The organism is Glutamicibacter sp. PAEs-4, assembly GCF_051161755.1.
Taxonomy (GTDB): domain Bacteria; phylum Actinomycetota; class Actinomycetes; order Actinomycetales; family Micrococcaceae; genus Glutamicibacter; species Glutamicibacter nicotianae.
The window spans coordinates 3,205,520-3,317,059 of the sequence record NZ_CP195017.1 but is presented as its reverse complement, the minus strand read 5'-3'; the positions used below and the strand labels follow the sequence as shown (position 1 = coordinate 3,317,059).

The following is a 111,540-nucleotide window of genomic DNA, read 5'->3' as shown; positions in this document are numbered from 1 at the left end:
GCGGGCGTACAGTGGAACTACCGGTTCAGCTCGAATTCGCCGTAAAAGGGGATGATTTGCGATGCAGGCTGAGGCTAGATTCAAGATGCCGTTCAATTTCGCCCAGGTGGTGATTGCGGCTTTCGGGGCCATGTCGCTGAGTGTCTTGGCTTATTTTGTTGCCAGGGTCATTGGCGCGTCCATGGAATACTCCGGAGGCTTGTTCCAGAATCTGGATTTCATCCATATCGTGCGCTTCACCGCCCCGCCGATCCTCGTGCTCGGGTTTCTGACCTTCTTGATTGGCCGGGCCAAGCCGGGGTTCTGCCGCATCGCCCAGGTCATCGGCGTTGCAGTCGTGCTGGCCTCAGCGGTGGTGCAGTGGTTCTTCGCCGAGGACTGGGGGACCGCGCTGGCGGTGACCATCATGCACCTGGTGGTCGCGGCATCCTGGTATATCGCGGTGAACTACTCGAACAGGAAGTTCAACGAGATCGCGGAGCTGGAAAACATATAGCCATGCTAAGTGTCGCGGTTCTCACGGGTTATTGAGAGCCGCGGCACAGGCGGTCAGGAATAGAATGGTTGAGAACTTTCAACAATTCTAGGAGTGCCATGACGGCTCAGGGACAGCCCAACAGCCCATTCAATTTCATTCAGGTGATTATCGGTGCGCTGGGTACCAGCTACCTGAACGTCATCATTTTCTTCCTGGCTGGCGCCGCTGGAGCATCCCGCCGGATCGGTCCGAATCCAACCGATGTTGTCGCCTTCGACCACCTGCTTCAGTTCACGTTGATCCCGATCCTGTTCTTCGGCCTGGTGGTATTCCTGATTGGACGGGCAAACAAGGGCATTTGCAAGATCGCGCAGTGGGTCGGCCTGGTTATAGCTGTCGCATCGATCGCCTTCCCGATCATGCACGCAGCGGATGCCGCTACCGCAGTGGGCCTGAGCCTGATCCATATCGTGACCGGCATCGGCTGGTTCTTCTCCGTGCACTACGGCAACAAGAAGCTGCACGTTCCTTCCAAGGACGTAGCAGTGGCTTGAGCCTGATGCGCAAAACCTCGCAGAACGATCAGCAATGATCTGCTCTGCGAGGTTCTTTGCGTTAAACGGATGTGCCCAAGTGTTGCCGTGAGGGCTATACCCGGACTTCCTCGAGCTGCGGATCCTCGTAGGCCTTGCGCATGCGCGGCAGGAACAGCAGGCTCACGGCCGCCGCGAAGCACAGCACGGCGGCGGTAATCCATGCGGCCAGGTAGCTGCCGGTGGTTTCCCGCGACAGCCCCGCGGTCAGCGAACCTGCGCCGGCGCCGATCATGTGGAAGGCGAAGACCCAGCCGAAGACCACGGTTGCCTTGACCGGACCGAAGTATTGGCGGCAGAGCACCACCGTAGGCGGCACCGTGGCCACCCAGTCCAGGCCATAGAAGATGATGAAGATCCACAGCAGCGGTTCGACGGTGGGCCCCATCAGCGAGTGCAGGAACAGCAGCGAGAGGCCGCGCAGCGCGTAGTACACCGCAAGCAGCAGCCACGGGCGTACACGGTCGGTCAGCCACCCGGAGAAGATGGTGCCGAGGATGTCGAATATGCCTACCAGTGCCAGCAGTCCGGACGCGGTGGTGGCCGGCATGCCGTGGTCATGTGCCGCAGGGATGAAGTGTGTTTGCACCAGTCCGTTGGTTGACCAGCCGCAAATCCAGAAGGTCATCGCCAGAACCCAGAAGGCCGGGTAGCGCGAAGCCGAGAACAGGGCCTTGAGCGTCGCGGCGGCCATCGACCCTTGCTGGGGTTCGCCTGCCGGAGCGGCAACGGCTTCGGTTCCGCCGTAGGGAAGCACCCCGGCTTCGGCAGGGGAGTTGGCAAAAGGCCAGCGCAGCAGCGGGATGATCAGCACCGCGAAAACGGCAACCACCAGGGCAGCGATCCGCCATGAATACTGCTCGATGATCACCACGATGCTCGGAAGAAACACCAACTGGCCGGCGGCATTCGCGCCGGAGAAGATGCCCATCACCAGGCCGCGGCGTTCGGAGAACCAGCGGTTGGCCACCACGGAACCGAAAACCAGTGCCATCGCCCCGGTGCCCAGTCCAACCAGCACGCCCCACAGCACCCACAACTGCCAGATTTGGCTGATGAACACCGATAATCCGGCGCCCGAAGCCACCAGCGCCAGAGCAATGGCGGCCACCTTGCGCATGGAATAGCGTTCCAGCAAGGTCGCGGCGAAGGGTGCCGCCAGGCCGTAGACCACCAGGTTGATGGTCACCGCAGTCGACAGCTGGGAGCGGAGCCAGCCGAATTCGGATTCGAGCGGTTCGAAGAACGCTCCGGTGGTGGAGCGGAAAGCTGCCGTGGCAACGAGTGCCAGTGTGGTCACGATGGCGACCAGCCACGCTCGGTGGATCCGCGATGGCTTCCGGGAACTCAATCGCACGCTCCTTATAGACGATGCTTGAAGCATTGCACCGGGGCCAACAGGCGTCGAAGTTCATGACACCCGCGGAACAAATATTGACTCCCCCGGTTGTGGAGAGCCTTGCAATACCGGGACTTGCTGCACTTGCCGAAGCGCAGCGGACGCAGGGTTCGCTATGCGGGGTCGTCGCCTTTGCCGGAGTTCTGGCGCCGGTTGCGAGGACGCCGGTCCTGCGCGGGCAGTGCACCCAGCGCCTGCCGCGGGAAGGTTTTCGGCTTGGACCCGGAGGGCAGCTCATCCTTGCCCAGCGGATCCGCCAGGTCCGTCGGGCCAGCTGATGCGTGGCTTACTGGGCTCGTCTCGGAAGTCTGGGCGGTGACCGGGGCATCGCGGATCACCGGCATCCTGCGTGGAGGCAGCGGGCGTTGGTGGTGCACCAGATAGATCAGCATTGCCAGGGCCTTGTGCATGACCACGATGGTGAAAATCGCCGCTCCGGCATAGCAGCCCCAGGCGACCAGGTGCAGCGTGGTCACGTTCAGGACGTTCAGCTCCAACGTGCCGTTTAGCATCATGACCGCGCCGATTTGCCCGATCACTACGCCGAGCACGGCTAGTGAAATCGCAAACCAGAAGTACACCAGGGCATCGGCACCGGGTTTCTTCACCACAGCCATGTGAACCTCCGTTGGCCAGCTGTCGGCGGTCATTGCTACACACTTTAGTGCATGGCGGAAAACGGGTTATCTGCCCAAGGCGGCCCGGGCTTGGCGCAGCAGCGGTTCGTCGACCATCTGTCCCTCGAAGGCAAACACCCCCGGATTCTCCTTGGCCGCGTCAAGGATCCGCCGTGCACGATCCAGTTCCGCTTCAGTGGGCGCGAACGCCTCGCGGATGACCGGCATCTGGTTGGGGTGGATCGAGGCCTTTGCCGCGAATCCCGAGGCCTTGGCGTCGCGGGACTCTGCGCCCAGGCCTTCCAGGTCGGGGATGTCCAGGTACACGGAATCAACGGCGGCTTTGCCGTGGGTGGCCGCATGCAGCAGCACCTGCGACCGCGCGAACCGCGCCACCTCGCGGTAGCTGCCGTCCTCGCCGCGTGAGGAGGTGCCGCCGAGCGAGGCGATCAGGTCTTCGGCGCCCCACATCAGCGCGACGACATTCGGCGCCTCGGCAATCTGTCCGGCATTGGTGATGCCCTTGGCAGTTTCGCATAGCGCCAGCACGTCGTATCCGGCCAACGCGGACGGATCCTCCGCCGACTCGCACTTGGGCAGCATCACGGTGCGGTAGGCGGTCTGCTCCAGCGCTTCGAAGTCCTTGGCGAAGTGCTCGCTGTCCACCGGGTTCACGCGCACAATCACCCGTTCGGGATCCAGCGGGGTCTCCACCAAGGCTCTGCGGGCAGCGTCCTTGTTCGCGGGGGCCACCGCATCTTCCAGGTCGATGATGACCGCGTCGGCGCGCTGCGCCGCCTTGGCATAGCGCTCGGGCCGATCGGCCGGACAGAACAGCAGGGAAGGGCCCATCAGGAAGCTAGCCATTGGCATTTTCCCCCTTGGCTTCCAGTGAGTCCTGATGCGCTTGCCTGGTCCACATCAGGCAGGTGCGGGTGGCGGTTGCCACGATGTCGCCGTGCTGGTTGCGGCCCGTGTGCGTCATGGACGCCAGCCCCTGGCCGGGGCGCGACTTGGATTCGCGCAGCGCGGTGATCTCGGTTTCGGTGTAGAGCGTATCGCCGTGGAACATCGGGTGCGGGAACTTCACGTCGTTGATGCCCAGCTGCCCCACGATGGTGCCTTCGGTCAGCTGGCCCACCGACTGGCCGATCATGGTGCTCAAGGTCAGCAGCGAGTTGACCAGCGGCTTGCCGAAGGGCTGGGTGGAAGCCCACGCGGCGTCCAGATGCAGGCCCTGGTTGTTCATGGTCATCGTCGTGAAGGCGACGTTGTCCGCTTCGGTCAGGGTGCGTCCGGGCTTGTGCACGTAGGTGGCGCCGAGCTGCAGCTCGTCGAAGTAGAGGCCGCGCTGCTCGACGCGGGTGGGGGTTTTCTCGCTCATGCGTCCTGCTCCTGATGCTTCGCTTCGGTACTCTGCATTGCTTCCACGGTGGCCACGACCTGCTTGGCCTTGACCAGATCCCCGGACTTCAGGCCGGTCATCCGCACGATGCCATCGGCGGGGGATAGGAGCTGGTGTTCCATTTTCATCGCCTCGATGCTCAGCAGCAGCTGGCCGGCGGCGACCTCATCGCCATCGGCAACCTGCACGCTGATCACGGTGCCGGGCATGGGGGATTCGACATGCGGGGACAAGGTCCCGGACTCGATGGCGAGGGTGGCCAGGTGGCGTTCGAGGACTTCTTCGCGGGAAAGCTTGCGCACCGCCGCGGTCCACCCGTCCTCGCACAGCCACAGCGTGCCGTCTTCGGCGAAGGCATGCTGGAGTGCTGTGCGCTGGCCGTTGACGGACAGGGTTCCATCCGGCTCCTGGCGCACAGTGAAATCCTCGCCGCCTACTCGCACCAAGCTGGTATCCTGCTCCCTGAGCAGCGCGGTCTTGCCCTCGGCCGCCTCGGCATCGAAGTACTGGATGCTGGCCCGGCGATGCTGGGCCCGCCAGCCATCACGCAGGCCCCAGGGTGTTTTCGCCGCAGGAATCCGCTGGTCCTCAAGGTGCGCCGCCAGCGCCAGTTCGCGCTCGCTGATCTGGCGGAAGGCGAACTGGTCCAGCTTCCGCTCGATCAGGTTGGTGTCCAGGCGTCCGGCCGCCACATCCTCGTCCGCCAGCAGCAGCCGCAGGTACTCGCTGTTGGCCAGCACGCCCAGCACCACGGTGCCGGCCAGCGCCTGATCCAGCCGGACCAGCGCCTCGGTGCGGTCCTCGCCCCAGGCGATGAGCTTGGAGAGCATCGGGTCGTAGTGGGCGCTGATCTCCAAGCCGTCGCGCAGCGAGGAATCCACGCGGACATTCTCCGGCTCGCTCACGCGCAGCACGGTGCCCACCGAAGGCAGGAAGCCCGAGGACGGGTCCTCGGCGTAGAGCCGGGCCTCGATGGCATGGCCGCACAGCGCCACCTGGTCCTGGGTGAAGTCCAGCGCCTGGCCGGCCGCGATGCGCACCTGCCACTGCACCAGATCCAGTTTTTCCCCGTTGACCCGTACGACTTCCTCGGTGACCGGGTGCTCCACCTGCAGGCGGGTATTCATTTCCATGAAGAAGAACTCGTCGGGGTTCTGGTCGCTGACCAGGAACTCGACGGTGCCCGCGCCGACGTAGCCCACGGACTGCGCGGCGGCTACCGCGGCGGCGCCGATGCGCTCGCGGATCTGCGCGCCGTGCTCCAGGTTCTCGAACAGCGGGGCCGGGGCTTCCTCGATGACCTTCTGGTGGCGGCGCTGCAAGGAGCATTCGCGTTCGCCCAGGTGCACGGTGTTCCCATGCGCGTCGGCCAGGATCTGCACCTCGATATGGCGCGGATTGCGCACCAGCCGCTCGAGGAACAGGGTGTCATCGCCAAACGCGTTGCGCGCGGTGCGCCGGGCGCTGGCCAGCGCCTCGGGCAACTGCGCGGCGGATTCCACCGCGAACATGCCCTTGCCGCCGCCACCGGCCGAGGGCTTGATCAGCAGCGGGAAGCCGACCTCCTTGGCGGCTGCGAGCAGCTGCTCGTCGCCCAGGCCGGGTTCGGCGATGCCGGGAACCACCGGCACCTGGTGGGAGAGCACGTGGTTCTTGGAGCGGATCTTGTCGCCCATCAGGTTGATCGAGTTCACCGGCGGTCCGATGAAGGTGATGCCGGCGGCTTCCAAGGCGCGGGCGAAGTCCACGTTCTCGGAGAGGAACCCGTAGCCCGGGTGGACCGCCTGGGCGCCGGTTTGCCGGCAGGCGGCGATCACCGCGTCGATATCCAGGTAGCTTTCATTGGCCGGGGCCGCGCCGATGCGCACCGCGCGGTCGGCTTCGGACACATGCAGGGCCCCGGCGTCGGCATCGGAGTACACGGCGACGGATTCGATGCCCAGGCGGCGCAGGGTGCGGATGATGCGCACCGCGATTTCCCCGCGGTTGGCAATCAGGACGGTATCAAAGAGCTTGGCAGTCATGGTTCTTTCCTCGCACTACATCCGGAAGAGGCCGAAGCTGGTCTCCGGCAGTGGCTGGCGGGCGCAGACATCCAGGGCCAGGCCGAGCACCCGGCGGGTATCGGCCGGGTCGATGACCCCGTCGTCCCATAGCCTGGCGGTGGAATAGTAGGGGTTGCCCTGGGTTTCGTATTGCTCGCGGATTGGCGCCTTGAACGCTTCCTCTTCCTCATCGCTCCAGTTGCCGCCGGCCGCTTCGATCCCGTCGCGCTTGACCGTGGAGAGCACCGAGGAGGCTTGGGCCCCGCCCATCACCGAGATGCGCGCGTTCGGCCACATCCACAAGAAGCGCGGGGAGTAGGCCCGGCCGCACATCGAGTAGTTGCCGGCGCCGAAGGAGCCGCCGATGATCACGGTCAGCTTGGGAACCCGGGCGGTGGCCACCGCGGTGACCATCTTCGCCCCGTGCTTGGCAATGCCATCGGCCTCGTAGTCGCGGCCCACCATGAACCCCGCGAGGTTCTGCAGGAAGAGCAACGGGATGCCGCGCTGGTCGCACAGCTCGATGAAGTGCGCGCCCTTCATCGCGGATTCCGAGAACAGCACGCCGTTATTGGCGATGATGCCCACCTGGTGGCCATGGATGTGCGCGAAGCCGGTGACCAGGGTGGTGCCGTATTCGGCCTTGAACTCGTGGAACTTGCTGGAATCGACGATGCGGGCGATGACCTCATGCACGTCGTAGGGCGCGTTGACATCCACCGGCACCACGCCGGCCAGTTCGCTACCCGGGTACAGCGGCTCGGCCACCTGCCCCTCGATGCCCCAGGCGGGGGCCGGGTTGGCCGGCAGGGTGGAGACGATATCGCGGATGATCATCAGCGCATGCTCGTCGTTCTCGGCCAGGTGGTCCACCACCCCGGAGGTCTTGGCATGCAACTCGCCGCCGCCCAATTCCTCGGCCGTGACGATTTCCCCGATGGCCGCCTTCACCAGTGGCGGGCCGCCGAGGAAGATGGTGCCCTGGTTGCGCACGATGACCGTCTCGTCGCTCATCGCCGGGACGTAGGCGCCGCCGGCGGTGCAGGAGCCGAGCACCGCTGCCAGCTGCGGGATCTTGGCCGCCGAAAGCTGCGCCTGGTTGTAGAAGATGCGCCCGAAATGCTCGCGGTCGGGGAACACCTCGTCCTGCATCGGCAGGAACGCTCCGCCCGAATCCACCAGGTAGATGCACGGGAGCTTGTTCTCCAGCGCGATTTCCTGGGCGCGCAGGTGTTTCTTGACGGTCATCGGGAAGTAGGTGCCGCCCTTGACCGTGGCGTCATTGGCGATGACCAGGACATGGCGTCCATGCACCAGTCCGATTCCGGCAATCATTCCGGCCCCGGGGCTTGAGCCTTCGTACATGTCCTCGGCGGCCAGCGGCGCGATCTCCAGGAAGGGCGAGCCGTCATCGAGCAGAGCGTCCACCCGCTCGCGGGGCAGCAGCTTGCCGCGATCCACATGCCGCTGCCGGGACTTCTCGGAGCCGCCGCGCGCAGCGCGTTCCAGCCGTTCGTGCAGTTCGGCCAGCAGCGGCGCCTGGTCGGCGGCGTTGCGTTCGAACTGCTCGGGGTTCAGTTGGGAGGAAAGGGTCTTCACGAAGTCAGTCCTTGCTGGTCGGTTCGCTGGCGATTACCTGGGGTACGGGCAGCTGCTGCGGTGGCAGCGGGAATTCGACGGGTACCGCGAGGATGCGCATGGCCAGGGAGATGAAGTTCAGCTGCACCTCGGCCAGCGAGAGCCGGCCGTCCTTGCGATACCAGTGCGAGACACCGGTGCCCATTTCCATCAGGGCCAGGCGGGCAATGCCCAAATCCACGGTGTTGAAACTGCCCTGGCGCTCGCCGGCCTGCAGCGCGTCAGCGAAGAGCTGCTCGTAGGCATCGCGCAGCGCCTGCATCTGCTTGCGGGCGGCGGGCGACAGAGCGCGCATCTCGTATTCGGTGACGCGTGCGGTGCTGGGGTTGGTGGCGGTGAATCCGACATGGAAGGCGACGAGCAAAGCAAGCTGGCGCACCGGATCTGCGCTGCCATCCAGCGCCTGCTTGGCGCCGGAGATCATGGCGGTCAGGCAGTCGTTCATGATGCCCAGCAACAGGTCTTCCTTGCCGCCGACATAGTGGTAGAGGGTGGCCGAGTTCAGCCCCACCGCGCTGCCCAATTCGCGGATGCCCGTGGCAGCGAAGCCGCGCTGGGCAAAGCAGGCTACGGCTGCTTGCTGGACCTTTCCCAATTCCATGAACACCACCCTGTGCCTCAAGAATCAATCGATCGATTGACAGTGTCCATACAACCGAAGAAAAGATGTGGTGTCAATCACAGCCTCCTGTTGCCGGCATATTAAAACTCGCCGAAATATGACGCCTGCTATTCATGAATCAAATGCATAACAATAGACTGCTTGATGTTATTTACTGACAAGCTATAGATAATCCGGCTTTTCAGCTCATCAGACGCCACAGGAAGGCATGATGCCGCAACCCGAATCAGCAACCCCCAAATGCAACGATGCAACCTCGACCGGCCCTTCGCGCCGCGGTCTGCTCGCCGGCGCTTCCGGGTTCCTTGCCCTGGCCGGACTGGCAGCCTGCGCTTCGCCGCAAGCCCCCGACGCGGATCGCGCACATCTGGCCGAACCGCCGCAGACCCCCGACGAAGTGCTGCAGGTGTTGCGCGCCGGAAACCGGCGCTATTGCGCCGGCAAGCCGGAGCACCCCAATCAGGCACTTGACCGGCGCAGCGATCAAGCCGAGCACCAGAGCCCCTTCGCATTGATTCACGGCTGCGTGGATTCCCGCGTCACCCCCGAGCTCCTGTTCGACCAGGGGATTGGAGACCTGTTCGTCACCCGGACAGCCGGTGCCGTGCTCGATGACACCTTGGTGGGCAGCATGGAATTCGCTGTCTCCAGTCCGTATTCGGTACCGCTGCTGGTGATCCTCGGGCACACCGCCTGCGGCGCGGTGACGGGCACGCTGAAGGCGATGGAGAAAGATGCCGGGAACCCGCAGTTGCCCGGGGAGATGGAAGACTTCGCCGCACAGATTGCACCCGTAGCCCGCACAGCAGGAGTCGAGGGATCGGGAAGCGAAGCGGTGGACACGGTGGTGCAGGCCAATGCCCGAGCCGTGGTTGAGCAGCTGCTCGAGCGCTCTGCCATCATCCGCAAGGCGGTGGAAGAACAGCGGACCCGGGTGGTGCCGGCGGTCTACGACCTGGAGACCGGAGAGGTGAGCTGGCTGGAGGGCTGACCATCCGGAGAAATCCAACTCCCGGGCTTATCGGCACGGTGCCGCCATGCAGTCGCAGCGGCACTGGTACTCTCGACGCTGGATGCCATTGCAGCATTCGCCAGTGATCAGTCCGCAGCCAGCTGCGGTGAAAGGCCCCATGACAGCCACCGAACCCAGTGCAAACTCCCGCGCCCGTGCAGCAGTCGCTGCCCTGTTCCTCACCAATGGAGCGCTTTTTGCCAATATGGCGCCGCGTCTTCCCGAGTTGAAGCGGGAACTGGGATTGGACACCGCAAGCTACGGCTTGCTGGTTACGGCGTGGCCCGTCGGGGCGATCCTTGCCGGGTTGGCCGCCGGTGCGCTGGTGCGCCGATTCGGTTCCGCGCAAGTTGCCGTCTTCGGCACGATGGCTACCGGTGCGGCATTGCTCGCCGCCGGCAGCGCCCCGGGGGTGCTCTGGGTGGTGCTGGCTTTCGCCGTGGGCGGTGCCATGGACTCGATTACGGATGTCGGGCAGAATGCGCACGGCTTGGTGGTGCAACGGCGTTATGGGCGTTCGATCTTGAACTCCTTCCACGCCTTGTGGTCTGTCGGAGCGGTGCTTGGCGGCTTGATGGCCGCCGGGGCGATTCAGCTGAACCTGGCGCTGCCGGTGCATTTGGGCATATCGATGGCGCTGTTCGCCGTGGTGGCGCTGATCGCATTGAAATTCTGCCTGCCCCGGTCCGCTGAGCAGGCGGCCATCGAACCCGTTGAGCCGCCGGCTGCCGAGGCCATCCGGACCGCGCGCCCAGCAGGGTCCCGCGGCCGGCTGCTGCTGATGATGAGCGCCTTGGTCTTGATCTCCGTGGCTGGAGTGATGGTCGAGGATGCCGGAAATTCCTGGTCGACACTGTATCTGGGTGAGCTCGGGGCACCAGCGGCACTGGCGGCCAGCGGGTTCATCGCCTTGGTTGGCGCCCAGTTCGTTGGCCGGATCCTCGGCGATGGGATGGTCAACCGCTTTGGCCAGCGCAGCATGGCCCAGTTAGGCGGCGCGCTGATAGCGCTCGGCATGGGCTTGGCTTTGCTGTTCCCCAGTGTGCCGGGCACCTTGCTGGGTTTCGTGGCGGCTGGATTCGGCTCGGCAACTCTGGTCCCGGCGGTGATGGACCAAGCCGACAAGCTGCCGGGCCTGTCCCCGGGAACCGGGTTGAGCATTGTCTCCTGGCTCATGCGATTGGGCTTCTTGCTCTCGCCGCCACTGGTCGGATTCCTTGCCGAGAATGTCGGGTTGCGGCTGGCCCTGCTGGTTTTCCCCATTGCGGGTCTGGTAGTGCTGATTTGCTCGCCGGTGCTGCGCGGAAAGAAATCACCTGAGGACGGGGACGTGCAGTAAAGCGGTCGCGACTAGCGCTCATCTCGAATACCTGCGGATAGGCTTGGAGCATGGAAGATGCGCTGAAGAAGATCAGCTGGCCGGTACGCACCGAGCGGCTGAGCTTGCGCCGGGTGACGCCGGATGATGTGGAAGCGCTCTGGCGCTACCGGCAGCTTGCCGAAGTTACGCAGTGGATCACCGCTGGCCCTGAATCACTGGAAGATTTCCGCGCCATGTTCATTGCGAAGGACTATCCGCTGAAGGACCTGGCGGTGGAACTGGATACCGGCCAGGGGACTGAGCTGATTGGCACGGTCATGCTGAATATCGTCGATGGCTGGGGGCAAAGCGAAATTGCGCAGCACGGCAAGGGCGTTGAAGGCAACCTCGGCTGGAGCTTCGACCCGGCCTACGGCGGCAAAGGCTACGCCACCGAAGCGATCCGTGCTGCCATCGGCCTGTGCTTCGGCCCTCTTGGCTTGCGCCGGATTACTGCCGAATGCTTCGCTGCCAATGAGCCATCGTGGAAATTGATGGAGCGCGTGGGGATGCGCAAGGAATTCTACGGCCGCAAGGACAGCCTGCACCGCAACGGGGAATGGATGGATTCCATGGCCTATGCGCTGTTGGCCGAGGAATGGACGGACTCGACTTCCTGCTGAAGGGGCTCTTCGAGTTTTAGCATGGGAACCTCATCAAAGTTGCCGAGACACAGCAAGACCCCGTGACCACTGACGGTCATGGGGTCTTGCTGTGCACATGGGGTCTTGCTGTGCAGAAGTTGCGCGGGCTCAGTAGTACACCGCCAGCGGGCCGCTGGGGCCCGGAACAACGTTGACCGGAGTCTCGAAAACTTCGCTGAGGATTTCGTCCTGCATGATCTGCGTCGGGGTGCCGAAGTGCACCACCTTGCCCTGCTTCATGGCGCAGATGTAGTCCGCGTAGTGCCCGGCGAAATTGATGTCGTGCAGCACGATCACGATGGTTCGGTTCAGCTCGCGGGCAGCGCGCTGCAGGTGCTGCATCATCACTACCGAGTGCTTCATGTCCAAGTTGTTCAGCGGCTCATCTAGCAGCACCGTGTCGGTGTCCTGAGCCAGAACCATGGCCACGTAGGCGCGCTGGCGCTGGCCGCCGGAAAGCTCATCCAGGTAGCGGGCTTCCAGTTCGCCCAGATCCAGGAAGTCGATGGAGCGCGAGATGATCTCTTCATCGGCCTGGGTCAGCCGGCCCTTGGAGTGCGGGTAGCGGCCGAAGCCCACCAGCTGGCGCACGGTCAGGCGGGTGACGAAGTGGTTCTCCTGTCGCAGGATCGAGACGATCTTGGCCAGGTCCTTGGAATTGGTCTTGGACACGTCGTAGCCGGAGACCTCGATGGAGCCCTGGTCGATGCCCAGCAGGCGCCCGACCATGGTGAGCATGGTGGACTTGCCAGCTCCGTTCGGGCCAACCAGCGCGGTGATCCCGCCGGTGGGGATTTCCAAGCTGACCGGGCCGATGGAGACCGTGGAGCTGTACTGCTTGCTGACGGAATTGAGGGTAATCACAGCCGGCCCTTTCGCAGGATGAAGATCAAGAAGGTAATGCCGCCGACGGCTTCGATGATGATGCCGACCACGCCTTCGGCGTAAAAGACGTTCTTCATGATGAAGTAGGCGCCGGCCAGGACCACGAAGCCGATGAGGAATGACATCGGGTAGATGAAGCGGTGGTCATAGGTGTCGGCCAGCTGGTAGGCCAAGGTGGCCACCAGGAAGCCGAGGAAGGTCAGCGGGCCAACCAGCGCGGTGGTGACCGCCATGAGGATGGAGATGAAGAACAGGGACTTCATGACTTCGCGGCGGTGGTTGATGCCCAGATTGATGGTGGTTTCCTTGCCCAGGGCGAGGATGTTCATCTTCTTGGAGGACAGCACCAGGTAGCCGCCGGCGATCAGCACCAGCGGGATGGCCACCGGCATGTAGCTCATGTCGGCGTTGGCCATCGAGCCGAACAGGCGTGCGGTGAGCACGTCGAATTCGCTCGGGGTCAGCAGGCGCTGCATGAACGTGGCGATGGAACCCAGCCCGGTGCCGATGATGATGCCCACCAGCAGCATGATCTGGATGTTGCCCAGCTTGCCGGACAGCAGCGAGCCGTACAGCGCCACCGACAGGCCCACCATGATCGCCACTTGCAACACGAACTGGCTGACCCCGGTAAAGAAGGTCACGCCGGCCACGCCCAGCACGAAGACCGCGCCGGTCTGCACCACGCGGTACAAGGCTTCGAAGCCCATGATCGATGGGGTGATGATGCGGTTGTTGGTGACCGTCTGGAAGGCGACGGTGGCGATGGCCTGGCAGGCCGCCACGATCACCATGGTCAGGATGTTGCTGGCGCGCAGCTTGGCGATGATCCAGAAGCCGTCGGAGCCGAAGGGCATGGGGTTGTCCCATGCGAGCAGGCCGATGCCGAAGAACAGGGCCAGCCCGATCATGATGGACAGGGTGATCCAGTAGCGCTTGCGGACCTGCTTGGTGGGAAGCGGGCCTGCCGAGCGTCCGGCGTGATGGGTGCCCAAGGCGGGGTGAGTCATGAGATTAGCCAATTTTCCGCTGCCTCAGGAGCAGGAAGATGAAAACGACGGCGCCGAGCACGCCCAGGATCAGCGAGACCGGAACCTCGAACGGCATGATGATGGTGCGGCCTACAAGATCGCAGATCGTGGTGATCGCGATGCCCAGCAGGCAGACCCAGGGCAGGTTGCTGCGCAGGTCGTCGCCGCGGACCATCGAGACGATATTCGGCACGATCAACCCGAGGAATGGCAGATTGCCAATGACCACAGTGACCACGCCGGTGGCGACAGCGATCAGCGCGGTGCCCAGCAGCATCACCTGGCGGTAGTTCAGGCCCACGTTGGTGGCGATTTCCTCGCCCAAACCGGCCACGGTTAAGCGGTCGGCAACGATGTAGATGGCTACTGCCACGATGGCCACGATCCACAGCACCTCGTACTGCCCGCGGATCACTGAGGTGAAGGAGCCGGCCAGCCAGATGCCCATGGACTGCAGCTTGTCGGTGGACAGGGCGAAGAAGGTTGAGAAGGCGCCGACCACGGAGCCGAGCATGATGCCCACGATCGGCACGGTCAGCGAGGCCTTGAGCGAAACCCGCTGCAGGAACAGGAAGAAGATCATGGTGCCAATGAAGGCGAAGGCAATCGCCACGCTCATCTTTGCCAGCAGGGTGGCGGTGGGGAAGAAGACCAGCATGGTCAGCAGGCCAAGGCCAGCCCATTCGGTGGTGCCGGTGGTGGTCGGCTCCACGAAGCGGTTCTGGGTCAGCAGCTGCATGACCAATCCGCTCATGGCCATGGCGGCACCGGCGAGCACCAGTGCGATGGTGCGCGGAATGCGCGTGACGGCGAACATCATCGCGCCGTCGTCCTTGCCGAAGATGTCGTAGACGCCGGTGAACAGCGAGAACGCCAGCAGCACCAGCACCGCGAGGATGCCCAGTGCGAGTTTGCCGGTGAGGACCTTGCTCTTGGTCCGGGCCGGGAGGGTCGTGCTTGTCATAATGCCGCCGTGGAAATATGTGGTGGGAATGCGCCTCTAGTGGCGAAGCCGGAATCCGGCTTCGCCACTAGAGGCCAGGGGAGTTCAAGACGCTTACTTGGCAGCTTCCAAGGCGTCAGCGAAATCATTCAGGAACTCGGTGTAGGTCTGGATGCTCTCGTTGGTGTATGTGTCAGCCGGCATCACGATAACCTGGGCTTCCTTGGCAGCAGTGACGTTCTGCAACGCTTCGGAATTCTCCAGCAGTTCCTTGGCAGGCTGGTAGTCGGCACCATCAGCGGCAACAGCTGCGTCGCGGTCCATGACGATGATCCAGTCAGGGTTCGACTTGGCGATGGCCTCGACCGAAACGTCGTCGCCCTCGTGGTCGGTGGAGGACTCTTCGAGCTCCAGGGCCGGGGTCAGGCCCAGGAAGTCGAACATCGGGCCGACGGTGCGGCCGGTGGTCGGAGCCGAGTAGCCCAGCTCGCCGCCCGAGGCGATCAGGCCCATGACGGTCTCGTCCTTGTTGTAGGCATCGGTTACGCGCTTCTCGGCGGCCTGGAAATCCTCAACGAGCTTCTTGGCCTCGGCCTGCTTGCCGAAGATTTCGCCCAGGGTGGTGACCTGGCGTTCCAGCTCGGTGTTGAATGGCTCGCCTTCGCGTGGGTCGAGGGAAACGATGGTGGCCTCTGGTGCCAGTTCCTTGAACTTCTCGGCGTGCTGGGTGTAGCGCTGGCCGTTGATGATCAGGTCAGGGTCGACGGTGACTACCGATTCCAGGTTTGGTTCCTTATGGCTTCCCAAATCCAGGATCTTCTCGTCCTTGGTGTAGGAGATGGTGTCCGGCATCAGGGACACGGCGCCTGCGGTCAGCTCGATGCCCCAGGAATCGAGGGTCTCGAAGGTGCGGTTATCGGTTGCAACGACAGACTTTGCGGGAACCGTGATGGTCTTCTCGCCTTCGTTGTCGGTGATGGTGACAGTCTTGGCATCGCCGGCCTTGGCCTCGGCAGCGGTATCGGTTGCGGAACCGCAAGCGGTCAGGGACAGCGCGGCGATGCTCAGCAGTGCGGCAGCGCGAAGCTTCATGGAGGACATGTATTCCTTCTTCGAACAGCAACCGGCGTTGGTTGCGCTATTGAGTGATCTCATAATTAGCTTAGCCTTATCTGAGCGAATTAAGCTAAGCCGCCCTTATGTTAGGTAAATCACCCGAATGCCCGAACTACGCGCGGGGCACAGCAGGAAAATTTGGCACTTTCCGAGGTTGCCCCTAGTTGACTGGGCGATTTCCGGGGTAAATAACGACCGTCCACCTTGTTTAATTAGTCCATATTGCTTCGACGGCCGCGTCAGGGAACGTCATGAATTGCACCGGTAACGATTTCCATGACGGAATAAAGGGCATTATTGCCTAATCTTTCCCGCCGCGTATCAGGCGGCCGGGTAGGTAATCCTCAGCTGCGGGCCAATCACGGCGCCAGGGCTCAGCTCAGCGGCCTTGGCCTCGGGTCCATCAATGATATGGAGGACTTCGGCGCCGCGGGCCAAGAGGTAATCGGCAATGATTCGGCGGTGGCAACGCCACCACACCGCTTCGGCGCACATGATCGCAATCTTCTGGCCGACGGCCCGCTCTTGGAGTTGCTGGATTGCGTGGAGGAAATCATCGCCGAGTGCGTGGTCGGCGTAATTATGGAAGCTGCGGTTCCTCCACCACGCGTTGACCTCGAAATCGACGCTCTGGCTCACCGGGCGCCTGCCGGCCAGAGCCTCCTCGCGATGCAGGCCGATTCCTGCCGCTTTCAACGAGGCTTGCAAGGCATCGGAGTTGAACTGCGGGAACTTGCGGGATCCGGCCAGCTTGCGAACGTCCACCACCTGCATGATTCCGTGCTGCATCAGCAGAGCGAGGAAATCCTCAATGGATCTTGTTGAGTGTCCAATGGTGAAAATCCTGGCGGGCAAAGTGCTGGCTCCCTGGAAGAGAATAGGAAACGGGCTAGTGCTGTTCGTGCTTGGCGGAGCTGAGCACCAGTTGTAGCAGCTCCTGGACCTCGGCAGCGCGCGACTGCCAGTAACCGGTATCGAGCCCGAAACCGAGGGACGCTTCATCGGCACGTTTCTTGAAGTAGTCCCGGTGGTCTTCCAAGGCATTGGCCAAATCTGCGAACTGGTCGTTGCTGAGTTCCAAATTCAGGGTTTTATGCTTCATGAGCTTCATCCTCGGTTGAGTGCGAATGCTATAAAGCAGAGAATACGCCGATTGCCAGCAAGAAGGCTGTCAATTGAGCTACCACTCAGGAAGAGGTCGGCGGCGCGGGTAAAGGGAATAGGCTCAAGGCAGGCCTCGTTGTGCCAGATACGAGCATCAACCAGAAGGAGCAATTCATGGCTGAAGGAAATCGAGTAGTACTCATTGGCGGACACGGGAAGGTCGCCCTGCTGGCGGCTCCCAAGCTGGCTGATCGCGGCTACGCGGTCGATTCGCTGATCCGCAACCCCGAGCACGCCGCCGACATCAAGGCAGCAGGTGCCAAGCCGGTGGTCCTCGATATCGAGAGCGCCGAGGTGGACCAGCTGGCGGAAGCCTTCACCGGTGCCAGTGCCATTGTGTTCTCGGCGGGAGCCGGCGGCGGCAACGAGCAGCGCACCCGCGCCGTGGATTACGAGGCGGCAGTGCGATCCATGAAGGCTGCCAAGCAGGCCGGGGTGGACCGTTTCGTGATGGTCTCCTACAGCCGTGCGCTGGTCGACGTGGACAACCTGGACCCGTCCAACTCCTTCTACCCCTATGCCAAGGCCAAGCACGACGCGGATGCCTTCCTGCGCGGCACCGACCTTGACTACACGATCCTGGGCCCGGGCGCGCTGACTTTGGAGCCTGCAAGCAAGCATGTGGTGCTGGCCGACGAGGCGGGGAACCTCAAGGATTCGGACGCTGACGGCGAGAGGATGCAGACCTCCCGCGAGAATGTCGCGGAAGTGATCACCCATGTGGTGGCCAACAATGCGGCACGCCGGACCACGGTGAACTTCTACGACGGCAAGATGCCGATCGTCGAAGCGATCCTCTAGGGTGTGCGGGATAGAGGTCCGCGGCTTCCACTGAGTGGATGCCCGGGCTTCTGCCCGCGGGCAACCGGTGGGATCATGTGACCATGATCCGCAGCGACGGGTCCCTGCTGAAAACCTACAACGAAGAGCGCCAGGACGTAGCGCAGAAGCTCATCGACTACGACAAGGAATGGTCGGCGATGATGTCGCGCAGCCCGGAGGAAATGGAGGGCCCGCACGAGATCGTCGACTTCTTCGTGAATACCGCCAACTTCCCGGGCGGCTTCGACACCAGATACGAGCAGTCCTCGCTGACCGGCGGCACCGAGCACCAGCAGCTGGCCGAAGGCTTCCCGGTGGGCATGCGCTTCAAGTCCGCGCAGGTCTCCCGCGTGTGCGATACCACCACGGTGCACCTGGGGCACCACTTCCGTGCCGATGGGCGCTGGCGGCTCAACGCCTTTGCCGACGAATCGGGGCAGGAGGTTGCCGCGCTCGCCGACTGGCTGGAGCATTCCGCCGATTCGCCAAGCACCGCGTACACCGCTGAGGGCCAAGATATCGACAGCGTTTTCGATGCCAAGGTGATCTACCAGCAGGATTACCACGACGTGGACATCAATAAGGTGCCGCGGCGGTTCCTCCCGAAGGTGGGCCAGGCGCAGATCATGGACTGGGAAAAGGTCTACACGGCGATCGGGCACCAGGACATCTTCACCGAGCGCGGGATCGATCGGGCAGGTGCCCTGGTCGTCGTCCGCCCGGACATGTATGTAGCCCAGGTGCTGCCGCTGGCTGCCCGTGCGGAACTGGCCGAGTTCTTCGCGCAGAACATGGCATCGCCGAAGGTGCCTGAATTCTCCTGATCTTCGCCCGGCTGTGCAGCAGCAGGTTGCCCCGGTGTCCCTAGGGCCCGGGGTAACCTGCTGTCCAGAACATGTCGGGACTTCTTGGCGGCGTGGCGGTTGAAGATGACTGTTGCAGTGCGGGCAGATGCGTCTCCAGCGAGCAGGATGCAGGGGCTACTTCGTGGCAGTGTGCGGCCGGGGGCTGGGAAATGGTCCGAAAATCAAGGGAACCCCGGTGCCGAAGCACCGGGGTTCCCTTTTGTCATCACTCGCACCTTCATGAGGTACTTATTACTCTAGAACGGCTGACTGTGAGCTCGCTGGGCTGGGCCTGCCATTTGGCTTGGCATTCAGCGGCTCGCCAGGCCGGCGGTCGCCGGGACCATCGGAAAGCCGGTTACGGTTTTGGGCCGCGGGGGAGCGTAGGTGCGCACCTTGGAGGTGCTCAGCCCCATCCGGACCAGCGATTCGGCGATGGTTACCGCCGCACGCACGCCATCGACAATCGGCACGCCGGTGGCCAGCCGCACCTGGTCCTCCAGCTCGGCCATGCCGCCGCAGCCCAGGCAGATCACTTCGGCCTTGTCCTGCTCGACCGCTTGGCGGGATTGCTCGACAATGGCCGCCACCGCGCGCTGCGGATCGGATTCCAGTTCCAGCACGCCCAGCCCGCTGGCACGCACCGAGGCGAGCCGGTCGGTCAGGCCAGCCAATTTCAACCGGTCCTCGATCAGCGGCACCGTGCGGTCCAGCGTGGTAACCACCGAATACTTGTGGCCGAGGAATTGGGCGGTGGAGGCGGCGGCTTCGGTGATGTCCACAACCGGGACATCCAGCAGCTCCTGCAGGCCCTCGCGGCCGTGCTCCCCGTAGCCCGCCTGGATGACCGCGTCGAAAGGCTCGGTGTAGCGGACCACCTTGTCCATTACGGCGATGGCGGCCAGATAGCTTTCGAAATTGCCTTCGCAGGAATCGGCCCCGAAGTCCGGGGTCAGCTCGACGATTTCGGTGCCGGGCGAGGCGACCTGCCGGGCGGAATCCCCGATGGCGCGGGTCATGGATTGCGTGGTGTTGACGTTCAGGATCAGAATGCGCATGAGTAGTCCTAGTGGGTTGGTGCCACGGCGATCGGCTCGCCATCGATGTCTGCCAAATCGTGCTGGCGCTTGGCCAGGGCCAGGTAGGCCAGGGCGCCGGCGCCCGAACCCAGGAACCAGGCGAACGGGCCAACAACGTGCAGGGCGGGAACGAAGGCCAGCACCAGTGCGATGACCGAGCTGATCACCAGTGCTCCGACGGCCCGGTAGTTCACGCCGCGGGTGAAGTAGTAGGTGCCATCGGCATCCGAGCGGTACAGGTCCATGACGTTGATCCGGGCTTTGCGGATCAGCCAGTAGTCGGCCATGATGATGCCGAACAGCGGGCCGAGCAGCGCGCCCAGGCCGCCCAGGAAGTAGTTGATGATCTCGGGGGAGTTGTACAGGTTCCAAGGCAGGATGACCAGTCCGATGACACCGGAGATCAGTGCGGCGGCACGGAAGTTCAGCTTCTTCGGGAACAGGTTGGTCAACGCGTAGGTCGGTGCGACGAAATTGGCCATCAGGTTCACCGCGATGGTCAGCACCAGCAGGGCGGCGGAGGCCAGCAGCAGCAGCACGGTGTTCGGGATGGCTCCGACGATATCCGATGGCGAGGTGATGACCTGGCCGTTAATGGAGAACTGCGTGCCGGCGAGCACCACCACGATGGCACCGAAGAACAGCATGTTCAGCGGAATGCCGAAGAAATTGCCCTTGACGATGGCTTTCTTGGAGGATGCGCCGCGGGTGAAGTCGCAGAAATTCAGGACGAAAGTGCCATAGATCGAAACCCACAGGGCGGCCGCACCGAACATCGCGGTCCACATCTCGACGCCGGACTTCGGCTCGCCGGTGCTCATCGACACGTTGAAGCCGGATTCGAACAGCATCCAGATAGCCAGGCCCAGGAAGGTGACCAGGATGACCGGGCCGGCGAAGGCCTCGTACTTGCGGATCATTTCCATGCCGTAGCTGACGATCACCAGCTGCACGGCCCACAGGACCACGAAGCAGATCCAGCCAAGCGTATTCAGCCCCAGGAAGCTGGTCTGCTCCAGGGCCGCGGAGCCCGGCGCCACGGCGATCACCATGACCGAGAGGACCTGGGCGGCCAGGTAGGTCTGGATGCCGAACCAGGCGATGGCCACGGCCCCGCGCAGCAACGCCGGGATCTGGGCGCCGGTGATGCCAAAGGCGATGCGGCTCATCACAGGGAAAGGGACGCCGGTCTTCTCGCCCATGAACCCCGAGAAATTCAGCAGCGCGAAGAGCAGGACCGCTCCGATGCCCAAGGCGCCGAGGATCTGCCAGCCGCTCATGCCCAATGCGAAGAGCCCGATGGCGAAGGTGTAATTGCCCAGCGAGTGCACGTCGTTGGCCCACAGGGTGAAGATGCTGTAGGAGTTCCAGGTGCGTCCCTTGCGGGTGGTTGGTGCCAGGTCCTGGTTGTAGAGCGAAGCGCTCAGTTCGAAGGGATTGACCCGGTCGATCGCGGGCGGGTTTTCCTGCGGTGCGTCCATGGGCACCATTTCAGGGGTCTTTTGCGACATGATGGACATCCTTGTCAAAGGGTCATGAATCCGGGCACGGCGCATCCGGGCGCACTGCAGCAGGGAAAATGACAAATCTGGGGGAAGCGGAACGTTGAGTGCAACGGCCCGTGCCTGCCGTGCGGGGGCGCAAGGCAGCGAGGCGGGCCCGCTTACGGGTAGATCGGCTGTCCGAAATTAGCGTAGAACTCGGCCGGCGAGCCGAGAAGCGGCATGGCCGGGCGTGGTGCCGCGGCGAGCCGCTGCACGCTGTGCGTGAAGCACGATGGATAAAGCATGGCTGCTCCTGAGCTAGGTAGTCACTCCGAGATATGTGCCAGGTGAGTACCCACCACTGTATGTGCTGTATCACATTATCGCAATAGAAGATGATAATTTCGCAGGGTGATATTTCATGGGATTTCCGGAACACTTTATTGATTCCGCAAACCCGCAGGTGGGCGACGCTTTGCCCGGGTTGCGCAGGATCCCGCGACCGCGAGAACGCTGTGAATTCAGGCTTTTGCGTACCTTTTTTACGCAGTGGCAAATTGCCGGGAAACCTGCTTGACAGTGATCGGCGTCTCGTTCTAGAGTTTTCATAAAGCAAAAGCTAACTTCCATAAAGCGGAATTATTGGAAGGCGTTCTTGAAGGGAAATCCAGTGTCCTACACTCTGAACTGCTCGATCCTCCTCACCGAGTTGCCGCTGCTTGAGCGCGCGGATGCCGCCAAGCAGGCAGGTTTCGACAGCGTCGAATTCTGGTGGCCATTCAACGAAGCAGCGCCTTCCGATAAGCAGGTCGACGAATTCGTCGCCTCGCTGGCCAACGCCGGCGTCCAGCTCGACGGACTGAACTTCTTCGCCGGCGACATGCCGGCAGGCGACCGCGGCTTGGTTTCCTGGCTGGGACGCGAAGCCGAATTCAAGGACAACATCGATGCCGTAGTGGCCATCGCCGAAGCAACCGGCTGCAAGGCCTTCAACGCCCTGTACGGCAACCGCATCGAGGGTGCCGACCAGGCGGCCCAGGACGCACTGGCCTTGGAGAACCTGGTGGCCGCGGCCCAGGGCGTGGCCAAGGTGGGCGGCACCGTGCTGATCGAGCCGGTCTCCGGCACCGAAGCCTACCCGCTGAAGACCGCGGCCCAGGCGCTCGCAGTCGTTGACGCCGTCAAGGCCCAGGGCGAAAGCAACATCGCGCTGCTGGCCGACTTCTACCACCTGTCAGTCAACGGCGATGATGTGCCCGCCGTCATCGAGGCGCATGCCAAGGACTTCGGCCACATCCAGATCGCCGACGCGCCAGGCCGCGGAGCTCCGGGCACCGGAAACCTGCCGCTGCTGGACTGGATCGCCCGCTCACGCGAGCTGGGCTACACCGGCAAGGTCGCCCTGGAATACAAGCAGGACGCCGCCACAGCGTTCGACTGGCTGCAGACCGCCAGCAGCAACGCAACCGCCTAGAGAACACCTTTCGCAAAGACTTTTTGGAGAATCACATGTCGCAGAACATCGCATTCATCGGACTGGGAATCATGGGCCTGCCGATGGCAAAGAACTTGGTCAACGCGGGCTACAACGTCACCGGCTACAACCGCAGCGACAAGGCCGGCAATGAGCTGGCTGCCGCCGGCGGAACCAAGGCGGCATCGATCGCGCAGGCCGTGGCCGACGCCGACGTCATCATCACCATGGTCCCGGACTCCCCGGATGTCCAGGACGTCACCCTCGGCGCGGAGGGCGTCTTCGCCAACGCGAAGCCCGGCGCCCTGTGGATCGACAACTCCTCGATCCGCCCGGACGTCGCAGTGCAGCTCTCGGACGCGGCCCGCGAAGCAGGCCTGCGCCCGCTGGATGCCCCGGTCTCCGGCGGCGAAGCAGGAGCCATCGAGGGCGTGCTGTCCATTATGGTCGGCGGCGAGCAGGCGGACTTCGACGCCGCCAAGCCGGTACTGGAAGCAGTGGGCAAGACCATCGTGCTGGTGGGCCCTTCGGGCTCCGGGCAGACGGTCAAGGCTGCCAACCAGCTGATCGTCGCCGCCAACATCCAGGCGCTTTCTGAAGCGGTGCTCTTCCTCGAAGCCTACGGCGTGGACACCGACGCTGCCGTCAAGGTCCTCGGCGGCGGCCTGGCCGGCTCCAAGGTGCTTGACCAGAAGGCCCAGAAGATCCTGGACCGCGAATTCACCCCGGGCTTCCGCCTGGCCCTGCACAACAAGGACATGGGCATCGTGACCTCCGCCGCCCGCGAAGCCGGCGTAGTGCTTCCGCTGGGTGCACTGGTGGCCCAGCTGGTTACCTCCACCGTCGCCTCCGGTGACGGTGCACTGGATCACTCCGGGCTCTTCCGCGGAGTGCAGCGCCTGGCCGGCAAGGTCGAGGCCCCGGTTCCTGCCTAGGGAATACCACCCCAGGGCACACTGACTTCCTGCGGCGGGGAGGCCAAGGTATCTCCGCTTCCTCGGATGCTGGCCGCGCAATTGCGGGCCCGGCCGATGCAGGCCGCTTGATGACACGGCAAGCTGCCAACGCAGGCCCTGCCCGCCGCGCAATGGGCTTTGTTCCAGCTCATTGCCGGCATCCGATGCTCAAGGAAACGGCGTTGTGGTGACTCATGCACCTTCCGCCCCGCCGCAGGTTTCCTTATCTTTCTCCCAAGCTTTCTCCCAAGCAACCCACCTGCACCCTTGCCGGTGCTCCTAAGGACGTGACTGAAATGCCAAAGATGCGCGCAGTAGATGCCATCGTACAGATCCTGCAGAAGGAGGGCGCCACCGAGGCCTTCGGCCTGCCCGGCGCCGCCATCAACCCGCTGTACTCGGCCATGAAGGCCCACGGCGGCATCCGCCACACCCTGCACCGCCACGTCGAGGGCGCCAGCCACGCGGCCGACGGCTACTCGCGGGCCACCGGCAAGATCGGGTTGTGCCTGGGCACCTCGGGCCCGGCCGGCACCGACATGATCACCGGCCTGTACGCCGCGATCGCCGACAGCATCCCGATGCTGTGCATCACCGGGCAGGCACCCACCAGCGTGCTCCACAAGGAGGACTTCCAGGCAGTGGACATCGAGTCCATCGCCAAGCCGGTCACCAAGTACGCCTCCACCATCCTGGAGCCGGGCCTGGTGCCGGGCACCTTCGCCAAGGCCTTCCAGATCATGCGCTCGGGCCGTCCCGGCCCGGCGTTGATCGACCTGCCGATCAACGTGCAGATGGCCGAGATCGACTTCGACATCGACGCCTACGAGCCCTTGGCGCCATCCAAGCCGCAAGCCACACGCGGCCAGGCCGAGAAAATGGTGGATTTGCTGCTCGGCGGCAAGAAGCCGATCATCATCGCCGGCGGCGGAGTGATCAACGCCAACGCGAGCGACAAGCTGGTCGAGCTGGCCGAAGAGCTGAACATCCCGGTCTCCCCGACCCTGATGGGCTGGGGCGCCATCCCTGATGACCACCGACTGCAGTCGGGCATGGTGGGCATCCAGACCCACACCAAGTACGGCAACGCGACCTTCCTGGAATCCGACGTGGTGCTGGGCCTGGGCAACCGCTGGGCCAACCGCCACACCGGCGACCTGGAGACCTACCGTGCCGGGCGCAAGTTCATCCACGTGGACATCGAGCCCACGCAGATCGGCCGTGTCTTCTCCCCGGATCTGGGGATCACCTCGGATGCCGGCGCCGCTATCGATGCCATCCTGGAAGTGGTGCGCGAGCGCAAGGCCGCCGGCACCCTGCCGGACTACTCGGCGTGGGCCGATGAGGCCACCGCCCGCAAGTCCACCGGGCACCGCAAGACGAACTTCGACAACATCCCGATCAAGCCGCAGCGCGTGTACCAGGAGATGAACGCCGCGTTCGGCCAGGACACCACCTACGTGTCCACCATCGGCTTGAGCCAGATCGCCGGCGCGCAGATGCTGCACGTCTACGGCCCGCGCAAGTGGATCAACGCCGGCCAGGCCGGCCCGCTGGGCTGGACCGGACCGGCCGCCCTGGGCGTGGTGCGCGGCAAGCCGGGCGAGAAGGTCGTGGCCCTCTCCGGCGACTACGACTTCCAGTTCATGATCGAGGAACTGGCCGTCGGCGCGCAGTTCAAGCTGCCGTACGTGCACGTGGTGGTCAACAACTCCTACCTGGGCCTGATCCGCCAGTCGCAGCGCGCCTTCGAAATGGATTACCACGTGTCGCTGGGCTTCGATAACATCAACTCCCCGGAAACCAACGGCTACGGCGTGGACCACGTGAAGGTCGCCGAAGGCCTGGGCTGCAAGGCGGTGCGCATCGAGGATCCAAGCCAGCTGGCTGCCGGATTCGCGCAGGCCAATGCGCTGGCCGAAGAGCACCAGGTGCCGGTCGTGGTGGAAGTGATCCTGGAAAAGGTCACCAACATCGCCATGGGCGCGCAGCTGGATGCCGTCAATGAATTCGAAGACCTGGCCCTGGATGCCGCGGATGCGCCCACCGCGTTGGTTCCGCTGGCAACCTCGGCCGCTGTGGGTGCCTGAAAGGGAAGTCGTCGCTGACCTGCACCCCGTAACGTTGGGCGCGAGGCACCGGTTCACCATTTCGGGTGTGCCTCGCGCCACAACAATCCAGGTTCGGCATAGAGCTGCCGAGCACCAAGAAACCTGAGCTATCAACGAGTAGGAACGCCTCATGAGCATCAACGAAGCTGTCGGACGCGCATCGACCCAAGACACTACCGGAACTACCTTTGACCTGGTGCTGCGCGGGCAGCAAGTGTTGGCCGGGCAGGACATCGCGCCGCGCGAAATCGGCGTGCGCGATGGGAAGATTGTCGCCGTTGAGCCCTACGGCACCGGTCTGTCCGGTACCCGCGTGATCGAGGTGGCCGCCGACGAGGTGCTGCTGCCCGGGCTCGTTGATACGCATGTGCACGTGAACGAGCCAGGGCGCACCGAATGGGAAGGCTTCGAATCGGCCACCAAGGCCGCGGCCGCCGGTGGCGTGACCACCATTGTGGATATGCCGCTGAATTCCATCCCGCCCACGGTGAACCTCGAAGCGCTGGAGATCAAGCGCGAGGCCGCTGGCAAGAACGCCTACGTGAATGTCGGCTTCTGGGGCGGCGCCATCCCGGGCAACAAGAAGGACCTGCGCGAGCTGCACGAAGCAGGGGTCTTCGGCTTCAAGTGCTTCCTGCTGCACTCGGGAGTGGACGAGTTCCCGTCCCTGAGCGTTGACGAGATGGAAGAGGACATGGCCGAACTGGCCTCCTTCGACTCGCTGATGATCGTGCACGCCGAGGACGCCGAGATCATCGACAACTCCCCGCAGCCGGTAGGCGGCAAGTACGCCGGATTCCTGGATTCGCGCCCGCGCGATGCCGAGAACACCGCCATCGCCCAGGTGATCGAACGTGCCCGCACCACCGGGGTGCGCGCCCACGTGCTGCACCTGTCCAGCTCAGATGCGCTGGGAATGATTCGCGAGGCGAAAGCCGAGGGCGTGAAGCTCACCGTGGAAACCTGCCCGCACTACCTGACCTTGCTGTCGGAGGACATCCCCGACGGGGCCACCGCTTTCAAGTGCTGCCCGCCGATCCGCGAGAATGACAACCGCGAGCTGCTCTGGAAGGGCCTGGAGGAAGGCGTTATCGACTGCATCGTTTCGGACCACTCGCCATCGACCATCGATCTGAAGGACGTGGAGAACGGCGACTTCGGTGTCGCCTGGGGCGGCGTGGCGTCGCTGCAGCTGGGCCTGCCGCTGATCTGGAGCGAGGCGAAGCAGCGCGGACTGAAGCTGGAACAGGTTGTGCAGTGGATGGGCGTCAACCCGTCCAAGCTCGCCGGCCTGGGCGCCAAGGGCAGCATCGAGGAGGGCAAGGACGCCGACTTCGCGATCTTCGCTCCAGAGGACACCTTCGAGGTGGACGTGCAGAAGCTTCACCACAAGAATCCGATCTCCCCGTACCAGGGCAAGACCCTGCACGGCGTGGTGCGCCGCTCGATCATTGCCGGCAATGACGTGGACTTCCAGACCCCATCCGGCCAGCTGATCCGCCGCGAGCACTAGGCACTGGGAAATGGCTTCGGCATCCTGCAAAAGGGCAGGATGCCGAAGCCTCTTTTGCGGGGAATTCCTAGTCGATCAGGCGCGACGCAACACCGGTGTTTGGCACGTATTCATCGCGTGGTTGCCGGGCGTCCGGGAAGTCCGTAACAAACGCATATCGATTGCCGTGTCCTGGCCCATTCCAACAACGCAGCCCATAGACTGGCAGCCACGTGGGGATGAAGCAGACGCAACTCTAGATACAGGAATTGGGTATGGACACGATTACTGTTGCATCGGTGCTGACCCAGGAAGTCGAGGACCTGTCCTTGGGCGAGGTTGTCCAGGCGTCGGTAGTCCTCGGCCTCGTGGTCTTGGCAGTGTTGCTGGCCTTCGGCATCAAGACCTATGTCCACTGGCGTCGCCAGTTGAAGAACGCCAAGCGTATCGGAGTTGCCCCGCCAGCTGGTTTCACTTGCCCTGGCAGCAAGGGGCATCAGCATCGGGCACCGCGACTGGACGTGCTCTCAACCCTCGGGGATCTGCGTCGGCCGGAAACCTTGAAACGCAGTTTCGAGGATGGCAAATGACGCCAGCGGTCCGGCCTGCCGCAACGCGGTGGTTAGCCAACGGCGGGATTGGCGACGGCCAGTTCATCGTCACGCTGGATGCTGTCCGCGGTTAGGATCTAGGCATGGCAGAAAATTCCGTTCCTGACTTGCCTCCTGTCAATGCTGAAGCCGCCGAGAAGATGTGGTCCGAGTATCTGGGGAGCAAGGGGATTCCGCTGGCTGATGCGCCACATCATGTAGCCGAATCGTTCGGGGATAACCCTGCGCTTGCCGATGAGCTGCTACACGAAATGCTGCACGGAACCAAGCGGGCGACTTCATCTCTGGCTAGCGACTACGCCTATTACAACGAACGCCTCCCGCAGCCTGAAGACCACTGCATCGTTTGCGACGGCGACGGTCAGCCGCGAGCAATCTTGCGCGTGCTGTCCGTCGAGCGCGCATCGTTCTTCGAGGTGGATGCCCAGTTTGCCGCAGCTGAGGGCGAAGGTGATCTCTCGTTGGAATACTGGCGCGCAGAACATGAGAAATTCTGGCGCCGTACGCAAAAATCAATTGGTGTCGATTGGAAACCTGAAGACACGCTCCAACCCGGGGGAGAGCTGGTCCTGGAACGCTTTGAACTTTGCTGGCCAATGGAGCATGCCGACTAGCCGGACCAAGTTCGTCACGCCGGCCTGCGGTGAAGAATGCGCAGGCGTAGGGTGGAAGCAGAGGGTTTCCCTATCGTCGAAACCCGGTCACGAAAGGTTGAACATGTCGATTGCCGTCATCAATGCCCTATCGGTTCCCGGCGAAGCCGGACCGGAACTGGAGAAGCGTTTCGCCGCTCGCAAGCATTCGGTGGATTCTTCGCCGGGCTTCGAGGGGTTCAAGCTGCTGCGTCCGGTCAACGGTGGAGACAAGTACTTCGTGTACACCCAGTGGGCCACCCGCGAGGACTTCGAGAACTGGCGCGCGCAGCGCGCGGATGCGGCGCATGCCGGCAACGATGCCAAGAAGCCGGTGGCCACCGGCGCTGAACTGCTGGAATTCGAGATCGTAGAACTTTAGGCACTCCCGAATCCAGAAACGTCTCGATGCCATTGCGGTATCGGGGCGTTTTCTGCCTCCAGGATCGGCGACTATCTTTTCCACTTTTCCTGGCGCCGTGCGGAATCGGCCAGCAGTGCCACGCCGAGTCCGATGCACAGCAGGGCACCGAGCAGGAAAGTCATGTTGATGCTTTCGGGACTGGCCTCGCCGTTGAGTCCCGGGTGGGTGGCGATGATTGCCGCGGAAATCGCCGTGCCGAAGGAAGAGCCCACGGTACGCAGCACCTGGTTGAAGCTTACGGAGCTGCCCAGTTCCTGGGTCGCCACGCTGCGGGCAATCAATGCCGGCATCGCCGCGTAGCTTGCGCCCATGCCGATGCCGAAGACCAGCATGCTCAGCAAGATCTCCCAGAGCTCCGCATGGAGCAGCCAGAGCATGGTTCCAGCAGCTGCCATGATGATCGCCCCAATGGGAAGCATGACCTGCATGCCAACGCGCTTTGCCAATACCCGAACCGTGCGGTTGGCGGCCAAGCTGCCTACCGAGAGCGGGAAGATCACAAATCCTGCCCAGAAGACCGGGAGGCTCAGCCCGTATCCTGTTGCGGTATCCGCTTGGGCTACCAGTGACGAGACGGACATGGCGATATACAGTGCCGCGCCCAGGGCGATGGCCGAGATATTGGCCAGGAGGACTTCGCCCTGCTTCAGTGTGCGAAGGTTGATCAAAGGGTGGTCCAGGCGGATTTCCACCCGTACCCAAAGGGCCAGCACGATGATTGAAAAAGCGGCCAGTGCGAGGGTGGTCCCAGAGACCCAACCCCATTTGGGTCCCTCGGATATGGTCAGCAGCAGGGAACCGAGCCCCACCGCCAGCAAGCAGGAGCCGGCGAAGTCGAAGGGGTGCTGCTCTGCGCGGCCATCGGGGCCCGAGGGGACGACTTTCCATACAACGAAGATGGTGGCCAGCACGAATACCGCACCAAACCAGAAGGCGAAGGAGTAGTCGAAAATGCCGGCGATGATGCCGGTCAGCGGATAGCCGATGCCGATTCCGGAGGCAACGGTCACCGACAGGGTAGAGATGGTGTTCTGCGCGTGCTCGGGAGGCACGTAGCGCCGGGCAATGGCGATGGTGACAGGGACAATGCCGTAGGACAGGCCCTGGAGCACGCGTCCGGCAAGAAATACCCCGAAGGTTGGCGCGGCCGCCGCCATGACCGAGCCGACGAACATGGTTGCAAGCGAAGCGAGTAGCAGCCGCTTCTTATGCGGTCCATCGCTGAGTCGTCCCATGATGGGTGTTGCCACGGCGCCGGCCAGGAGATTCACGGTGAGCATCCACTGGGCGGTGGCAACGTCGACGTCGAAGCGCTGGGAAATCGAGGGGACCAGCAGCATGCCCAGCGAGGAGACGATGGCAGTGGCGAGCGCGGCAAAGACCAGCGTCGGCACCAGCGGATTTCGGGCGGTTGCGGTGCGATTCATGGGCGGACCGCCGTGTTGATCTTCTTCAGTGCAGGCAAGGCGGCACGGATCAGGGAAATCTCTTCATCGCTCAGGTTCTCGCCGATGGCTTGCATCAACGCCCTCTGGCCCAGCTGGATTTCATGCTCCAGCTTTTGCCGGCCAGCATCGGTGAGCTTGAACCAGAGCTTGCGCCGGTCGGCTTCATCCCGGTGCCGCTCAATCAGCCCGAGGCCTTCCAACTCCTTGGTGGTCAGCGAGATGGCTTGCTGGCTGACCCCGATGGCCTGCCGCATCCGGGCGGCACTTGCCCGGCCTTCGGTGGCCAGGGTGTGCAAAATGCCCAGCTTGCCCGGGGAAATGGACCGGGCTGTGCGTATCAGGCTCAGCAGCGGCGACAACGCTTCATACAACTGCTCTGGAAGGTCTGACGACTCTTGCTCAAATTCCATAGGTACAGAATACAATTAACTTGTACAAGCGTCTTGTGAAACTATTCGTGAGATAGGGTACCGCGTCCTGGGCTCGGGCAAACGCCTTCCAGATCCTGCGCATTAACGAAGGGGTGGCGCGAATGGGGTAGTCGCAAAACAGGGCGGCAAAAAATCCTTGACCCGAGTTCGGGAGGTGCCCTAAGCTTCAAGATAACCTGATATACCAGTCGGATACCAAGGGTTTTTGATGGCCCGGACCTGGCTTCTGCGCGCCTCGACATCCTGCCGAACGGTACAGGGACCACCTGCCACGTGTCCCGAGCGAGGGGAAATCCCATTGATCTCCAACGAAACCGTCATCAGCTATCTTCAGCGGCTTGCCTCTGGCGCCCCGACGCCGGGCGGAGGCGCGGCCGCAGGATTGCATGCGGCGCAGGCCGCGGCCCTGGTCTCGATGGTTGCCGAATTCACCTCCGGGCCGCGGTATGAAGCAGTCCGGGAGCAAGCACAGCAGATTGCCCGGCAGGCCAAGGCGATGATGCGCCAAGGGCTCAGCGCCGCCGAGGAGGACGAACGGCTGTTCGGCGCCTTGGGCGCGGCCTACAAGCTGCCCAAGGACAACGCAGAGCAGAAGTCGCTGCGCAGTGCGGCGATCCAAGACGCCACCATCGCCGCGGCAGAGCCACTGGCGACCACCGTCGAGGCCTCCATTGAGGTGACCAAGCTGGCCCAGCGGCTGCTGCCCATTGGCAACCGCTCGGTTATCAGCGACGTGGCCGCCGCTGCCGAAGCCGCGCGGGCGGCCCTGGCCACCGCGTTGGCCACCTTGGAAATGAACATTGGCGCCATCAACGATATCGCCCAGCGGGACCGGCTGGTGCAGCTGGCCAACCAGGCCAGCGAGGCAATCGCCCGCGCCGAAGAGCTCAGCGCCAGCGCCCGGACGGCGGTGGCCGCGTGACGGCATGGGACCTGTCCGGAGCGCCGGTGGCCGAAGCGATCCGCCAGCGCACCACGGAACTGGTGGGGCGTCTGGCCGGTGCGGGGGTCACCGTCCGTGTCGCGGTCGTGGTGGCCACCGGCAACGAGGCCACCGCCTGGTATGTGCGCTCCATCGAGCGTGCCGCCGCGCAATTGGGGGTGGAATGCCAGGTGGTGGACCTGGCCGGTGCAACGCACCAGCAGCTGGCCGAAACGATCACCGCATTGAACGAGGATGCCTCGGTGCACGGCATCATCTTGCAGACCCCCTTGCCGCCAGCGGTGGATGCGGCGGCGCTGGTGGCGCTGATCGATCCGGCCAAGGATATCGACGGGGCGAACCCGTTAAGCCTGGGACGGCTCAGTGTTGGGCAGCCGGCATTTGCCCCGGCTACCGCGCGCTCGGTCATCGAGATCCTGGAGCACTACCGGATTCCGCTGTCCGGGCAGCATGTCGCAGTGGTAGGGCGCTCCGCGGTAGTGGGCAAGCCGCTGGCCCAGCTGTTGCTGCGCCGTGATGCCACGGTGAGCATCTGCCACTCCAAGACCGCCGATCTGGCACGAATCACCAAGTCCGCCTCGGTGATCGTGATGGCCGTGGGCAAGGCGAACCTGCTCACTGCCAACGAGGCCGGGGAAACTTCCGTGGTGATCGATGTCGGAACCAATGTCAATGCCGAAGGCAAGCTGGTGGGAGACGTCCATGCGGCCTCGGTGCGCCCACTGGTGCGGGCCCTCAGCCCGGTCCCCGGCGGAGTCGGCACGGTCACCACGGCATTGCTGGTGCTTCATGCTGCGCAGGCCGCGGAGGCCAGCTTGCAACTGGACCCGGCGAAAGGAGCGCACATGGCCGGACGCTGGTAGCTGGCTGGCCGGCGTTCCGGGATCCGCGGCAGGCAAGCCAGCGTGCAGCGGGGGCCGGGATGGCGGAACCGCAATTGCCATGGCGAAGCGATTCACGGGCACGGTGCATGCCGGCGGGGAACAAGAACTGGGATCTGCCGCCGGCTGGATGCACCGGTGCCGCCGCCGCATCATCGATAGGAGTGTCGACGATGCGGCGGCTTTCTCGTGCTTGCTGTGTTGAAGGCCCATGCTAGAACGATCTGGCCGCGGCTCCCTTCTCCGGTAGCGGCGGCCAGATGATCAGCAGACTTGCCCGGTCAGGGGAGCGCGACCGCTTGGACGCTGGTTGCAGGCGGCTGCTTGACCCGTGGGAAGCAACTGCCCCGGGAATCATGTCCATGCATCATGGCGGCGCACGGCGGGACCAGGTGCGCCACGGCAGTATGCTTCCAGAACTTGACGCGCAATTCGATGATCAGCGCCGATGCCAGCTGCTCGAACAGGTCGCCCATGGTGCGCCCCGGCGGGGTGGCTCCGACCTTTTTGAGAGCCGCCTGCGGGGTGGTCACATGGAGCATCCGCAGTTGCCCGGTCACCGGGTCGAGCATTGCCACCAGGGCGGCGCGTGAATGGATCGAGACCATTCCCATCGCGTCATTCACCGATTCCGTGGCTCGAGTCATCACGATGGGCATTCCGGGAGCCCACCCATACTGTGACAGGTGCGCTTTGCCCTCGCGCGTCGCGATGAAATCCGCAACTCTGAGAGCCGTTTCAGTTCTGGCAATCCTACCGGCCATTTCAGGTACTTCCCTTTCTTGCGTTGGACACGAAGACAATGAAGTTCGCAGGGATCCGTCCCCCAAGAAGCGGATCCCGTGGCTGGCGGTGGCTGGCTAGATCAGTGCCAGATCCGTGCCGGCGCCCTGTGGGCCGGCATCGGCCGCAGCGGCCGGATCGGCAGATGGCTGCTTCAGCCAATTCATGGCGCCCGGGGAGCCATCCGGTTGCCCGGGCAGGGCTGCCGGAGTTTCCTTGCCGGCAACGGAGAATTGGAGGTTCTGTGTCTCGAACTGCACGCCGAGCGACTTCTCCATTTGCGGAAGCAGCGTGTCATTGACGTAGAGCATCATCATCGGGACCTGCGCTTCGGCCGTTGCGGTGCAAGCGAGATTCACGATGAGCTCGCCAGGGGATCCGGAAATGCTGCAGGCTGCCGAGTGGATGGCATCCTTCTGGCGGCATTGGCGGGTTGCCAGGTCGGCGACCTGCCTTGTCCGGTTATCCCATGCCGGGTGGTGAACCGGACGTGCATCGGAGGGAACTGCCAAGGGATCTTTCATCATCTGCTCCGCTGCTTTGAGGTGTTTCGTAGTAGAATATATTTAGACAAGCTAACTATTAGACAGGCTACATGTTTTTCTGCGATTCAGGCAAACGAAATGATCCACAGCAGCGACGAAAGGCCAATGGAGCCAGCGAGAACTACTGCCGCGTCCGGCGAAAGGGAATCCATGGGCATGGATAAGCCAACCGGCTACTGGTACGGCGAAGGCAAACCGGCACCTGAAGCTGTTCACCTGTTGGAATTGCTGCGCAGGTATGGCCAGGCCGAGCGAAAAATGCGCGCGGAAACCCGCGGGTCCATGGGGATGAATGAAACCGACCTGTCGGCCTTGCGTTTCCTGCTCGGCGCCCATCGAAGGGGAGTGGTGCCTCGGCAACGAGACGTCGCTGACGAACTGGGAATCTCCCACGCGTCGGTCTCGGCGTTGATCGACCGATTATGCCGCGGCGGGTACGCCGCGCGCGTAGCGCATCCCTCCGATCGCAGGTCGGTGGGCATCGTTCCGACGGAATACAGCGATGCGCAGGTCAGGGCAACGCTGCAGGACATGCACGGGAAAATGCTGGAGGCGGTGAGCGCCCTGACGGCAGAGGAGCGGATTGCCGTGGCGAAGTTCTTGGAGGCCATCATCAGCAGCGTCGAGCCCGAGGAGACGCAGCGCGTGGGGCGGCAGGCGACGGACGCGAGCGGGCGCTGAGGCCGTGGCGAGCGCTGGGCGCCAGATGGCAAACGGCCGGGCACCGCTCGATTGAGCGGTGCCCGGCCGGTGCGGGCAGCAATGTGGCGCTAGTTGGCTGCGGTGGCCAGCGACAGGCCGCGCAGCCGTTCCATCTGCGGATCGTACAGCGGATCATCAACCACGGTGGCGGCGATGAGCTGGCCGAAGTACTCGATCGCCACCGCGTCCCCGGTCTGCACCGTGCTCGGCAGCCAGGCGTAGGCAATCGGCTTGCGCACCGTGTAGCCGTAGGCGGCGCTGGTGACGTAGCCGGCGGCCTTGCCGTCCTCGTAGACCGGCTCCTTGCCCAGCACCACGGAGGTGCCGTCGTCAACGGTCAGGCAGCGCAGGCGCTTGGTGGCCGTCGCGGCGCGTTCGGCCAGGGCGGCCTTGCCTACGAAGTCTGCGGTCTTGGCGGCCTTGACCGCAAAGCCCAGTCCGGCCTGCTCGGGTTCGTGCTCGCTGGTCATATCGGTGCCGAAGGAGCGGAAGCCCTTCTCCAAGCGCATGGAGTTGAACGCCGCGCGGCCGCCGGCGATGATGCCGTGCTCCTGCCCGGCCTCGAAGAGCACGTCCCAGAGCTTGGCGCTGACATCCGCTGACGCGTAGAGCTCCCAGCCGAACTCGCCGACATAGGACAGGCGCATCGCGGTAACCGGAATGCCGGCGATGGAGATCTGCTTGGTGCGGAAGTACTTCAGGCCCTCATTGCTCATGTCATCCGCCGACACCTTGGCCATGACCTCGGATGCCAGCGGGCCCCACAAGCCGATGCAGGAAGTGCCGGCGGTGATATCGCGCACCGCTGCCCACTTGCCCGGGTTGGCGGCATTGAACTTCTTCGCCTCGCGGTTCAGGTAGGCGACATCCACATTCGAGTTGATGCCGGCCTGGTAGACCTCGTCGGAGAGCCGGGCCACGGTGATGTCGCTGGTAATGCCGCCGGCGGCATCCAGCAGCAGGGTGTAGCTGACCATGCCCGGGGCACGCAGCATGTTGGCAGTGGTCAAGCCCTGGAGCAGTTCGCCGGCCCCGGGGCCGGTGACCTCCACGCGCTTGAGCGGGGTCATGTCGAACATGGCCACCGCGGTGCGGGTCTTCCAGGCTTCCGCCGCGGCGATCGGCGAATGGAACTTGGCCGACCAGGCATCGCGTTCCGGTCCGGCCCATTCGGCAGGCATTTCGTCGAGCAGCGCCGCATTGGCTTCGTACCAATGCGGGCGCTCCCAGCCGGTGCCTTCCAGGAAGAATGCGCCCAGTTCCTGCTGGCGGGAGTAGAACGGGGAGGTGCGCACGGCGCGCGGCGTGGTGCGCGGTTCCAGCGGGTGGCGGACGTCGTAGATTTCCACGAAGTTCTGCTGCGAGGTCTCGCTGACGTATTCCCTGGTCGTCTGGACGTCCTCGAATCGGTTCAGGTCGCAGTCGCCCAGGTCCGTCGTGGAGGTGCCGGTGGCGATCAGCTCGGCCACGGCCTTGGCGATGCCCGGGGCGTGGGTAACCCACACGGCTTCGGCCACGAAGAAGCCGTCGACCTCGCGGGACTGGCCCACCAGCGAGCCGCCATCCGGGGTAAAGGAGAAGATGCCGTTGAAGCCGCGCTGGATCTCGGTGCTGCGCAGATCCGGCAGCAGTTCCTGGCTGGCCTCCCACTCGGCGGCGAAGTCCTCAGGTGTGAAGTCCAGCGAGGAGGGCATGCGCTCGTGGGTGATGTCCTCTGGCCGGTAGGCCGGCAGGGTATCCAGGTCCACCGGCATCGGGCGGTGGGCGTAGGAGCCGATGCCGATGCGGTCTCCCCACTCGCGGTAGTAGAGGTCGCGGTCCTGGTAGCGCAGGATCGGGTGGCTGGCGCCGGCCGGCAGCTCGTTGACGCCGGCCAGCGATGGCACCGGGGTGCTCCAGACGAACTGGTGGGCCAGCGGCAGCAGCGGGATCGGCGTGCCAACCATCTCGCCGATCTTCGGACCCCAGAAGCCGGCGCAGGAAACCACGATATCGGCCTCGAAGCGCTCGTCGCCGCAGAGCACCGCGGTGACCTTGCCGCCGGATTGCTCGATGCCGGTGACGATGGTGCGGTCGCGGAATTCAACACCGGCGGCCTTGGCGCGTTCCATCACCAGCGCGGTGCCCTTGGCCGCCAGCGCGAGCCCGTCGCCCGGGGTGAACAGCCCGCCCAGGACCTTCTGAGGGTTGAGCATCGGGAACTTCGCCAAGCAGTCGGCCGCGTCGATGACTTCGGCCTGAACGCCATAGGAGCGGTTCCATCCGGCGCGGCGGTGCAGGTCGGCCAGGCGCTCATCGGTGGTGGCGATTTCCAGTCCGCCCACCGGGAGGAAACAGCCGCGCCCGTCGGCACCGACCAAGCTGGTCAGCTTCTTGATGGTGTACTGCGCGAATTCGGTCATGGACTTGGACGGGTTGGACGAGAAGACCAGGCCCGGGGCGTGCGAGGTGGAGCCGCCGGGAAGGCCCAGCGGCCCCTGCTCGATGACCAGGGTATTGGCGTGGCCCAGGGCCGCGAGCTCATCGGCCAGGTTGGCGCCGACGATGCCGGCGCCGATGATGATGATCCGTGGGGAAAGACGGGACATGGGGGACTCCTTTTAAAGGCGTGTGGTGTGGTGGGGCGGAAGGGTGCGTGGCGGCTAGGCGTCGATGACCAGATCCGAGACGGCGGTGGAACAGCAGGGCAGGAACTTGCCTGCCTCGATTTCACGGGCGCGGATGCCGCCCTGGTGGTTCATCTCCACGTCGCCGTCGAGCTTGACAACCTTGCAGGAGCCGCACATGCCTTCCTGGCAGTTGGCGCCGATGCGCACCCCTGCCCGCTGCGCGACGCCCAGGATCCGCTCTTCGGAGCTGATCCGGACATTGAGCGCGGAGCGCAGGAAGGTCATGGTCAGCTCGCCGGTGCCCACGGTGGGGAAGGAACTGGCATCGGCGGCCGGGGAACCGGTGTCCGGCGCAGGCTCCGGGGCCAGCGGCGCGGCGGAATCGACGGCGACCAGCGGCTGGCCGGTAGCCTCGATGGTGCCGGTCTCGTCGTAGTCCGGTTCGTAGATGGCAAGTTCCGGAGGCTGGCTTTCGTAGAACTCTTCCACCGATTCGGCCACCTCCTCGGCGATGCCCTCGGCCAGCGAAATCTCCTGCTGGTATTCCAGCAGCGTCTTGCGGTCCCCGGAGAAGAACTCCATGAATACCGAGGTGTCGTCCACGCCAACCTGCCGCAGCAATTCGGTGGCGGAATTCAGGTAGCCCTCCGGCCCGCAGGCAAAGACCTTCCGTCCGTTGGCATCGGGGGCCACCGCCTCGATCATCTGTGCGGTCAGTCTCCCGGAGAAGCCTTCCCAGTCCGCCGGCTTCTCGCGGTCGCCCAGCGAATAGTAGACCTGGATGCGCGAATCGACCTGCGCGATGTATTCCAGCTCGGGCCAGAAGGCGAAGTCCCCGGGCACCGTTCCGTGGCAGAGCACCACCACATCGGCCTGGCCGGGCAACGAGTGGATGGTGCGCACCATCGACATGATCGGGGTGATCCCGGCGCCGGCGGAAAGGAACAGGTAGCGGGCGCGGCGATCGGAATCCCCCAAATGGAATGCCCCGACCGGGCCGAGCATGTCCAGCACCATGCCCGGGCGCAGGTTCTCATGCGCCCACCGGGACACCAGACCCTTCGGGTCGCGCTTGATCCCGATGCTGAAGGTCCACGGCACGGTCGGAGCGCTGGAGATCGAATAGCTGCGGTCCACCATTTCCGCATCCTCGCCGTGCACCGGGAAGGCGATGTTCAGGTATTGCCCGGCGCGGAACGCCAGCGGGGCGCCATCGAGGCGGCGGAAGACGAAGGTCATCAGCCCGCCGGCCTCCTCGATGGTCTGCACGCATTCGGCGAGGAATTCCTGCGGATGCCACGGGCCCAGGGCGCGGGCGGCGCTCGCCGGGCCTTCCTGCGAGCTGAGCACGCGGTTCCACGGCATTTCCATCCCGCGGATGCGCTGCGCGGCAGCGGTGCCGGCCTGCGTGGTGCCAGTGCTCATGCCAGGTGCTCCAGCACGCGCTGGGTGTACCAGTTGATGAACGCCTCCACCTGGTATTCGCTCTTCATGTACGGGCCTGGCTGGTAGGCGCGGCTGGCCGCGCCCTTCTGGCACAGCTCCACAAACGCCTTGTCCTGCAGGTTGGTCTGCTTCCAGGTGTGGGTCAGCTGCTCCAGGTCGTAGTCGTCGCCTTCCACCGCGTCATCGGCCACCAGCCAGGTGGTGCGCACCAGGGTCTGGTGCTCGTTGATCGGGTAGGCGGCGAAGGTGATCACGTGGTCGGATTGGAAGTGGAACCAGCTGTTGGGCTGCAGGTGCATGGAGCAGCGGCCCAGCCGGAAGTCGCGCAGCTCGCCGAGCAGCTTCTTGGACAGGCGGTGCCCGTCGGCGGAGAAGGATTCGCCGTCGCCGTCCAGCGACTCGCGGGAAATGCGGATGCCCGCCACACGGGTGTCCAGCTGCTCGACGACCTCGTAGGGCAAGCCATAGCGGCGGCAGCGTTCCTCCAGATCCGCCTGGGCCTTCTGGTTGCGCGCCCAGACCTCTTCCAGATGCGGCGGGACGGTCTCATCGCTCAAGCCCCAGGTGGGGAACAGCGAACAGGCCAGCTCCGGGTGCCCATCGCAGTGGTAGCACTCGCGGTTGTTCTCCATCACCAGCTTCCAGTTGCCTTCCTCGATGATGTCCTGCTGATAGGCGACCTTGGTGCGGGAGATATCGTGCGGCGCGAGATAGGGCTCGAAGATTCCGGTGACCTCGTCGAAATCCGCCGGCGGCTCCTGGGCCAGGGACACGAAGACGAGCCCGGCGTGGATCCGTCCGTGGGCGCGCTTGAGCGCGAAGCAGTTCTTGTCGAAGTCGCCTTCGCCCGGGGCCGAGGCGTGGATCAGGTCCCCCTCGGGGGAGTAGGTCCATGAGTGGTAGCCGCAGACCAGGTTGCCGGTGCTGCCCGAGGCGGCGGTCAGCACGCGGGCGCCGCGGTGCCGGCAGACGTTGTGCAGCACGTTGACCCCGCCGTCGTCGGTGCGCAGCACGATCAGCGAGTGCGGGCCGTAGTCCAGGGTCACGTAGTCCCCCGGCTCCGGGATTTCGGCGATGCTCGCGGCGAAAAGCCAGTGGGTTCCGAAGATGGCCTGCATCTCGACGTCGAAGATCGCGCGGTCGGTGTACAGCGGGGCTTCAAGCGAATAGCCCTTGCGCCGGTTCGCGAAGAGCTCGGTGATCTCGGCGAGCCGCTCGTGGCTCATCGATGAAGCAAGTTTTCCGCGCGTGGTGTGCGGCGCGCTGGCCGAAGCGGTCATCTGGTACTCCTAGGGGCAAGACGCGCCAGGCGTCCTCGGGATGTGGATTTTCGGTGAACTTGTGCGGCGAGCCACCTCATGAGTCGAGACTAGGAAGAAACCCCCTGCAAGAAAAGCGCAAGAAATTGGATCAAACCGTGCACAATTAGTGCATGATCGACCCACGCTTCTCCACCCTGCGGGTTTTCTCCTCCACGGGCTCCGTGGCCCGCACCGCGGAACTGACCGGATATTCGCCCTCTGCCGTCTCCGCCCAGCTGCGCGAACTGCAGCGCTCGCTGGGCATCAAGCTGATCGCCAAGGAGGGGCGAGGGGTGCGGCTGACCTCTGCCGGCCAGCAGCTCGTTGCCGGAATCGACTCGATTGTGACGCAGTGGGAGCTGCTGGCCGCCTCGGCGCGGTCCGCGTCGGGCCAGCTGCAGGCGCATTTCGGCCTCGGCGGATTCTCCACCGCGGCCGCGCAGCTGCTTGCCCCGCTGGCCGCGACCCTGCGCTCCACCCGGCCGGAGGTGGAGGTCCAGCTGATCGAGGCGCAGCCTCAGCGCTGCCTGGATCTGCTGCTGGCCGAGCGCATCGACCTTGCGGTGATCGTGGCCAGCCAGGCCCCGGGCGGCGGCGGTGCCAAGGACCGCTTCGAGCAGACCGTGCTGCTCGATGACCCGCTGGATGTGGTGCTGCCCGCGTCGCACCGGCTGGCACAGCGCAAGTCCGTGGCCCTGGAGGATCTGGCCGATGACCCGTGGATCTCCGAATCCGGGCAGTCGGTCTACCGGGCACTGTTCGTCGCGGCCTTCACCTCGCTGGGGGTCACCCCGCACATCGCCCACGAGGCGGTGGAGTGGGAAACCATGATCGCGTTCATCGGCGCGGGCCTGGGCGTGGGGCTGCTGCCGCGCCTGGCGACCCTGGGCGATGCGGAGAACGTGGTGCGCCGGCGGATTTCAGGTGCGGCCAAGCCCTCGCGGCGCATCGTCGCGGTGACCCGCAAGGGCAGCCGCGGTTCGCCGCTGATCGAGGAATCGCTGGAAATTTTGCAGCGCACCGCCGAACGCATCATTTCCCAGCGTTCTGCCGAGGAATTGGACGGGTAGCGGGCGCCGCAAAAGCCTGCCGGAGGGGGAGGGATTTCGAACCGGGCTATTGACATGGATCACGCTCCATGCGCAGACTTGGGCACATCCAATTTGGTATCCAACTGATATTTCAAGGGAGAAGTGCGCCATGGGCAACTTGGCAGTGAGCTATGCCGGAGCCGGCAAGGTCGAATTGATCGACACCCCGTACCCCGAATTCGAATTGAAGGACGGTCCCGGGGTGCACCCGGCGAACGTCGGGCGGCAGGTGCACCACGGGGTCATCCTGCGCACCATCGCCACCAACATCTGCGGCTCGGACCAGCACATGGTCCGCGGCCGAACCACCGCCCCGGAGGGCCTGGTCCTCGGCCACGAGATCACCGGCGAAGTGGTGGAAGTGGGCCGCGACGTGGAGTTCCTCAAGGTGGGCGATGTCGTCTCGGTGCCCTTCAACATCTCCTGCGGCCGCTGCCGCAACTGCAAGACCGGGCAGACCGGCATCTGCCTGAACGTGAATCCCGACCGCCCGGGCTCGGCCTACGGCTACGTGGACATGGGCGGCTGGGTGGGCGGCCAAGCGGAGTACGTGCTGGTGCCCTACGCGGACTGGAACGCACTGAAATTCCCGGACCGCGACCAGGCCATGGAGAAGATCCTGGATCTGGCGATGCTCTCGGACATCTTCCCCACCGGCTACCACGGGGCGATCGGCGCCGGGGTCACCGTCGGCTCCACGGTGTACGTCGCCGGTGCCGGGCCGGTGGGCCTGGCCGCCGCCACCTCGGCCCAGCTGCTGGGGGCTGCCACGGTGATCGTCGGGGATTTGAACGCCGACCGGCTGGCCCAGGCGCGCAGCTTCGGCTGCGAAACCGTGGATGTCTCGCTTGGCGATCCTGCCGGGCAGATCGAGCAGATCCTGGGCGTGCCCGAGGTGGACTGCGGCATCGACGCGGTGGGCTTCGAGGCCCGCGGCCACGGGCATGATGCCGGGAAGGAGCAGCCTGCCACGGTGCTCAATTCGCTGATGGAAATCACCCGTGCCGGCGGCAGCCTGGGCATCCCGGGACTCTACGTCACCGGGGATCCGGGCGCCACCGACGAGGCGGCGAAGGTCGGCTCGCTGTCCATGCGCTTCGGCCTGGGCTTCGCCAAGTCCCACACCTTCGTCACGGGCCAGTGCCCGGTGATGAAATACCACCGCGCGCTGATGCAGGCGATCCTGGCGGACAAGGTCTCGATTGCCAGGAACGTCAACGCCACGGCCATCGGATTGGACCAGGCCCCGCAGGGCTACGCGGCCTTCGACGAGGGCGCCGCGCAGAAGTTCGTGCTCGACCCGCACGGCCTGATCAGCGCCTGACCGGCAGCTGGACCGCTGCCCGCCAGGCCGGCCGGGAACCGTTCCCGGCCCGCCTGGCGGCCTACCGGCCTTGGCCTTGAGCCAGGTCCTCTCGCCGGCCCCGGCGCCATTAACGAGCAACGCCCGGGACCCCGGCTGATTCGGCGCGCCCGCATGCCGTTGTCTGCGTGCCTCCTCTTGCCTTGATTGAAGGAAATCCACATGAAACGCACTGAGCAACCCGTGAACGATCTGGTCAGCGAGCTGCACTCGGCTCGCCGGCGCCGCCCTCGAAGGTATCTAGCTTCCGGCACCGACTACTGGGTCTTCGGCATCGCCGGAGTCCTCGCACTGGCCTTCATCGTCTGGGGCTTCGCCTCGCCCGCCGGACTGGGCTCCGCGGCAGGAAAGGCCTTGGACTGGGTCATCACGAATACCGGCTGGGTCTTCGTGATCGCCGCGACGGTGTTCACCGTCTTCGTGCTGGTGGTCGCGGCCAAGAGCTTCGGACGCATTCCGCTGGGCAAGGACGGGGAGAAACCGCAGTTCAGCACCGTCTCCTGGATCTCGATGATGTTTGCCACCGGCATGGGCATCGGGCTGGTCTTCTACGGGGTGGGCGAGCCGCTGTACTTCTACATGTCCCCGCCGCCGGAAACCGTGGGCGGGCAGACCTCGGCAGCGGTGGGCACCGCCATGGGCACCACGATGTTCCACTGGACGCTGTTCCCCTGGGCGATGTACGCGATTGTCGGGCTGGGCATGGCCTACAGCAGCTTCCGGCTGGGCCGCCCGCAGCTGTTCTCCTCGATGTTCAGCTCGATCTTCGGCGAAAAGGTGGTGCACGGCTGGGGCGGGAAGACGATCAACATCCTTGCCATCCTGGCCACGCTCTTCGGTTCGGCCTGCTCGCTGGGCCTCGGTGCGCTGCAGATCGGCGGCGGGATCCAGTCCGTCGGGCTGCTGCCCTCGGTGGGTTCGGGGATCCTGGTGCTGATCATTGCGGTGCTCACCGCCATGTTCGTGGCCTCGGCTGTGTCCGGAATCGAGCGCGGCATCCAGTGGCTGTCGAATATCAACATGGTGCTTGCGGTGATCCTGGCCCTGGTGGTGTTCATTGGCGGTCCGACGCTGTTCATCCTGAACGTGATCCCCAATGCGGTGGGCTCCTTCATTGCAGACCTGCCGGAAATGGCATCGCGGACCGCTGCCTCCGGCGACGGGGACATGGCCGCCTGGCTGTCTTCCTGGACGATCTTCTACTGGGCATGGTGGGTTTCCTGGACCCCGTTCGTGGGCCTGTTCATCGCGCGGATCTCGCGCGGGCGCAGCATCCGCCAGTTCGTCACCGGCGTGCTGCTGGTTCCTTCCACCGTCACGCTGATCTGGTTCGCGATCTTCGGCGGCGGCGCCATCGGCCTGCAGGAGCGGGCCGAGCGCAACGGGGACATGGGCCAGGCGCTGGCCAGGATGGTGGACGGGGCACCTGACATCGACTTCGACTCGGTGCTCTTCGAGCTGCTCGGCGCGCTGCCGTTCCCCGAATGGTTCTCCATTGCGCTGATGGGGCTGACCGTGGTGCTGATTGCCATCTTCTTCGTTACCGGGGCGGACTCGGCATCGATCGTGATGGGCGCGCTCAGCGAGCGCGGCGCCGAGGACCCGTCGAAGAAATCGGTGGTCTTCTGGGGCGTTTCGGTGGGCGCGGTGGCGGCGGTGATGCTGCTGGCCGGCGGGGACCATCCGGCGGAAGCATTGAACGGGCTGAAGAACATCACGATCGTCTCGGCGCTGCCATTCGTGCTGGTGATGCTGCTGCTCTGCGTGGCGCTGTGGAAGGACCTGAGCCGCGACCCGCTGGTGCTGCGCGGCAAGGTGGCCATGGAGGTGCTGGAGCAGGCAGTGGATGACGGCATCGACCGCCACGAGGGCGAGCAGTTCTGTTTGATGACCAGGGAGAACTCGATTGTCGCAGCCTCGGCGCCGGAAGCCGAAGCAGAAGAGCCGGAAGCACCTGCGGATGAGCCGGCGGACGATGGGCAACAGGCCGAGGTGCGCGAAGCCCGCCAGCACCCCGATGCGGATCTGGAACCCGAGGGTGCCGGACGCTAGCGTGACTGCCGCGTCCCGGAGCTGCGGCTACGGGGCGCGGCGCAGTGCCTGCTCGAAGTGGGCCACATGCTCGGAGACCAGCCGCGAGGCCAGCTCAGCGTCCCCGTCGAGGATGGCGCGCAACAGGGCTGAATGCTCGGAAATGTGCTCGGCGATGGGCGGCATCTGGTCGATGACCAGGCACCAGATCCGGGTCACCAGGTTATCCAGGCGCACCAGGGTTTCCTCCAGGTGCTTGTTGGCCGCGGCCTTGTAGATGAGCCGGTGGATGTGCACATCGAGCAGCAGCAGCGAACGCTGGTCCAGCGCAGGGTCCAAGGCATCGATCTGCTGCAGGTAGCCGGCCAGCTCCTCGCGGATCTGCGGGTCATTGTTGGCCGCCGCATTGCGTGCGGCCAGCGGCTCGAGCACCTGGCGCATCTCGGAGATGTAGTTCAGCTCGTGGAAATCCACTGCCGTGGCGAAGGTGCCGCGACGCGGATAGGACACGACCAGGTGGTCGGTTTCCAAGCGCTTGAGGGCTTCGCGCATCGGGGTGCGCCCTACGCCGAGCTCCTCAGCCAGCTGCGGCTCGTGGATCGGATGGGTCGGCGGAATTTCCAGCAGCACCAGCCGGTCGCGCAGGGCGTTGTAGGCGCGATCGGCCATCGAGCCTTGCTCCGCGGCGGTGCTGGTCAATCCTGTGGGCCTTGGCATATCGCTCTCTTCATTGCTCAAAAATCATTTGCCGACACACAAAGAGTATCGCCCCGGCTCCGAATTGGGCGCTTTTCCCGCGCAAATGCGCCTAATACGCCGTGCCCCGCCGGTCGGCAACAGAACTGAAAACCTGTTTGGAACCCTGCGGAAATACGGCAGGAAAAGTCATTGACGCTGTGCTGGGGCACACATAGTATTGTGATCAGCAACTGATATATCAGAGATTGTCCAAGGGATGCCGGGCATGCCAGCATCCACTTTGAAGGACAGTGCAAGGCGCGGATACCCGGCAGGAAAACCCCTGGCCTGGCGGCCCGGATTCCGCGGGGCAACGCGGGCAAGCGGGCGCATTGCGCGACCGTATTCCTTTCATCTGAAAACCACACGAGCCATGGCGAAGCTATAGCCATCTCGGCGAAACCAAGGAGCGGCATGATGACCGAACCGAACAACAAATACGTCCTGACCCTCACCTGCGCCGAGCGCCCGGGCATCGTGCATGCGGTCACCGGTCTGCTGCTCAAGCACCACGGCGATATCCGGGAGCTGAAGCAGCATGATGACCAGCGTTCGGGAACGCTGTTCATGCGCATCGAGTTCGAAGTCGCCGAGTCGAAGGAAATTGCCGCGGAGGTCGCGGAGCTCGAAGCGAGCCTCGGCCAGCTTGCCGAAGAGCACGAGGCTACCTGGGGGCTGCGCCCGACGGGCCAGAAGAAGCGCGTGGTGGTGATGGTCTCCAAGTTCGGCCACTGCCTTCACGACTTGCTGTTCCGCGCCCGGATGGGGGAGCTGCCGGTGGAGATCGCGGCAGTTGTCTCCAACCACCCCGATCACCGCCAGCAGGTCGAGTGGAACGGGATCCCGTTCTTCCATATTCCGGTCACCGCGGAGACGAAGCCCGAGGCCGAGTCCAAGCTGATGGACCTGGTGGAGCGCTTCGAGGTGGATCTGGTGGTCCTCGCCCGCTACATGCAGGTGCTCTCCGATGACCTCAGTCGCAAGCTCACCGGCCGGGCCATCAACATCCACCACTCATTCCTGCCCTCCTTCAAGGGCGCCAAGCCCTACCACCAGGCGTTCGAGCGCGGCGTGAAGACCGTGGGCGCCACCGCGCACTACGTGAATTCCGAGCTGGACGAGGGCCCGATCATCACCCAGCGGGTCCAGGAAGTGGACCACAGCTTCGAGCCCGAGCATCTGGTGGCCGCCGGCCGCGACACCGAGTGCAAGGCGCTGTCCGACGCGGTGCGCTGGCACTGCGAGGACCGGGTCTTCCTCAGCGGTTCGCGCACCGTCGTGCTGCGCTAGCGGCGGCAATTCCTGGAAGCCAGCCACGTTGCCATCGCGACGTGGCTGGCTTTCTGTGCCAGGAAGTCTTCTTGTGGCCGGCAGACCGGGGACTCAAGCTGACACGTTCTGCTGGTAGACGGCCAGGCCCAGCGATAGGACGGTCAAGGATTGGGCATCATTCAGATCCATGTTCAGCAGGGATTCGAGCAGTCCGAGCCGCTGGTAGAACACCGACCGGGAGAGCTGGCAACGGGTAGCCGCCTGGGATCGGTTGGTCGGTGAAGCCAAATAGGCCTTCAGGACCCTCAGGCATTCGGTGCGCCGGGCAGGATCCAAGGCCAGGATTGGCGCGAGCACCTGCTGCGGCAGGCGCTGCATTGCCGGTTCATGGCGCAGTTCATGGGCAAGCAGTGCCAGTGGATACTCCTCGGCCAGCACAACTGGCTGGTTTGCAGCCAGGGACAGTTCGCATCCGCCGATGGCTTGCCTGATGGAATCTGCCAGCAGGCCGAAGTCATTGACGGCCGCACCCAGATAGAGCGGTCCGTCAAAATATCCGGCCACCTCATCCAGGTGCAAGGTCTGGGGCCAGTCTGGCGGCAGTTTGCCGGGGATAGCGGAGAAGAAGCCGAAGAGCTTGGACGCGGGCGCATTCCGGGCACCGATCACCGGACGCAGATCCTTGCCGATAGTGCGCTCGATCTGCCTGGCTGCTGCTCTCAGGTCGGCGCACGAGGCCAGCGGGATCGCGAAACCACGCAGCTGCCGGTGGCGCACCGGGAACCCGGAGGCTTCGAATTTCCCGGCGAGCAGGTCCGAGTCCGCGTCCTTTCGCAGCATCAGGTCGTCAAGCAGTTCGCAGGCCGTATCGAAAGCCAACGAGGCAGGTTCCTGCTTGCGCAGGAGCTCGGTGCCCAGCGCAATGCCCGCCATTGTCAGTACATGCAGGGATCCTGCCGGATGAGTGGCAGTGTCCGGGGCGATCAAAGAACCGAAATGCCTGCCATGGATCTGCACCGGGATCACTTGGCGTCCAGCATTGCCTGTCATGTGCAAGCTGCGGGAACGGTCTTGCCAGTGCTCGAAGAAGTCCGCGGGCACCGGAACGGCGCTGGCATGGCGCAGCACGTTGTAGCCTGAATCCTCCAGCACCACCGTGGCATTCAGCAGCCTGGCGCAGTCCCGGAGTATGGTTTCGGCCGGAGCGCCGAGCTGCATCAGCGCGGTGAAATGGGCGGTGACCTCGCCGCCGGCCTCGATGCGCCGGGTCTGGGAGGAGAAGAGCAGCTGGTGCAGTGCCTCGGTGATCTCCACAAAAGCCACTGGTTCGTGCAATGCCACCAGCGGGAAGCAATGTTCCTTGCAGGACTGGATGAGCGCCGCCGGAACTGCGGGGCAATGGTTGCCGAGCTCTAGCAGCAGGCCGGCGGATTCCAGCTCGACCAATTCGGCCACGTACTTCTCGAAGCAGGTTTCTGGACCCCACCCGATGCCAGTGGTCAGCACCAGTTCCTGGCCGCGCAGGTAGGTCCTCGGATCCGAGTTCTCCAGCACGTGGACCCAACCAATGTGACGGTTCAATGACGACTGATCGGCAAAGACCTGCGGATTGCCGGCCAGTACTGCGGGCAGCTGGAGCAGCTGTTCCATGGTGGCAATCGACTGCTCCGGACAGTCTGTCCGGACATCGCGTGTTTTCCCGACAAGTGTCACTGTTGATCGGCCTCCAGCTATGCAAAACTGTCAATCACATGGATCTATAGTGATTCGCTTCACACAATACAGAGTGTTTGGCTTTTAGGGGGAATGCGTCGATGTTTGGACTTCCGGCGTTCACGACCATGGTCATCATCGGGGTTCCGGCCCTCTGGGTGATCTATACCGGAGTTTTCCTGTGGCTCAGCCGCGGCTGGAAGCATGAGGATGCGGAGGAGCAGCGATGAGCATCGAGATCCTGTTCCTGGTCATCTACTTCGTCGCCATGGCAGGCATCGGTGTTTGGGCGATGAAGCGCGGAAAGCAGGATGCCGAGGGCTTCCTGCTGGGCGGACGCAGCCTCGGCCCGGGAGTCACCGCACTTCGCCTGCAAAGCTCCTCCATGTCCGGCTACATGTTCATGGGAGCTGGATCCATGGGCTACACCCAGGGCTATTTCAGCATGTGGTATGCGCTGGGTGACCTGGGCGGCGGCATCCTGAACCTTTCGGTCCTTGGCCGGCGCATGCGCAAGCTGTCCCAGATTCTTGGTTCCATCACATCCATCGAGTACCTGGAGCACCGCTACCCCTCGAAGTGGATCCGGCTCATTGCCGCTCCCGTGGCGTTGTTCTGCATGTTCTTCTACGTCCTCGCGCAGTTCATCGCCGGCGGCCGCGGACTGGAGATGGTCTCCGGAGTTTCCTTCCCGGTAGCCCTGGCCATCGCCATCGGCGTGATAGTCCTTTATACCTTCCTCGGCGGCTACCTGGCTGTGGCCTACACCGACTTCGTCCAGGCCATCATCATGGTGGTGGGCCTGGTCTGGATCCTGGTTGCCACGCTGATGGCAGTCGGCGGTTTCACCAAAGGCAACGAGGCAGTGGGCGAGATCAACCCGAACCTGCTGACCATGTGGGGAGCGGACCTGGGCTACCAGGGCCAATGGGGAGTCATCCTCGGGGCGCTGCTGGTCTTCTCGATTGGCTACATGGGTTGGCCGCACGTGGTGGTCAGCCATATGGCCATGAAGAAGCCGTCGGTAGCACGCACCGCAGGTGTCTACTCATTGATCTTCAACCTCCTGTTCATCCCCGGCCCTTACCTCGTGGGCATGTTCGCGCTGATCTTGCTGCCGAATTTGGCCAACCCTGAAACCGCAATTTTCGAGGTTGCCGATGCGGTGCTGCCGACCTTTGCCGTAGGCATTGTCATGGCTGCCATCATGGCAGCGATCATGTCCACCGCCGATGCGCTGCTGCTGCAAGCGGGAACTATTGCCAGCCAGGACATCTATGCCCGGTTCATCAACAGGAAGATGAACGATGCGCAGATGGTCTGGGTCTCGCGGATTACCGTGCTGGCCCTGGCCATTGTCGGCTACGCCATTGCCGCCTTTGACCCGCCCGCCGTGGCCGCAGTGGTCATCTTCTCCACCACCGTGCTGGGCAGCGCCTTTGTTCCTTCTTACATCTGCGCGGTGTGGTGGAAGAAGGCCAACGCTGTTGGAGCTGTTTCTTCGATGATCGCCGGGACCCTGGTTTCGGTGCTCTGGCAGGTTTCCGGGGCCCCGGACGCTACGGGCATCGATCCGATGGTCACCGGCATTCTGGCATCCACCGCAGCGATGATTATTGGCAGCCTAGCCAGCCAGAAGTCGCATCCGGTGCCGGAACATATCGGACGGGCGCTGGATGAGACCGCGAAGATCGGGCCGATTCCGAAGAAGATGCTGATGGGCCAGGACGCCCTGCTGGCCAGCCAGGCTGAAATGGCGGGACGCCATGAGTGAACTTGTGCTGCGCACGCTGGTCGATGGCCAGGATGCGCAGCGCATCCTCGCCGCCAAGGCGCCGGGGCTGGCGGTCACGTCGGCCAAGCTGCGGCATCACCCCTTCGCGGGGTTCGTCTTCGAGGTTCCGCAACTGGCCGGGCGAATCGCGCAAGCGCATGCTTTGGTGGACTACTACTCGGGCAAGGCCTTTGCCACCGACCCGTGGCAAGTCCAGGACGCCCAAGCTGGCCAGCGAATGGACCTCGTGGCGGATCCGAAGTGGAACACCATCGATTTCGACTCTGCTCGCGAGCGGGCCAAGGCTTTGCTGTCCACAGCGGCGCTGCGCCGTGCGCGACTGGCCTGGCGCGGTGGAATCCGCGAAAAGAGCAGTATCGCCAAGGTCTGGAAACCCAACTGGGTGATCGAAGCGAAGCTGGAAGGAAAGTCCTACCGCATCATGGTGGACGGACTGAATGGCGGATACTTCTTCATCGGAAGTTGAAACCGGAAACGGCGCGTATCGCCGTCGAACCCAAGATTCCACCCCACCCCACCCCATCACAGGAAGACACTGGAGATTCAATGAAGAATGATTCAAGGCAGTTCCCCGTCCGGATGCTGAAGAAGGGCTCCTGCATCGTTGCTGGCTCGGCACTGTTCCTCGGCTTGGGGCTGGTCCCGGCCAACGCCGTAGGCAACGGACCCGATTACAACGGAAATGAAACCATCAACACCTCGATCCTGCATACGCACGAATCGATGGCCGCCGAACTGGAAAAGCAGGATGCCAAGCAGCCGGCGATGGAACTTGAAGTCATCGGCCAATCGGTCAAGGGGCGCGATCTGTTCCTGGCCAAATACTTGTCCGATCCGGACAACCCGACGATCATGTTCCTCACCCAGCAGCACGGCAACGAGCAGCTGACCACCGAGGGAACTCTGGAAGTCATCAAGCACCTGGGCAGCGGCCGGATGAAGGGCGTGCTGGAGAACGTCAACATCCTGATTGTGCCGATGCTGAACCCGGATGGCGCCATGGGGGATGTGGATTTCCCGCTCGATGACTACATCGCTTCGGGTGACCGCCACCTGACTCGTTACAACGCGAATAACCAGGACATCAACCGGGACCACGTCGCCAAGACCCAACCTGAAATCCAGGCGCTGCACAACAACGTGCTCTCCACTTACGACATCGACTACATGATCGACCTGCACCACCAGGGCGCTCGCTCGGGGGTGGACGGCAAGCTGGTTTCCGGCTCGATCCTCTACCCGACAACTCCGGATGTCTCTGAAGAAGTCCGTGAAGGCTCCAAGCAGCTGGGCGCAGTGGTCTTCCAGAATGTGGACCGGACCGGTTGGGGCCATTTGGGCAAGTACGTGGGAGGAACCGCGAACACCATTGCGCGCAATGGCATCGCGGCTGAATACGGCATTTCCACGCTGCTCTTCGAAATGCGCGGAATGAGCGACCACAGCAATCCGGACTATGTGCTGGGCCAGAAGTCCAATGGCTACCTGCGACAGCAAACCATCCTGACCTTGGAAAGCACTATCAAGGCGGTAGCCGACGGTTCAGTGGAAACCATCGATACCTCGATGTGGGACAGCTTGCCCGAGCAGGAGCGCCTGCCAGGCGAAGCGGACGACGAGTAGTTGAAACCGCAAATGGCGGACCTTTGAAGGTTCGCCATTTTGTCTGTCTGGAGCAGCTTAGTTAGTTGCTCACCGAAGCCAGCGTCGATGAGCAGATCCGTGCACCCGTGTGAGGGGCTGTTGGCCAGCTTGTCGGCTTACAGCGGGCGGTAGAGCAGCGCGCCGACCACGGCGATGACTAGAATGACCAGCGTGGACAGCAAGGCCAGCACCAGCGAGCGGCCGCCTGACTTCACGATTGACTTCAGATGCACGCCCAGGCCCAGGGCGAACATGGCGGCGGCCAGCAGCACGGTCTGTGCGGTAGAGGCCAGCTGCAGCAGCGACTCGGGCAGGATGCCGGTGGTGCGGATCAGCATGGAAACCAGGAACAATGCCACGAACAGCGGGATGATCGGCGGGCGCTTGCCGCCCTCGATATGGTGCTTGCGGCTCATGTAGAGAGTCAGGCCAGCCATGATCGGAGCGAGCATGACCACGCGCGCCAGCTTGACCGTCACGGCCACGCCCAGCGCGGTGGCGCCCACGGCGCCGCCGGCGGCCACGACCTGGGCCACTTCGTGGGTGGACGCGCCGATCAGCACACCGGTGCTGGTTTCGTCCAGGCCCAGCAGCGCGCCCAGTGCCGGGGTCAGCGGGATCATCAAGGTGCCGAAGAGCACCACCAGGCCGATGGCCGTGGCCACCTGGTTCTGCTTGGCGCGGGTTGCGCCCTCTGCGCCGGCCACCGCGGCCGCGCCGCAGATGGAGAAGCCAGCGGCGATCAGCAGGCGCTGGGGCAGTTCAATGCCCATGCGCCCGCCGATCCACACGGTGGCCAGGAAGGTCACGCCCACACAGAGCACCACGATGGCCAGCACGCCCGGGCCCAGGGCCAGGATGGCGCCGAGCGAGAGCTGGAAGCCCAGCAGCACGATGCCGGCACGCAGAAGCTTCTTCGCGGAGAAGGCCACACCTTGCTCGAAGACCGCGGGCACCGGTGCCAGGTTGCGCCACAGCGCGCCGAGCAGGATGGCAATCAGCAGCGCGCTCATCCCGGGGATGAGCTTCGCCGCGGCCAGTGCCACGCCGCCCATCGCCAGGCACAGGAAGATGCCGGGCATGAATCCGCCTACACGCGTCGACAGTGACGGCTTGGGCTCGGCGGAAGTCGGGGTTTGGGTTCGCTGTGAATGTTCAGGGGCCATGCTTTTGACTCTTCCATGACTGGCCAGTGAGCAGTGAGGCCCTCTTGGCTATCACTGTCATATCACATTCATATGGCCCGAGGGTTGTCGTATGGGCATCCGGGCTTAGTGCACCGAGTCCCGTCGAATCGTTGCTGCGTAGTCGTCCAGAATGCGCAGGATGTGATCATGCTGCCAGACGCGCTTTTTGCGCAATCCTGACTTCTCTTTCAGGACCCCGCGGTCGTTCAACGTTGCAAAGGCTCGGTGCGCGACGGCATCTGTGACACCCAAGGATGTTTTCACATAGTTGGAGCTGATCACGGGTTGCGCTATGAGCAGGGGGAGCAACTTGAACGCCGTCGAATTCGACCGAAGCCCCTGCAAGCGGTTGCGTGATTCTTCCAGCTCATCAGCGAGGGCATGCAGCAGCGCTTGACCCGTAGCAGCGGCACAGATCGAGACATCGATGAAGATCTTAACGATTGCATGGGCGTTGCCTTGCCGGTAGGCAGTCAGCGCGTCGAAACAGCCAGGGATATCCCTCAGGATTCTCGCGGAGATCGGTGCGGTCGAATGGATGGTCACCTTGCGATGACGGAGCATTGCGTGGGCGGGGGCGCGCCCCGTTCTGCCGTTCCCGTCCACAAACGGATGGGTGCTCTCGAATTGGGCGTGTGCGACAGCTACCTGGATGAGAGTGGGGAGGTCATCGCGGTGGATGAACGCTTCAAGGTCAGCCAAGGCAGAGGGATCAGTTCATGCTGGGTCGCAACATGGTTCGCTCCGCGAGGTCCGGCGAAAATTTTGTAGCCGATCCATACGAGTTCTTGCCTGAACTTCCCAGCCTCATCGGCAACGTTGTCCTAGGTCCGTGCTTGCTCAGTCAGCAGCGAATTAGACGCTAGGAAATAACGACGGGTTGGTCGCAGATGAACAGGAAACACAATACAAGTAGCATTCGGCTAAAGAACCGTTTGTCCCTCAGTGAGCACAACCTTCGATCTCGAGATCTTCATGACAAGAGCGCATTTAGATGGATATAGCTCTTTAGAAGCCGTTGCAAGGATAGCCTGTTAGCTATTGTTATTGGAGCGAACGCGACGCTGATATTTCTGCTCATACATTAAAGCATCGGCCGCGGCAATACACTGATCAATGTTGGTACTACCTGGCTGAGCTGAATAGAATCCCATGGCTGCAGGAATCCCTGCTTCTTCCAAAGCCTCTTTGAATACTGAGAAATAAGCCTCTGTCTGGGATGGGGCTACTCCGTTGGCCAAAATCATGAACTCATCACCCCCGTATCGAGCGACGCGGCAGGACTCAGTGCTTTTACCTCTCAGGATCTCACCAGTGCGCTGCAACAATAAATCTCCAGCTGCATGACCTTGGCTGTCATTGACCTGCTTAAGCCCATTGAGGTCTATCACTGCAACCGAGACAGAATCGCCAAAAGCGTCGAGGCGTTCTTGCGCATCATTGGTGATCTTATCCCAGCCGCGTCGGTTCAACAGACCAGTTAAAGCATCTGTTTGCGCCAAGGCATCGGATAGCTCGCTATTTCTCCGTTCTCGATCAGCTACTCTTGCTAGCTTCAATTGGGCAGATAGAAGTGAACTGATAAGAGCAACGAGATCTTCATCTATTATTTCTCCTTCAGTGAGCGGATCGGTGCGCACGCCGCATAGGACCCCAAACATCTCATCCCGATCATCATTGATGGTGTACCCGGCATAGGCGCCCACCTTGGCTGAAGATCGCATACGCGAATAGTCAGGGTCTAGCTGCGTATTCTCCACAACATGAGCAGCACCTCTGGCCATTCGACTGCATAAAGATTCCTCCCACTCAACACGCTGACCAGTTTTGAGCAACTGACCCTGCTGCACGTGCAAATGGACCTGTTCTCCATCGATTACGCGAGAAACTGACCAATCCGTCAACGGAGTATGCCTTTTGAGGTAAGAAATAGCATGTTCGGCCGAATCGGTGAATATCTGAGCACCGTTAAACAACTGTGCATCTTTCGCAATGCGTGTCATCTTAGGCTCTAACCTCCGTGCAGCTCAGGCGATAATGCACTCAGAGCACAATTCGAAATTAAACAAACGTAAAATCCCCATGAGAACAGGAATCTTGTGCGAAACCGTTTCCTGATAAACAGGATAACAACCAGGTTCTGATTTGCTGAATGTTCTCTCTATATCCCACCAGAACCGTTTGGATATTGGACGAATGATCGCGAGTTCATTGAGCCAAACATCGGCAAAGATTCAAAACTTTGGCATGTATCACTACCCCGTATTCGCTCTTAGCGGTCGCTACGGCACCCACTAGGATTTTCGCTCAGCATGGTCACACAGGAATTTACTACTCAACCGCAACCATTGTGGAAGCTCCCGGCACTGGAAAGAACAGTCGATCGATCGCTGGCAGCTCGGTGAAGGTATGCAAGGGTGTGGTTGGGTCCCTTTAAGCAGTCCAGCAGCTATGCGATAGCTAACTGATTCTCTCTAACCCACTCATCCCAAAACCGGGACGGCGTCAACCCATCCAAAGACCCATGGGGACGCTCATGATTGTAAATGTCTTTCCATTCATCAGCCAAATACTTCGCTTCCACCATAGTGTCCATAATTTCCCCGGAAAGCTGTTCACGCCGGAACTGCGCATTGAACGACTCGATAAAACCGTTCTGCCAAGGTGAGCCCGGATCGATAAACGCAGTGGACACCCCCACAGTGTTGCACCAATCCACCAGCGCGTCAGCAGTGAACTCAGGCCCGTTATCACACCGCACAAACGTTGGCTGGATCCCAGTTTCAGCAATGATGTCCTCCAAAACAGCCACCACATCAGCAGCTTTAAAAGACCTGCGGGGAATGATCGCCAAAGCGGTCCGCGTGTACTCATCAATGACATTGAAGAACCGGATATGACGGCCACAAGAAGTGACATCCGACTGGAAATCAAAGCTCAGTACATGCATCGGGTACTCGGCGGTCAACCGCTTCTGTTCCCCAGCGTCTGGGCCGGTGCGCCGCTTCTTTCGACGCTTGGGCTTACAGACCAAGCCTTCTTCTCGCCATAATCGTCGGATGCGCTTGCTGTTCAAGACAGTGTCATTCCATCGTTCGGTGGCCAGCAAGTGCCAGCGGGCTTTGCGCCACCCCCACGTTGGATGCTTAGACGCGACAGCCCTCAAGTCGGCTCGTAGCTGCGCTTCGTCAAAGCTCATCGGTGTTTTTTTCTTACGTAGTGCCGAGCGGTTCTGGCCCAGAACGTGGCAAGCGAAGCGTTCGGACGCCCCGAATTTTTCCATCGCCATCCGTACAGCACGGCGGCGTGGTTCGGGGCTTAGAATTTTCCCTTGGCAACCTCAGTAAGGATGTCGTTGGCGAGCATCTGATCAGCGAGCAGCTTCTTGAGGCGCGCGTTTTCCTTCTCTAGCTCCTTGGTACGTTTGCTGGCTTCAGCGTTTTTCTCGGACCCGTACTGGTTGATCCAGCGGTACCAAGTAGCTTCGGTGATCTGAAGTTCCTTGATGACCTCGATCATCGGGTGTCCGTCGTTGAGCATCTTTTGTCCTTGACGGACTTTAGCGATGACCTGGTCTGGTGTGTGTCTGCGTGCCATTGTTTCTGTGATTCCTCCTGTGTCCATTGTCGGACACGAGTACTCGCATAGTCACTGGACTACTTTCCGGGGACCCAACCAGGTGCAGTGAAGCAGTACGTATCGACTACATCGACCAACAGAGGCAAGGCTGCCAATCATGCCTTCAACAAATTGCGCGGCAAGGGATATAACTCCAACTTTGCCGTGAACAAGTCGACGACCGGTTCGAAGATGAACTGTTCGCAGTTGGTGTGGGCGGCTTACAAGGCGGCGACGGGGATTGATCTGGACGGCAACGGCGGTTTGGGCGTTTATCCTTACAACATCAAGGATTCCCCAAAGACGGTGACGTACAAGACCCTCTAAGCGTACTGGAAAACTAGTATCTGGGCCGGCCTGAAATTGGGCCGGCCCAAACTCTGCACCAGAATGGAACATTCCATGATTCACACCCGTCGTATCATCACCGCAGCGGCAGTGGCGGCCACTGTTTTTACCCTGGTTAGCTGTTCACCAGCGGATCCCTCACCCCAAAAAACCGAGGCTCTAGGCGAGGCCACGTACGCACTGTGCTTCAGTGCTGCGAGCAGTGACATGGATGGGGAAAGCCAAGACGGAAAGGTTGTTCTGTTAAAGGATGATGGTGCTTTTACAGAGGTACAGACCTGGGGCATGGACATGTGCTCGATGGAGTGGACTGAGAAGGGGTTGTTCTTCAGTGATATGAAGACCGACTATCTGATTGATGGTGCCGGTTTGAAGAGTTTTGAGAATGCAAAAACTGATAGCCAATACGCCATGCTAGCCACAGCAGCGGATACTGCAGTGGGACTTTATAATCTGGGCTTCAGCGACGTGGGGTATACGACTCAGGTTGTGACCACTACCAGTTCCGGAACCTCTTTAGCCGAGGTTGAAGGTAGCTATTTCATTGCTGCTCAGTGCGAGGGGGAGGTCTTCGGAATTGGTTTGGCTACCGGCCCGTACTCGAAGACGGGGGATCCTGATACGGAGCCCATGGTTCTCAGCCAATTGACTGGCACGGAGGACGGCAAGGAAAAAGTTGTCGGCAGCAGTACACGGGCTAGAGAGGGCGCGGTACTCAATGATGCGCCATGCCATGATGGAAAAATCTACTACATCTCTGATGAGAGACGAGGTGGATTGGATGTTGCTGCTAAGGCCGTCTTATCGATATGGGACACCAAGACCGGTAAGTATGAGAGCAAGGCACTGATCTCAGATGAAGCGACTGAGCCTTTCATCAGTGAAGATGGTACGGGCCTTCCCCAGGTAACCCGCCAGTCGCTGAAGGACGGAAAGCTTGAATGGTACGGGGTTAAGGACTCGATCATGTCTACGGACATTCAGACGGGACGGACAGAACGCAAGTTTACGGTGGAAGCGTATAGCGATAATTCGGCTTCATCGAAGGCGATCTTCACTGATGCCGACGTTGTCATCATGTCGGATAACAATGATGGTTCTCCGTACAGGGTTTTGCGTTATGACCGGCACACCGGGGAAGAGGTGGGGCGGGCCGTGTTGGATGACGATCCCGCAAACCTCAGCAGTGGTTTCTTCTTTAGGGGATTTGCGGTGAAGCCGTGAGGGTCTACTTTGTTCTCGTTTAGCCGATTGTTTTGGTTGTGGAATTTCATTTCTCTGGTTGTGATGACCCGGGCTGATGACGGCTGGTTCTTATCGAGTTAGATCGACTTTCTGTGTAGATGACCAGCTTTTTCGTGTGATATCGACCTTTACGCAGCGGCCGGGGATAGCCGTCTCGCGGCAGGCTACCCTTCAGGGGCGACGCAGGTTGGTAGGGAACGGAAAATTGGCTCGGAGTCATAACGCCAGGACTCTGAACAAACCTAGTGATCAAGAACTGGCCGATGGCGGTTCGAGAAGCGATCACTGAACCATATTCTGCCGATGGCCCAGCTGACGGCCGCCAGCGGCACGGCAAGGATCGCCCCGATAATTCCAGCGAGCACGGCCCCGGCGCTTAACGCGATCAGAATAACCAGAGGGTGGATATGGAGGGTTTTCCCCATCACCAGCGGTTGGAGAAGGTTGCCCTCTAGCTGATTCACAGCGAAGCTGACGCCAATGATGATCAGTGCTGCCGTTGGGCCATTGGCCACGAAAGCGACCAGAGCGGCAAGAAGTCCGGTGGTGGTGGCGCCGAGTATTGGGATGAAGGCACCGATGAAGACCACGACAGCCAGAGGAAGCGCCAGGGGTACCTGCAAAATCCATAAGGCAAGGCCGATCAGCACGGAGTCAACCAGAGCTACGATGGCTGTGCCACGTACGTATCCGCCTAGCACCTCTATACCGTGTATTCCGGCGAGCCGGGCTTTTGCCAATTGTCGCCCTTTGAGGGGTATCAAGCAGAATGCCCACAACTTCTTGCCGTCTTTGAGGAAGAAGAACAAGATGACTGCCATGAGGATGAAACCAGTGAAGACCTGCGTGGCAACGAAGATGCTGTCTACCGCGGTGTTCCCTGCCGCCTTGCTGGTAACGAAATCGCTCGCCGCGTTGCGGGCATCCTGGATCATGGAATCATCTATGGGCAATGGTCCCTGTGCGATCCAGGCGTACAAACGGTCAAATTTTTTCACCGCCTGATCCACAAGTTCCGCCCACTGAGCACGGATGGTTACGACGACCCCGGCGATGACAGCCGCGAAACCGGAGAGTACGAGAATGTAGGCCGTCCCGCTAGCCACCGTGTTAGGCCACCCCTTGCCACGCAACCGATTCACCAGCGGTGCGATGGCTGCTGCCAGAATTACGGCCAGCAAGAATGGGATGACAACCAAAGTGACCTTGTGCAACCCGTAGACCGCAACCACAACCAAGGCAAGCAGCCATAGTATCTGGCGGGAGCGTTCACCAGCCCAGCTGAGGCTGTCGGGCCAGCGCATGCCCTCGGCCGGGTTCCGTTTATTATTTATCGTCTTCACGCGGGTCTCTTTTCTTGGGCAAGCTGCAGAAGGCCTCGTCAATTGCATTCAACTGCCCACGGCCGGTGCAAGATCTATGTTTCTTCGGGCGGGTAGCAGTGGTGCATGCTCCGCAGTTCTTGCAGCGCCAGAGGGTGCGGGCGGCACTGGTTTCGCCGTCTTGACGAACTTGTTTTCGCGTCCACCACAGCGGGGTTGATGCACAATTGTTGACCCGAGCACATGCTTTCAAAGCATCTGCTCGTGGCGGTGTTGCTAGCAGGGAAGTGTTTCAGATGGATTCTATACATCTTTGGGCACTGGACTTGCGTTGGGTGAGCTGGCTGTCAGCATTAAACACTGAAGCATCCCGCGATGTCCGTGGGATGCTTCAGTGCGAATAGGCTGATTTTCAGTTATACACAAGACCAGCTTAACTCTCCGCACCGCAGGTCAGTCAGCAAGTTCAGGATCATCCAGGGAATCTTCAGCTTGCGATTTACCTACTGCACCGAGGTGCGTGTTGTACGAGGTTCGATGTTCTAGGTCGCTGCACACGTAACAGGGGATTTCAAAAGTGATGGCACTGTGTGCCCAGTACCTGAACCGGAACGTTCTCGCCCCGTCAGGTGTGCCATGGGCGATGAATTCCCCCACTGTCTGGCCTTGTGGTTCGGCCAGTACGTTTTCCAATGCCGGGTTTGGCAGAAAGACGTACCAGAAGCTCAGGTGGTCCTCGGGTTCATCGTAGATCGCGACCACTGCGGATCGTCCGTGGATGGAGACCAGTCCCATGACGTCATCGAGTCGTTCGTGGGGTTCTGACAGGACGATGGGCATCCCTTCCCTTCAGCCGTAGGAGGCCAGATGGATGCGGGCTTGGCGGGAGCCAAGAATATGCTTGACGTGTTCAGCGGTGTGGGATCTTGGGCTGTGGATGGACATGGCGGGCCTCCGCTCCTGCGGCTCTTGCGGTATTTCCAGTTAGAGCCATGCCGTGATGCGTTGTCGTGGATGGTGCAGGTGCCAGGTTTGCCACGGGTACTATCGCGGAGTGTTCTTCCGACGGTACGCGCAATTCCCTCATATGGATACCCGACAGTTGAGTGTTGCTCTAACCCGGGGATTTCACGAAGACGGGTAGTCATTAACTGACTTAAAAGATGAAAAGGTGATCTGAACTGGAAAAATAGGAGTTGTCGAAGCTCTAAATCACCAGATCGAAGGATCACCTTTTCTGTGAACCATTCTACCCACGTTTTCCCTGTCCTCCCGACCCAACTCACCGGCCAAACCCTCGTCTCCCATGCCGGGTTGTCGGTGCTGACAAGCTTCCTGAACGCCTTGGACTTCCGCCAACTCTGCGAAGACCGGCTCAGCCAATTCGTGCCAGCCACCGCAACGCACCGGCCAGGAAAGATCCTTGGCGCGCTGGCCCTGTCCCTTGCTGCTGGCGGTGAGCAAGCCACAGATACCGACCAGCTTCGCGCCGCACCAGGACTCTTCGGACCCGTAGCGTCTGATGCCACGGTCAGCAGGTTCATGAGCCGCGTCAAGGACCAGCCAGAAGCCTTCTCCTACGGGTTCGCCACCATGACCCGCAGCCTGCGCTCCAAAATCTGGGCTGCGGCCGGGCCACGGAACCCAGCCCGGCTGGCCACGCCCACCAACCCGCTGATCATCGACATCGATGCCTCCCTGGTTCATGTCCACTCAGACAAGGAATCCAGCGCAGGAACCTACAAAGGCGGGTACGGATTCTCACCCATGATCGCCATGGCCGACTACGGCAAAGCCAACGGCACCGGCGAAGTCCTCGCCGTGCAGTTGCGCCCGGGCAACCGGGGCGCGAACTCAGCCAAATCCCATATCGAGGTGCTCAACCAAGCACTGGCCCAACTACCTGACGATTTCTATGACGAGCACGGAAACCTGTATGGCGAGAAGATCCTGGTCCGCACCGACAGTGCTGGCTCCTCCCGGGAGTTCTTGCATCACTTGGATTCGTTGGGGATCCAATTCTCCACCTCGTATTCTTTGCCGGTGATTAAGGAGCGGTTCATCCGGTGGATCGATGAGAAGAAATACTGGGAACCAGCGCTGAGCGCTGACGGGGACCAGCGTGATGATGCGTGGGTGGTCGACGCGTCCAAGGTGATCGAGCTGAAGAACTACCCTCCCGGAACCCGGATCTATTTGCGGGCCGAGCCGTTGCATCCCGGAGCGAAAGCAACCTTGTTCGATACCGACGGGAATAGGGTGACTGCATTCTTGACCAATAGCCCGCGGTTCAACGTGGCGTTCCTCGATGCCCGGCACCGGGCCCGTGGCCGGTGCGAAAACCGGATCAAGACGCTGAAGAGCACGGGGTTGGGCAAGCTGCCGTATTGGTCTTTTACCGCGAACCAGGCATGGGCTGACTTGGCGATGCTCGCACTGAATTTGGTGTCGTGGTTGCAACTTGCTGCGCTGCCTGGTGGCCATGCGGCAGGCTGCTGGGATATGAAGCGGTGGCGGTACCGGGTCTTTTCAATGGCCGGGAAAGTCGTCAACGGCGGTCGGCAACGCCGGCTTCTGATCCCTGAGAGAGCGCCTGCAGCGCGGCTGTTATGCCAGATGCACGAAGGTATCGGTACGTTGTTCCAGCGATGGCGCCACGGTGAGCTGGCTGCCTGATCTGGTAGTTGTCCTGCTGTTTCTTTGATTTCGAAAGGTCATTTCAACCCAGGTCGGTGGAGTCTGGCACCCAGCGCCGGTGCGTCAAGGCGCTATTTTGCATGGACAGAGTCAGGAACTGCCGCCGAGAACCCCTTGGTATCGGATTTCGGCGGCCGGCAGAGTCCTCATGAAAAATTTGGGCTAAATGAAGAGCTAGTTCGCGGGTGATAGCCCAAAGAATGATCAGCTTATTCTGAAATTCCTTCGCGGAGAAGAATCGAGCAAGGCTCGTGCTGCTAGTTATTATCGGCCACGTTCGCGGAGTTCAGCCAGGCTGCGTCAACCATGTCGAGCAGCCGGCGCATGCTGTGCAGTTCGGGCTGGTTTTGCTGGTCCTGTGCTGAAAGGTATCGAAGGTAATGCTGGAGCGCCTCGAAGAGGAAGTAGCTGTCTTCTTCGCGGTCGATATCGAGCACAACTCGGTAGGGGATAAAGGTTTTCGCTGAGCTCATCCAACTCATCCTGAAATGCCCAACTGCCGACATTGCGATGAAAGTCGGCAGTTGATTGAAGCGGATGCTGCGTCCCAGGCAGCTTTCCGCGCTGATGGTGAGCATTTCCTAACGCCTTTCACGAGAAGACGTCATTGAGAGGGGACTGGCAGGCAGCAGAGTCCGGTTCGAAGGCTACGAAGGGGGAGCGTCCTCGCTTCATGGGTGATGCCAACACGGTTTCGGGGCCTGTTTCTGGCCGCTGAGTTGTGACGGGTCCTGGTATCCGCAAACCTGGATAGAGGACCGAGGCCAACAACTAGCCCCAGACGGCGCCCGGTTCTGGCTCGCCAGCCGTTCCACGGGGTATTGGCTGACTGGCCAGGGGAATGAGCCAGAACCGGGGTTAAGGTGTTTACCTGCTAGTGCCCGCCGCGACGCGCTCGGCTCCAGATTGGTGTGCTGGCATCGGGTATCGAGCCGATGAGGTGGTTCGCGACTGCATCGCGGGGCAGGCCGGGATCTTGTGGGCGACGGCAGTGTTCTTCCAGAATTTCACGCGGAACTCAGCAATGAGCTCGGTCGACAGGCGTTCGAAGAACTCTCCCATGGTGAGTCGATCGGCGCAGGCCTTGGTGACTTTCAGTGCTGCTTGGGGGACGGTGACGTGCATCATGTGCAGTTCCTCGGTCTGCGGATCGAGCATGGCCACCAGCACTGCGCGGCCATGGATCGATGCCATTCCCATGGCATCGTTGAGCGTTTCGGCCGGCTGGGTCATGACGATCGGCATTCCCTGCGCCCAGCCGTAGTCGGACAGGTGGGCTTTGCCTTCACGGGTGGCGAGAAAATCAGCGACTCTGACTGCGGTTCGGGTTCGTACGATTCGACCTGGCATTTTAGATACTTCCCTTTCTTGCACTGCTCATGAAAATAGCGATATTGACGTAAGGCTCCGCAGCGGGATGCGCTTTGGAAAGGTTCTTTCGTTTTGGTGCTGCCGCTCTTGGCGGGCGGCGGGTGCTGCAGGTCCTAGGCCATGCTCAAATCTGCATGGGATGCACCTGATTGACTTCCCGAACTGGCGGGTTCGAGACCTGACCCGGGGGTGGGGGTCTGCTTCGGTGCGGCGAAAGGCTGATCGAGCCAATCCGCGGGGAGTTCGGCCTCGGGTGCGTGCTCCGGTGCTGCGAGAAGGCTCTCCTTGCCCGCGACGGCGAACTGCAGATTCTTCACCTCGAAGCGGACACCGAGCGCTGTTTCCATCTGCGGCAGGAGGGCGTCGTTGACGTACTGCATCAACTCGGACACCTGGTCTTCGCTTTTTGCCGTGCATGCCAAGTTGATGACCAGCTGCTCTGGGGAGCCGGTAATGGTGCATATTGCTGAATGCACGGTATCCCGGCTCTGGCACTGTTCAGAGGCGAAGGTGGCGATCTTCTGGATTCGCGTGCTCCACGCGTTGCCTTGCTGCGGGGAGGTTTCTACGGGAACTGCTAAGGATTTTTTCATCTTTCACTCCGGTACTGATAGCTGTTTCGTAGTAGAATATCTTTAGACAGGCTAACTATTAGCTAGGTTACATGAATTTTTCGGTGTTGGGCAAGCTGGACCTCGCGGAAAAGGGCATTGGAAGCCCCGGGGGTTGCGGGCATGGCGTTCGTATCCGGCGGAAGGAGTTCTTCTCATGAGTAGCTATCAAGCCAGCGGGTATTGGTATGGTGAGGGCGGTTCGGTGCCCGAGGCAGTGGATTTGTTGAATCTGATGCGCAGGTACCGTGAGGCTGAGCGCAGGATGCGAGCTGCGACCCGCGGTTCGATGGGGATGAACGAGACCGATATGTCCGCGCTGCGATTCCTGCTCTCCGCGCACCGCAAAGGGGTGACTCCCCGCCAGCGGGATTTTGCTGAGGAACTGGGGATCTCCAATGCTTCGGTGTCGGTATTGATCGACCGGTTATGCCGCGATGGGTATGCTGAGCGTGTTGTGCATCCTGCGGATCGGCGGTCTGTGGGAATTGTGCCCACGGATTACAGCGATACGGAAGTTCGTGGAACGCTGCATCGGATGCATGAGCAGATGATGGATGCCGTAGGCACGCTCTCCGAGGACGAGCGGGTTGCGGCAGCCAAGTTCCTGGAGGCTATGATCCGCAGTGTCGAGATCGATGACGAGCCAAGCCGGCCGTCCGCGGGGAGGGGCGCGGTGAGGGAGAGCGCCCTGCCTTCGCGGTAGGCACAAGGCGCAGGGCATGTGATTCGCCCATGGTGCGCAGCGTGGCTGCCGGCTTGACTGCCAGCCTTGCCGCGGGGCGGTCCTGGCTGGTCGGCTAAGGCATTTATCGGGCGAGTGCCAAATGCGCGAAAGAGCCCATTTCCGGGTTTCTGGGGAAAAGCTTATGGCTACTGCCATGGATAACCCAGGGCCGTAGGGTGGGGGCAGCAAAATTATTTAGCCGGTCTAACAAGTTAGGATGATGCAAATGCGACGAAAGCACCTTGACGTCAGTGTCAGCCATGACGAGTTCGAAGATCTGAATAACGCTCTGGAGGACCATCGAGATGGTTTCAAGAGGATGGCCGAAGAGGCGGCCAATGGCTTCGGCTTGGAACCGGAATACTGGGAAGGGCGAGCTGCGGAAGTCGAGGGTCTGCGCGAGACGATTCACGAGCACAGTACTGACGAGCTCGAACAGGGCGAGTCTTCCACCAAAGAAGCGGACACTGGCCCCGAGGTCGATTCGGCTCGGGATCGGGACTTCGAGTCTGATTCTCGTCAATGAACATCCGGCGCAGGCATGCCAGATGCGCTTCCTCGCACGGCAACGGTCCACCGCGATTCCGTGGTGGACCGTTGCTCCGCGGGTGCAGTTAGGCACGCTTTCGCGTGAGCACTCCCCAAATGACCAGTACGATCAACGAACCGCCGATGGCCAGAAGCCAACTGGACAGGGACCAGAACTGATCCACTCCTTCACCGAAGACGGCTGAGCCGATCCAGCCACCTACGACCGCGCCGACGATGCCCAGCAGTAAAGTAGCGAGCCATCCGCCACCCTGCTCTCCGGGTTTGATGGCCTTGGCAATAGCACCGGCTATCAGTCCCAGAACGATCCAACCTAAAATACCCATGAGCTCTCCTCCATTATTTTGTATCGGGTCTTGTTCGTCGTCGGCGACACTCGCCCCTTGTCCCGTAAGCTACCCGCAAGTAAGAGCCACTGGCTGATTGCTGGAAGATTCCTGATGGCTGAGGGAATGCGATAGGGGCGAAAACGCCATTGCGTACTACCACGTCCAGAGGGTGGGAGGCAAAAGTCCTCACGCTGCAAAAAGAGCAACATGACCCGGCTGCCGGGCTAGCAGGACGCTATCTGGCTTTATCGGAAAAGGGGTATCCATTTAGATCCCCAAGTCCTGGCCCGGTACGGGAGCGCTGGGGTTGTGTGGGTTGTTTCGCCAGGGGTGGTCCTCTGGCTCCACGTCGAGGGTGCCGGGTTGGGAGCGTGGGCCGGTCACCCCGGTGGGACGCACTGCTTTGGGAACAGGGGTGCGCACCAAGGACCGGAAGGTGACCGGTTGCCCGTCGACGGCACGTTGGAGCAGCCTCATGAACACCAGGCCTCGGTGGCGGCTGTGGCGCCGGTTGAAGCGGAAGACGAACTCATCCAGGTACTCCTGCAGGTGATCACTGCTGCCACCGCCCTGATAGGTGCCATCCAGCATTCGTTTGACCTGAGCGAACAGACGGTGGACCGCCGGCAACGACTCATGCGCCGGCCGGCCGGAGGTGCTGACGTTGAAGGGTTCATGGACGTATCCCTTGAGCGCGGAGGGATAGGACCTCCACCCGTCGGTAGCGATCGTCGCCCCAGCGGCCACGTTAGTTCTGGCGAACGCTCCCAGTGAGGCGGCAGAGGCATCGGGGATGACGGCCAACCGGGCGCGCCCCCACCCGTGGTCTGTGACCTCGATGGCCCCGGCTACCAGCGTCTTGCCGGCCGATCCTCGCCCGCCCACACCGGTGCGATGGCCGCCGATGAAGGTCTCATCGATCTCGACCCGGCCCGAGAGGGGCTCACTCTCAGCGGTGCCCATCACCGATCGCAGCTTGGCCAGCATCGTCCACGCCGTCTGATACGTGGAAATCGGCAGGACCCGGTGCAGAAGGGTCGAAGAGACCCCTGTCTTGCCTGAGGTCACCAGCCATACGGCCTCGAACCAGACCGTCAGCGGGATACGGGTCTTGTGGAAAATCGTCCCGGAAGTCACAGACACCTGCTTGCGACAACCATGACAGCGGTAGCGTCCTGATGCCTCACGCCCCACTTTCACCGCCCCGCAGTGAGGACACATGAATCCCTCCGGCCAGCGCAGCCAATCCAGGTAATCCAGGCACGCCTCGTCTGTGGGGAACCAGGCCCGTAGCTGGGCCAGATCCACCGGATAATCCCTGCCGGCGATAGGCTGGGCCATGACTCACACCCCTCTACGGTGTAGTCCATGCCCCCGGCTGTTGGCGCAGCGCGGGGGCCCTTACGTTGGCTCAACCTAACAGGCGCAAATCCTGGGGATCTAAATGGATACCCCTTTGCGGTCAACATCCTATCGAAGGGCCAGGGCCATCTGCCCAGGGCCTTCGCCAAGCCCGGAAGCGAGAAGTTCGTGGGGGTCGACTACACGTTGGATGCCGGTCTGCCCGTACTGGAGGATGTCTCGGCCTACCTGCTCTGCTCGATCGTGGACATCCTGGACGGCGGTGATCACTACATCGTCGTCGGCCGCGTGGAGTCGTTTAAGCGGCATGACCGGGAACCGCTCATCTTCCACCGCGGCAAGGTCGTCGACATGGCTCCCGCGACGGGCCCACGGTGAGGGTTGACCTCCGGCGCTCTGAATCCGGACAGACCGGCGAGATCGCCGTCGATCTGATCCGGGTACATGACTTCTCGGACTTCGGCGTCGACATCGGACCGGGACTCGCACTCGACGAGGTCGACTTCGCACTCCGGTCTGCCGGCGCGGGGTCCCTCGCGGAGGACCGGGCCCACGCCTGGATCTCCCTGAGCTGGCTGAGTCCCCGATGCGTCGGCACGCCACTCACCCGCCAGCTCGAGTTCGATGCCATGGTCGCGTATGCGCAGAAGCATGGCTGGGTATCAGGTGGTCACACGGCGATCCGTGGGCACCTCGAACGGCTGGTTTCTCCAACACTCTCGTCGCGGCAGGATGGACTATGAAGAGCTACACAGTAGAAGTCAACGGACTGAAAACCCACTATCTGGAGGCGGGAGATGCCGACGGGTACCCGATGGTCATGCTGCACTCCGGGGAGTATGGCGGATGCGCGGAGGGGTCGTGGAAGGTCGCCATCCCTCCGCTCGTCGAGGCGGGCTTCCATGTCTATGCCCCCGACTGGCTGGGCTTTGGGCAGTCTGACAAGGTTGTCGATTTCGCCAACCCCAAGGGTCGCCGCATGGAACATATGGCCGGTTTCATCCGTTCCCTCGATCTGGACCCGGATCCGGTGCTGGTGGGCAATTCCATGGGTGGGACGTACCTGCTGCAGGAACTGGGGAAGCGCACGCCCGCCTTCCGCGCTGCGGCTGCCATCGTGGCGAGCGGCGGCGGGTTCGTCCCCAACAACCAGGCGCGACGGGACATCCAAGACTACAACATGACGAAAGAGCGGATGCGTGAGATCCTGGGCGTGGTGCTACATGATCCGCGTTGGGTCGAGGACGAGGAGTTCATCACCTGGCGTCATGAGCTGAGCCTCGTCCCGGGGGCGTGGGAATGTGCGGCATCAGCGCGTCTGGTGCCGCCCGGGACCAGCCGTGGCGGTGGCGAGTTCGGCAAGGAGGACACGACCCGCTATGAGGAGATCGAGTGCCCCACACTCCTCGTGGCCGGTGCCCAGGACCCGCTGCGGGTTCCCGGCTATGCCGACGAGATTGCCGAGCGCATTCCAACCGCCCGCGTGCGGACCTACGACGAGTGCGGGCACATGCCGAACATCGAGTACCCTGATCTCTTCGTGGCCGACGTCATAGAATTCTGCCGGGACATGATCCCTGAGGGCCGATCGCTGCTGACCGAATCCACTTCTCAGGGCTGAGGTTGACGCGCAGAAGGGCAGCCGAATGAGTGAGGTTGCAGCCACGGGGATCCAGCCAGAGGCCTTGGCGGCCTGGGACAGTAGCTACCTTCGCCAGTTGCCCACGGATATCCGTGACACGCTACTGGCGGAGGCCTTCTTCGTGTCCATTCCCGCTGGCGCCTCAATCTATACCCCCTATGGGGCCAGCAGGTTCGGGATCGTCTGCCGGGGCCAGGCCCGCGTCCAGGCCATCTCCGAGGACGGCCGTGCCGTGACCATCCGCTATGCCGGGAAGGGGCAGATCGTGGGGTTGCCGGTCGTGCTGGGCACCCGGTCGCCCGCTGCCGCCCGGACCATCTCGGACTGCGAGATCCTCTTCCTGAACACGATGACAGTCAGCCGGCTGACGCGTCAGCGCCTGGAGATGGCCGAACTGTTCTTGCGCGAGGTCACCTCGATCCTCAATGAGGCCATCGAGCTGCTGGCGGATAACGTCTTCGGCTCGGTGCTGCAACGGGTCTCCCGGCACCTGCTCGACCTCGCCGAACCCACCAGCAAGGGGCTGATCGTCAGCGCAGACCAGCACAGCATCGCCGCGTCCATCGGCTCGGTCCGCGAGGTTGTGGCCCGAGCTCTGCGTCGGCTGCGCGAGGACGGCCTGATCGTCAGCACCTCGGGGGGAATACTCCTGCTGGACAAGGAACACCTCACCGAGCTGGGACGTCGAGAGCACGAGTAGGGACGGGTTCGTCCGTCCCTGCCATCCAATTTCTGCGATGTGCACCGGCATCACGTGCTAGCGGACATGCCAATCTCCTTGTAGACGGACAAGGACTTCCCTGCTGACGGACAGTTGATCTCCCTGTCCGTGGCTACCGGACTGATCGTGTCGGTCCACCTAAAGACGTCCCTCCGGGGTTGGCTCGAGGTCTCTGACCACACACGAGCCGATTCCGCCGGAGGGACGCATGAAGAAGTCTGACAGGGAGATCATGGAAATTCTTGAGGCCTACGACGCCACGGGCAGCGCGCACTCGGCGGCGCAGCTCGCCGGAGTGGATCCGAAGACCATCCGGCGCTATGTCGCGGCACGGGATGCGGGACGGCCGGTGACCGGGCCGGGGCGGCGTCCGCGGATGATCGACCAGTTCCTGCCGAAGATCGAGGAATGGGTCGAGCGCTCCAAGGGCAAGGCCCGGGCTGATGTCATCCACGGCCGGCTCGTCGGGCTGGGGTTCACCGGCGTCGAGCGGACCACCCGCAGGGCGGTGGCCGAGGTGAAGGCCGCGTGGCGGGCCGGGAGCCTGCGTACCTACCGGCCGTGGATCACCGAGCCTGGTTTGTGGCTTCAGTTCGACTGGGGCGAGGGCCCGCGCGTGCCGGGCCCGGACGGGACGCCGCGGCGCACGTGGCTGTTCTGTGCCTGGCTGGCCTGGTCCAGGTACCGGGTGGTGATCCCGGTGTGGGACCAGACCCTGCCGAGCCTGATCGCGTGCCTGGACGCGACCCTGCGCCGGATCGGTGGAGCCCCGACCTACATCCTCACCGACAACCCGAAGACCGTGACCGTGGACCACGTGGCCGGGGTGCCGGTGCGCCACCCACAGGTCGTCGAGGTCGCCCGGCATTACGGCACCCAGGTCCATACCTGTGTGCCGTACGATCCGGAGTCCAAGGGCGGCACGGAGGCCACGGTGAAGATCGCCAAGGCCGACCTGGTGCCCACCGAAGCCAACCTGCGCGCCCAGTACGCCTGTTTCGCCGAGCTCGAGGCCGCCTGTGATGCATTCACGGCCAAGGTCAACGCGCGCCGGCACCGCGAGTCCGCCAGGGTGCCGGCGGATGCCCTGGTCGAGGAGCGGGCCCGGCTGCACGTGCTGCCGGCCGCCCCGCACACCATGGCGCTCGGGACGACCCGGGTCGTGAACACCGACCAGACCATCCGGTTCGGCTCGGTGCGGTACTCCACCCCGCCCGGGCTGGTCGGGGCCGAGGCCTGGGTCCGTGCGGCCGGTTCCGAGCTGGTGGTCGTCGCTGATCTCGACGCCCTGCCGATGACTCCTGCTTGGGCGGGAGAGCGTCGTGGGCTGGTGGAGGTCGCCCGCCACCGGTTGGCGACTCCGGGTAACCCGAGGATCGATCTGGCCCATTATCCGGACCACCCGCAGGACCCCGACGGGGCACCCCGGCCGCCGCGGCCCCGCCCCCGCAGCGCCGCGGAGCGGGAGTTCCTGGACCTCGGCGCCGGTGCCCACTCCTGGCTGGTGGAGGCCTCGGCCGTCGGGACGGCCAGGATCCGGGCGAAGATGACCGCCGCAGTGCAACTGGCCGCCCTGGTCGGCGCCGAGAAGGTCGACGCCGCACTCGGTGTCGCCGCGACCGCTGGCCGGTTCGACGAGGACGACCTCGCCTCGATCGTGGACCACCAGGCAACCGGAGCCAGCCCGGCCGAGCTCGTCGTCGCCGACGAAGCCCATTCTGCCCAGCCCGGCACCAGCGCCTGGGCCGGATTCACCACGACCAGCAAGGAACCCACCGCGTGAGATCAACCATCACAACCTCCACTGCCTCCTCAGTGATGCCGGCGCCGCCGTTGCCCGAAGATCTCACCGAGGTCCTCAAGCGGGTGCGGATGCCCCACCTGCGGGCCGTGGCCCCCGAGGTGCTGGCCACGGCCAAGGCCCAACGGTGGGACCCCACCGAGGTGCTCCGCGTGCTGCTGGCCGAGGAGATCCGGGGACGGGACGAGGCCACCAAAGCCGCCCGGCGCAAGGCCGCCGGACTGCCGGCCGGCAAGACCTTCGACTCCTGGCGCGAAGCCGATTCCTCGATCCCGGCTCCAACCCAGTCGGCCCTGGCCGCCTTGGAATGGGTTCACCGCGGGGAGAACCTGGCCGTCACCGGTCCCTCCGGCACGGGCAAGACCCATTTCGTGGAGGCCTTGGCCCACCGGGTCATCGATGCCGGGATGCGGGTCTCGTGGTTCACCCTGGAGTCCCTGACCACCGCGATCGGCCGGGCCGCCGTCGACGGGTCGACGAGCAAGGTTCTGGCCAGGATCACCCGAGCCGAACTCGTCGTTGTTGATGACATCGGCATGCTCCCCACCGGGCAGGCCGCTGCCGAGGCGTTCTACCGACTCGTGGATGCCACCTACGAACGCCGCAGCCTGGCAGTGACCAGCAATATCCACCCGTCTGGCTTTGATTCGTTCATGCCGACCACCCTGGCCACCGCGGCCGTGGACCGGCTGCTGCATCACGCTCACGTCATCGTCACCGAGGGCGCCTCGCTACGTCATGCCGAGGCAACCGCCGGACGCGGGGTCAAACCCCTGACCTGATCGGCAGGGAGATCAGTTGTCCGCAGACAGGGAGATAACGTGTCCGCCGGCAGGGAGATCAGAAGTCCGCCCACAGGGAAGTCCCGGTGTCCCTTGACAATCACGCAATCGAGTGATAAAAATTACATACATGTGAAGGAACAGTGCCTAGCGTGTAATCCACGTCACAATCAGCCGATCGAAACATCGCTGGCGCGACGTTCAGACTGTCATTCCTATCAAGAAGGGTGCACCCCCATGGCCACACAGCAGGAAATCCCGTCGCCGCCTGCGCCAGCCAGCGCTGCCAAGGAGTCGCGCCGCGCCGTTGTCGCCGGCACGGTCGGCAACATGATGGAATGGTACGACTTCGCGGTCTACGCGTATCTCACGCCGATCATCTCGAGGTTGTTCTTCCCGGGAGACGATCCGCTGATCGGCGTCCTGTCGACCTTCGCCATCTTCGCGGTCGGATTCCTGATGCGGCCGGTCGGTGCCGTCTTCTTCGGCTGGTACGCGGACAAGGCGGGCCGCAAACAGGCGCTGATCGTCTCCGTGACGCTGATGGGCATCGCGACCATCTGCCTTGGTCTGATCCCGACCTACTTTCAGGCCGGCGTGTTCGCCACCGTCTTGCTGACCCTCTGCCGGTTGGCCCAGGGCTTCTCCCTGGGCGGTGAGCACGGGACCTCCACCTCGTTCCTGGTGGAGTACGCCCCGAAGGGCAAGCGAGGCCTGTACGGCTCGTTGGCTTACTTCTCCTCGATCCTCGGGATGGCCATCGGTGCCATCGTGGTCCTGTTGCTGACCCTCTTCCTGTCGGCCGAGGCCCTTGACGGCTGGGGCTGGCGAGTGGCCTTCCTGTTGAGCTTCCCGCTTTTGGCGTTCGGTACCTACATCCGCGTGCGGGTCGGCGAGACGCCTGAGTTCAAGAAGACCCGTGAGGACGCCAAGGTGGCCACGACTCCCCTCATCACGATCTTCCGCGACCACTGGCGGAGCATGCTGAGCGTCATCGGCGTGGGCGTGGGCTTCGCCATCAGCACCTACGTGGTCGTCAGCTTCATCTTGAGCTTCCTGCAGACCGTGGTCGGCGTGGAGCCGATCCCGGCGAACCTGACGGTCGTGGTCGCCACGTTGTTCGGCGCCGTGCTGATCCCGCTGTTCGGCTGGCTGTCGGACAAGTATGGGCGAAAGCAGGTGCTGGTCGCTGCCTGCATCGCCTGCATGGTCCTCCCGATCATCGGCTTCTTCATAGTCGTCACCGGTTCCCTGCCGGCCGTCATGATCGGCCAGCTATTGATGTGGATTCCGGTGTCAATCTTCTGTGGCGTCACGCCAGCCGCCTATGCAGAGATGTTCCCCACGGAGATCCGCGTCTCCGGCTTCGGCATCGCCTACGCCATCGCCACCGCCGTATTCAGCGGCACCGCGCCCTTCGTCGCGACCCTCCTGGTGGAGGTTACGGGTGTCACCGTCGCCCCGGGCTGGTACATCGCCGTGGCCGGCCTGGTCAGCCTGATCTTCGTCTTGCGGCTCCGCGAGACCAGCCGCGATGACCTGCCCAGCAACGCTAACTCCGGGGCTCCCGCAGCAGCCGAGGTCACCGAAGCGGCCAGGCCGGGCGACAACGAAGTCCTGGTTGAACCGTGACGCTCGCGAACCCACCCGGAACCCCGGGATCCATTGATTCAGATACCCAGCGATTAGTGAGGGAAGAGAATGATGAGCAACGCACCGACAACTCTTGAGCTGAAGAACGAGCTCTCGGGAACACTCGGCGGTTTCTAGTGAACGAAGTGAATCACGTTGATGTGGGTTGCAGTTTCCATCGTGCCATGAGTTGCCGTGGTGAGCGGTCATTGAGACAAGCTCGGGGTCTGTCGTTGAGTTCCGCCGCGGCATCTTGAAGGGCCTGGTCCGAAACCTGGGAGAAGTCGATGCCCTTGGGAAAATACTGCCGGATCAGCCCGTTGGTGTTCTCGTTGGTGCCGCGTTGCCACGGCGAGTGAGGATCGGCGAAATAGATCTTCAGTCCCGTGGCATCGGCGATGCGCTGGTGGTGGAACATCTCATTTCCCTGGTCCCATGTCAGCGTGCGGCGCAATCCAGGTGGCAGGACGCTGAACGCGGAGATCAGCGCATCGCCGACCCTTTGGGCGGTGTGTCGTCCGTGAATCGGCGCGATGATGGTGTTGCGCGTCTTGCGGTCGACCAGGGTCGCGATCGCCGAACGCTGGGACGCCCCGACGACGAGGTCCCCTTCCCAGTGGCCAGCCTGCCGCCGGGTTTGGGCGATGGCCGGACGGTCGTGGATTGACTTCATGTTCGTTGACTGCTTCAAGGCCCCGTCACGGCCGCGCCCTCTACCCCGCTTGTGCCGGTACGTCCGTCCGGTCCGAAGCGTCTGACGGTCCTTGGCACCGACGAGTCCGCGATAGACGGCCTCGTAGATCGTCTCGGCGCACACATGCCAGCTGGGCCTGCGAGGCCACCGACGCCGCAGCCAGCGGCTGATCTGCTGCGGGGACCAGCGCAGCTTCAGCCGGCCGGCGACGGCCTCGCGCAACGCCTCGTCGGCAGCGAACCGCCTCACCTTGGGCCGTGCCCGACGCAGGTAAGCCTGCCCATGGGCGTGCCAGGGCTGGTAGCGGCCATCCGGGCCCCGGTTCTTGGCGATCTCCCGGTAGATGCTCTGGAAGCTCTTCCCGATCCGGGCGGCGATCACCTTGACCGCCTCATTGGATGCCAGCCCCTCGGCGATCTCGATGCGGTCGTCCTGCGACAAGTACCGGGCACTGATAGGCCGCTCAATGAAGTTCACGCTTCCAGCATCGATGAACCATAACGAGCCACAGCTCAGAGACACTCCCACAGATCGTGCGGCCTCGCTGCCACTGCTGCCTTGCCGGATGCGCTCGAAGTAGCGGCGCTTGGCCTCGAGCGATGCCTTGTTCCACGCGTGTCGTGGCATGCGATGTCCTTCCAGGAAGGATTCGCAACGTTCGTTAGAAACTGCCCTCGTTCCCCCAGGAATCGTTGTCGATCTGCAGCGTGTCGGGTCTGGCACGCCGATCCTCCTGCTGCACGGCGTCGAGGGGGTCCAGGAGGACCATGACCTCATCTCCCGTCTGTCGGAGAACCACGAGGTTGTCGCACCGACCCACCCCGGCTTTGGGCTCTCGCCCCTGCCGAAGTGGTTCGAGACCGTCGAGGACATCGCCTACACCTATCTCTCCCTGCTGGATGTGCTCGATCTGAGGAACGTCCACGTGGTCGGACTGCAGTTCGGTGCGTGGGTGGCCGCGGAGATGGCCATCCGGGATTGCTCGAGGATGTCCGGGATGACCCTGGTCAGCCCCGTGGGCATCAAAACGGGGGGCCCGATGGACCGGGAGATCGTCGACGTATTCGCCACCTCGCGGCAGAATCTGGACAGCGCGCGCTTCGCCGATCCGCAGAACAATCCCCTCCGCGACTTGAAGGCCGCCAGCCGGGAGACGGTCCTGTTCGCTGCACGGAATGAGGAAGCCCTGGCCACTTACACCTGGGAACCCTATATGCACAATCCGCGCCTGAAGCACTGGCTGAACCGGATCACCGTCCCCGTGACCGTCATCCGTGGTGACCAGGACCGCATCACGGACGCCGACTATTCGAGAGGCTTTGCAGACCTGCTGCCCCGCGCTGCCCTGGAGGTCATTCCCGGAGCCGCCCATTGCGCACAGATCGACCAGCCCGGTCAGGTCGCCGACATCATCACCAATGCACAGACCAAGGAAGGATTCTGACATGGAATACTGGCACTTCAGCGAGATGCCCTACCCTCATCTTCCCGATGAGGAGAAATACGACTCCATCAGAGTGACCATGCCGAACTCTTTCGTGGATCCGGGCACAGCCGCCGACTTGATGGACCGGTATATCACAGACTGGATCGTTGCCGACCAGGCCGGCATCAACATCATGGTGAACGAGCACCACGGCACGGCGACCTGCATGAATGCGGCGGCGCCTCTGGTGGCCGCGGCACTGTCCCAGGTCACGGAACAGGCCAAGATCCTCATTCTCGGAAATCCGGTCGCCAACCGCAAGGACCCGGTCCGGGTGGCTGAGGAGATGGCCCTGGTCGACCTGATGACACGCGGGCGCCTCGAGGTGGGTTTCGTGCGCGGCGTCCCCTATGAGATCTCCGCGACCAATTCGTCCCCGATCAAGATGAACGAGCGCATGTGGGAGGCGATCGATCTCATCAAGGCGGCCTGGACGACCCACGACGGTCCGTTTAACTGGGAGGGCGAGTTCTTCCAGCACCGGCAGGTGAACATCTGGCCCCGGCCTTACACTCAGCCGCACCCGCCGATCTGGGTCAGTGCGATGTCCCCGTCTTCCGTGCCTCGCGTTGCTGACGGCGACGCCGTCCTGGCCACCTTCCTGACCGGTGTCGAGGGAACCAAGAAGGTTTTCGACTCCTATCGGGCTCGCTGGGAGGAGACCGGTAAGGGCGAGGTTCCGCTCGACCGGTTCGGTTACGCGGCGCTGACCTTCGTGGGAGACACCGACGCGGAGGGCATGGCCGGGGCCGAACAGCTGATGTGGTATCTGAAGTCCAACAAGGTGCCGCAAGAGTTCATCCTGCCTCCGGGCTACACCCCGTACTTCGCCCGGGCCGGCGCCCTGCAGGGCGGCGGATCAGTCTTCGATCTGGCCAGCATGTCGATGGATCAGCTGATGGAGTCCGGCATCATGTTCGCCGGCAGCCCGACGACCGTCGCCGAGCAGATGGGTCTGCTGAAGGTTTAGTTGACTCCGGGGTTTAGGCCGCCAGAGCGACGGCCTTTTGGTGGATGGTTTCGTATTCGACCGGGGTCAGCTTACCCAGCCGGCGCTGTCGGCGGCGCCGGTGATAGGTGCGCTCGATCCAGTGGATGATGGCCAGGCGCAGTTCGTTCCGGGTGGCCCAGCGGCGGCGGTCGAGCACGTTCTTCTGCAGCGTGGCGAAGAAGCTCTCCATCGCAGCGTTGTCTCCGGCGGCCCCGACCCGACCCATCGACCCGATCAGCCCGTGGTGCTTCAACGCCTGCTGGAACTTCCGTGATCGAAATTGGCTACCGCGGTCGCTGTGGACGATGCACCCGGCCACCGCAGCCGCCCCTCCGCGGCGGGCCACCGCGTCCTTCAGGGCGGCGACCGCGAGCCGAGACTTCATCCGCCGGCCGGTGGCATAGCCGACGATCCGCCCCGAACAGGCGTCCTTGATCGCGCACAGGTAGAGCTTGCCCTGACCGGTGCGGTGCTCCGTGATGTCCGTCAGCCACGTGGTGTTGATGCTCGTGGCGGTGAAGTCTCGCTGCAGTAGGTCATCACAGACCGGAGGGCCGGGTTTCTTCCCGTGCCGCTTGGCACGGCGCACGGTGGCCGAGAAGATCCGCTGCTGAGAACACAGCCGCCACACCCGACGCTCGGAGACTCGATGGCCGGCGGCCTGGAGCTCGTCGGCGATGAACCGGTGCCCGAACTCAGGGTCGTCGGCGTGGACGTCATAGGCGGCATTGAGCAGGTGCGCCTCCTCGAAGTCCCGGTCGCAGACGGGCTTGGAGCGCCACTGGTAGAAGGCCTGCTTGGAGAAGCCCAGTACCCGGCAGGTCACCGTCACCGGGATTCCGGCGGCGGCAAGGTCACGGACCAGCGGGTACATCATTTTGGGCGTGCCTGCCCGGGCTTGAGGTTGGCCTGGGACAGGTAGGCGGTGGCCTGACGCAGGATCTCGTTCTCCTGCTCCAACTCCCGGATCCGCCGGAGCATCCTGACTTGCTCGGCCTTGCCCTCGGGGCCCTCCGCGGGCTCGAAGCCGTGCTGATGTAAGCGGGACTCGTTCACCCAGGCCTGCAACGCGGACTTCGACATCCCGAGGTCCTGGCAAACCTGCTTCTGGGTCATTCCCTGCTCAAGTAACTCCAGGGCGCTGGCCTTGAACTCCTCCGAGTAGATCTTCGGCATGATGACTATCCTCTCTGCTCCGCAGAGCAGTCAGGAAGTCAACCGAACCTTCAGCAGACCCGATCGAGAACTTCTATGACCGGATCGGCGGGTTGGGTCACCTGATTCTGCACGGCCAGGCAGGGTTCATGGACCACGAGACGGCCGCCTCCGGCATCCGGAACTTCGCCGAGCAGGTGAAGCCGCGACTCGACGCTAGGTTCGCCGCAAGGGAGTCCAAGGAATTCGTCGCCGTGTCGTCCGTCTGAGAGACGGCAGGGGACTGACCCGTCTGAAGGGGCAGCGGCCAATCGGTTGATGTCCGTGAACCTTATGGTAGCCCGCTAGCCTCGGTTTACTCTGTCAAGCATTGATTTCGTCGCGAGTGGGTTGTCTGCTTTTCATGAGTGGTTCTGGCGCTTTCGGCGGGGAGAAGTGGCATTCGGGCCTTGTATGTGGGAGGGGCCGATACCGACGTGGAGGCATAGGTTGTTAGGGCTACGAGCGCCGGGGGCCCGTCGTCGTGAAAGGTTGATCGACGTAGGTGTGACCAAGAGGCGACGGGCCTTCAGGAAGGCGTAGAGGTCGGGTCCGGTGACCACACTCGTCCTCCCTCACTGTTCTACAGAACATGTTGCTGGGTCGTGTGATACCTGTTTCGACTATGAATCCCTGACGGTCGAGAGAGGACGGCAGGAGCGATGAGCTAGAGCGGTCAACCGCGTTACTAGGAGTGAGTATGTCGGTCAGCGAGTACGAATCGAACGCCCCACCCAGACGTGCTCCGGTGCTCGAACGACCCGGCGTCCGTCCGGCCGGACTGCGCCAGGTGTGGCGCGACCTCAGTCCCGAATTCGTCACCAATGGAATCCTCGGGGTGGTCTTCTCTGCGTCAGGACCGATCGCCGTGACGCTTGCAGTCGGCATGGCGGGCGGACTAACCCAGGGCCAGCTCGCCTCCTGGGTGTTCGCGATCTTCCTCTCAGCAGGGCTGGCGACCGTGGTGATGTCTCTGGTGTACCGGCAGCCACTGGGCTTCGCATGGTCACTCCCCGGAACCGCACTGCTCGGTCCCTCCCTTCAGCACCTGTCTTTCCCTGAAGTCGTGGGCACCTTCTTCGGCTGTGGTATTTTGGTTCTCGCCCTGGGGCTGAGCGGCCTTGTGCGGCGGATCATGGCGGCGATCCCGATGCCCATTATTATGGCGATGGTAGCGGCCGTCTTCTTGAGATTCGGTACCGACATCGTCGATGCTACCCAGGACAACCCCATGGTGGCCGCGCCCATGGTGATCGCCTACCTCATCTTCTCCGTGGTGCCGGCCCTCGGGAAGGTCTTCCACCCCGTCATGGCAGCTCTGGTGGTCGGCGTCATCGCCGTGCTGCTGAGTGGACAATTCGCTCTGGAGACCGGCGGACCGATTCTTGCCACCCCGACCTTCACGGCTCCTGACTTCACCTGGGCCGCGCAGCTGGAACTGGTGGTACCCCTAGCAATCACGGTGTTGTTCGTGCAGAACGGGCAGGGTTTGGCTGTTCTACGCACTGCCCGGCATCACCCCCCGGTCAATGTGTTTGCCGTTGCTTCCGGTGCTTTCTCAATTGTGAATGCAGTGTTCGGTGGGGTCTCGGCTTGCGTCACGGGTCCCACCAATTCCCTCCTGACCTCGTCCGGGAATAAGGCTCGGCAATATACTGCGGCTTTGATCTACGCCGCCCTATCTCTAGTATTTGCATTGCTGGCACCGACGTTAGTCCGGTTCATGCTGGCGACGCCGGAGGCCTTCGTCCTCGCGCTTGGCGGGATCGCGATGCTGAAGGCCCTTCTGCAGGCGTTCGTCACGGCGTTCTCTACAAATTTCACGATGGGGGCCCTGGTGACTTTTGTAGTGACGATCTCCGGCCTGAACCTCTTCAACCTTCACTCCGCGTTCTGGGGTATCGTCATCGGTTACGCGGTGTCGCGCATCCTAGAGCACCGTGATCATGTCGACCTCTGACAGAAACCCTCACCACCATCCAGTAGAGCGTGGGTCGACCCATCGACCATGGCCTCAAACACCCGCTCGTCAGCCCGGAACAACCGGATGGACGCGTACGTCAGCACCTTGGGGACGAACCCCGGAACGGTTCCGTTCATCCCGCCTCACCCCGTGGAAGCCTGCATTAGATGCACGAACTCTACGACCTCAAGGGACACCGGGGTCTGCTGTAGGCGGACCCCTTATCCGATGAGATCGACGCCTACATGGCCGCCGAGATCGCCTTGACCGGCACCTCAGACGCCGTCCCGAAGAGCAGCGACGGACTGGTCGAAGGAATCAGGGTGATCATGGTCGTTCGGCGTAGCGCCGTCGATGCGTCCAAGTCCGCCCGCCTGCAGATCAGAGACCTGTGGGCTGCTGCGGAGATTTCGGACAGCGGAGTTGGTGAATTTCTCTACGCTGCCAGGGGTGGCTGCTGATAACCATAGTGGACGTCGTTGGGCCGTCGGTAACCGAGTGCGGAGTGTCGGCGTCGGCTGTTGTAGAACCCTTCGATATAGGCGATGACGTCGCGACGGGCCTGGGCTTTGGTCGCGTAGACGGTCCGGTAGACGAGCTCGTTCTTGAGCATCGAGAAGAACGATTCAGCCATGCTGTTATCCCAGCATTAACCGGCTAAAAAATAGCTAGGCTACGCCTTATCCGGCTAATTCTATTTTTCTCTGCACTCCCTGTTGCACGCCCGGTCATCACTCTGCAGGAGCGGCTTCCCCTGATTCCAAGAACCCGAACCGAACACGTCAACCCGAGCAGGAGATCCAAGCAAAATCGCACGGCCACCTAGCCGCGCGGATCCCTCTCGGCACGCCTGGATCAGCTCACGAAGCCCAGCAGAACGATAGAGCGTGGAACGGGAAAGCCCAGCGAGTTCAGCTACCGCCCGAAACGTCACCGTACGTCCCTGCATTCGCAATGTCAGCAGGGCCTTATCAACAACTCGTTGAGACTCGCTTCGCTTCACGCCGTGCGTGTCCTCTCGATGAGCAGATCCAATTGAGTCACCAATGCTTCATGCCGTTGCACCTCGCTGTCCCAGCCTCGGCGTTTTGCGTCCTGCGCCAAAATCATTGCGTCCTTACGCTGTGCCTCAAGCACTGGAAGATTCGAATCCTCAGTGCGGAAGCTCGGACAGTGCTCGCATATGTTCGCATACTGGCACGCCTGCTGGGCTGGGGACCTCAGGCAATGCCCGCCAGCAAGCCGTGACTTAATTGTCGCGGTATCGTGCCAAGAGCCAGCAGAAACATCACTCAACGGAAGCAGCGAACGGTGTTCAGCCAGGTCAGGTAAGCCGATGCGTGACTTCGCCAAGTCCAAAGCACGCTCGTATTCGGTGCGGACAGTTGAATCGAATAAGGATGCATAGCGCAAACTCATCTCCGCTGAGACATGGCCCAAGAGAGCCATCAAGGACTGGAGGGTGACCCCGGCATTGATCAACGCAGTCGCATAAGTATGACGAAGCTGGTGAGGAGTGATCTTTCCCAGGCCGGCGGCTTGCGCAGCTCGGTTTAGTTCGAGCCGAACAGCGCTTTCTCCCAACCGGCGTCCGTGATGAGTGAAAAGGAACTGGGCGGGCTTCCCCGTGCGTGGATGAGCCAACGGCTGGCCCGGCGAACGTTCTGCGATGATGCGATCAACCAAAGCCAGGATGTCCGGGTCCAGCGGAACCATACGCTCGGTCTTCATCTTTCCCAGCGGAATCTTCAGCCAAGTCCCAGCCTCGGGAATCTCATGAACACAGTCCAGTTCCAAATCCAGCAACTCGCCAATGCGCAACCCGCACGCTCGTTGAAGCAGCAACGCATCGGCAGCCTGACGATAGTCCGAGGCCAGGAGCTCTTGGGCTAGGAGCCGGTCGGCATCCGGGGGCAAATGACGTGGCAGTGGCCGAGGAAGCCTAGGAACATCAGAACGGAAGAACAACTGCCGTGGAGGAGCTTCGGGCCATCCCCACTCGGTAATTTCACGTAAGAAGTTACCGGCAGCCCTGACCCGTCGTGATTGTTCCGCTACGGAAAGCGTGCCGGAGCTCTTCGTATTGGGGCTTCGAGGCAAAGACACCAGATACGGTTCAATATGAGAACAACGAGTTAGCTCAGCCGGTGAAGCTAATGATGGATCTGCTTCGGTGACGAACTGCCCGAAATGCGCTAATCGTGTTGCCAGGCTACTGACCGTTTTCCTAGTGCAAGTCACTTCCTTACGTTCCAAATACCGCAGAAGAAACTGTGCAAAGGGACCGTTCACTGCGCCGACCCTATCCTTGAGCGGTACCCGCTGGGTCCTGCTCAGAGGTGGATTGGCAAGCAGGTGTGCATGGAACAAGACCTGGCGGGTTGAAGAACTCAGCACGAGTAATGGACGGGCTGACATGCCGGTCTGGGCTTCTCGGGCTCGGCAACAAGTTTCAAATTCCTCTAAATCAGCACTCGTGATCTGTGTAAGTGGCTGTTGAGTCCGCAGCAGGATCTTAGCGATGACGCTGGTCGTCATCGCCGCACTGACTCGTTCGCTGAACCCCACCTTGCGGGCTTCAGCAGAGAAAAATCTGAGATCATCTTCGTAATCAGTTCCCTGGACCTCAACGAAGATGTTGGCTAATTTCCGCTCAAGCAGATACGGGAAGTCGCCGCGGATCCTTTTGGTGACCATCAGATAAAGCACGAAAGCTCTAGTGCCGCTATTCGCCTCCAGCCGCCGCTCCAGCGGCTCTTGGCTCCACTTCGATGGGTCTGGATATCGGAGCATGAACGTTCTTGCTGCTGAAAAATACGGTTCCGACCCGCGGTGAGTGGAGGATAAGTAGGTGCGGTAAGCGCCAACGAGATCCAGAGGCGGTTCAATGTGATTGTTTTTGGCGGTTGATCGCGGCATCGTATTCTGATTTCACGTGGGCAGGAACAAGGTGGATGTAGCGGGCGGTCGTGTTCACGTGGGCATGCCCCAGAAGCTCTCTCATGATGGACAGGTCCACCCCTGAAGCTGCTAAGGCACTGCCGAAGGTATGGCGCAATGCATGTGGGTGGCCGTCAGGAACCCCTGAAATTTCGCGGTGGTACCGGAAGATCGTACGCAGGCCAGCTGCTGTCAAGGGCAGGCCGCGGTTGGCTCCTTTGGCAACGAGAAATAGCCGTTGCTCATCCGATTCCGGGCGTTCAGCGAGCAGGTAAGTTTGGATGACTCCGGCGACGTCCACGTCTAATGGAACTCGTCGTTCCTTGGATCCTTTGCCCTGCACTAGTAGCCACCGCCCACCGATGTCCACATCGCGTATCCGCAAGGCAAGTACCTCGCCAGCACGTAGCCCGCAATAGAGCATTAGCCCTGCCATGGCACGATCCCGGTACGTCCGCAGACCTTGAAACAGGGCAATGACTTCGTCAGATTCCAAGGATCTTGGTAGCCGGCGGGGTTCGCGAACACGTAGCGGCGACCTGGCAGCTGGTGTAGCCAGATGCCCCAGAAGCCCGGAACGCTGGGCGGAGGATACCCAACGGGACTCCTGACCTTTCGGCATAGGGTTGGTTAGGCACGGATCCCGCATCGCCAAGAATGTGAACAGCCCGGACACTGCTGCCATCCGGCGATTCACCGTTGCAGGTGCATATCCATCGGCTCTTTGACCGTCTAAAGTCATTACATTCGGGCCTGGACGTCCTGGTACGGATGATTTCTTGCAGAACTTCAGATAGTTGATCAGCGTGTTGGTGTCAACTGCTTCGATAGTCAGATTTTGTTCGTGTAGCCAGCGGCAGAACGCCAACAGGTCATAACCGTAGGCTCGTGTCGTGGCTGGAGAGTAGTTGCGGTCACTCAGATAGCCGAGGTAATCATTAGCCTGGGAGAACCTCGCTGCTGCCGCCCCATGGAGGTTCCATGCTCCGTGTGAAGGCAACAAAACCAACTCTTGCTGGGTGTTCATGACACATGAGCATCGACCTCATCCTTTGGAAAGTCAAGAGTTTCCGGGGGAATTCAAGGGTATAAAACGTGGATTAGCCGGTTAACAGGGACACCCCGGTCCGGCCCATCGAGGAACGCATGCCCAGACCGGTCACCAGCGCCCGGAAATCCGCCGAGGTATAGAGGCTCTTCACAATCCAGGGTGTAGACGGGGCCTGAATCCACCGGATTCCAGCAGGGACCGGGCGATGTAGTTCGTCAGGTTCCGGAACCCCAAGGCAGAGCCGCGCAGATGCTCGAGCCGTCCGTTGATGGCCTCGGTGGGACCGTTGGAGGTGCCGGGGCGGTCGAAGTAGGCCAAGATGTCCGCTGCCCGCTTCTTCAACGTCCGGCCCAGCGCCGCCAGTTCAGTGAGCTTCTTCGGCACCGCCCGGCCCAGCTTGGTGATCAGCGTCTGCATCATCACCTTGCCCTTCGCCCGGTCGGATTCCCGGTAGGCGGCGACCATGTGCTGGTAGAACGCCCAGGTCGCCTCGACCTCCACGTGCTCATCACCGTCGAAGACGTCCTGAATCCGCGAGTACTGCCGGTCAGTGAGCAGATCCGCCCCGGTCAGCAGCGTTCGTCTGGCCTTGTAGAGCGGGTCCTCCTTGCGGCCGCGGTGGCCGAGGACCTGTTGCTGGACCCGCCGCCGACACTTCTCCACAGCATCCCCAGCCAGGCGGACGACGTGGAAGGGATCCATGACCGCGGTCGCCTCGGGCAGTTCCTCCTCCGCGGCGGTCTTGAAGCCGGTGAACCCATCCATGGCCACCACCTCCACGCCGTCCCGCCAGGCCTGGTCGCGTTCGGCGAGCCAGGTCTTGAAGACCTGCTTGGAGCGGCCCTCCACCATGTCCAGCAGGCGGGCCGGCCCGGTCCCGTCCCGCAGCGGGGTGAGGTCGATGACCACGGTGACGTACTTGTCCCCGCCGCGGGTGTGGCGCCACACGTGCTCATCCACGCCGATCGCGGTGACGCCGTCGAACCGGGACGGGTCGTCGATCAGCATCCGCTTGCCTTCGGCGAGCACGGCGTCGTTGGCGGTGTTCCACCGCACCGCCAGAGACTCAGCCACCCGAGCGATGGTCAGATGCTGCATGACCAGGGCCTCCAGAGACCAGCGCAGGGCCCGGCGGGAGAGCTTGGCCTTGGGCTCGGCCGCGGCGGTGGTGTCCTGGCGCCAGACGTGGGCGCAGTCATCGCACCGGTAGCGGCGGACCGTGATGTGCAGGCTTGTGGGCCGCCAGCCCAGCGGCTCATGGGCCAGCCGGCGGATCACGGTGCCTCGTGGGGTGCCCTGGGATCCGCAGCGGTGGCACCAGTCATCCGGTTCCACGACACGGCAGGCCAGCACCGCCCGCCCGGGTTCCAGGCGTTGGCCAATGGCTTCGAGGCCGAGCTCGTCCAGTCGGCAGAACTTGGTCAGGTCGCAGCTGTCGAAGGTAGCGTTGGGCACGTCGAGGTCTTTCGGATGGGCAGTGTGAGAACTTCCATCTTCGGAAGGCCTCGACCTCTATCGAGCTATCGACGCGCCGATTCTTCGAGAACCCCGTCTACACCCTCATTTGTGAAGAGCCCCTTATCAAGGGATACCAGACGTCACACACCGGCGGGCACCTCATCAAACCCACGCTGACGTCAGAGGGCGAAGTCGCTCGACTCTCAACCGAGGTCTCACTCGACCACGGTCACAACCCTGGGCTCGGCTCCACCACGAATAACCAAATCAACGTTTATGAGTCAACCGTTGGAGCCGTGAGCGCCGGCAACAAGAACACCATGAGCGTCCATCAATCCAACCTCGTTGCGGGTGACTTTCCTGGTCTCTTCGCCGACCTTAAGAACGCACTGAGTGCGATGGATTTGAGTGATACAGACCGGAGCAGGCACCTCGGACAGCTCGAGCTGCTCGAGGAAGAATTCGAGGACGAGAAGGACGAGGACCGGGCCTCCAAGGGGCTCAAACGATTCTTGGGCAAGGCGTCCCCCGTCGTTCGGGAGAACCTGACGCATCTAGTTCCCGCACTCGCGACGGTGGTAGCTGGCGCACTCGGCGGCTGAGGCCGGGGCCGACTCCTCGCTCTTTTCATGCCTCCGGTGACAGCGCTATGGCGCGCTCCCAGCAGAGCGGATGGATGCCGCTCGTGATCTGCTCCCTAAGCCCCTGGTCGAGGTCAGGCAAGACATGCTGGATAGGTTCCCCGGCCACAAGTCGATCGACAGCCGCACTCGGCACGGTCACCCATCCATCCTGGCCGCAGATTGCGCAGCTCTGGGTGAAGATGTCCGCAAGCTCGGGGTCCGCCGTGTCATAGGCAATGATCTGACGCATACTTCCTCAATCCGATTGCCGCTAGACGGTGAGCTGCCCTTCGGTCGTGATCTTCTCGTACAACTCGAACAGGACTGCCAGGCGATCGACCTCTGCTGTGATCTTCCGACGTGGCGCCAGCACACGATCCAATGCGCGATCAAGAGCGTCGTGCGCAGCCAACAGTCGCGGGTTCATCATTCCGCTGGCATACATGTCCGCCAGAGACTGGCCCTCCAAGGCCTCGCGTGCTGAGAGAATGCTGCGCCCTGCTGCGATGACCTTCTTCGCGTTCTGCTCGGTGAGTTTCGGCATCGGGAAGGTGTTCCAAACCAAGAGCTTGTTGAACCGCAGATCAGACTTAATGCGCCCCCCAACGGTGTTCTGCCAGGCGATGAACCAGCTGGAGGAGATCACGGCGAAGAGCACGCCATCCGGATCGTCAGCAAAGGGGTATCCATTTAGATCCCCAAGTCCTGGCCCGGTACGGGAGCGCTGGGGTTGTGTGGGTTGTTTCGCCAGGGGTGGTCCTCTGGCTCCACGTCGAGGGTGCCGGGTTGGGAGCGTGGGCCGGTCACCCCGGTGGGACGCACTGCTTTGGGAACAGGGGTGCGCACCAAGGACCGGAAGGTGACCGGTTGCCCGTCGACGGCACGTTGGAGCAGCCTCATGAACACCAGGCCTCGGTGGCGGCTGTGGCGCCGGTTGAAGCGGAAGACGAACTCATCCAGGTACTCCTGCAGGTGATCACTGCTGCCACCGCCCTGATAGGTGCCATCCAGCATTCGTTTGACCTGAGCGAACAGACGGTGGACCGCCGGCAACGACTCATGCGCCGGCCGGCCGGAGGTGCTGACGTTGAAGGGTTCATGGACGTATCCCTTGAGCGCGGAGGGATAGGACCTCCACCCGTCGGTAGCGATCGTCGCCCCAGCGGCCACGTTAGTTCTGGCGAACGCTCCCAGTGAGGCGGCAGAGGCATCGGGGATGACGGCCAACCGGGCGCGCCCCCACCCGTGGTCTGTGACCTCGATGGCCCCGGCTACCAGCGTCTTGCCGGCCGATCCTCGCCCGCCCACACCGGTGCGATGGCCGCCGATGAAGGTCTCATCGATCTCGACCCGGCCCGAGAGGGGCTCACTCTCAGCGGTGCCCATCACCGATCGCAGCTTGGCCAGCATCGTCCACGCCGTCTGATACGTGGAAATCGGCAGGACCCGGTGCAGAAGGGTCGAAGAGACCCCTGTCTTGCCTGAGGTCACCAGCCATACGGCCTCGAACCAGACCGTCAGCGGGATACGGGTCTTGTGGAAAATCGTCCCGGAAGTCACAGACACCTGCTTGCGACAACCATGACAGCGGTAGCGTCCTGATGCCTCACGCCCCACTTTCACCGCCCCGCAGTGAGGACACATGAATCCCTCCGGCCAGCGCAGCCAATCCAGGTAATCCAGGCACGCCTCGTCTGTGGGGAACCAGGCCCGTAGCTGGGCCAGATCCACCGGATAATCCCTGCCGGCGATAGGCTGGGCCATGACTCACACCCCTCTACGGTGTAGTCCATGCCCCCGGCTGTTGGCGCAGCGCGGGGGCCCTTACGTTGGCTCAACCTAACAGGCGCAAATCCTGGGGATCTAAATGGATACCCCTTTATCGGAAAAGAAAAGCACTGTGTGAGCCTGAGAATGGTTCATAAAGAAGAATCCTGGCAGGCATGCTTTGATAGGTGGCCGATGCCGGGGGGAACGATCACTGGTGCATGGAGGGAAAAATCAGCTCGCCCCTGTTCCTCGAGGGTGTTGCGTGCAAGCACCAACGCCGTTGACAGTTACACCTGGTCTGATGCCTCAGCATGAGTTGAGGCTAGCTTACGGCTTTCGACGCCGTTCCAGTGACTGATAGAAGTTCCGGTCCGGTACGAGAACCTGCGTTTTCGCTGGAAGTCCGTTGCGCGGTGCCAAGGGCCCGGTAGCGTGGCGTGTGTACCTGATGGACAAGTTGAACGGGAGATTGCCGTGGCGCACGATAAAGCAGCACACATTGACGAAGTGGAAAAGCTTGTGGAAACCATCAAGGACATCAAGATTGCGATGCTAACGACTCATGGACCGGACGGGTTGGAAAGTCGTCCGCTGAGTGTCACCGAGGTGGGCAACGACGCGGACGTGTGGTTCTTCACTGCTGCTTCTTCGGATGTTGCCGAGCAGGTCTCCAAGGACCAGGAAGTTAACGCCGCGTTCTCGAACGACAAGTTCTGGGTGTCGCTCAGCGGCAAGGCCAATCTGGTCACGGACGTTGCCAAGAAGAAGGAACTGTGGAATTCGGCGGTGGCAGCCTTCTTCAGCCAGGAGCCCGAATCCCCGGAGGTTGTGCTCATCCAGCTGAAATCCGACTCCGCGCAATACTGGGAAAACCCCGGCGGGGTACTGAGCCTGGCCGCCAGTTGGGTCAAGGGCAAGGTAACCGGAGAAGCCGCCCATCCCGGGGATTCGGCAACCGTAGATCTGTAGCCGTGAAGGTGTGAGCGACAAGGGCGCGGAATTCGCATGAACTGCGATTTGCGTGCCCTTGGCCGTTGTATGATGTTGCGGCTATGCGGACGGCGGTCTTTCGCTTTCGACGACCTATCTGCGGTTGGGCATCTTCATGCCGGATGTACCCCGCCGGGTATCAGGGGAGTGTATCCGAGGGGCAATTCAGGAAACGTGAACGGTAGGTTGCAAGGCATCCCATCGAGCCCAGGTCCCCCAAGAAACATTAGAGGAGATCTCTGCTAGTTTTCGCATTGCGGCCGGTTGCCGGCGCCAGCCTATCGCGGCACGCGCGGGTGGCGGTCTTGACCAGCATGAGCACGAGCAGCAGGATGCCCACATAGCCGTTGACCACGTACACCACGTTGACCATCTGGCTGAACGGCACCAACAGGCCGATGACGGTTCCAAGAACCGCGAGGCCGACGGTGCTGTAGCGGAATCGAGGAGTGTTGTCCGCGAAGAACCGCGAGGATACCGTCCACAACAGCGGAACCGCAGTTGTGTAGATGCCAGCGAGGATCATCACCGAGATTCCGGAGGCGAGCACCGGGCTGATATCGGTGGCCAGCACCAGCATCGGGATCTCGGTCCCGGCTACCTTGGTGATGTTGGCCAGCAGGCCCAGGCCCACGATGATGCATGCCAGCGAGAAGGCGATGGCGCCCAGGCTTCCCCCGGCGACCGCTTCCTTGCGGCTGCGCGCCGTCTTTCCCAAGGCCGTCAGGAACGCGGCCAACCACAGCATGCAGAACCCGACGTAGGACAGGGCGGAGAGCACCCAGTTGCTGGAAGCCTGGGTGACATCCAGGCCCGGCAGCAGCGCATTGCCCGCGCTGATGCCGTCGCTGCCGCGGACAATGCCCATGATGCCCAGGGCAATGGCAATCACGACAATGAGCGGGCCGATCTTGCCGATGATGTCCACCAGCGAGCGCAGGCCGAACCAGACGCTGGCACCGACCACGATGGCCAGGGCGCCGCCGCCGATGAAGCGCGAGAGTCCGTAGTGCTCCTCGAACACTGCGCCGGCGCCGGCGACCATGACGGCAAAGCTCAGGAAGACGAAGAGAATCGAGAAGTAGTCGAAGAAGCTGCCCAGGTGCTTCCCGCAGTAGTAGTGGAAGATCTGCGAGGGCTTGTCGAATTTCTTGGCTTGGCCCACCACGAAGAACTCGATGATGACGTAGGACATGAGCGCCAGTACCAGGGCGCCGGTGCCGAAGATTCCCCAGTAGCCGTAGGACGTGAAATACTGCAGGATTTCCTGGCCGGTGGCGAACCCGGATCCGATCAGGAAGGCAATAATTGCCCCCGCGAATGTCAGGACGCGCTTGGGGCTCAGCCTGCGGGTGCTGGCTCCGAGCGGTTGCACTGCGGTTCTGTCTGTCATGCTGAATCCGACCTGCCTTCTCCTAGTTGACTGGGGATATTGATTAATATCTTATTGATATATCAGTAATCTAGTTCACACAGTAGGGAAGATCGAGCTAGCGGTCAATGGGCCTGCGGAAGATTACGCGCAGGTGGTGCCAGCAGGGGAGGCGGCTCCCGCAGGCAGGGTGGCCTGGCCGTTCAGCTTCCATCCAGCAGGCGCACAGCGAACGGAAGATGGCGGCGATAGAATTGCGATTAGCCGCCGAAGCGTTCCCGGCGGACGGAAAGGCAAATCAAGCAGTGGCCCCCAGGATTCCATCGAGCAAGCACAGTGCGAACTTTCCTGCCGCTGCGCTGCCCTCGGGCCGCGGGCTGCCCTTCCTGAAGCAGATTTTCAGCTTCCTGCTGCGCGTGCTGAAGCTCAGCCACGTGCGCGTGCTCCGCTACCTCGCGGTGATCACCACTTTGCAGGCAGTTAACGGCCTGCTGGTGATCCCCGCGATCAAGTACCTCTTCGGGCTGGCGCTGGAAAATAGCAACCTGGGCAACGTCACCGACCGGACCTACACCGCGCTGCTGGCCCACCCGGTCTCGGTGCTGCTCCTGGTTGCCATTGCGGTGCTAGCACTGGGTGCGGTGAGCGTGCAGTTCGTGGCGCTGATAGTGATGGTCAACCGCCAGCAATCCGGGCAGCCTCCCAATCTTCGGGCGGTATGCCGAGAAACCGCCTCCTGCCTGCGCCGGATGCTGTCCTATCCCTCACCGCTGATGATGGCGTACTTCTTCCTCGCCCTGCCGCTGGGCGGCCTGGGCCTGTCGTCCGTGCTGATCCAAGGTGTGGGCATCCCGCCGTTCATCACCCGCGAATACCTCAAGGCGCCGTTGAGCACGGCCCTCTACGTGCTGATGATCGGCGCGATCATCTATGCCAACCTCCGCCTGGTGCTCACCTTGCCGCTGCTGGCCGTCGGCCCGAAGAAGCCGCTGGCCGCCCTGGGCGCCAGCCTGAAAGCCACCCGCCGCAACAGCCTGCGCTACCTGCTGCTGATCGGGATCCCGCTGGGTGCCAGCGCCTTATGCGCCTCGCTGCTGGTCGAGGCGCTGGTATGGATCTCGGATCTGGCCACCGGGCTGCTTAGCGAGCAGGATTCGGCGCTGGTGGCGACCCTGTGCATCGGCGTGGGCCACACGCTGGGCTTTTTGCTGATCGGGGCCGCTACCGTGATGGCGATCCAGGTCGTGGTGGCCCTGGCCCGCGAGCACCTGCAGTTGCCGGTCACCCTGCAGGAACGCTCGCAACGGCATCGCCGCGCGCAGTCGCGTGCATTGAAAGCTGTTGCCGGCACCGCGGCCGCAGCTCTGGTGCTTTCGGGCAGCCTAGCCGCATCCCCGGCCCTGGGCCAGACCGCAACCGGAGCCGGGGAGGCCAAGATCCTGGCACACCGCGGCTATTCCGCCGGCGGGGTGGAGAACACGCTGGCCGCACTGGACGCCGCGGCAGCGCATCAGGCCGATATCGTCGAGGCTGATTTCCAGGAAACCGCGGATGGGCATTTCGTCGCCAGCCATGACACCAACCTGCTGGTGGTGGCCGGGGTGAACCAGAACATCCATGAGATGACCCTGGCCGAAGTTCGGAAGGTCACGGTCCGCGAAGGCGGCTTCACCGGGCGCATCCCCACCATGCAGGAATATCTCCAGCGCGCCGAGCAGCTGGGCATCCAGGTGCTCGTGGAACTGAAGGTCACCGGACATGAATCCAGGGACTATCTCACGCGCTTCCTGGCGCAGCTGGATACCGCCGGAACCGCCACGGAGAACATCTACCATTCGCTGAACCCCCGTGCGGTCAAGGAAATCAAGCAGCGCCGCCCCGAGTTGCGGGTCGGGCTGACCGTGGCGATGAGCGTGGGCGGACTGCCGAAGACGAAGGCCGACTTCTACACGCTGGAGCAGGCATCCTTCACCCCCGAGTTCCTGGCCCAGGCCCATGCGCTGGACCGGGAGGTGCATATCTGGACGGTGAATGACGAGTCGACCATCCGCGAGCTGCTGGGCCTTGGCGTGGATGGCATCGTCACCGACAATGTCGAGTTGGCCATCCGGGATCGCTACCTGGTGGCCAACTACCCGGCCGCGGACTACCGCGTGGGCTCCACGCTGGCCTACTTGGACATCTTCCGCTAGCCTCCGCTGTTCAGGGTGTCTCCGGGTAGGTGCCATCACCCAGATCCGGATCTGCCAGGGACTGCAGCGGATCATGCAGGAACACCCGGCGCCCGTCATTGCGCAGTCGGCGCAGCCCCTCCAAGGTCATGCGCCGGGCCACGTCGGTGAAGGAGAACACCCGGGAAATATCCACGTGCACCGGCCCGTCGAAATCCGATTCGGCGAACAAGTCAAGCAGCTCGGCGGCGGCGGTGAACTGCACATTCCCCTGCAAGGTGAACGTCTCGCGGGTGCCCCCGCGCCGCACATCGACGACGTCGAGCCGTCCATGGCTCGGAGCCAGCAGATGCATGCCCATATCCGTGGACAGCCGTTCGAAGGCCCGCCGCGACCGCTGGCTGTTGCCGTGCGGATCCAGCCGAGGCGAGAAGGCGCCGATGCCCACCTGGTTCGGCAGCACGCCCACCAGCCCGCCGGCCACCCCGCTCTTTGCAGGAATCCCGACCCGGGTCAGCCAGTCGCCGGCCCCGTCATACATGCCGGCCACCGCCATCACCGACATGACCTGCCGGGCCGTGTCCTCATCCATGATCCGCTCGTGCGTGCACGGCTGCACCCCGCCGTTGGCCAGGGTGGCGGCCATCGCCGACAGGTCGGCCACGGTGACCAAGATGGAGCACTGCCGGGTGTAGCCGGCCACCACCTCATGCGGGTCATCGGCAATGATCCCGTGCTTGCGCAGCATATGGGCCATGGACAGGTTGTGGTCGGCGGTGCCCAGCTCCGAGTTGAAGACCGCCTCGTCGATGCGCAGCTGCCGTCCGGCCAGTGCCGAGAACAGCTCGAGGGCCCGGGCGACCCGCTGCTCGCCGGTGGCGTCGGCACCGACCAGCAGCCCGTGGGCGGCGATGGCCCCGGCATTGATCATCGGGTTCTTCGGCCGGTTTGTGCTAGCCTCCAGCGACAGCTCGTTGAAGGCTTCGCCCGAGGGCTCCACCCCGATGCGCTCCAGAACCTGCTCCAGGCCGCGGTCCATGATGGCCGCGGCGTAGGCGAAGGGCTTGGAGATGGACTGGATGCTGAACTCGATGCCGGCATCCCCGGCGGTATAGGTGCTGCCCATGGCGGTGGTCACGGCCAAGGCGAAATAGTCGGGATTGGCTTCGGCCAGCTCGGGAATGTAGCCGGCACGCTCGCCGCTGGTGTCATCGCGCAACGCGTCGAGCACTTCGCGCAGGTAATCGGGAATCGGATTCTGCATGGGTGCAATCCTCAAGATCGAATCGGACGTCAGCTCCAGCCGTACCGGTGCTGACTCCAATCTAGCCGCCCAAGGCGGGTTGCGCGGTGTTCTCTTTGCTGAACCGGAAATCGGATGCGCCGCAATCTTGTGAAATTGCTATGCGGATGCCGGGGATCTGGCAAACAAATGGAACTTTCAAGCAAAATGGGCAGCAGCATGCTGGATAATTATTGGAACACAGCAGATCGGAGGAAGATACTCCGATCGGAAGGGAATGATGGACGCTTCAGGCGACAGTAGATCTCATAGTTCCAGCCCTCTGCCCGGCAGGATTGCCGGCCAGGCTTCGAAGGACAGGGGGTGCAGATAATGGAATGGATTTCTCTGGCTTTGGCCGTGCTCCTCATTCTCGGATGCGGGCTCTTCGTAGCCGCGGAATTCGCGTTGATCACGGTTAACCGAAATCAAGTCAAGCAGGCCGCCGCCGATGGCGATCGCCGCGCCCAAGGCGTGCTCAAGGGCATGAGCACCCTGTCCACCCAGCTTTCAGGTGCCCAGCTGGGCATCACCCTGACCAACCTCGGCATCGGCTTCCTGGCCGAGCCCGCCATCGCCGCCCTCGTGGTGGGCCCGCTGCAGGATGCAGGCCTCGACGCGGCCCTGGCCCGCACGGTCTCCGTTGCCATCGCGCTGGTGCTGGCCACGATCCTGACCATGGTCTTCGGCGAGCTGGTCCCCAAGAACCTGGCCATTGCCAAGCCCTTTGCCACCGCCAAGGCGGTGGTGGGCTTCCAGCGCGGCTTCAGCACCGTCACCAAGCCTTTCCTCTCATTCTTCAACGGCAACGCCAACTGGATTGTCCGCCGGTTCGGCATCGAGCCCCAGGAAGAACTGGCCTCCACCCGCTCCGCCGAGGAACTCGTCGCGCTGGTGGGGCACTCCGCCCGCGAAGGCGTGCTGCCCTCGGAAACCGCGGAGATGCTGCGCCGCACCGTGGCCTTCGGCAACCGCCGTGGCCACGACGTGATGACCGCCCGTTCGCGGATGGCCACCGTGACCGCGCAGCAGAGCGTGGAAGACGTGCTGCAGCTGGCCGCGCAAACCGGGCATTCGCGCTTCCCGCTGGTGGCCGAGGACGGCCACCGGGTGCTGGGACTGGTGCATATCCGCGCCTTGCTCGCCGTGCCTTTCGAGCAGCGCGCGCACACCGCGGTGGGGGACTACGCCCAGGATGCACTGCTGGTCCCGGACACCATCGAGCTCGACGAGCTGATGGACCAGCTGCGCAGCGGCGGCATGCAACTGGCGGTGCTGATCGACGAGACCGGCGACGTCGCCGGCATGCTGACCCTCGAAGACCTCGTGGAAGAGATCGTCGGGGAAGTGCGCGATGAGCATGACCCGCAGGACTCCAGCGTCCAGGTTCTCTCGGAGAATGCCTGGCGGCTGGATGCGGCGCTGCGACCGGATGAAGCCAGCGAGCTGCTGGGCTGCCAGATCCCCGAGGACTCGGACTATGAGACCTTGGCCGGATTGCTGACCGTGCAGCTGGGACGCTTCGGCCAGGTCGGCGACGTGGTCACCCTCGTGGTGCCCGGCGTTCCCGGCGGACCGGACAAGCAGCTGGTATTCACCATCCACGCCACCGATGAGCAGCGGATCGCGATCGTTGACGTGGAAGTGTCCGAACTTGATGAGGAAGAGGCCGGGCGATGAGCGATCTTATCGGAATTCTTGTGACGGTCCTGCTGCTTGCGGCGAACTTCTACTTTGTCGGTGCCGAGTTCGCGCTGATCTCTGCGCGCCGAAGCATCATCGAGCCCAAGGCGCTGGCCGGCAGCCGCAGCGCCAAGCTGACCCTGTGGGCCATCGAGAACGTCTCGCTGGTGATGGCCGGCGCCCAGCTGGGCATCACCGTGTGCTCGCTGGCACTGGGCTACGTCACCAAGCCGCTGGTGAAGTACGCGGTAGCAGGTCCCTTCGAGGCCATCGGGATTCCGGAGGGCATGATCGATGCGCTGTCCTACGCGATTGCGCTGATCGTGGTGACCTACCTGCACGTGGTGCTCGCCGAGATGGTGCCGAAGAACATGGCCCTGGCCGGTCCGGAACGCATGGCGCTGATCCTGGGCCCGAGCATGGTGGTGCTGGTGAAGATCCTGCGCCCGGTGCTGTGGCTGATGAACGCCATGGGCAACCTGGTCCTGCGGATCTTCGGGGTGGCCCCGAAGAACGAGGTGGCCAGCACGTTCACCCGCGACGAGGTTTCCTCCATGGTGGCCGAATCCCGCGAGGGCGGTGTCCTGGATGAGCAGGACGAGCAGCTGCTGATGGGCGCCCTGCACTTCGATGCGCGCAGCATCGAGTCGGTGGCGATCAGCTTCGATGAGGTGCAGACCCTGCCGGTGGATTGCACGGTGGCCGGCATCGAGGCGGCGGCCGCGCATGGCTTCTCCCGCTTCCCGCTGGTGCAGGCCGATGGCACTCCAGTGGGCTATGTGCACGTGAAGGACGTGCTGGGTGCCGATGCGCAAACCCGCGAGCGCCCGCTGCAGCCCAGCGGCATCCGCGAGCTGCCGTCCTTCGCCCCGCAGCAAAGCGTGCGCACCGCACTGCAGGAAATGCAGCTCTCCGGTGCCCACTTGGCGCTGGTGCGCGAGGGCGGAACCGGAAAGGTCACCGGCATGGTGACCTTGGAGGACATGCTTGCCGAGCTGGTCGGCCAGATCAGGGACGAGCACCGCAGCGCGCACTAGCGGCGCAACGCAGAAAGAAAGCAGTGAAATGGGGCTGGAGGCAGGACGGGAAACCGTTCAGCCTCCAGCCCCCTGCTGGTTCAGTCCGTCAGCGCGTTGTGGCGAACGGCGAATTCCGGCGCGAAAGCACCAGCGTCAGCGCCGCCCCGAGCAGTGCGAAGAACGTGGTCAGCCACCAGGTGGCATTCCAGCCTCCGGTCAGTGTCGCCGTGGCGGCCAGCAGCATCGGGCCGGTGAAATTGCCGATATTGAAGATCTGCTGGGTCAACCCCATCGACGCAGGCGCCGAGCCGCCCGGCGGTGCCAGGTCGACCACCACGCGGGTCATGGTGGTAGGGATGGTGGCCCCGGCCAGCGAGAAGAAGCCGACGCAGACCATCTGGATCAGCAGCAGCTCCGTAGGGTAGTCGATGGCGAAGGTCAGGATGGAGGTCAGCGACATCAGGGCGAAGCCGGTAAGCAGCAGGGTGCGCCCGTTGACCCCGCGCTGGAGCAGCCCGCCGCAGATGATCGCGCCCACCGCATTCAGCCCGCCGATCACGGCTGAGGCCAATCCACCGGCCACCGGATCCAGGCCGAATTCCTCGTAGATCGTGGGCAGGAACCCCACTACTGCCATCCATTGCACCGTATAGCAGCCGAAAATCAGCCCGCTGATCCACACGCGCGGTGCCCGGGCGGTGATGGCAATGCGCCGGGCAGCTTCGCGCAGGGCCGCTGACCCCGAGGGCCTGTCCGCTGCCACGAACTTCAGTATCAGCGGAATGGGCAGCAGGGTGATGAAGGCGAGCAGGCCCCACCACAGGTGCCAAGACAGGTGCTGGAGCACCAGTGCGGTGGAGAAGACGCCGATGAAGGTGGCCATGCCCATGTAGGCGGCCCACCACCCCACGGCCATGTTCAGGTTCCTGATCGGGGCATGCAGGCGCACGAGTCCGGGCCCCATGACGGTGGCCATGATGACACCCGCGCCTTCCAGGATGCGGGTGGCCAGCAGCAGCGGCGCGCTGGGGGACAAGGCGCCCAGCGTGCTGCCCAGCACCAGCAGCAGCAAGCCGAGGATCAGGGTGCGGCGTTGGGAGATGACTTCCGAGAGCAGGGATACTGCCAGCCCGCCGGCCATGCCGGCCACCTGGACCACGCCTAGCAGCACGCCGGAGAAGATCAGCGAGAACCCCAGTTCGTCCTGGATGACGGTCAGCGCCGGGGCGAGCTTCCAGATGTGCAGGCCTGCCACGACACCGGAGGCCACGATGATGATCCAGGCCGCGTTGGTCCGCTGCTGGACCTGCTCCATGTTGACTTGCACTGCCGCCGATGCCTCCTCGCATAGGACGCGCCAACTGGTGCTCGGCGCTACTTTCCACTTCGGATTGTGGCACGGGCCGGGCAGCGATCCGGCATTCGTGTCATTGAACGGGAAAGCCCGTGGAAGGAAATTCCGTCCGGACCCAGTAGTCCAAGACGGAATCCGCGATCGGGATGGCGCAGGCTGGCGCGTGGCGCGAGGGGGAGCGCTCCGATGGCTGTCCGGGCTGGCCCGCCGAGCTAGCCGATGTCAGTCGTCGACCGGGTTGCCTGGACAGGCCTGTCGTTGCGGACAAAGCAGGGAATTTCGTGGAGTGCCGCGCTATGGGACCAAAAAGCTACGCGAAACGGCATCAATTTCTCCGTGCGGTGCATGTTGCACAGTTCGCTGATTGTGGTTCCCGCTGGCAGTGGCGGAACTTTGGGAAAAAGCGGGCTGGGCACCGTGATGTGCCATAGCTGCAGCTCATCGGTTTGGCCGTCATCGACAACCATGAGCACTGCCCGGCCATGGACCGATACGAAGCCCATGACTTCATCTACTGGATCGGCGTATTGGGCGAATACCACCGGCGTCCCCTCGAACCAGCCGTACGAGGTGAGAAGGGTTCTTGCCTCAGGGCAATGCAAAAGTTCTTCGACGCGTTGCATGGCGCGAATACGGCGTTCGGGCATGTTCATAAAATCCTCCGCTGATGGCAGCTCTCCGAAAGGGGACCGCCCACGAAACCCTGTGGCGCGAAGCCGAGGGATCCCCGGGTTTCGCCATTGGCGCTCGGTGATCATCGTGGAGTGTTCTTCTGAGAATACCTCATGACAAGCAGGTAGACACGAATTCCGCGGAGCGCAGCCGCACCCGACTAGGTCGCAGAGTCCAATTGATTGCCTGCCTTGGCGGCTTACCTTGGCCTTTCCTCCTAATGGTGGTGATATCCGGGGGATGCTGGCACGATCATCCTCAAGCCGCTATTGCCGGCTATGCAACCAGCGACACCGAAGGAGCGTCATGCATTTGCCCGTACCCCGCGGAGACCTGTCCCGAGAGCTGGCCAACGCGTTGCTGTGCAATCCCTCGGGAGAACACGCAGCCTACCTGGCAACGGTCGCGACGGGACGGTTGGCTTCGGCTTCGGATGTGCTTGACGACGGGGACCTGCAATTGAGCCTTTTCATGCTCTATGAGCTGCACTATCGGGGATTCGCAGGCGTCGATGATCGCTGGGAATGGAACCCTGGGCTGATTTCGCTTCGGGCCCAGATCGAGGAGGCTTTCGAGCAAGCACTTCGCGAGGCTGCAGGCCCGGTTCCAAGCGTGGAACCCAGCTCCTCCGAGGTGGCCCAAGCCCTGTTCGCGCTCGCTGCGAGCGATGCCGGGCCGTCAGTATCGAAATTCATCCAGCGCAAGGCCAATGCCGCCCAGGCCCGCGAATTCTTGATTCTGAAGTCGATCTACCAGCTGAAGGAAGCTGACCCGCACACCTGGGCGATCCCGAAACTCCAGGGACGTGCAAAAGCTGCAATGGTGGAGATCCAGGCCGATGAATACGGAAATGGGCATCTGCCTCGAATGCATAGCGAGCTGTTCAGGCAGACGATGAGGGGGATGGGCCTGCGTGATGACTTCGGCGCCTACATCGACCGCATTCCGGCGGTGACGCTGGCGGCGGTCAACATGATTTCGCTCTTCGGCATGCACCGGCGCCATCGGGGAGCCATCACTGGCCACCTGGCGCTGTACGAGATGACTTCCTCGATACCCCAGGCGGCTTATGCCCGCGGCTTCCGGCGCCTGGGCTATGAATCCGCGGTCACCGATTACTTCGATGAGCATGTGGAAGCTGATGCGGTCCATGAGCAGATCGCCGGCCGCGACCTGGCCGGGGGACTGGCCGAAGACGAACCGGAACTGGTCCCCGGCATACTGTTCGGAGCCCAAGCCGCGGCGGCCGTTGACGCGTTGGCCGGCGCACAGTATCTGGACGCGTGGGAAGCTGGCAGCTCGGCGTTGCTTGCCGGGGCCGGGGCCGGAGCTGGGGCAGTCGCATGAGCGGCGGGGACTGCGCCTCGGAAGCGGCCACCATTACAGTTTGCCCGCAGGGACCATTGCTGCTCAGGGGAGATTTTGAAATCGTTGATGCCGAAGGGCAATCCATCGAAGCCCGGCAAGGGCCCGTAGCGCTATGCCGCTGCGGGGGCTCCGCCATCAAGCCCTTTTGCGATGGCACGCACAAGCTCATGAAGTTCGAGCGCCCGAAATAGGGCACTCGCCCGTGCCTGCAAGCAAGGGCGCGTGGCAAACCCGCCTAGGGCTTAGGCGCCAAGCTGGCGCCCAGGGATTCCAAGGCGCCGGGGACCACGGAGAAGTAGGCCCAGACCCCGCGCTTCTCGCGGTGCAGGATCCCGGCATCCACCAGGATCTTCAAATGGTGCGAGACGGTGGGCTGCTTGAGGCCCAGCGGCTCGGGCAGGTCGCAAACGCAGGTTTCGGCAGACACGCTGCTGGAGACGATGGACAGGATGCGCAGGCGGTTGGGGTCGCTCAGCGCCTTGAATCGCAGTGCCAGCAGTTCGGCTTCCTCGGCGTTCAGGATTGCCTCCCCGGGGGATGGCACGCAGCAGGCATCGGCAGCCGGCGCGGTGCAGGTGCCGTCGGCAGGATTCGCGGTGGCTGTGCTCATGGACCTCGGCTCTTTTCTTGTCTTGGCGTCTTGGCCGGCGCCAGAGATTGACAAACGTCGATATGTTTCATCATACTCAAAACATCGATAATCGTCGATGTCTATTCTTGGAGTGATGATTCAGTGGCACCTGCCCCTGCGCTAGACACGGCCCCCGTGGCGGCCAAACTTTCCTTCCTGGACCGCTACCTGGCCTTGTGGATCCTGCTCGCCATGGCCGTCGGCCTGGGCCTGGGCCGTATCTTCCCGCAGCTCGGCGCCTTGCTGGACCGCTTCACCGTGGCCGGGGTGTCGGTGCCCATCGCCATCGGCCTGCTGGTCATGATGTACCCGGTGCTGGCCAAGGTGCGCTACAACGAAACCGGCCGCGTGCTGGCCGACAAGAAGCTGATGGTCACCTCGCTGGTGATCAACTGGATCCTCGCCCCGGCATTCATGTTCGTGCTGGCCTGGATCTTCCTGGCCGACCTGCCGGAATACCGCACCGGGCTGATCATCGTGGGGCTGGCCCGCTGCATCGCCATGGTGTTCATCTGGAATGACCTGGCCTGCGGGGACCGCGAAGCGGCCGCCGTGCTGGTGGCCATCAACTCGGTATTCCAGGTCATCGCCTTCGGTGCCCTGGGCTGGTTCTACCTGCAGGTGCTGCCTTCCTGGCTGGGACTGGAAACCACCAGCGCGCAATTCTCCATTGCCGCGATCACCGCCTCGGTGCTGGTCTTCCTGGGCATCCCGCTGGTGGCCGGCTACCTGACCCGCACGCTGGGCGAAAAGGCCAAGGGCCGCGACTGGTACGAGGGCAAATTCCTGCCGAAGATCGGCCCGTGGGCGCTGTACGGATTGCTGTTCACCATTGTCCTGCTCTTCGCGCTGCAGGGGGACAACATCATCTCCAAGCCGCTGGATGTGCTGCGCATGGCGATCCCGCTGCTGGTCTACTTCGTGGTGGTCTTCGGCGCCGGCATGCTCATTGGCCACTGGCTGAAGCTGGGGTACCCGCGCACCACCACCTTGGCCTTCACCGCGGCCGGGAACAACTTCGAGCTGGCCATTGCGGTGGCCATCGCCACCTTCGGCGCCACCAGCGGACAGGCCCTGGCCGGGGTGGTCGGCCCGCTGATCGAGGTGCCTATCCTGGTCGCCTTGGTCTATGTCGCCCTGTGGGCCCGGAAATTCTTCCCCGCATCCAGCACCGTCACAACTTCTGCCTGAGGAAAATAACCATGACTGCAACCGAGAAGCCTTCAGTTCTCTTTGTCTGCGTGCACAACGCCGGACGCTCCCAGATGGCCGCTGCCTTCCTCTCCCACCTGTCCGAAGGGCGGATCGAGGTCCGCTCGGCCGGCTCGGCTCCCGCTGATTCGGTTAACCCGGCGGCGGTCGAGGCCATGAAGGAAGTCGGCATCGACATGTCGGCGGAAATTCCCAAGGTGCTGACCACCGAAGCGGTGCAGGACTCCGATGTGGTGATCACCATGGGCTGCGGGGACGCATGTCCATTCTTCCCGGGCAAGCGCTATGAGGACTGGAAGCTGGAGGACCCTGCAGGCCAGGGCATCGACGGCGTGCGCCCGATCCGCGATGAAATCCGCACCCGGATAGAGCGGCTCATCGCCGAACTGCTGCCAGCCAGCTAAGCGGCACCCGCCACCCGGAATCCAGCAGCCAAGGAGAAATCCATGAACCAGAACCTTCCAGTGATCGTCATTGGCGCCGGCCCCATCGGGCTGGCCACCGCAGCCAACCTGCGCGAGCGCGGGCAGGACGTGCTCGTCCTGGAAGCCGGGGACAGCGCCGGTGCCGCGATTGCCCAGTGGTCCCACATCAAGCTTTTCTCCCCATGGCGCTTCAATATCGATGCCGCGTCCCGACGGCTGCTGGAAACCCCCAGCGAAGGATATGCCGGGGATTGGGAAGAGCCGCGGATCACCAAGCTGCCTACCGGTGCGGAACTGGTCAGCGAGTACCTGCAGCCGCTGGCAGCCCACCCGGAACTGGCACCGCGCATCCGCTACGGCCACCGCGTGGTGAAGATCAGCCGCGTGCTGGCCGACGGCCGCGGCGCCGACAAGGCCCGCACCGCGAACCGCGACGACGCACCGTTTTTGGTGCGCACCGAAACCCCTGGCGGCCTGGTGGATCTGCTCGGCCGCGCCGTAGTTGACGCCAGCGGAACCTGGAACCAGCCAAGCCCGGTAGGCCGTGGCGGCATCGAGGCAATCGGCGAAGCCCAGGCACGCGAACAGGGTTTCATCACCGGCGGGCTTCCCGATCCGCTGGGCGCCGATGAGCAACAGCTGGCAGGCAAGGACCTGCTGGTGCTCGGCGCCGGGCATTCGGCGGCAAACACCATCATCGCCCTGGGCCGGTTGCAGAAGCAGTATCCGGACACCCGCATCCGCTGGGGCCTGCGCGGGGACGCCAACCCGATCCGGCTCTACGGCGGCGGAGCGTCCGACCAGCTTCCGGCCCGGGGCCAGCTGGGCACCTCGCTGCGCCGGCTGGTGGAAAACGGCCACGTGGAACTGCTGGAGAATGTCTCCGTCGCGTCGATGAACGCAGGGGAGCAGCTGGCGGTCGTGCTGGCTGATGGCCGCGAGCTGGCCGTTGACCGCATTATCGCCGCCACCGGTTTCCGCCCCGATCTGCAGATGCTTTCCGAGCTGCGCCTGGACCTGGACGAATGCGTCGAGGCCCCGCGCCAGCTCGGTCCCTTGATCGATCCGGAGTTCCACAGCTGCGGAACGGTCAGCGCGCACGGCGCCAAGGAACTGGCGCACCCGGAAAAGGACTTCTACATCGTTGGCATGAAGAGCTATGGGCGGGCCCCGACGTTCTTGATGGCTACCGGCTACGAGCAGGTGCGCTCCATTGCCGCCGCCCTCTCCGGAGATGCGGAGGCGGCCGGCCGGGTGGAGCTGGAGCTGCCGGAAACAGGTGTTTGCTCAACGGACCTGGGCGGCTCCTGCGACGCTCCGGCCAGCGAAAACTCCTGCGGAACGGAACCGGCTGAGCCTGCCGAATCCAGCGGCTGCTGCAGTTCGCCGCAGCCGGTGAGCCTTGGGCTGTCCACCGGAACGCTGCACGGCAATAGCGAACTGGCGGCGGGACGGTAGGCCCGCCGTTCAGCTCACCGTCACCGGAGAGTTCCCGGACTGCGCCTCCAGCTTCTTCGAAGGGCCGCGGGAACCGGCACGCCGCGGCGCCGGAATCCCGGCGAGCGCCACCGCGCATACGGAGGTGAGCACCAGTGCGGAAGCCGGGGCGATGGCTGTGAACGGAGCCCGCTCGACATAGCCGATGCCTTCGGCCAGCAGCAGCCCCCACTCCGGGGTGGGCAGCTGCGCCCCGAGCCCGAGGAATCCCAGGGCAGCCAAGGCCAAAGCCACCCCGGGCAGCCGCAGCATCCCGTGCCGCAGCAATGCGGGAATCACCGCCGGCAGCAAATGCTGGATCCAGATCCTGCTCCGCGGCACCCCCGAGAGCGGAAGCCAGCGGATATGCGGCATGGCCCGCGCCTCATCAAGCAGCGAGGCCGCATGGGTGGCCAGCGGAGGCCAGCTCACCCAGAGCACGGCCAGCGCGGCACCGCCCACCGACGGGCCCATCAGGGCCGCGATGACCACCCCGGCAAGAATCGGCGGCGTCGCATTGGCAATCACGGCCGGTCCGCGCGAGATCTCGCCGGCCGCCGCCAGCAGCAGGCCGATCAGGATCGCGCCGGCCACGATCAGCAGTGCCGGGCCCACCGTGCCCAGGGTTCCGTGGGCTACCCGTGCCAGCAGATCCCTGCCGCTGGCATCCGCGCCGAAAGGCAGGCCCGGTTCCGGGGCCTGCAGCCGCCGGAATGCAATGGCATAGGGATCGCGCGGCAACCCGGAAGCCAGGATGGCCAGCAGTGCGGCGCAGGTGATGCCCGCGGTCCAGCGCTGGATCCTGCCGGTGCCGCGGGCCTCGGGCGGGGCAGGCAGCGACCCGGGCGGCAGGGCGCCTCCGCGCAGCGTGCGCCGAGCCGCCGCGGTGAGCGCCCCGATCAGCACGGCCGAGGCCGCCATCAGCAGCAGGCCGGCCTGCAACGCGGGAATGTCCTGCGCATTGGCGGCTCCGAGCAAGTAGCGGCCGAGCCCGGGGATCGCGAAGACCTGCTCCACGGCCACCGCGCCGCCGAGCAATCCGATGAACGCCAGGCCAAGCTGGTCGATGACCGCGGCCGCGGCCCGGCGCAGCACCCCGGAAAGGATGGCCGGCGCCGGCGCCCCGGCCAGGTGCCAGATCCCGACCCAGCGTTCGCCGGCCACCGCGGCAATGGCATCTGCCAGCAGCCGGCCCAGCAACCCGCCAGCCGGGATGCCCAGCGCCAGCGCGGGCAGGATGGCGGTGTCCAGCCCGGTCCACCCATAGGGCGGCAGCCATTGCAGCTGCACCGCAACTAGCACCAGCAGCATGCTGGCCAGCAGGAATTCCGGCAACGAGGTCAGCGCCACGCCCAGCGGACCGGACCCGGACTGCCGCTGGTTGCGCAGCACGCGCAACGCCGCCGGCAGCACCAGTAGCAAGGCCACGGCCAGTGCCACCAGGACGGCGAAGGCGGTGAGCGTGGCGGAGACCGACAGGGCCCGCCAGGCTCCGGGAGCGATCGGCGCCCCGCTGACCCAGGAGCTGCCCAGATCCCCGTGCAGCACCCCGGACCACCAGTGCCAGCTGGTGGCCAGCGGCCCGCGGTCAAGGCCCAGCTGCGCGCGCACGGCGGCCAGCGCCTGCTCGGTGGGTTCCAGTTCGGCATAGCGGGCACGGAGCACCGCCGCGGCCGGATCGGTGCGCGAAAGCCAGGGCAGGGCGCCGGCCACCAGCAGCAGCGCCAGCGCGCTGAGCAGGCAGGAGGCGAAGGACGCCCAGGCGATGCGCCGCCGGCGGCGGGAGAACCAGTTCATCGGCGGCCCGGCCCCTACTCGTTGCCCAGGCGGGTCTGCGCGGTGACCAGCTCGCGTTCGCGCGGATCCTGCGCGGCGCCGTGCACGGCAGGGCTCTCGCCCTGGATTACCCGTTCGTGCAGCAGCGGGATGGCCGCGTCGGTGCCCAGGATGCGGGCTTCGGCGAGCATGATCTGCTGCTGGCGCTGGGCCCCGGCATCGGTTTGCGCGGCCCGGTTGATGGCCTGCTCCACGTCCTTGTCGCAGAGCTGGGCGATGGCGAAGCCGCCCTCGCAGGTGAAGTCCGAGGCGAAGTACGCCACCGGGTCCCCGGAATCAAGCACGGTGGCGCGGGAGAGGATGAAGGCATCGAAGGCCCCGTCCAGCGCATCGGCTTCGATGTACTGGTACTCGCGCACATCCTGCTTCACGATGAATCCGGCGGCTTCCAGCTGCTGCTGGAGGATCACCGCGACTTCCGGCAGTTCGGCGCGGTCGGTGAAGGTTCCCAGGGTGATTTCCACGTCCTGGACCTTCGCGGGTTCGGCGCGCTGGGACAGCAGCTGCCGGTACTCATCCGTTTCGCGCAGCCCGGCGGCGTAGGGCAGGGCCGGGCCGAGCAGGCCGTCGGCGCGGTCCGCCCGGTTCTCGTACACGGACTGGATGATGGCAGCCCGGTCAATGGCTTCGCGGGCCGCGGCGCGCACCGCCGGGTCGGCGAAGGGACCCTTGGCGGTGTTCAGGTACAGCGTATTGGTGCGCGGCATCGGCACTTCGGTGAGCAGCTCCTGGTCCACCGAGGCGGTTTGGCCGGCCGGGATGGCCTCGACGATATCCGCTTCCCCGGTGCGCAGCGCGGCGGTGCGCGCGGTGCCATCGGGCACGAACTTCACGTCGATGCCGGCAGCCTCGGCCTTGTCGCCCCAATAATCCTCGTAGCGGTCCAGCGTGGCCCCGGACATCCCGTCCACTGCCGTGATCTGGAACGGGCCGGTGCCGTGGCCTGCCGGGTCAACCCCGCTGTCGGTGTAGGCCTCAGGCGCGAAGATGGCCAGCTGCGGGCTGGAGAGCCGCTGGGGCAGCAGCGGGTCGGGATCCGCGGTGGTGATCCGCAGCCCGTGCTCCCCGAGCACCTCCACGTCCAGCGCGGTGCCGTTCAGGATGCGCGGCACCGGGGTGGAATCGATGGCCCGCTGCAGGGAGTTCGCCACCGACGCAGCACCCAGCGGCTGCCCGTTATGGAACGTGACGCCCTTCCGGATGGAGAATTCCCAGACTAGGTCATCGATGCGTTCCCAGCTGGTCGCCAAGGCCGGCTGGGCATCCCCGGACTCATTGAGGGTGACCAGGGTTTCGGCGGTGGACCAGCGCGAGAGCTTGAACGCGTCATCGCTGAGCGGGCTGAGCCCGGAGCGGGGAGGCTGCATGTGGGCCACGGAGATGCGGCCGGTGCTGCCGGCCTGCTCGGCCGCTGCGGAGAAGCAGCCGCTGAGGGCCAGCGTCCCGGCCAGCGGGATGGCGAGCAAGGCCAGTGTTTTCTTGCGGAGTCGATTCATGGGTGCGGTGTCCTTGGGTGATAGGGGGAGCGGTCAGGTGGCTTATTGGGCAGGCGGTTGGATGCTGATGGTGCGCGCGCAGCGTGCTGCCAGCTGCGGGTCGTGGGTGATCAGCAGCAGGGCAATGCCTGAAGCTGCGGCGGTGGAAAGCAGCTGGCCGGCAACGGCCTGGGCGGTGCCAGGATCCAGGGCGCTGGTCGGTTCATCAGCCACGAGCACGCACGGCTTCACCGCCACGGCGCGGGCCAACGCGGCCCTCTGCAGCTGCCCGCCGGAGAGCTGATGCGGACGGCGGTCCAGCAGCCCGGGGTCGAACTGGGCCAGCTCGGCGGCCTGGGCAATGAGCGTTGCCGGGTGGGCGGAGGGGAGCAGCCGGGTGATGGCGTGCTGCAGCGACGTGCGGATGCTCCAGCGCGGCACGAAGGCGGCGGCGGGATCCTGCGGCACGCCCTGGACCAGCCGGCGGCGTGCCGCCGCATGACTGCGCTTCGGTGCGCTCCACGGCTCGCCCAGCACCCGGATTTCCCCGGAGTCCGGCAGCCCCAGGCCCAGCACGATGTCGGCCAGGGTGGATTTGCCGGCGCCTGATGGGCCGGTGATGGCCACGGCTTCGCCCCGCGCCAGCGTGAATCCAATGGGATCCAGGACCAGCCGGCGTGCTTCGCCGTGCCCGCGCCGTGCGCTGAGGTCGGATGCTTCCAGTGCGGGGATGCTCAAGCTGGAACTCGTTCCCCGCGCGGTGCGCTCGCACTGGGACTGGCACTGGCGATCTTTCCGGAGTCCAGAACGAGGTGCCGGGTGGCCAGTGCCCGGGCTGCGGCCGCGTCATGGGTGGACAGCACCAGAGCCTGCCGTTCATCCAGGACCGTACCCAGCAGGTCGAGGACCAGATCGCGGGAGCGGTCATCAAGTGCGCTGGTTGGTTCGTCGGCAATGATCACCGGGGCCTCGCTGAGCACTGCCAGCGCTATGGCGGCGCGTTGCGCCTGCCCTCCGGATAATTCAGCGGGACGCCGTGCGAGCAATGACGGATCACCAAGTCCCACGGCGTCCAGCGTGCTGGCAACCTGCTGCGCGCTGGCGCCGGTGGCCTTGCGCAGCTGCCGTCCCAGCGGCAGCAGCGGGTGCAGGGCATCTTGGCCGCGTTGCGGAATGCAGCCAATGCGGGGCGAGCCGGCAATGCGGGTGCCGGAGAATTCCAATCCGTGTGCCCAGTGCCCAGTGATCATGGACAGCAGCAGCGACTTGCCAGCACCCGAGGGGCCGGTGATGACCACGCGCTCGCCGGGAAGAAGCGTGAATTCCTGGATTTCCAGCAGTGCGCGGTTCTCCGCGGGCAGTCCCAGGCGTGCGTTGCGCAGGCGGAACACCGGAGCAGGCGGCTGGTGGGCGCCAGGCTGGCCGGCCGATGGGGAATTCACATAAGTCATAATGAGAATCATTATCACTTAAGCTTTTGGGGCGAGGCAAATCACCTGGACGGGCGTGAGCGGTTGGGAATGCGGTGGGATAGGTGCCGACGGGTTTGAGAAGCGCAAAAATGTTGGGATGATGTTTGACTGGAGTTTACGAACTAGTTGAAATGCACCCCGATAATCCAGGAGCTGTTGTGCGCCCCACCCGCTTTGCCCGTCATTCACTTGCCCGCCGGGCAGGAGCAATCACCGCTTCCAGCCTTGGCTTGGCCTTGCTGCTCTCGGGCTGCGGTTCGGATTATCCGTTGGGGGAGGAGCAGCGCAAGGCCGCCGAAGCGAATACCTCCAACCTGGAAGGCACACTGACCGGCGGCGGATCCACCGCGCAGAACTCAGCTATGAATGCCTGGAGCACTGAATTCTCCACCCTGCACCCCAAGGTTCAGGTGCAATACGCTTCGGTGGGATCCGGCGCCGGACGCGCAGGACTGCTGGCTGGCGGTACCGAGTTCGCCGGATCCGATGCGTATCTGAAGGACGAGGAAGTCCAGCGTTCCATCGAAACCTGCGGGCCGCAGGGCGCGATCAATATTCCGGCATATATTTCCCCGATCAGCATCGCCTTCAACCTGCCGGGCGTCAAGGAATTGAATATGGATGCCGAAACGATCGCCCGGATCTTCTCCGGCGAGATCCGTTCATGGCAGGACCCGGCCATCGCCAAGCTGAACCCCGAGGTTCAGCTGCCCGACATCCCGGTAACCGGGGTGGCCCGTGCCGATGACTCGGGCACCACAGAGAATTTCACCGAATACCTGCATAGCGTGGTTCCCGAGGTATGGACCCATGAGCCCGATGGCGGCTGGCCGGATGCCACTGGCCTGGAGAAAGCCCAGGGCAATGCCGGTGTGGTGACCACCGTGACCCGCGCTGTCGGAGCGGTCACCTACGCCGACGATTCGCTGGTGGATCAGTCGCTGGGCAAGGTGAAGCTGAAGGTCGGAGATGAATTCGTCGCCGTCAGCGGGGAAGCCGCAGCCAAGGCCGTGGCTGAATCCGAGCGTGTCGAAGGACGCGGGGAGCACGATATCGCCCTCGAACTTGACCGGAAGACCACCGCCGAAGGCGCCTACCCGATGGTGCTGGTCTCCTACCTGCTGTTCTGCAGTGGTTATGAGGATCCGCAGACCGTGGAACTGGTCAAGACCTTCGGGCAGTACGTGGTCAGTGATCAGGGGCAGAAGACGGCGGCCGACTCGGCCAAGAGCGCGCCCATGCCATCGCAGTTGGCAAAGGAAGCTCGCGAGGCCATCGATTCGATCACTGTGCGCTAGCAGGGCCGTTGACGCGTCTTGCTGCATCCGTCCGAGTGGCGGATGCAGCAAGACTTGCTACGCGCGCGAGCCGGCTGCCGCTCGGTACAGGCGATTTCGCGCCCCGAGGAGCATCGCGCCAATGAATGCGGCCAGCAGTGAGCCGCACAGCACCCCGACCTTGACATACTGCGCTTCATCCCCGCCTTGGCCGAAGGCCAGTTCGCCTACCAGCAGGGAGACGGTGAAGCCGATGCCGGCCACGAAGGAAAGGCCCAGCACGTCCGGCCACTTGATGCTGCTATCCATCTTGATTCCGGGAATCCTGGTGACCAGGAAAGTGGAGCAGGTGATTCCAATCGACTTGCCCAGGACAAGTCCGAAGATGATGCCCAGCGCAACCGGACTCAGCAGCGATTCTCCCAAGCCGGAAAGGCCCCCGAGTGGAACCCCGGCCGCGAAGAAGGCGAACAGGGGAATTGCAAAGATCGATGAGGGAATGGACCATCGGTCGGCGAAATGGGCGGCCAGTCCCTCATGGATTTCGTCGCCCTGTTCGTTGGTTCCGATTCGGACATGTGCCCTACTGGTAGCCACTACCGGAACCATGAAGCCCAGCAGCACGCCGGCTACCGTGGCATGGATTCCCGAGGCGTGCACCAATGCCCAGACAGCTACCCCGAGCGGGATGAGGATCCACCAGGCCCGGACCCCGCGCTGCACGGCGAAAGCAAACGCGGCCAGCGGGAGCAGGGCGATGAGCAGCGGCAGCCACGACAGGTTCTCGGTGTAGAAGATGGCGATGATGGAAATGGCCAGCAGGTCATCGACCACCGCGAGGGTGAGCAGGAATGTGCGCAGGGCCGGTGGGAGGAACTTGCCCACGACCGCGATAACGGCAATTGCGAAGGCGATGTCAGTGGCCGCGGGAATCGCCCAACCGTTGATGGCGGAGCTGCCCGAAGCGGAGATGGCAAGGACGTAGAACAGTGCCGGCAGCGCCACGCCTCCCACGGCGGCCGCGACGGGAACGATCGCCGTGCGCGGATTGCGCAATTTGCCGACAACGAATTCCTCCTTGAGCTCCAGGCCGACGACAAAGAAGAAGATGGCGAGCAAGCCATCTGCGGCCCAAGATCCTACCGAGAGGTTCAGATGCAGGGCCTCGGGGCCGAAACGGAAATCGCGCAGCCCCTCGTACCAGAGGGCTGCCGGGGAATTGGCCAGGATCAGTGCGGCGAGGGTGGCGCAGAGCAGCAGCAGTCCGCCCATCGAATCCTGCTTGAGGGTCTGGTGGATACCGCGCCAGATGGCGTGGGGTGCTTGGCGGGATACGCCAGTTGAAGGGTATGGCAAGGTAACGGGTCTTTCTGGGATCCGGGAAAAAGGGGCACGACGGCGCGCGGAATCCACGAAAGAAAGAACAGATGGTGGGACCGCGCAATTAGTGGCGCGGTGGCGGGCAGCCGGCGATCTCGCCGTGGGCGTTGGTTCCCCAGGAACTCAACCACCCGTTGGTGCCGCTGGCAAGTTTGGTCAGCAGTTTCCCATTGGGGAAAACGGCAGCGCGAAGCCGCTGCGCATGCGTTGAAAGGACCAAAGCCATGCTTCCATTCTACAGATCGACGATGCTCTGGCGTAACCCGGAACGGCCCAGCTGCTTCGGGTCTGGCGCTAGTGCATCAGGCTGGCGAACATCTTCAAGCGCAGCGCCTTGGCGGTGGACATATGCTTCTGGATGAGTTCGCTGGCCTTTGCGCTGTCGCGTTCGCGGACGTGATCCACGATGCGCTGGTGCTCGTCCAGCGATTCGGTCCAGCGCGAGCCGACGGACAGCGTGGATGATGGGGCATGGATCTGGTGGGTGGCCAGGCGCTCCAGCAGATCCTCGAGCACCGGATTGTGCGCTGCGCGCCAAAGCGCGCGGTGGAACTCGATGTTGGTGGCCAATCGGGTGGCATCATCCGGCTCGGCAAGCGCGCGGTCGAGGTCAACCAGGGCCTGCAGGCGCATCAGGTCCACTTCGGTGCGCACCGAGGCGGCTTCCTGGGCGGCCTGGCCTTCGTGCAGCAGGCGGGTCAGGGCTTCGCGCA

The 111,540-nt window shown here is 63.2% G+C and carries 108 protein-coding genes and 2 pseudogenes (1 of these 110 running past the window's edge); 52 read left to right on the top strand and 58 right to left on the bottom strand.

Going from position 1 to position 111,540, the window contains the following annotated elements; genetic code table 11:
- The first annotated feature begins 85 nt into the window (after nt 1-85).
- Both ACR9WD_RS15640 and ACR9WD_RS15635 read left to right on the top strand, forming a co-directional pair.
- Nucleotides 86-496, top strand: a complete 411-nt coding sequence (locus ACR9WD_RS15640) for a DUF6069 family protein (RefSeq protein ID WP_223308826.1) — start codon at nt 86-88, stop codon at nt 494-496.
- A gap of 98 nt (nt 497-594) precedes the next feature.
- Entirely contained in the window at nt 595-1,032 is a 438-nt protein-coding gene (locus ACR9WD_RS15635; protein WP_038992912.1) for a DUF6069 family protein, read from the top strand.
- 94 nt (nt 1,033-1,126) lie between these two features.
- On the opposite strand, the gene ACR9WD_RS15630 is transcribed toward ACR9WD_RS15635, so the two are convergent.
- From ACR9WD_RS15630 to ACR9WD_RS15600, 7 genes are all read right to left on the bottom strand, one after another.
- Nucleotides 1,127-2,428: an MFS transporter gene (locus tag ACR9WD_RS15630; protein WP_038992913.1), complete on the bottom strand. Its 1,302-nt coding sequence runs from the start codon at nt 2,426-2,428 to the stop codon at nt 1,127-1,129.
- 155 nt (nt 2,429-2,583) lie between these two features.
- Nucleotides 2,584-3,087, bottom strand: a complete 504-nt coding sequence (locus ACR9WD_RS15625; RefSeq protein WP_434922397.1) for a hypothetical protein — start codon at nt 3,085-3,087, stop codon at nt 2,584-2,586.
- 66 nt (nt 3,088-3,153) lie between these two features.
- Nucleotides 3,154-3,954 (bottom strand): HpcH/HpaI aldolase/citrate lyase family protein, encoded by an 801-nt coding sequence (locus ACR9WD_RS15620; RefSeq protein WP_434922396.1) that lies wholly within the window; start codon nt 3,952-3,954, stop codon nt 3,154-3,156.
- Nucleotides 3,947-4,471, bottom strand: coding sequence for a MaoC family dehydratase (locus ACR9WD_RS15615; RefSeq protein ID WP_190264205.1), 525 nt, complete (start codon nt 4,469-4,471; stop codon nt 3,947-3,949). The genes ACR9WD_RS15620 and ACR9WD_RS15615 overlap by 8 nt, the downstream gene beginning before the upstream one ends.
- Nucleotides 4,468-6,516: a biotin carboxylase N-terminal domain-containing protein gene (locus tag ACR9WD_RS15610; RefSeq protein ID WP_190264204.1), complete on the bottom strand. Its 2,049-nt coding sequence runs from the start codon at nt 6,514-6,516 to the stop codon at nt 4,468-4,470. Before ACR9WD_RS15610 ends, ACR9WD_RS15615 begins: the two co-directional genes overlap by 4 nt.
- A gap of 15 nt (nt 6,517-6,531) precedes the next feature.
- Nucleotides 6,532-8,136: a carboxyl transferase domain-containing protein gene (locus tag ACR9WD_RS15605; RefSeq protein WP_190264203.1), complete on the bottom strand. Its 1,605-nt coding sequence runs from the start codon at nt 8,134-8,136 to the stop codon at nt 6,532-6,534.
- Between the two features lie 4 nt (nt 8,137-8,140).
- Nucleotides 8,141-8,776, bottom strand: coding sequence for a TetR/AcrR family transcriptional regulator (locus ACR9WD_RS15600; protein WP_190264202.1), 636 nt, complete (start codon nt 8,774-8,776; stop codon nt 8,141-8,143).
- 229 nt (nt 8,777-9,005) lie between these two features.
- Here ACR9WD_RS15600 and ACR9WD_RS15595 point away from each other — a divergent pair, with 229 nt between their 5' ends.
- The 3 genes from ACR9WD_RS15595 (at nt 9,006) to ACR9WD_RS15585 (ending at nt 11,792) form a co-directional block, all read left to right on the top strand.
- The gene (locus ACR9WD_RS15595; protein WP_190264201.1) at nt 9,006-9,788 is read left to right on the top strand and encodes a carbonic anhydrase; all 783 of its coding nucleotides are present in this window, start codon (nt 9,006-9,008) and stop codon (nt 9,786-9,788) included.
- Nucleotides 9,789-9,927: 139 nt separating this feature from the next.
- A complete protein-coding gene (locus ACR9WD_RS15590) occupies nt 9,928-11,148 on the top strand; it encodes an MFS transporter (RefSeq protein WP_190264200.1) in 1,221 nt (406 codons plus the stop codon).
- A 50-nt stretch (nt 11,149-11,198) separates the two neighbouring features.
- Nucleotides 11,199-11,792: a GNAT family N-acetyltransferase gene (locus ACR9WD_RS15585; protein WP_149597509.1), complete on the top strand. Its 594-nt coding sequence runs from the start codon at nt 11,199-11,201 to the stop codon at nt 11,790-11,792.
- A 129-nt stretch (nt 11,793-11,921) separates the two neighbouring features.
- Here ACR9WD_RS15585 and ACR9WD_RS15580 read toward each other — a convergent pair whose 3' ends face one another.
- The 6 genes from ACR9WD_RS15580 to ACR9WD_RS15555 all read right to left on the bottom strand — a co-directional run bounded on the left by ACR9WD_RS15580 (nt 11,922) and on the right by ACR9WD_RS15555 (nt 16,890).
- A complete protein-coding gene (locus tag ACR9WD_RS15580; RefSeq protein ID WP_038992921.1) occupies nt 11,922-12,677 on the bottom strand; it encodes an iron ABC transporter ATP-binding protein in 756 nt (251 codons plus the stop codon).
- Nucleotides 12,674-13,708: an iron chelate uptake ABC transporter family permease subunit gene (locus ACR9WD_RS15575; protein ID WP_190264199.1), complete on the bottom strand. Its 1,035-nt coding sequence runs from the start codon at nt 13,706-13,708 to the stop codon at nt 12,674-12,676. Before ACR9WD_RS15575 ends, ACR9WD_RS15580 begins: the two co-directional genes overlap by 4 nt.
- Before the next feature lie 4 nt (nt 13,709-13,712).
- Nucleotides 13,713-14,693: an ABC transporter permease gene (locus ACR9WD_RS15570; protein WP_190264198.1), complete on the bottom strand. Its 981-nt coding sequence runs from the start codon at nt 14,691-14,693 to the stop codon at nt 13,713-13,715.
- A gap of 93 nt (nt 14,694-14,786) precedes the next feature.
- Entirely contained in the window at nt 14,787-15,773 is a 987-nt protein-coding gene (locus tag ACR9WD_RS15565; RefSeq protein WP_121867596.1) for a siderophore ABC transporter substrate-binding protein, read from the bottom strand.
- Nucleotides 15,774-16,109: 336 nt separating this feature from the next.
- Nucleotides 16,110-16,643, bottom strand: a complete 534-nt coding sequence (locus ACR9WD_RS15560; RefSeq protein ID WP_223308824.1) for a DUF488 domain-containing protein — start codon at nt 16,641-16,643, stop codon at nt 16,110-16,112.
- 34 nt (nt 16,644-16,677) lie between these two features.
- Nucleotides 16,678-16,890, bottom strand: coding sequence for a hypothetical protein (locus ACR9WD_RS15555; protein ID WP_038992925.1), 213 nt, complete (start codon nt 16,888-16,890; stop codon nt 16,678-16,680).
- A gap of 176 nt (nt 16,891-17,066) precedes the next feature.
- On the opposite strand from ACR9WD_RS15555, the gene ACR9WD_RS15550 reads away from it, so the two are divergent.
- Together ACR9WD_RS15550 and ACR9WD_RS15545 are read left to right on the top strand one after the other, a co-directional pair.
- Nucleotides 17,067-17,753: an SDR family oxidoreductase gene (locus ACR9WD_RS15550; protein WP_190264197.1), complete on the top strand. Its 687-nt coding sequence runs from the start codon at nt 17,067-17,069 to the stop codon at nt 17,751-17,753.
- Nucleotides 17,754-17,836: 83 nt separating this feature from the next.
- Entirely contained in the window at nt 17,837-18,598 is a 762-nt protein-coding gene (locus ACR9WD_RS15545; protein ID WP_190264196.1) for a hypothetical protein, read from the top strand.
- 332 nt (nt 18,599-18,930) lie between these two features.
- Here ACR9WD_RS15545 and ACR9WD_RS15540 read toward each other — a convergent pair whose 3' ends face one another.
- The 3 genes from ACR9WD_RS15540 to ACR9WD_RS15530 form a co-directional block, all read right to left on the bottom strand.
- On the bottom strand, nt 18,931-19,677 hold the full coding sequence (locus ACR9WD_RS15540) for an aspartate/glutamate racemase family protein (protein ID WP_038992932.1): 747 nt from the start codon (nt 19,675-19,677) through the stop codon (nt 18,931-18,933).
- Between the two features lie 8 nt (nt 19,678-19,685).
- The gene (locus tag ACR9WD_RS15535; RefSeq protein WP_223309004.1) at nt 19,686-21,179 is read right to left on the bottom strand and encodes an NCS1 family nucleobase:cation symporter-1; all 1,494 of its coding nucleotides are present in this window, start codon (nt 21,177-21,179) and stop codon (nt 19,686-19,688) included.
- Between the two features lie 182 nt (nt 21,180-21,361).
- Complete coding sequence (locus ACR9WD_RS15530; protein WP_255372330.1) at nt 21,362-21,487, bottom strand: hypothetical protein; 126 nt, start codon at nt 21,485-21,487, stop codon at nt 21,362-21,364.
- A 365-nt stretch (nt 21,488-21,852) separates the two neighbouring features.
- Here ACR9WD_RS15530 and ACR9WD_RS15525 point away from each other — a divergent pair, with 365 nt between their 5' ends.
- The 7 genes from ACR9WD_RS15525 (at nt 21,853) to ACR9WD_RS15495 (ending at nt 28,840) form a co-directional block, all read left to right on the top strand.
- Nucleotides 21,853-22,656: a hydroxypyruvate isomerase family protein gene (locus ACR9WD_RS15525; RefSeq protein ID WP_190264195.1), complete on the top strand. Its 804-nt coding sequence runs from the start codon at nt 21,853-21,855 to the stop codon at nt 22,654-22,656.
- A 23-nt stretch (nt 22,657-22,679) separates the two neighbouring features.
- A complete protein-coding gene (locus ACR9WD_RS15520) occupies nt 22,680-23,591 on the top strand; it encodes a 2-hydroxy-3-oxopropionate reductase (protein WP_073707054.1) in 912 nt (303 codons plus the stop codon).
- Between the two features lie 317 nt (nt 23,592-23,908).
- Nucleotides 23,909-25,702 carry a glyoxylate carboligase gene (gcl, locus tag ACR9WD_RS15515; RefSeq protein ID WP_190265245.1) on the top strand — a complete coding sequence of 598 codons (1,794 nt, stop codon included), beginning with the start codon at nt 23,909-23,911 and terminating at the stop codon, nt 25,700-25,702.
- A 151-nt stretch (nt 25,703-25,853) separates the two neighbouring features.
- The gene (allB, locus tag ACR9WD_RS15510) at nt 25,854-27,236 is read left to right on the top strand and encodes an allantoinase AllB (protein WP_190264194.1); all 1,383 of its coding nucleotides are present in this window, start codon (nt 25,854-25,856) and stop codon (nt 27,234-27,236) included.
- A gap of 254 nt (nt 27,237-27,490) precedes the next feature.
- Complete coding sequence (locus ACR9WD_RS15505) at nt 27,491-27,805, top strand: hypothetical protein (protein ID WP_073707052.1); 315 nt, start codon at nt 27,491-27,493, stop codon at nt 27,803-27,805.
- A gap of 104 nt (nt 27,806-27,909) precedes the next feature.
- Entirely contained in the window at nt 27,910-28,440 is a 531-nt protein-coding gene (locus ACR9WD_RS15500) for an ASCH domain-containing protein (RefSeq protein ID WP_190264193.1), read from the top strand.
- A gap of 103 nt (nt 28,441-28,543) precedes the next feature.
- The gene (locus tag ACR9WD_RS15495) at nt 28,544-28,840 is read left to right on the top strand and encodes an antibiotic biosynthesis monooxygenase family protein (protein WP_149597497.1); all 297 of its coding nucleotides are present in this window, start codon (nt 28,544-28,546) and stop codon (nt 28,838-28,840) included.
- Nucleotides 28,841-28,911: 71 nt separating this feature from the next.
- On the opposite strand, the gene ACR9WD_RS15490 is transcribed toward ACR9WD_RS15495, so the two are convergent.
- Nucleotides 28,912-30,309 (bottom strand): MFS transporter, encoded by a 1,398-nt coding sequence (locus ACR9WD_RS15490; protein ID WP_038992940.1) that lies wholly within the window; start codon nt 30,307-30,309, stop codon nt 28,912-28,914.
- Complete coding sequence (locus ACR9WD_RS15485; RefSeq protein ID WP_149597496.1) at nt 30,306-30,740, bottom strand: MarR family winged helix-turn-helix transcriptional regulator; 435 nt, start codon at nt 30,738-30,740, stop codon at nt 30,306-30,308. The genes ACR9WD_RS15490 and ACR9WD_RS15485 overlap by 4 nt, the downstream gene beginning before the upstream one ends.
- Nucleotides 30,741-31,059: 319 nt before the next feature.
- Here ACR9WD_RS15485 and ACR9WD_RS15480 point away from each other — a divergent pair, with 319 nt between their 5' ends.
- The gene (locus tag ACR9WD_RS15480) at nt 31,060-31,683 is read left to right on the top strand and encodes a cyclodeaminase/cyclohydrolase family protein (protein ID WP_073707048.1); all 624 of its coding nucleotides are present in this window, start codon (nt 31,060-31,062) and stop codon (nt 31,681-31,683) included.
- Nucleotides 31,680-32,567, top strand: a complete 888-nt coding sequence (locus ACR9WD_RS15475) for a bifunctional 5,10-methylenetetrahydrofolate dehydrogenase/5,10-methenyltetrahydrofolate cyclohydrolase (RefSeq protein ID WP_073707047.1) — start codon at nt 31,680-31,682, stop codon at nt 32,565-32,567. Before ACR9WD_RS15480 ends, ACR9WD_RS15475 begins: the two co-directional genes overlap by 4 nt.
- A gap of 299 nt (nt 32,568-32,866) precedes the next feature.
- Here ACR9WD_RS15475 and ACR9WD_RS15470 read toward each other — a convergent pair whose 3' ends face one another.
- On the bottom strand, nt 32,867-33,232 hold the full coding sequence (locus ACR9WD_RS15470; RefSeq protein WP_149597493.1) for a hypothetical protein: 366 nt from the start codon (nt 33,230-33,232) through the stop codon (nt 32,867-32,869).
- Between the two features lie 213 nt (nt 33,233-33,445).
- Nucleotides 33,446-33,895 (bottom strand): hypothetical protein, encoded by a 450-nt coding sequence (locus tag ACR9WD_RS15465; RefSeq protein ID WP_190264192.1) that lies wholly within the window; start codon nt 33,893-33,895, stop codon nt 33,446-33,448.
- 96 nt (nt 33,896-33,991) lie between these two features.
- Between ACR9WD_RS15465 and ACR9WD_RS15460 the strand changes: the two genes are divergently transcribed.
- On the top strand, nt 33,992-34,594 hold the full coding sequence (locus ACR9WD_RS15460) for a MarR family winged helix-turn-helix transcriptional regulator (RefSeq protein ID WP_223308823.1): 603 nt from the start codon (nt 33,992-33,994) through the stop codon (nt 34,592-34,594).
- An 89-nt stretch (nt 34,595-34,683) separates the two neighbouring features.
- On the opposite strand, the gene ACR9WD_RS15455 is transcribed toward ACR9WD_RS15460, so the two are convergent.
- From ACR9WD_RS15455 to ACR9WD_RS15445, 3 genes are read right to left on the bottom strand one after another with little or no spacing between them, the layout of a single operon-like run.
- Nucleotides 34,684-37,203, bottom strand: coding sequence for a GcvT family protein (locus tag ACR9WD_RS15455; RefSeq protein WP_434922395.1), 2,520 nt, complete (start codon nt 37,201-37,203; stop codon nt 34,684-34,686).
- Between the two features lie 54 nt (nt 37,204-37,257).
- On the bottom strand, nt 37,258-38,649 hold the full coding sequence (locus ACR9WD_RS15450; protein WP_121867570.1) for a flavin reductase family protein: 1,392 nt from the start codon (nt 38,647-38,649) through the stop codon (nt 37,258-37,260).
- On the bottom strand, nt 38,646-39,950 hold the full coding sequence (locus tag ACR9WD_RS15445) for an aromatic ring-hydroxylating oxygenase subunit alpha (protein ID WP_190264190.1): 1,305 nt from the start codon (nt 39,948-39,950) through the stop codon (nt 38,646-38,648). Before ACR9WD_RS15445 ends, ACR9WD_RS15450 begins: the two co-directional genes overlap by 4 nt.
- Before the next feature lie 152 nt (nt 39,951-40,102).
- On the opposite strand from ACR9WD_RS15445, the gene ACR9WD_RS15440 reads away from it, so the two are divergent.
- The 3 genes from ACR9WD_RS15440 to ACR9WD_RS15430 all read left to right on the top strand — a co-directional run bounded on the left by ACR9WD_RS15440 (nt 40,103) and on the right by ACR9WD_RS15430 (nt 44,477).
- Complete coding sequence (locus tag ACR9WD_RS15440; RefSeq protein ID WP_190264189.1) at nt 40,103-41,041, top strand: LysR family transcriptional regulator; 939 nt, start codon at nt 40,103-40,105, stop codon at nt 41,039-41,041.
- A gap of 130 nt (nt 41,042-41,171) precedes the next feature.
- Nucleotides 41,172-42,386 (top strand): formaldehyde dehydrogenase, glutathione-independent, encoded by a 1,215-nt coding sequence (gene fdhA / locus ACR9WD_RS15435; protein ID WP_190264188.1) that lies wholly within the window; start codon nt 41,172-41,174, stop codon nt 42,384-42,386.
- A gap of 201 nt (nt 42,387-42,587) precedes the next feature.
- A complete protein-coding gene (locus tag ACR9WD_RS15430) occupies nt 42,588-44,477 on the top strand; it encodes a BCCT family transporter (RefSeq protein WP_190264187.1) in 1,890 nt (629 codons plus the stop codon).
- A 27-nt stretch (nt 44,478-44,504) separates the two neighbouring features.
- On the opposite strand, the gene ACR9WD_RS15425 is transcribed toward ACR9WD_RS15430, so the two are convergent.
- Nucleotides 44,505-45,173: a GntR family transcriptional regulator gene (locus ACR9WD_RS15425; protein WP_190264186.1), complete on the bottom strand. Its 669-nt coding sequence runs from the start codon at nt 45,171-45,173 to the stop codon at nt 44,505-44,507.
- A 438-nt stretch (nt 45,174-45,611) separates the two neighbouring features.
- Here ACR9WD_RS15425 and purU point away from each other — a divergent pair, with 438 nt between their 5' ends.
- The gene (gene purU, locus ACR9WD_RS15420; RefSeq protein WP_038992954.1) at nt 45,612-46,484 is read left to right on the top strand and encodes a formyltetrahydrofolate deformylase; all 873 of its coding nucleotides are present in this window, start codon (nt 45,612-45,614) and stop codon (nt 46,482-46,484) included.
- A 93-nt stretch (nt 46,485-46,577) separates the two neighbouring features.
- Here the strand turns inward: purU and ACR9WD_RS15415 are convergent, their stop codons facing one another.
- Nucleotides 46,578-48,116 (bottom strand): PucR family transcriptional regulator, encoded by a 1,539-nt coding sequence (locus tag ACR9WD_RS15415; RefSeq protein WP_190264185.1) that lies wholly within the window; start codon nt 48,114-48,116, stop codon nt 46,578-46,580.
- Between the two features lie 164 nt (nt 48,117-48,280).
- Here ACR9WD_RS15415 and ACR9WD_RS15410 point away from each other — a divergent pair, with 164 nt between their 5' ends.
- The 4 genes from ACR9WD_RS15410 (at nt 48,281) to ACR9WD_RS15395 (ending at nt 51,597) form a co-directional block, all read left to right on the top strand.
- Entirely contained in the window at nt 48,281-48,409 is a 129-nt protein-coding gene (locus tag ACR9WD_RS15410; protein ID WP_255209574.1) for a hypothetical protein, read from the top strand.
- Entirely contained in the window at nt 48,406-49,953 is a 1,548-nt protein-coding gene (locus ACR9WD_RS15405; protein WP_190264184.1) for a sodium/proline symporter, read from the top strand. The genes ACR9WD_RS15410 and ACR9WD_RS15405 overlap by 4 nt, the downstream gene beginning before the upstream one ends.
- Nucleotides 49,946-50,440 carry a hypothetical protein gene (locus tag ACR9WD_RS15400; RefSeq protein WP_190264183.1) on the top strand — a complete coding sequence of 165 codons (495 nt, stop codon included), beginning with the start codon at nt 49,946-49,948 and terminating at the stop codon, nt 50,438-50,440. Before ACR9WD_RS15405 ends, ACR9WD_RS15400 begins: the two co-directional genes overlap by 8 nt.
- An 80-nt stretch (nt 50,441-50,520) precedes the next feature.
- Nucleotides 50,521-51,597 (top strand): M14 family zinc carboxypeptidase, encoded by a 1,077-nt coding sequence (locus ACR9WD_RS15395; protein WP_223308822.1) that lies wholly within the window; start codon nt 50,521-50,523, stop codon nt 51,595-51,597.
- A 137-nt stretch (nt 51,598-51,734) separates the two neighbouring features.
- On the opposite strand, the gene ACR9WD_RS15390 is transcribed toward ACR9WD_RS15395, so the two are convergent.
- The 4 genes from ACR9WD_RS15390 to ACR9WD_RS15375 all read right to left on the bottom strand — a co-directional run bounded on the left by ACR9WD_RS15390 (nt 51,735) and on the right by ACR9WD_RS15375 (nt 56,402).
- Nucleotides 51,735-52,784 carry a putative sulfate exporter family transporter gene (locus tag ACR9WD_RS15390; RefSeq protein ID WP_190264182.1) on the bottom strand — a complete coding sequence of 350 codons (1,050 nt, stop codon included), beginning with the start codon at nt 52,782-52,784 and terminating at the stop codon, nt 51,735-51,737.
- Between the two features lie 105 nt (nt 52,785-52,889).
- Nucleotides 52,890-53,507 carry a Fic family protein gene (locus tag ACR9WD_RS15385; protein ID WP_190264181.1) on the bottom strand — a complete coding sequence of 206 codons (618 nt, stop codon included), beginning with the start codon at nt 53,505-53,507 and terminating at the stop codon, nt 52,890-52,892.
- Between the two features lie 332 nt (nt 53,508-53,839).
- Nucleotides 53,840-54,808: a GGDEF domain-containing protein gene (locus tag ACR9WD_RS15380; RefSeq protein WP_149597479.1), complete on the bottom strand. Its 969-nt coding sequence runs from the start codon at nt 54,806-54,808 to the stop codon at nt 53,840-53,842.
- Nucleotides 54,809-55,254: 446 nt separating this feature from the next.
- A protein-coding gene (locus ACR9WD_RS15375) for an IS3-like element ISAar3 family transposase (protein WP_149597804.1) occupies nt 55,255-56,402 on the bottom strand; the annotation gives its coding sequence in 2 pieces (ribosomal slippage) (nt 55,255-56,129 and nt 56,129-56,402; 1,149 coding nt in all).
- 87 nt (nt 56,403-56,489) lie between these two features.
- On the opposite strand from ACR9WD_RS15375, the gene ACR9WD_RS15370 reads away from it, so the two are divergent.
- Nucleotides 56,490-56,750, top strand: coding sequence for a YiiX/YebB-like N1pC/P60 family cysteine hydrolase (locus ACR9WD_RS15370; RefSeq protein WP_434922394.1), 261 nt, complete (start codon nt 56,490-56,492; stop codon nt 56,748-56,750).
- 75 nt (nt 56,751-56,825) lie between these two features.
- On the top strand, nt 56,826-57,995 hold the full coding sequence (locus tag ACR9WD_RS15365; RefSeq protein ID WP_190264179.1) for a hypothetical protein: 1,170 nt from the start codon (nt 56,826-56,828) through the stop codon (nt 57,993-57,995).
- Between the two features lie 263 nt (nt 57,996-58,258).
- On the opposite strand, the gene ACR9WD_RS15360 is transcribed toward ACR9WD_RS15365, so the two are convergent.
- Both ACR9WD_RS15360 and ACR9WD_RS15355 read right to left on the bottom strand, forming a co-directional pair.
- Entirely contained in the window at nt 58,259-59,359 is a 1,101-nt protein-coding gene (locus ACR9WD_RS15360) for an AI-2E family transporter (RefSeq protein ID WP_223308819.1), read from the bottom strand.
- 432 nt (nt 59,360-59,791) lie between these two features.
- On the bottom strand, nt 59,792-60,178 hold the full coding sequence (locus tag ACR9WD_RS15355; protein ID WP_190264177.1) for a hypothetical protein: 387 nt from the start codon (nt 60,176-60,178) through the stop codon (nt 59,792-59,794).
- Between the two features lie 399 nt (nt 60,179-60,577).
- On the opposite strand from ACR9WD_RS15355, the gene ACR9WD_RS15350 reads away from it, so the two are divergent.
- Nucleotides 60,578-62,014: an IS1380 family transposase gene (locus tag ACR9WD_RS15350; protein WP_434922393.1), complete on the top strand. Its 1,437-nt coding sequence runs from the start codon at nt 60,578-60,580 to the stop codon at nt 62,012-62,014.
- A 278-nt stretch (nt 62,015-62,292) separates the two neighbouring features.
- Here ACR9WD_RS15350 and ACR9WD_RS15345 read toward each other — a convergent pair whose 3' ends face one another.
- The 3 genes from ACR9WD_RS15345 to ACR9WD_RS15335 all read right to left on the bottom strand — a co-directional run bounded on the left by ACR9WD_RS15345 (nt 62,293) and on the right by ACR9WD_RS15335 (nt 63,999).
- The gene (locus tag ACR9WD_RS15345; protein ID WP_190264176.1) at nt 62,293-62,613 is read right to left on the bottom strand and encodes a hypothetical protein; all 321 of its coding nucleotides are present in this window, start codon (nt 62,611-62,613) and stop codon (nt 62,293-62,295) included.
- Between the two features lie 289 nt (nt 62,614-62,902).
- The gene (locus ACR9WD_RS15340) at nt 62,903-63,385 is read right to left on the bottom strand and encodes a hypothetical protein (RefSeq protein WP_149597474.1); all 483 of its coding nucleotides are present in this window, start codon (nt 63,383-63,385) and stop codon (nt 62,903-62,905) included.
- A 134-nt stretch (nt 63,386-63,519) separates the two neighbouring features.
- The gene (locus tag ACR9WD_RS15335; RefSeq protein WP_121867556.1) at nt 63,520-63,999 is read right to left on the bottom strand and encodes a hypothetical protein; all 480 of its coding nucleotides are present in this window, start codon (nt 63,997-63,999) and stop codon (nt 63,520-63,522) included.
- Nucleotides 64,000-64,174: 175 nt separating this feature from the next.
- On the opposite strand from ACR9WD_RS15335, the gene ACR9WD_RS15330 reads away from it, so the two are divergent.
- The gene (locus ACR9WD_RS15330) at nt 64,175-64,723 is read left to right on the top strand and encodes a MarR family winged helix-turn-helix transcriptional regulator (RefSeq protein WP_073707025.1); all 549 of its coding nucleotides are present in this window, start codon (nt 64,175-64,177) and stop codon (nt 64,721-64,723) included.
- A gap of 247 nt (nt 64,724-64,970) precedes the next feature.
- The gene (locus ACR9WD_RS15325; protein WP_149597472.1) at nt 64,971-65,270 is read left to right on the top strand and encodes a hypothetical protein; all 300 of its coding nucleotides are present in this window, start codon (nt 64,971-64,973) and stop codon (nt 65,268-65,270) included.
- A gap of 88 nt (nt 65,271-65,358) precedes the next feature.
- Here the strand turns inward: ACR9WD_RS15325 and ACR9WD_RS15320 are convergent, their stop codons facing one another.
- Together ACR9WD_RS15320 and ACR9WD_RS15315 are read right to left on the bottom strand one after the other, a co-directional pair.
- A complete protein-coding gene (locus ACR9WD_RS15320; RefSeq protein WP_066142438.1) occupies nt 65,359-65,619 on the bottom strand; it encodes a GlsB/YeaQ/YmgE family stress response membrane protein in 261 nt (86 codons plus the stop codon).
- Between the two features lie 270 nt (nt 65,620-65,889).
- Nucleotides 65,890-66,963: an IS1595 family transposase gene (locus ACR9WD_RS15315; RefSeq protein ID WP_190264161.1), complete on the bottom strand. Its 1,074-nt coding sequence runs from the start codon at nt 66,961-66,963 to the stop codon at nt 65,890-65,892.
- Nucleotides 66,964-66,990: 27 nt separating this feature from the next.
- Here ACR9WD_RS15315 and ACR9WD_RS15310 point away from each other — a divergent pair, with 27 nt between their 5' ends.
- From ACR9WD_RS15310 to ACR9WD_RS15285, 6 genes are all read left to right on the top strand, one after another.
- A complete protein-coding gene (locus ACR9WD_RS15310) occupies nt 66,991-67,362 on the top strand; it encodes a flavin reductase family protein (RefSeq protein WP_190264175.1) in 372 nt (123 codons plus the stop codon).
- A gap of 361 nt (nt 67,363-67,723) precedes the next feature.
- Nucleotides 67,724-68,605: an alpha/beta fold hydrolase gene (locus ACR9WD_RS15305; protein WP_190264174.1), complete on the top strand. Its 882-nt coding sequence runs from the start codon at nt 67,724-67,726 to the stop codon at nt 68,603-68,605.
- A gap of 25 nt (nt 68,606-68,630) precedes the next feature.
- The gene (locus ACR9WD_RS15300; protein ID WP_190264173.1) at nt 68,631-69,326 is read left to right on the top strand and encodes a Crp/Fnr family transcriptional regulator; all 696 of its coding nucleotides are present in this window, start codon (nt 68,631-68,633) and stop codon (nt 69,324-69,326) included.
- 229 nt (nt 69,327-69,555) lie between these two features.
- Nucleotides 69,556-71,130, top strand: a complete 1,575-nt coding sequence (istA, locus tag ACR9WD_RS15295; protein ID WP_190264172.1) for an IS21 family transposase — start codon at nt 69,556-69,558, stop codon at nt 71,128-71,130.
- A complete protein-coding gene (gene istB / locus ACR9WD_RS15290) occupies nt 71,127-71,930 on the top strand; it encodes an IS21-like element helper ATPase IstB (RefSeq protein WP_317628473.1) in 804 nt (267 codons plus the stop codon). Before istA ends, istB begins: the two co-directional genes overlap by 4 nt.
- A gap of 237 nt (nt 71,931-72,167) precedes the next feature.
- On the top strand, nt 72,168-73,562 hold the full coding sequence (locus tag ACR9WD_RS15285) for an MFS transporter (RefSeq protein WP_190264171.1): 1,395 nt from the start codon (nt 72,168-72,170) through the stop codon (nt 73,560-73,562).
- Nucleotides 73,563-73,713: 151 nt separating this feature from the next.
- Here the strand turns inward: ACR9WD_RS15285 and ACR9WD_RS15280 are convergent, their stop codons facing one another.
- Nucleotides 73,714-74,883, bottom strand: a complete 1,170-nt coding sequence (locus tag ACR9WD_RS15280) for an IS30 family transposase (RefSeq protein WP_190264170.1) — start codon at nt 74,881-74,883, stop codon at nt 73,714-73,716.
- Here ACR9WD_RS15280 and ACR9WD_RS15275 point away from each other — a divergent pair.
- Both ACR9WD_RS15275 and ACR9WD_RS15270 read left to right on the top strand, forming a co-directional pair.
- Nucleotides 74,843-75,700 (top strand): alpha/beta fold hydrolase, encoded by an 858-nt coding sequence (locus ACR9WD_RS15275; protein ID WP_223308817.1) that lies wholly within the window; start codon nt 74,843-74,845, stop codon nt 75,698-75,700. The two genes, ACR9WD_RS15280 and ACR9WD_RS15275, sit on opposite strands and share 41 nt — an antisense overlap.
- 1 nt (nt 75,701) lies before the next feature.
- Nucleotides 75,702-76,712 (top strand): LLM class flavin-dependent oxidoreductase, encoded by a 1,011-nt coding sequence (locus tag ACR9WD_RS15270; protein ID WP_190264169.1) that lies wholly within the window; start codon nt 75,702-75,704, stop codon nt 76,710-76,712.
- Between the two features lie 13 nt (nt 76,713-76,725).
- Here ACR9WD_RS15270 and ACR9WD_RS15265 read toward each other — a convergent pair.
- Nucleotides 76,726-77,909: pseudogene (locus ACR9WD_RS15265) on the bottom strand (IS3 family transposase).
- 92 nt (nt 77,910-78,001) lie between these two features.
- Between ACR9WD_RS15265 and ACR9WD_RS15260 the strand changes: the two are divergent.
- Nucleotides 78,002-78,157 carry a hypothetical protein gene (locus tag ACR9WD_RS15260; protein ID WP_190264168.1) on the top strand — a complete coding sequence of 52 codons (156 nt, stop codon included), beginning with the start codon at nt 78,002-78,004 and terminating at the stop codon, nt 78,155-78,157.
- A 470-nt stretch (nt 78,158-78,627) separates the two neighbouring features.
- Nucleotides 78,628-79,887, top strand: coding sequence for a benzoate/H(+) symporter BenE family transporter (locus ACR9WD_RS15255; RefSeq protein WP_190264167.1), 1,260 nt, complete (start codon nt 78,628-78,630; stop codon nt 79,885-79,887).
- Nucleotides 79,888-80,131: 244 nt separating this feature from the next.
- Here the strand turns inward: ACR9WD_RS15255 and ACR9WD_RS15250 are convergent, their stop codons facing one another.
- The 5 genes and pseudogenes from ACR9WD_RS15250 to ACR9WD_RS15230 all read right to left on the bottom strand — a co-directional run bounded on the left by ACR9WD_RS15250 (nt 80,132) and on the right by ACR9WD_RS15230 (nt 85,336).
- Nucleotides 80,132-80,254 carry a hypothetical protein gene (locus ACR9WD_RS15250; RefSeq protein WP_263281920.1) on the bottom strand — a complete coding sequence of 41 codons (123 nt, stop codon included), beginning with the start codon at nt 80,252-80,254 and terminating at the stop codon, nt 80,132-80,134.
- 72 nt (nt 80,255-80,326) lie between these two features.
- Nucleotides 80,327-80,539 (bottom strand): annotated as a pseudogene (locus ACR9WD_RS15245) (integrase core domain-containing protein); the annotation flags it as partial.
- 350 nt (nt 80,540-80,889) lie between these two features.
- Nucleotides 80,890-82,683: a tyrosine-type recombinase/integrase gene (locus tag ACR9WD_RS15240; protein ID WP_190265241.1), complete on the bottom strand. Its 1,794-nt coding sequence runs from the start codon at nt 82,681-82,683 to the stop codon at nt 80,890-80,892.
- A 91-nt stretch (nt 82,684-82,774) separates the two neighbouring features.
- The gene (locus tag ACR9WD_RS15235) at nt 82,775-83,857 is read right to left on the bottom strand and encodes a tyrosine-type recombinase/integrase (RefSeq protein WP_190264166.1); all 1,083 of its coding nucleotides are present in this window, start codon (nt 83,855-83,857) and stop codon (nt 82,775-82,777) included.
- A gap of 171 nt (nt 83,858-84,028) precedes the next feature.
- Nucleotides 84,029-85,336, bottom strand: a complete 1,308-nt coding sequence (locus ACR9WD_RS15230) for an ISL3 family transposase (protein ID WP_190264165.1) — start codon at nt 85,334-85,336, stop codon at nt 84,029-84,031.
- Nucleotides 85,337-85,635: 299 nt separating this feature from the next.
- Here ACR9WD_RS15230 and ACR9WD_RS15225 point away from each other — a divergent pair, with 299 nt between their 5' ends.
- Nucleotides 85,636-85,941 (top strand): hypothetical protein, encoded by a 306-nt coding sequence (locus ACR9WD_RS15225; protein WP_190264164.1) that lies wholly within the window; start codon nt 85,636-85,638, stop codon nt 85,939-85,941.
- Nucleotides 85,942-85,966: 25 nt separating this feature from the next.
- On the opposite strand, the gene ACR9WD_RS15220 is transcribed toward ACR9WD_RS15225, so the two are convergent.
- Genes ACR9WD_RS15220 through ACR9WD_RS15210 form a run of 3 tightly spaced genes read right to left on the bottom strand, consistent with a single transcriptional unit; the run spans nt 85,967 to nt 87,726 of the window.
- Nucleotides 85,967-86,212 carry a hypothetical protein gene (locus tag ACR9WD_RS15220; protein ID WP_190264163.1) on the bottom strand — a complete coding sequence of 82 codons (246 nt, stop codon included), beginning with the start codon at nt 86,210-86,212 and terminating at the stop codon, nt 85,967-85,969.
- 21 nt (nt 86,213-86,233) lie between these two features.
- Entirely contained in the window at nt 86,234-86,620 is a 387-nt protein-coding gene (locus ACR9WD_RS15215) for a type IIL restriction-modification enzyme MmeI (protein ID WP_223308816.1), read from the bottom strand.
- A 32-nt stretch (nt 86,621-86,652) separates the two neighbouring features.
- A complete protein-coding gene (locus ACR9WD_RS15210; RefSeq protein ID WP_190264161.1) occupies nt 86,653-87,726 on the bottom strand; it encodes an IS1595 family transposase in 1,074 nt (357 codons plus the stop codon).
- Between the two features lie 480 nt (nt 87,727-88,206).
- Here ACR9WD_RS15210 and ACR9WD_RS15205 point away from each other — a divergent pair, with 480 nt between their 5' ends.
- On the top strand, nt 88,207-88,701 hold the full coding sequence (locus ACR9WD_RS15205; RefSeq protein ID WP_223308815.1) for a pyridoxamine 5'-phosphate oxidase family protein: 495 nt from the start codon (nt 88,207-88,209) through the stop codon (nt 88,699-88,701).
- Nucleotides 88,702-88,948: 247 nt separating this feature from the next.
- On the opposite strand, the gene ACR9WD_RS15200 is transcribed toward ACR9WD_RS15205, so the two are convergent.
- Nucleotides 88,949-90,115 (bottom strand): YkvI family membrane protein, encoded by a 1,167-nt coding sequence (locus tag ACR9WD_RS15200; protein ID WP_434922392.1) that lies wholly within the window; start codon nt 90,113-90,115, stop codon nt 88,949-88,951.
- A 284-nt stretch (nt 90,116-90,399) separates the two neighbouring features.
- Between ACR9WD_RS15200 and ACR9WD_RS15195 the strand changes: the two genes are divergently transcribed.
- Nucleotides 90,400-92,286: a glycerophosphoryl diester phosphodiesterase membrane domain-containing protein gene (locus ACR9WD_RS15195; RefSeq protein ID WP_434922391.1), complete on the top strand. Its 1,887-nt coding sequence runs from the start codon at nt 90,400-90,402 to the stop codon at nt 92,284-92,286.
- A gap of 10 nt (nt 92,287-92,296) precedes the next feature.
- Here the strand turns inward: ACR9WD_RS15195 and ACR9WD_RS15190 are convergent, their stop codons facing one another.
- On the bottom strand, nt 92,297-93,529 hold the full coding sequence (locus tag ACR9WD_RS15190; protein ID WP_434922390.1) for a glutaminase: 1,233 nt from the start codon (nt 93,527-93,529) through the stop codon (nt 92,297-92,299).
- On the opposite strand from ACR9WD_RS15190, the gene ACR9WD_RS15185 reads away from it, so the two are divergent.
- The 3 genes from ACR9WD_RS15185 to ACR9WD_RS15175 all read left to right on the top strand — a co-directional run bounded on the left by ACR9WD_RS15185 (nt 93,528) and on the right by ACR9WD_RS15175 (nt 96,267).
- Complete coding sequence (locus ACR9WD_RS15185) at nt 93,528-93,662, top strand: hypothetical protein (protein ID WP_434922389.1); 135 nt, start codon at nt 93,528-93,530, stop codon at nt 93,660-93,662. The genes ACR9WD_RS15190 and ACR9WD_RS15185 overlap by 2 nt on opposite strands.
- 218 nt (nt 93,663-93,880) lie before the next feature.
- Nucleotides 93,881-95,227, top strand: coding sequence for a hemolysin family protein (locus tag ACR9WD_RS15180; RefSeq protein WP_128469491.1), 1,347 nt, complete (start codon nt 93,881-93,883; stop codon nt 95,225-95,227).
- The gene (locus ACR9WD_RS15175) at nt 95,224-96,267 is read left to right on the top strand and encodes a hemolysin family protein (protein WP_073707019.1); all 1,044 of its coding nucleotides are present in this window, start codon (nt 95,224-95,226) and stop codon (nt 96,265-96,267) included. The genes ACR9WD_RS15180 and ACR9WD_RS15175 overlap by 4 nt, the downstream gene beginning before the upstream one ends.
- An 88-nt stretch (nt 96,268-96,355) precedes the next feature.
- Here ACR9WD_RS15175 and ACR9WD_RS15170 read toward each other — a convergent pair whose 3' ends face one another.
- Both ACR9WD_RS15170 and ACR9WD_RS15165 read right to left on the bottom strand, forming a co-directional pair.
- Nucleotides 96,356-97,576 carry an MFS transporter gene (locus ACR9WD_RS15170; protein WP_434922388.1) on the bottom strand — a complete coding sequence of 407 codons (1,221 nt, stop codon included), beginning with the start codon at nt 97,574-97,576 and terminating at the stop codon, nt 96,356-96,358.
- Nucleotides 97,577-97,815: 239 nt separating this feature from the next.
- Nucleotides 97,816-98,250: a hypothetical protein gene (locus ACR9WD_RS15165; RefSeq protein WP_073707246.1), complete on the bottom strand. Its 435-nt coding sequence runs from the start codon at nt 98,248-98,250 to the stop codon at nt 97,816-97,818.
- A gap of 331 nt (nt 98,251-98,581) precedes the next feature.
- Between ACR9WD_RS15165 and ACR9WD_RS15160 the strand changes: the two genes are divergently transcribed.
- Both ACR9WD_RS15160 and ACR9WD_RS15155 read left to right on the top strand, forming a co-directional pair.
- Complete coding sequence (locus ACR9WD_RS15160) at nt 98,582-99,622, top strand: iron-containing redox enzyme family protein (RefSeq protein WP_434922387.1); 1,041 nt, start codon at nt 98,582-98,584, stop codon at nt 99,620-99,622.
- Complete coding sequence (locus tag ACR9WD_RS15155; RefSeq protein WP_038992980.1) at nt 99,619-99,834, top strand: CDGSH iron-sulfur domain-containing protein; 216 nt, start codon at nt 99,619-99,621, stop codon at nt 99,832-99,834. The genes ACR9WD_RS15160 and ACR9WD_RS15155 overlap by 4 nt, the downstream gene beginning before the upstream one ends.
- 44 nt (nt 99,835-99,878) lie before the next feature.
- Here the strand turns inward: ACR9WD_RS15155 and ACR9WD_RS15150 are convergent, their stop codons facing one another.
- Nucleotides 99,879-100,253 (bottom strand): ArsR/SmtB family transcription factor, encoded by a 375-nt coding sequence (locus ACR9WD_RS15150; RefSeq protein WP_434922386.1) that lies wholly within the window; start codon nt 100,251-100,253, stop codon nt 99,879-99,881.
- Nucleotides 100,254-100,409: 156 nt separating this feature from the next.
- Between ACR9WD_RS15150 and arsB the strand changes: the two genes are divergently transcribed.
- Genes arsB through ACR9WD_RS15135 form a run of 3 tightly spaced genes read left to right on the top strand, consistent with a single transcriptional unit; the run spans nt 100,410 to nt 103,369 of the window.
- On the top strand, nt 100,410-101,465 hold the full coding sequence (arsB, locus tag ACR9WD_RS15145) for an ACR3 family arsenite efflux transporter (RefSeq protein ID WP_255372328.1): 1,056 nt from the start codon (nt 100,410-100,412) through the stop codon (nt 101,463-101,465).
- 11 nt (nt 101,466-101,476) lie between these two features.
- A complete protein-coding gene (locus ACR9WD_RS15140) occupies nt 101,477-101,890 on the top strand; it encodes an arsenate reductase ArsC (protein WP_073707016.1) in 414 nt (137 codons plus the stop codon).
- 42 nt (nt 101,891-101,932) lie between these two features.
- Entirely contained in the window at nt 101,933-103,369 is a 1,437-nt protein-coding gene (locus ACR9WD_RS15135; protein WP_434922385.1) for an FAD-dependent oxidoreductase, read from the top strand.
- A gap of 9 nt (nt 103,370-103,378) precedes the next feature.
- Here the strand turns inward: ACR9WD_RS15135 and ACR9WD_RS15130 are convergent, their stop codons facing one another.
- The 4 genes from ACR9WD_RS15130 to ACR9WD_RS15115 are packed head-to-tail and all read right to left on the bottom strand — an operon-like array spanning nt 103,379 to nt 108,149.
- Nucleotides 103,379-105,184: an ABC transporter permease subunit gene (locus ACR9WD_RS15130; protein WP_434922384.1), complete on the bottom strand. Its 1,806-nt coding sequence runs from the start codon at nt 105,182-105,184 to the stop codon at nt 103,379-103,381.
- 14 nt (nt 105,185-105,198) lie between these two features.
- Nucleotides 105,199-106,719: an ABC transporter substrate-binding protein gene (locus ACR9WD_RS15125; protein WP_434922383.1), complete on the bottom strand. Its 1,521-nt coding sequence runs from the start codon at nt 106,717-106,719 to the stop codon at nt 105,199-105,201.
- Nucleotides 106,720-106,761: 42 nt separating this feature from the next.
- A complete protein-coding gene (locus tag ACR9WD_RS15120; protein ID WP_434922382.1) occupies nt 106,762-107,436 on the bottom strand; it encodes an ATP-binding cassette domain-containing protein in 675 nt (224 codons plus the stop codon).
- A complete protein-coding gene (locus ACR9WD_RS15115; RefSeq protein ID WP_434922381.1) occupies nt 107,433-108,149 on the bottom strand; it encodes an ATP-binding cassette domain-containing protein in 717 nt (238 codons plus the stop codon). The genes ACR9WD_RS15120 and ACR9WD_RS15115 overlap by 4 nt, the downstream gene beginning before the upstream one ends.
- A gap of 179 nt (nt 108,150-108,328) precedes the next feature.
- On the opposite strand from ACR9WD_RS15115, the gene pstS reads away from it, so the two are divergent.
- A complete protein-coding gene (pstS, locus tag ACR9WD_RS15110; protein ID WP_434922380.1) occupies nt 108,329-109,468 on the top strand; it encodes a phosphate ABC transporter substrate-binding protein PstS in 1,140 nt (379 codons plus the stop codon).
- 57 nt (nt 109,469-109,525) lie between these two features.
- On the opposite strand, the gene nhaA is transcribed toward pstS, so the two are convergent.
- From nhaA to ACR9WD_RS15095, 3 genes are all read right to left on the bottom strand, one after another.
- Nucleotides 109,526-110,803 carry a Na+/H+ antiporter NhaA gene (nhaA, locus tag ACR9WD_RS15105; RefSeq protein WP_434922379.1) on the bottom strand — a complete coding sequence of 426 codons (1,278 nt, stop codon included), beginning with the start codon at nt 110,801-110,803 and terminating at the stop codon, nt 109,526-109,528.
- Nucleotides 110,804-110,891: 88 nt separating this feature from the next.
- Nucleotides 110,892-111,053, bottom strand: coding sequence for a hypothetical protein (locus tag ACR9WD_RS15100; protein ID WP_204719387.1), 162 nt, complete (start codon nt 111,051-111,053; stop codon nt 110,892-110,894).
- A 68-nt stretch (nt 111,054-111,121) separates the two neighbouring features.
- Nucleotides 111,122-111,540, bottom strand: the 3' portion of a protein-coding gene (locus ACR9WD_RS15095) for a GntR family transcriptional regulator (protein WP_434922378.1). 118 nt of this gene lie beyond the right edge of the window; only the last 419 of its 537 coding nucleotides appear in the window; its start codon lies off the right edge, out of view; it ends in the stop codon at nt 111,122-111,124.

What these genes read in the sequence shown, in the direction of transcription:
- ACR9WD_RS15640 (WP_223308826.1), top strand. Translation starts at nt 86, where the DNA reads ATGCCGTTCAATTTCGCCCAGGTGGTGATTGCGGCTTTCGGGGCCATG.
- ACR9WD_RS15635 (WP_038992912.1), top strand. Translation starts at nt 595, where the DNA reads ATGACGGCTCAGGGACAGCCCAACAGCCCATTCAATTTCATTCAGGTG.
- ACR9WD_RS15625 (WP_434922397.1), bottom strand. Translation starts at nt 3,087, where the DNA reads ATGGCTGTGGTGAAGAAACCCGGTGCCGATGCCCTGGTGTACTTCTGG.
- ACR9WD_RS15620 (WP_434922396.1), bottom strand. Translation starts at nt 3,954, where the DNA reads ATGGCTAGCTTCCTGATGGGCCCTTCCCTGCTGTTCTGTCCGGCCGAT.
- ACR9WD_RS15615 (WP_190264205.1), bottom strand. Translation starts at nt 4,471, where the DNA reads ATGAGCGAGAAAACCCCCACCCGCGTCGAGCAGCGCGGCCTCTACTTC.
- ACR9WD_RS15610 (WP_190264204.1), bottom strand. Translation starts at nt 6,516, where the DNA reads ATGACTGCCAAGCTCTTTGATACCGTCCTGATTGCCAACCGCGGGGAA.
- ACR9WD_RS15600 (WP_190264202.1), bottom strand. Translation starts at nt 8,776, where the DNA reads ATGGAATTGGGAAAGGTCCAGCAAGCAGCCGTAGCCTGCTTTGCCCAG.
- ACR9WD_RS15595 (WP_190264201.1), top strand. Translation starts at nt 9,006, where the DNA reads ATGATGCCGCAACCCGAATCAGCAACCCCCAAATGCAACGATGCAACC.
- ACR9WD_RS15590 (WP_190264200.1), top strand. Translation starts at nt 9,928, where the DNA reads ATGACAGCCACCGAACCCAGTGCAAACTCCCGCGCCCGTGCAGCAGTC.
- ACR9WD_RS15585 (WP_149597509.1), top strand. Translation starts at nt 11,199, where the DNA reads ATGGAAGATGCGCTGAAGAAGATCAGCTGGCCGGTACGCACCGAGCGG.
- ACR9WD_RS15575 (WP_190264199.1), bottom strand. Translation starts at nt 13,708, where the DNA reads ATGACTCACCCCGCCTTGGGCACCCATCACGCCGGACGCTCGGCAGGC.
- ACR9WD_RS15570 (WP_190264198.1), bottom strand. Translation starts at nt 14,693, where the DNA reads ATGACAAGCACGACCCTCCCGGCCCGGACCAAGAGCAAGGTCCTCACC.
- ACR9WD_RS15565 (WP_121867596.1), bottom strand. Translation starts at nt 15,773, where the DNA reads ATGTCCTCCATGAAGCTTCGCGCTGCCGCACTGCTGAGCATCGCCGCG.
- ACR9WD_RS15555 (WP_038992925.1), bottom strand. Translation starts at nt 16,890, where the DNA reads ATGAAGCATAAAACCCTGAATTTGGAACTCAGCAACGACCAGTTCGCA.
- ACR9WD_RS15550 (WP_190264197.1), top strand. Translation starts at nt 17,067, where the DNA reads ATGGCTGAAGGAAATCGAGTAGTACTCATTGGCGGACACGGGAAGGTC.
- ACR9WD_RS15545 (WP_190264196.1), top strand. Translation starts at nt 17,837, where the DNA reads ATGATCCGCAGCGACGGGTCCCTGCTGAAAACCTACAACGAAGAGCGC.
- ACR9WD_RS15540 (WP_038992932.1), bottom strand. Translation starts at nt 19,677, where the DNA reads ATGCGCATTCTGATCCTGAACGTCAACACCACGCAATCCATGACCCGC.
- ACR9WD_RS15535 (WP_223309004.1), bottom strand. Translation starts at nt 21,179, where the DNA reads ATGGACGCACCGCAGGAAAACCCGCCCGCGATCGACCGGGTCAATCCC.
- ACR9WD_RS15530 (WP_255372330.1), bottom strand. Translation starts at nt 21,487, where the DNA reads ATGCTTTATCCATCGTGCTTCACGCACAGCGTGCAGCGGCTCGCCGCG.
- gcl (WP_190265245.1), top strand. Translation starts at nt 23,909, where the DNA reads ATGCCAAAGATGCGCGCAGTAGATGCCATCGTACAGATCCTGCAGAAG.
- allB (WP_190264194.1), top strand. Translation starts at nt 25,854, where the DNA reads ATGAGCATCAACGAAGCTGTCGGACGCGCATCGACCCAAGACACTACC.
- ACR9WD_RS15505 (WP_073707052.1), top strand. Translation starts at nt 27,491, where the DNA reads ATGGACACGATTACTGTTGCATCGGTGCTGACCCAGGAAGTCGAGGAC.
- ACR9WD_RS15500 (WP_190264193.1), top strand. Translation starts at nt 27,910, where the DNA reads ATGGCAGAAAATTCCGTTCCTGACTTGCCTCCTGTCAATGCTGAAGCC.
- ACR9WD_RS15495 (WP_149597497.1), top strand. Translation starts at nt 28,544, where the DNA reads ATGTCGATTGCCGTCATCAATGCCCTATCGGTTCCCGGCGAAGCCGGA.
- ACR9WD_RS15490 (WP_038992940.1), bottom strand. Translation starts at nt 30,309, where the DNA reads ATGAATCGCACCGCAACCGCCCGAAATCCGCTGGTGCCGACGCTGGTC.
- ACR9WD_RS15485 (WP_149597496.1), bottom strand. Translation starts at nt 30,740, where the DNA reads ATGGAATTTGAGCAAGAGTCGTCAGACCTTCCAGAGCAGTTGTATGAA.
- ACR9WD_RS15470 (WP_149597493.1), bottom strand. Translation starts at nt 33,232, where the DNA reads ATGACTCGAGCCACGGAATCGGTGAATGACGCGATGGGAATGGTCTCG.
- ACR9WD_RS15465 (WP_190264192.1), bottom strand. Translation starts at nt 33,895, where the DNA reads ATGATGAAAGATCCCTTGGCAGTTCCCTCCGATGCACGTCCGGTTCAC.
- ACR9WD_RS15460 (WP_223308823.1), top strand. Translation starts at nt 33,992, where the DNA reads ATGATCCACAGCAGCGACGAAAGGCCAATGGAGCCAGCGAGAACTACT.
- ACR9WD_RS15455 (WP_434922395.1), bottom strand. Translation starts at nt 37,203, where the DNA reads ATGTCCCGTCTTTCCCCACGGATCATCATCATCGGCGCCGGCATCGTC.
- ACR9WD_RS15450 (WP_121867570.1), bottom strand. Translation starts at nt 38,649, where the DNA reads ATGAGCACTGGCACCACGCAGGCCGGCACCGCTGCCGCGCAGCGCATC.
- ACR9WD_RS15445 (WP_190264190.1), bottom strand. Translation starts at nt 39,950, where the DNA reads ATGACCGCTTCGGCCAGCGCGCCGCACACCACGCGCGGAAAACTTGCT.
- ACR9WD_RS15440 (WP_190264189.1), top strand. Translation starts at nt 40,103, where the DNA reads ATGATCGACCCACGCTTCTCCACCCTGCGGGTTTTCTCCTCCACGGGC.
- fdhA (WP_190264188.1), top strand. Translation starts at nt 41,172, where the DNA reads ATGGGCAACTTGGCAGTGAGCTATGCCGGAGCCGGCAAGGTCGAATTG.
- ACR9WD_RS15430 (WP_190264187.1), top strand. Translation starts at nt 42,588, where the DNA reads ATGAAACGCACTGAGCAACCCGTGAACGATCTGGTCAGCGAGCTGCAC.
- ACR9WD_RS15425 (WP_190264186.1), bottom strand. Translation starts at nt 45,173, where the DNA reads ATGCCAAGGCCCACAGGATTGACCAGCACCGCCGCGGAGCAAGGCTCG.
- purU (WP_038992954.1), top strand. Translation starts at nt 45,612, where the DNA reads ATGACCGAACCGAACAACAAATACGTCCTGACCCTCACCTGCGCCGAG.
- ACR9WD_RS15415 (WP_190264185.1), bottom strand. Translation starts at nt 48,116, where the DNA reads ATGGAACAGCTGCTCCAGCTGCCCGCAGTACTGGCCGGCAATCCGCAG.
- ACR9WD_RS15410 (WP_255209574.1), top strand. Translation starts at nt 48,281, where the DNA reads ATGTTTGGACTTCCGGCGTTCACGACCATGGTCATCATCGGGGTTCCG.
- ACR9WD_RS15405 (WP_190264184.1), top strand. Translation starts at nt 48,406, where the DNA reads ATGAGCATCGAGATCCTGTTCCTGGTCATCTACTTCGTCGCCATGGCA.
- ACR9WD_RS15400 (WP_190264183.1), top strand. Translation starts at nt 49,946, where the DNA reads ATGAGTGAACTTGTGCTGCGCACGCTGGTCGATGGCCAGGATGCGCAG.
- ACR9WD_RS15395 (WP_223308822.1), top strand. Translation starts at nt 50,521, where the DNA reads ATGAAGAATGATTCAAGGCAGTTCCCCGTCCGGATGCTGAAGAAGGGC.
- ACR9WD_RS15390 (WP_190264182.1), bottom strand. Translation starts at nt 52,784, where the DNA reads ATGGCCCCTGAACATTCACAGCGAACCCAAACCCCGACTTCCGCCGAG.
- ACR9WD_RS15380 (WP_149597479.1), bottom strand. Translation starts at nt 54,808, where the DNA reads ATGACACGCATTGCGAAAGATGCACAGTTGTTTAACGGTGCTCAGATA.
- ACR9WD_RS15365 (WP_190264179.1), top strand. Translation starts at nt 56,826, where the DNA reads ATGATTCACACCCGTCGTATCATCACCGCAGCGGCAGTGGCGGCCACT.
- ACR9WD_RS15355 (WP_190264177.1), bottom strand. Translation starts at nt 60,178, where the DNA reads ATGCCCATCGTCCTGTCAGAACCCCACGAACGACTCGATGACGTCATG.
- ACR9WD_RS15345 (WP_190264176.1), bottom strand. Translation starts at nt 62,613, where the DNA reads ATGCTCACCATCAGCGCGGAAAGCTGCCTGGGACGCAGCATCCGCTTC.
- ACR9WD_RS15340 (WP_149597474.1), bottom strand. Translation starts at nt 63,385, where the DNA reads ATGCCAGGTCGAATCGTACGAACCCGAACCGCAGTCAGAGTCGCTGAT.
- ACR9WD_RS15335 (WP_121867556.1), bottom strand. Translation starts at nt 63,999, where the DNA reads ATGAAAAAATCCTTAGCAGTTCCCGTAGAAACCTCCCCGCAGCAAGGC.
- ACR9WD_RS15330 (WP_073707025.1), top strand. Translation starts at nt 64,175, where the DNA reads ATGAGTAGCTATCAAGCCAGCGGGTATTGGTATGGTGAGGGCGGTTCG.
- ACR9WD_RS15325 (WP_149597472.1), top strand. Translation starts at nt 64,971, where the DNA reads ATGCGACGAAAGCACCTTGACGTCAGTGTCAGCCATGACGAGTTCGAA.
- ACR9WD_RS15320 (WP_066142438.1), bottom strand. Translation starts at nt 65,619, where the DNA reads ATGGGTATTTTAGGTTGGATCGTTCTGGGACTGATAGCCGGTGCTATT.
- ACR9WD_RS15315 (WP_190264161.1), bottom strand. Translation starts at nt 66,963, where the DNA reads ATGGCCCAGCCTATCGCCGGCAGGGATTATCCGGTGGATCTGGCCCAG.
- ACR9WD_RS15310 (WP_190264175.1), top strand. Translation starts at nt 66,991, where the DNA reads ATGCCCCCGGCTGTTGGCGCAGCGCGGGGGCCCTTACGTTGGCTCAAC.
- ACR9WD_RS15305 (WP_190264174.1), top strand. Translation starts at nt 67,724, where the DNA reads ATGAAGAGCTACACAGTAGAAGTCAACGGACTGAAAACCCACTATCTG.
- ACR9WD_RS15300 (WP_190264173.1), top strand. Translation starts at nt 68,631, where the DNA reads ATGAGTGAGGTTGCAGCCACGGGGATCCAGCCAGAGGCCTTGGCGGCC.
- istA (WP_190264172.1), top strand. Translation starts at nt 69,556, where the DNA reads ATGAAGAAGTCTGACAGGGAGATCATGGAAATTCTTGAGGCCTACGAC.
- ACR9WD_RS15285 (WP_190264171.1), top strand. Translation starts at nt 72,168, where the DNA reads ATGGCCACACAGCAGGAAATCCCGTCGCCGCCTGCGCCAGCCAGCGCT.
- ACR9WD_RS15280 (WP_190264170.1), bottom strand. Translation starts at nt 74,883, where the DNA reads ATGCCACGACACGCGTGGAACAAGGCATCGCTCGAGGCCAAGCGCCGC.
- ACR9WD_RS15270 (WP_190264169.1), top strand. Translation starts at nt 75,702, where the DNA reads ATGGAATACTGGCACTTCAGCGAGATGCCCTACCCTCATCTTCCCGAT.
- ACR9WD_RS15255 (WP_190264167.1), top strand. Translation starts at nt 78,628, where the DNA reads ATGTCGGTCAGCGAGTACGAATCGAACGCCCCACCCAGACGTGCTCCG.
- ACR9WD_RS15240 (WP_190265241.1), bottom strand. Translation starts at nt 82,683, where the DNA reads ATGCTCCGATATCCAGACCCATCGAAGTGGAGCCAAGAGCCGCTGGAG.
- ACR9WD_RS15235 (WP_190264166.1), bottom strand. Translation starts at nt 83,857, where the DNA reads ATGAACACCCAGCAAGAGTTGGTTTTGTTGCCTTCACACGGAGCATGG.
- ACR9WD_RS15220 (WP_190264163.1), bottom strand. Translation starts at nt 86,212, where the DNA reads ATGCGTCAGATCATTGCCTATGACACGGCGGACCCCGAGCTTGCGGAC.
- ACR9WD_RS15210 (WP_190264161.1), bottom strand. Translation starts at nt 87,726, where the DNA reads ATGGCCCAGCCTATCGCCGGCAGGGATTATCCGGTGGATCTGGCCCAG.
- ACR9WD_RS15200 (WP_434922392.1), bottom strand. Translation starts at nt 90,115, where the DNA reads ATGACAGACAGAACCGCAGTGCAACCGCTCGGAGCCAGCACCCGCAGG.
- ACR9WD_RS15185 (WP_434922389.1), top strand. Translation starts at nt 93,528, where the DNA reads ATGGGTGCAATCCTCAAGATCGAATCGGACGTCAGCTCCAGCCGTACC.
- ACR9WD_RS15190 (WP_434922390.1), bottom strand. Translation starts at nt 93,529, where the DNA reads ATGCAGAATCCGATTCCCGATTACCTGCGCGAAGTGCTCGACGCGTTG.
- ACR9WD_RS15180 (WP_128469491.1), top strand. Translation starts at nt 93,881, where the DNA reads ATGGAATGGATTTCTCTGGCTTTGGCCGTGCTCCTCATTCTCGGATGC.
- ACR9WD_RS15175 (WP_073707019.1), top strand. Translation starts at nt 95,224, where the DNA reads ATGAGCGATCTTATCGGAATTCTTGTGACGGTCCTGCTGCTTGCGGCG.
- ACR9WD_RS15165 (WP_073707246.1), bottom strand. Translation starts at nt 98,250, where the DNA reads ATGCCCGAACGCCGTATTCGCGCCATGCAACGCGTCGAAGAACTTTTG.
- ACR9WD_RS15160 (WP_434922387.1), top strand. Translation starts at nt 98,582, where the DNA reads ATGCATTTGCCCGTACCCCGCGGAGACCTGTCCCGAGAGCTGGCCAAC.
- ACR9WD_RS15155 (WP_038992980.1), top strand. Translation starts at nt 99,619, where the DNA reads ATGAGCGGCGGGGACTGCGCCTCGGAAGCGGCCACCATTACAGTTTGC.
- ACR9WD_RS15150 (WP_434922386.1), bottom strand. Translation starts at nt 100,253, where the DNA reads ATGAGCACAGCCACCGCGAATCCTGCCGACGGCACCTGCACCGCGCCG.
- ACR9WD_RS15140 (WP_073707016.1), top strand. Translation starts at nt 101,477, where the DNA reads ATGACTGCAACCGAGAAGCCTTCAGTTCTCTTTGTCTGCGTGCACAAC.
- ACR9WD_RS15135 (WP_434922385.1), top strand. Translation starts at nt 101,933, where the DNA reads ATGAACCAGAACCTTCCAGTGATCGTCATTGGCGCCGGCCCCATCGGG.
- ACR9WD_RS15130 (WP_434922384.1), bottom strand. Translation starts at nt 105,184, where the DNA reads ATGAACTGGTTCTCCCGCCGCCGGCGGCGCATCGCCTGGGCGTCCTTC.
- ACR9WD_RS15125 (WP_434922383.1), bottom strand. Translation starts at nt 106,719, where the DNA reads ATGAATCGACTCCGCAAGAAAACACTGGCCTTGCTCGCCATCCCGCTG.
- ACR9WD_RS15115 (WP_434922381.1), bottom strand. Translation starts at nt 108,149, where the DNA reads ATGACTTATGTGAATTCCCCATCGGCCGGCCAGCCTGGCGCCCACCAG.
- ACR9WD_RS15100 (WP_204719387.1), bottom strand. Translation starts at nt 111,053, where the DNA reads ATGGCTTTGGTCCTTTCAACGCATGCGCAGCGGCTTCGCGCTGCCGTT.